The organism is Parafrigoribacterium humi (genome assembly GCF_040227205.1).
Lineage (GTDB): Bacteria > Actinomycetota > Actinomycetes > Actinomycetales > Microbacteriaceae > Parafrigoribacterium_A > Parafrigoribacterium_A humi.
Genome location: NZ_JBELOA010000010.1, coordinates 1 through 97,321, shown reverse-complemented (window position 1 = coordinate 97,321; position 97,321 = coordinate 1). Strand labels below are relative to the sequence as shown.

Annotated in this window: 97 protein-coding genes and 1 tRNA gene; 62 read left to right on the top strand and 36 right to left on the bottom strand. The window is 65.4% G+C overall.

Features of this window, described 5'->3' with window-relative positions:
* Window positions 1-204: 204 nt before the first annotated feature.
* The 3 genes from ABUA28_RS13350 (at window position 205) to ABUA28_RS13340 (ending at window position 2,452) form a co-directional block, all read left to right on the top strand.
* Window positions 205-996: a DUF4145 domain-containing protein gene (locus ABUA28_RS13350; RefSeq protein ID WP_349904736.1), complete on the top strand. Its 792-nt coding sequence runs from the start codon at window positions 205-207 to the stop codon at window positions 994-996.
* A 213-nt stretch (window positions 997-1,209) separates the two neighbouring features.
* Window positions 1,210-1,749: a hypothetical protein gene (locus tag ABUA28_RS13345; protein WP_349904735.1), complete on the top strand. Its 540-nt coding sequence runs from the start codon at window positions 1,210-1,212 to the stop codon at window positions 1,747-1,749.
* 160 nt (window positions 1,750-1,909) lie between these two features.
* Window positions 1,910-2,452 carry a dihydrofolate reductase family protein gene (locus ABUA28_RS13340; protein WP_349904734.1) on the top strand — a complete coding sequence of 181 codons (543 nt, stop codon included), beginning with the start codon at window positions 1,910-1,912 and terminating at the stop codon, window positions 2,450-2,452.
* A 49-nt stretch (window positions 2,453-2,501) separates the two neighbouring features.
* Here the strand turns inward: ABUA28_RS13340 and ABUA28_RS13335 are convergent, their stop codons facing one another.
* Window positions 2,502-3,782: an MFS transporter gene (locus tag ABUA28_RS13335; protein ID WP_349904733.1), complete on the bottom strand. Its 1,281-nt coding sequence runs from the start codon at window positions 3,780-3,782 to the stop codon at window positions 2,502-2,504.
* 136 nt (window positions 3,783-3,918) lie between these two features.
* On the opposite strand from ABUA28_RS13335, the gene ABUA28_RS13330 reads away from it, so the two are divergent.
* The gene (locus ABUA28_RS13330; RefSeq protein WP_349904731.1) at window positions 3,919-4,929 is read left to right on the top strand and encodes an aldo/keto reductase family protein; all 1,011 of its coding nucleotides are present in this window, start codon (window positions 3,919-3,921) and stop codon (window positions 4,927-4,929) included.
* A gap of 211 nt (window positions 4,930-5,140) precedes the next feature.
* Window positions 5,141-5,446, top strand: a complete 306-nt coding sequence (locus tag ABUA28_RS13325) for a DUF2249 domain-containing protein (RefSeq protein ID WP_349904730.1) — start codon at window positions 5,141-5,143, stop codon at window positions 5,444-5,446.
* Here the strand turns inward: ABUA28_RS13325 and ABUA28_RS13320 are convergent.
* From ABUA28_RS13320 to ABUA28_RS13310, 3 genes are read right to left on the bottom strand one after another with little or no spacing between them, the layout of a single operon-like run.
* Complete coding sequence (locus ABUA28_RS13320) at window positions 5,439-6,128, bottom strand: hypothetical protein (RefSeq protein WP_349904729.1); 690 nt, start codon at window positions 6,126-6,128, stop codon at window positions 5,439-5,441. The genes ABUA28_RS13325 and ABUA28_RS13320 overlap by 8 nt on opposite strands.
* Window positions 6,125-6,565 (bottom strand): DUF6114 domain-containing protein, encoded by a 441-nt coding sequence (locus ABUA28_RS13315; protein ID WP_349904728.1) that lies wholly within the window; start codon window positions 6,563-6,565, stop codon window positions 6,125-6,127. The genes ABUA28_RS13320 and ABUA28_RS13315 overlap by 4 nt, the downstream gene beginning before the upstream one ends.
* Window positions 6,566-6,567: 2 nt before the next feature.
* Complete coding sequence (locus ABUA28_RS13310) at window positions 6,568-7,164, bottom strand: DUF6230 family protein (RefSeq protein ID WP_349904727.1); 597 nt, start codon at window positions 7,162-7,164, stop codon at window positions 6,568-6,570.
* 193 nt (window positions 7,165-7,357) lie between these two features.
* Here ABUA28_RS13310 and ABUA28_RS13305 point away from each other — a divergent pair, with 193 nt between their 5' ends.
* Complete coding sequence (locus ABUA28_RS13305; RefSeq protein WP_349904725.1) at window positions 7,358-7,954, top strand: TetR/AcrR family transcriptional regulator; 597 nt, start codon at window positions 7,358-7,360, stop codon at window positions 7,952-7,954.
* Window positions 7,955-8,006: 52 nt separating this feature from the next.
* On the opposite strand, the gene ABUA28_RS13300 is transcribed toward ABUA28_RS13305, so the two are convergent.
* A complete protein-coding gene (locus ABUA28_RS13300; protein ID WP_349904724.1) occupies window positions 8,007-8,627 on the bottom strand; it encodes a TetR/AcrR family transcriptional regulator in 621 nt (206 codons plus the stop codon).
* Window positions 8,628-8,722: 95 nt separating this feature from the next.
* Here ABUA28_RS13300 and bglX point away from each other — a divergent pair, with 95 nt between their 5' ends.
* The 3 genes from bglX to ABUA28_RS13285 are packed head-to-tail and all read left to right on the top strand — an operon-like array spanning window position 8,723 to window position 11,816.
* Window positions 8,723-10,927 (top strand): beta-glucosidase BglX, encoded by a 2,205-nt coding sequence (gene bglX / locus ABUA28_RS13295; RefSeq protein ID WP_349904723.1) that lies wholly within the window; start codon window positions 8,723-8,725, stop codon window positions 10,925-10,927.
* A gap of 60 nt (window positions 10,928-10,987) precedes the next feature.
* On the top strand, window positions 10,988-11,284 hold the full coding sequence (locus ABUA28_RS13290) for a hypothetical protein (protein WP_349904721.1): 297 nt from the start codon (window positions 10,988-10,990) through the stop codon (window positions 11,282-11,284).
* A gap of 49 nt (window positions 11,285-11,333) precedes the next feature.
* Window positions 11,334-11,816 (top strand): nitroreductase/quinone reductase family protein, encoded by a 483-nt coding sequence (locus tag ABUA28_RS13285; RefSeq protein ID WP_349904720.1) that lies wholly within the window; start codon window positions 11,334-11,336, stop codon window positions 11,814-11,816.
* A 4-nt stretch (window positions 11,817-11,820) separates the two neighbouring features.
* On the opposite strand, the gene ABUA28_RS13280 is transcribed toward ABUA28_RS13285, so the two are convergent.
* The 3 genes from ABUA28_RS13280 to ABUA28_RS13270 all read right to left on the bottom strand — a co-directional run bounded on the left by ABUA28_RS13280 (window position 11,821) and on the right by ABUA28_RS13270 (window position 14,811).
* Complete coding sequence (locus tag ABUA28_RS13280) at window positions 11,821-13,401, bottom strand: AMP-binding protein (RefSeq protein WP_349904719.1); 1,581 nt, start codon at window positions 13,399-13,401, stop codon at window positions 11,821-11,823.
* 76 nt (window positions 13,402-13,477) lie between these two features.
* Window positions 13,478-13,942: a hypothetical protein gene (locus ABUA28_RS13275; protein WP_349904718.1), complete on the bottom strand. Its 465-nt coding sequence runs from the start codon at window positions 13,940-13,942 to the stop codon at window positions 13,478-13,480.
* Window positions 13,943-13,992: 50 nt separating this feature from the next.
* Window positions 13,993-14,811, bottom strand: coding sequence for a DUF1295 domain-containing protein (locus ABUA28_RS13270; RefSeq protein WP_349904717.1), 819 nt, complete (start codon window positions 14,809-14,811; stop codon window positions 13,993-13,995).
* A gap of 54 nt (window positions 14,812-14,865) precedes the next feature.
* On the opposite strand from ABUA28_RS13270, the gene ABUA28_RS13265 reads away from it, so the two are divergent.
* The 4 genes from ABUA28_RS13265 to ABUA28_RS13250 all read left to right on the top strand — a co-directional run bounded on the left by ABUA28_RS13265 (window position 14,866) and on the right by ABUA28_RS13250 (window position 17,424).
* Window positions 14,866-15,498: a CDP-alcohol phosphatidyltransferase family protein gene (locus ABUA28_RS13265; RefSeq protein ID WP_349904716.1), complete on the top strand. Its 633-nt coding sequence runs from the start codon at window positions 14,866-14,868 to the stop codon at window positions 15,496-15,498.
* A gap of 12 nt (window positions 15,499-15,510) precedes the next feature.
* Complete coding sequence (locus tag ABUA28_RS13260) at window positions 15,511-15,987, top strand: FHA domain-containing protein (protein WP_349904715.1); 477 nt, start codon at window positions 15,511-15,513, stop codon at window positions 15,985-15,987.
* Window positions 15,987-16,688, top strand: coding sequence for a transcriptional regulator FtsR (gene ftsR / locus ABUA28_RS13255; RefSeq protein ID WP_349904714.1), 702 nt, complete (start codon window positions 15,987-15,989; stop codon window positions 16,686-16,688). Before ABUA28_RS13260 ends, ftsR begins: the two co-directional genes overlap by 1 nt.
* A 187-nt stretch (window positions 16,689-16,875) precedes the next feature.
* Complete coding sequence (locus ABUA28_RS13250) at window positions 16,876-17,424, top strand: MerR family transcriptional regulator (protein ID WP_349904713.1); 549 nt, start codon at window positions 16,876-16,878, stop codon at window positions 17,422-17,424.
* A gap of 43 nt (window positions 17,425-17,467) precedes the next feature.
* Here the strand turns inward: ABUA28_RS13250 and ABUA28_RS13245 are convergent, their stop codons facing one another.
* Window positions 17,468-18,274 carry a ParA family protein gene (locus ABUA28_RS13245; RefSeq protein ID WP_349904710.1) on the bottom strand — a complete coding sequence of 269 codons (807 nt, stop codon included), beginning with the start codon at window positions 18,272-18,274 and terminating at the stop codon, window positions 17,468-17,470.
* A 76-nt stretch (window positions 18,275-18,350) separates the two neighbouring features.
* On the opposite strand from ABUA28_RS13245, the gene ABUA28_RS13240 reads away from it, so the two are divergent.
* The 3 genes from ABUA28_RS13240 (at window position 18,351) to ABUA28_RS13230 (ending at window position 23,691) form a co-directional block, all read left to right on the top strand.
* Window positions 18,351-21,755, top strand: coding sequence for a pyruvate carboxylase (locus tag ABUA28_RS13240; RefSeq protein WP_349904708.1), 3,405 nt, complete (start codon window positions 18,351-18,353; stop codon window positions 21,753-21,755).
* 173 nt (window positions 21,756-21,928) lie between these two features.
* The gene (locus ABUA28_RS13235; protein ID WP_349904705.1) at window positions 21,929-23,182 is read left to right on the top strand and encodes a MinD/ParA family ATP-binding protein; all 1,254 of its coding nucleotides are present in this window, start codon (window positions 21,929-21,931) and stop codon (window positions 23,180-23,182) included.
* Between the two features lie 20 nt (window positions 23,183-23,202).
* Complete coding sequence (locus ABUA28_RS13230; RefSeq protein ID WP_349904703.1) at window positions 23,203-23,691, top strand: peptide deformylase; 489 nt, start codon at window positions 23,203-23,205, stop codon at window positions 23,689-23,691.
* A gap of 45 nt (window positions 23,692-23,736) precedes the next feature.
* Here ABUA28_RS13230 and ABUA28_RS13225 read toward each other — a convergent pair whose 3' ends face one another.
* Entirely contained in the window at window positions 23,737-25,563 is a 1,827-nt protein-coding gene (locus tag ABUA28_RS13225) for an AMP-dependent synthetase/ligase (protein WP_349904702.1), read from the bottom strand.
* Window positions 25,564-25,751: 188 nt separating this feature from the next.
* Between ABUA28_RS13225 and ABUA28_RS13220 the strand changes: the two genes are divergently transcribed.
* From ABUA28_RS13220 to ABUA28_RS13210, 3 genes are all read left to right on the top strand, one after another.
* Window positions 25,752-26,705: an ROK family glucokinase gene (locus ABUA28_RS13220; RefSeq protein ID WP_349904701.1), complete on the top strand. Its 954-nt coding sequence runs from the start codon at window positions 25,752-25,754 to the stop codon at window positions 26,703-26,705.
* 31 nt (window positions 26,706-26,736) lie between these two features.
* Entirely contained in the window at window positions 26,737-27,426 is a 690-nt protein-coding gene (locus ABUA28_RS13215) for a lysophospholipid acyltransferase family protein (protein ID WP_349904698.1), read from the top strand.
* 114 nt (window positions 27,427-27,540) lie between these two features.
* Entirely contained in the window at window positions 27,541-28,920 is a 1,380-nt protein-coding gene (locus ABUA28_RS13210; RefSeq protein WP_407075450.1) for a class II 3-deoxy-7-phosphoheptulonate synthase, read from the top strand.
* A gap of 3 nt (window positions 28,921-28,923) precedes the next feature.
* On the opposite strand, the gene pknB is transcribed toward ABUA28_RS13210, so the two are convergent.
* Together pknB and ABUA28_RS13200 are read right to left on the bottom strand one after the other, a co-directional pair.
* Entirely contained in the window at window positions 28,924-30,888 is a 1,965-nt protein-coding gene (gene pknB / locus ABUA28_RS13205; RefSeq protein ID WP_349904696.1) for a Stk1 family PASTA domain-containing Ser/Thr kinase, read from the bottom strand.
* 73 nt (window positions 30,889-30,961) lie between these two features.
* Window positions 30,962-32,266 (bottom strand): LysM peptidoglycan-binding domain-containing protein, encoded by a 1,305-nt coding sequence (locus ABUA28_RS13200; protein ID WP_349904693.1) that lies wholly within the window; start codon window positions 32,264-32,266, stop codon window positions 30,962-30,964.
* 174 nt (window positions 32,267-32,440) lie between these two features.
* Between ABUA28_RS13200 and ABUA28_RS13195 the strand changes: the two genes are divergently transcribed.
* Complete coding sequence (locus ABUA28_RS13195) at window positions 32,441-32,782, top strand: Rv2175c family DNA-binding protein (protein WP_349904691.1); 342 nt, start codon at window positions 32,441-32,443, stop codon at window positions 32,780-32,782.
* A gap of 21 nt (window positions 32,783-32,803) precedes the next feature.
* On the opposite strand, the gene ABUA28_RS13190 is transcribed toward ABUA28_RS13195, so the two are convergent.
* The gene (locus ABUA28_RS13190; RefSeq protein ID WP_349904688.1) at window positions 32,804-33,904 is read right to left on the bottom strand and encodes a polyprenyl synthetase family protein; all 1,101 of its coding nucleotides are present in this window, start codon (window positions 33,902-33,904) and stop codon (window positions 32,804-32,806) included.
* Between the two features lie 77 nt (window positions 33,905-33,981).
* On the opposite strand from ABUA28_RS13190, the gene ABUA28_RS13185 reads away from it, so the two are divergent.
* The 21 genes from ABUA28_RS13185 (at window position 33,982) to dnaE (ending at window position 57,704) form a co-directional block, all read left to right on the top strand.
* Window positions 33,982-34,380 (top strand): DUF3040 domain-containing protein, encoded by a 399-nt coding sequence (locus ABUA28_RS13185; RefSeq protein ID WP_349904686.1) that lies wholly within the window; start codon window positions 33,982-33,984, stop codon window positions 34,378-34,380.
* A 247-nt stretch (window positions 34,381-34,627) separates the two neighbouring features.
* Window positions 34,628-35,059 carry a division/cell wall cluster transcriptional repressor MraZ gene (gene mraZ, locus ABUA28_RS13180; RefSeq protein ID WP_349904685.1) on the top strand — a complete coding sequence of 144 codons (432 nt, stop codon included), beginning with the start codon at window positions 34,628-34,630 and terminating at the stop codon, window positions 35,057-35,059.
* A 102-nt stretch (window positions 35,060-35,161) separates the two neighbouring features.
* Window positions 35,162-36,115, top strand: a complete 954-nt coding sequence (gene rsmH / locus ABUA28_RS13175; protein ID WP_349904683.1) for a 16S rRNA (cytosine(1402)-N(4))-methyltransferase RsmH — start codon at window positions 35,162-35,164, stop codon at window positions 36,113-36,115.
* Window positions 36,112-36,708, top strand: a complete 597-nt coding sequence (locus ABUA28_RS13170; RefSeq protein ID WP_349904682.1) for a hypothetical protein — start codon at window positions 36,112-36,114, stop codon at window positions 36,706-36,708. The genes rsmH and ABUA28_RS13170 overlap by 4 nt, the downstream gene beginning before the upstream one ends.
* Before the next feature lie 38 nt (window positions 36,709-36,746).
* The gene (locus tag ABUA28_RS13165) at window positions 36,747-38,507 is read left to right on the top strand and encodes a peptidoglycan D,D-transpeptidase FtsI family protein (protein WP_349904680.1); all 1,761 of its coding nucleotides are present in this window, start codon (window positions 36,747-36,749) and stop codon (window positions 38,505-38,507) included.
* Between the two features lie 13 nt (window positions 38,508-38,520).
* The gene (locus ABUA28_RS13160) at window positions 38,521-40,059 is read left to right on the top strand and encodes a Mur ligase family protein (RefSeq protein ID WP_349904679.1); all 1,539 of its coding nucleotides are present in this window, start codon (window positions 38,521-38,523) and stop codon (window positions 40,057-40,059) included.
* Window positions 40,060-41,463: a UDP-N-acetylmuramoyl-tripeptide--D-alanyl-D-alanine ligase gene (locus ABUA28_RS13155; protein ID WP_349904676.1), complete on the top strand. Its 1,404-nt coding sequence runs from the start codon at window positions 40,060-40,062 to the stop codon at window positions 41,461-41,463.
* Entirely contained in the window at window positions 41,460-42,560 is a 1,101-nt protein-coding gene (gene mraY, locus ABUA28_RS13150) for a phospho-N-acetylmuramoyl-pentapeptide-transferase (RefSeq protein WP_349904675.1), read from the top strand. Before ABUA28_RS13155 ends, mraY begins: the two co-directional genes overlap by 4 nt.
* Complete coding sequence (gene murD, locus ABUA28_RS13145) at window positions 42,560-44,068, top strand: UDP-N-acetylmuramoyl-L-alanine--D-glutamate ligase (RefSeq protein WP_349904674.1); 1,509 nt, start codon at window positions 42,560-42,562, stop codon at window positions 44,066-44,068. Before mraY ends, murD begins: the two co-directional genes overlap by 1 nt.
* Complete coding sequence (ftsW, locus tag ABUA28_RS13140) at window positions 44,025-45,254, top strand: putative lipid II flippase FtsW (RefSeq protein WP_349904672.1); 1,230 nt, start codon at window positions 44,025-44,027, stop codon at window positions 45,252-45,254. Before murD ends, ftsW begins: the two co-directional genes overlap by 44 nt.
* On the top strand, window positions 45,251-46,333 hold the full coding sequence (locus tag ABUA28_RS13135; RefSeq protein ID WP_349904670.1) for a UDP-N-acetylglucosamine--N-acetylmuramyl-(pentapeptide) pyrophosphoryl-undecaprenol N-acetylglucosamine transferase: 1,083 nt from the start codon (window positions 45,251-45,253) through the stop codon (window positions 46,331-46,333). Before ftsW ends, ABUA28_RS13135 begins: the two co-directional genes overlap by 4 nt.
* A 5-nt stretch (window positions 46,334-46,338) precedes the next feature.
* Window positions 46,339-47,748, top strand: a complete 1,410-nt coding sequence (gene murC / locus ABUA28_RS13130) for a UDP-N-acetylmuramate--L-alanine ligase (RefSeq protein WP_349904669.1) — start codon at window positions 46,339-46,341, stop codon at window positions 47,746-47,748.
* A 185-nt stretch (window positions 47,749-47,933) separates the two neighbouring features.
* Window positions 47,934-48,770 (top strand): FtsQ-type POTRA domain-containing protein, encoded by an 837-nt coding sequence (locus tag ABUA28_RS13125; protein ID WP_349904667.1) that lies wholly within the window; start codon window positions 47,934-47,936, stop codon window positions 48,768-48,770.
* Window positions 48,771-48,924: 154 nt separating this feature from the next.
* On the top strand, window positions 48,925-50,097 hold the full coding sequence (ftsZ, locus tag ABUA28_RS13120; RefSeq protein ID WP_349904666.1) for a cell division protein FtsZ: 1,173 nt from the start codon (window positions 48,925-48,927) through the stop codon (window positions 50,095-50,097).
* Window positions 50,098-50,115: 18 nt separating this feature from the next.
* Window positions 50,116-50,808: a YggS family pyridoxal phosphate-dependent enzyme gene (locus ABUA28_RS13115; RefSeq protein WP_349904664.1), complete on the top strand. Its 693-nt coding sequence runs from the start codon at window positions 50,116-50,118 to the stop codon at window positions 50,806-50,808.
* Between the two features lie 36 nt (window positions 50,809-50,844).
* Window positions 50,845-51,321 carry a cell division protein SepF gene (locus ABUA28_RS13110; RefSeq protein ID WP_349904662.1) on the top strand — a complete coding sequence of 159 codons (477 nt, stop codon included), beginning with the start codon at window positions 50,845-50,847 and terminating at the stop codon, window positions 51,319-51,321.
* A gap of 40 nt (window positions 51,322-51,361) precedes the next feature.
* Entirely contained in the window at window positions 51,362-51,658 is a 297-nt protein-coding gene (locus ABUA28_RS13105) for a YggT family protein (protein WP_349904661.1), read from the top strand.
* A 130-nt stretch (window positions 51,659-51,788) separates the two neighbouring features.
* Entirely contained in the window at window positions 51,789-52,532 is a 744-nt protein-coding gene (locus ABUA28_RS13100; RefSeq protein WP_349904659.1) for a DivIVA domain-containing protein, read from the top strand.
* Between the two features lie 44 nt (window positions 52,533-52,576).
* Window positions 52,577-53,203 carry a signal peptidase II gene (gene lspA, locus ABUA28_RS13095; RefSeq protein ID WP_349904657.1) on the top strand — a complete coding sequence of 209 codons (627 nt, stop codon included), beginning with the start codon at window positions 52,577-52,579 and terminating at the stop codon, window positions 53,201-53,203.
* A 4-nt stretch (window positions 53,204-53,207) separates the two neighbouring features.
* Window positions 53,208-54,128 carry an RluA family pseudouridine synthase gene (locus ABUA28_RS13090; protein WP_349904655.1) on the top strand — a complete coding sequence of 307 codons (921 nt, stop codon included), beginning with the start codon at window positions 53,208-53,210 and terminating at the stop codon, window positions 54,126-54,128.
* Between the two features lie 111 nt (window positions 54,129-54,239).
* Window positions 54,240-57,704, top strand: a complete 3,465-nt coding sequence (dnaE, locus tag ABUA28_RS13085) for a DNA polymerase III subunit alpha (protein WP_407075451.1) — start codon at window positions 54,240-54,242, stop codon at window positions 57,702-57,704.
* Window positions 57,705-57,726: 22 nt separating this feature from the next.
* Here dnaE and ABUA28_RS13080 read toward each other — a convergent pair whose 3' ends face one another.
* Entirely contained in the window at window positions 57,727-58,257 is a 531-nt protein-coding gene (locus ABUA28_RS13080; protein ID WP_349904651.1) for a flavin reductase family protein, read from the bottom strand.
* A 99-nt stretch (window positions 58,258-58,356) separates the two neighbouring features.
* Between ABUA28_RS13080 and hisD the strand changes: the two genes are divergently transcribed.
* Genes hisD through ABUA28_RS13065 form a run of 3 tightly spaced genes read left to right on the top strand, consistent with a single transcriptional unit; the run spans window position 58,357 to window position 61,269 of the window.
* Complete coding sequence (gene hisD / locus ABUA28_RS13075) at window positions 58,357-59,667, top strand: histidinol dehydrogenase (RefSeq protein ID WP_349904650.1); 1,311 nt, start codon at window positions 58,357-58,359, stop codon at window positions 59,665-59,667.
* Window positions 59,668-59,713: 46 nt separating this feature from the next.
* Window positions 59,714-60,187 (top strand): transcriptional regulator NrdR, encoded by a 474-nt coding sequence (gene nrdR / locus ABUA28_RS13070; protein WP_349904648.1) that lies wholly within the window; start codon window positions 59,714-59,716, stop codon window positions 60,185-60,187.
* A 47-nt stretch (window positions 60,188-60,234) separates the two neighbouring features.
* On the top strand, window positions 60,235-61,269 hold the full coding sequence (locus ABUA28_RS13065; protein ID WP_349904646.1) for a quinone-dependent dihydroorotate dehydrogenase: 1,035 nt from the start codon (window positions 60,235-60,237) through the stop codon (window positions 61,267-61,269).
* Window positions 61,270-61,291: 22 nt separating this feature from the next.
* Here ABUA28_RS13065 and ABUA28_RS13060 read toward each other — a convergent pair whose 3' ends face one another.
* Window positions 61,292-61,876, bottom strand: a complete 585-nt coding sequence (locus ABUA28_RS13060; RefSeq protein ID WP_349904645.1) for a DUF3043 domain-containing protein — start codon at window positions 61,874-61,876, stop codon at window positions 61,292-61,294.
* Window positions 61,877-61,916: 40 nt separating this feature from the next.
* Here ABUA28_RS13060 and ABUA28_RS13055 point away from each other — a divergent pair, with 40 nt between their 5' ends.
* The 6 genes from ABUA28_RS13055 to ABUA28_RS13030 all read left to right on the top strand — a co-directional run bounded on the left by ABUA28_RS13055 (window position 61,917) and on the right by ABUA28_RS13030 (window position 67,436).
* Window positions 61,917-63,341 (top strand): dipeptidase, encoded by a 1,425-nt coding sequence (locus ABUA28_RS13055; RefSeq protein ID WP_349904643.1) that lies wholly within the window; start codon window positions 61,917-61,919, stop codon window positions 63,339-63,341.
* Between the two features lie 109 nt (window positions 63,342-63,450).
* Window positions 63,451-63,813, top strand: coding sequence for an iron-sulfur cluster insertion protein ErpA (erpA, locus tag ABUA28_RS13050; RefSeq protein WP_349904642.1), 363 nt, complete (start codon window positions 63,451-63,453; stop codon window positions 63,811-63,813).
* Window positions 63,814-63,980: 167 nt separating this feature from the next.
* Window positions 63,981-64,859: an aa3-type cytochrome oxidase subunit II gene (gene ctaC / locus ABUA28_RS13045; RefSeq protein ID WP_349904641.1), complete on the top strand. Its 879-nt coding sequence runs from the start codon at window positions 63,981-63,983 to the stop codon at window positions 64,857-64,859.
* Window positions 64,860-64,867: 8 nt separating this feature from the next.
* A complete protein-coding gene (ctaD, locus tag ABUA28_RS13040) occupies window positions 64,868-66,580 on the top strand; it encodes an aa3-type cytochrome oxidase subunit I (protein ID WP_349904639.1) in 1,713 nt (570 codons plus the stop codon).
* A 3-nt stretch (window positions 66,581-66,583) separates the two neighbouring features.
* Window positions 66,584-67,009, top strand: a complete 426-nt coding sequence (gene ctaF / locus ABUA28_RS13035; RefSeq protein WP_349904637.1) for an aa3-type cytochrome oxidase subunit IV — start codon at window positions 66,584-66,586, stop codon at window positions 67,007-67,009.
* A 4-nt stretch (window positions 67,010-67,013) separates the two neighbouring features.
* Window positions 67,014-67,436 carry a GNAT family N-acetyltransferase gene (locus ABUA28_RS13030; protein ID WP_349904636.1) on the top strand — a complete coding sequence of 141 codons (423 nt, stop codon included), beginning with the start codon at window positions 67,014-67,016 and terminating at the stop codon, window positions 67,434-67,436.
* A 240-nt stretch (window positions 67,437-67,676) separates the two neighbouring features.
* Here ABUA28_RS13030 and qcrB read toward each other — a convergent pair whose 3' ends face one another.
* Genes qcrB through ctaE form a run of 4 tightly spaced genes read right to left on the bottom strand, consistent with a single transcriptional unit; the run spans window position 67,677 to window position 71,879 of the window.
* Window positions 67,677-69,278, bottom strand: coding sequence for a cytochrome bc1 complex cytochrome b subunit (gene qcrB, locus ABUA28_RS13025; RefSeq protein WP_349904634.1), 1,602 nt, complete (start codon window positions 69,276-69,278; stop codon window positions 67,677-67,679).
* Window positions 69,275-70,345 (bottom strand): cytochrome bc1 complex Rieske iron-sulfur subunit, encoded by a 1,071-nt coding sequence (gene qcrA, locus ABUA28_RS13020; RefSeq protein WP_349904632.1) that lies wholly within the window; start codon window positions 70,343-70,345, stop codon window positions 69,275-69,277. Before qcrA ends, qcrB begins: the two co-directional genes overlap by 4 nt.
* A gap of 47 nt (window positions 70,346-70,392) precedes the next feature.
* Window positions 70,393-71,205, bottom strand: a complete 813-nt coding sequence (gene qcrC, locus ABUA28_RS13015; protein ID WP_407075449.1) for a cytochrome bc1 complex diheme cytochrome c subunit — start codon at window positions 71,203-71,205, stop codon at window positions 70,393-70,395.
* 35 nt (window positions 71,206-71,240) lie between these two features.
* Complete coding sequence (gene ctaE, locus ABUA28_RS13010) at window positions 71,241-71,879, bottom strand: aa3-type cytochrome oxidase subunit III (protein WP_349904631.1); 639 nt, start codon at window positions 71,877-71,879, stop codon at window positions 71,241-71,243.
* A gap of 97 nt (window positions 71,880-71,976) precedes the next feature.
* On the opposite strand from ctaE, the gene trpD reads away from it, so the two are divergent.
* On the top strand, window positions 71,977-73,029 hold the full coding sequence (gene trpD, locus ABUA28_RS13005) for an anthranilate phosphoribosyltransferase (RefSeq protein WP_349904629.1): 1,053 nt from the start codon (window positions 71,977-71,979) through the stop codon (window positions 73,027-73,029).
* Between the two features lie 59 nt (window positions 73,030-73,088).
* The gene (locus ABUA28_RS13000) at window positions 73,089-73,235 is read left to right on the top strand and encodes a hypothetical protein (protein ID WP_349904628.1); all 147 of its coding nucleotides are present in this window, start codon (window positions 73,089-73,091) and stop codon (window positions 73,233-73,235) included.
* A 40-nt stretch (window positions 73,236-73,275) separates the two neighbouring features.
* On the opposite strand, the gene ABUA28_RS12995 is transcribed toward ABUA28_RS13000, so the two are convergent.
* The gene (locus ABUA28_RS12995) at window positions 73,276-73,653 is read right to left on the bottom strand and encodes a YchJ family protein (protein ID WP_349904740.1); all 378 of its coding nucleotides are present in this window, start codon (window positions 73,651-73,653) and stop codon (window positions 73,276-73,278) included.
* Between the two features lie 111 nt (window positions 73,654-73,764).
* On the opposite strand from ABUA28_RS12995, the gene ABUA28_RS12990 reads away from it, so the two are divergent.
* The 3 genes from ABUA28_RS12990 to ABUA28_RS12980 all read left to right on the top strand — a co-directional run bounded on the left by ABUA28_RS12990 (window position 73,765) and on the right by ABUA28_RS12980 (window position 76,238).
* The gene (locus tag ABUA28_RS12990; RefSeq protein WP_349904627.1) at window positions 73,765-74,364 is read left to right on the top strand and encodes an HD domain-containing protein; all 600 of its coding nucleotides are present in this window, start codon (window positions 73,765-73,767) and stop codon (window positions 74,362-74,364) included.
* 251 nt (window positions 74,365-74,615) lie between these two features.
* Entirely contained in the window at window positions 74,616-75,554 is a 939-nt protein-coding gene (locus ABUA28_RS12985) for a patatin-like phospholipase family protein (protein WP_349904626.1), read from the top strand.
* Window positions 75,555-75,653: 99 nt separating this feature from the next.
* Window positions 75,654-76,238: a dihydrofolate reductase family protein gene (locus ABUA28_RS12980; RefSeq protein ID WP_349904625.1), complete on the top strand. Its 585-nt coding sequence runs from the start codon at window positions 75,654-75,656 to the stop codon at window positions 76,236-76,238.
* A 96-nt stretch (window positions 76,239-76,334) separates the two neighbouring features.
* Here the strand turns inward: ABUA28_RS12980 and ABUA28_RS12975 are convergent, their stop codons facing one another.
* Together ABUA28_RS12975 and ABUA28_RS12970 are read right to left on the bottom strand one after the other, a co-directional pair.
* Window positions 76,335-76,814 carry a heme-degrading domain-containing protein gene (locus ABUA28_RS12975; RefSeq protein WP_349904623.1) on the bottom strand — a complete coding sequence of 160 codons (480 nt, stop codon included), beginning with the start codon at window positions 76,812-76,814 and terminating at the stop codon, window positions 76,335-76,337.
* Window positions 76,815-76,857: 43 nt separating this feature from the next.
* On the bottom strand, window positions 76,858-77,616 hold the full coding sequence (locus ABUA28_RS12970; protein WP_349904621.1) for an SDR family oxidoreductase: 759 nt from the start codon (window positions 77,614-77,616) through the stop codon (window positions 76,858-76,860).
* 122 nt (window positions 77,617-77,738) lie between these two features.
* Between ABUA28_RS12970 and ABUA28_RS12965 the strand changes: the two genes are divergently transcribed.
* The 4 genes from ABUA28_RS12965 to ABUA28_RS12950 all read left to right on the top strand — a co-directional run bounded on the left by ABUA28_RS12965 (window position 77,739) and on the right by ABUA28_RS12950 (window position 80,355).
* On the top strand, window positions 77,739-78,209 hold the full coding sequence (locus ABUA28_RS12965) for an NfeD family protein (RefSeq protein WP_349904620.1): 471 nt from the start codon (window positions 77,739-77,741) through the stop codon (window positions 78,207-78,209).
* Complete coding sequence (locus ABUA28_RS12960; RefSeq protein ID WP_349904619.1) at window positions 78,206-79,123, top strand: SPFH domain-containing protein; 918 nt, start codon at window positions 78,206-78,208, stop codon at window positions 79,121-79,123. The genes ABUA28_RS12965 and ABUA28_RS12960 overlap by 4 nt, the downstream gene beginning before the upstream one ends.
* Window positions 79,101-79,874: a glycerophosphodiester phosphodiesterase gene (locus ABUA28_RS12955; protein ID WP_349904618.1), complete on the top strand. Its 774-nt coding sequence runs from the start codon at window positions 79,101-79,103 to the stop codon at window positions 79,872-79,874. Before ABUA28_RS12960 ends, ABUA28_RS12955 begins: the two co-directional genes overlap by 23 nt.
* 115 nt (window positions 79,875-79,989) lie before the next feature.
* Window positions 79,990-80,355: an RNA polymerase-binding protein RbpA gene (locus ABUA28_RS12950; protein ID WP_349904617.1), complete on the top strand. Its 366-nt coding sequence runs from the start codon at window positions 79,990-79,992 to the stop codon at window positions 80,353-80,355.
* 21 nt (window positions 80,356-80,376) lie between these two features.
* On the opposite strand, the gene ABUA28_RS12945 is transcribed toward ABUA28_RS12950, so the two are convergent.
* From ABUA28_RS12945 to ABUA28_RS12900, 10 genes are all read right to left on the bottom strand, one after another.
* Window positions 80,377-81,093 (bottom strand): polyprenol monophosphomannose synthase, encoded by a 717-nt coding sequence (locus ABUA28_RS12945; RefSeq protein WP_349904615.1) that lies wholly within the window; start codon window positions 81,091-81,093, stop codon window positions 80,377-80,379.
* Window positions 81,086-82,618: an apolipoprotein N-acyltransferase gene (lnt, locus tag ABUA28_RS12940; RefSeq protein WP_349904613.1), complete on the bottom strand. Its 1,533-nt coding sequence runs from the start codon at window positions 82,616-82,618 to the stop codon at window positions 81,086-81,088. Before lnt ends, ABUA28_RS12945 begins: the two co-directional genes overlap by 8 nt.
* A 54-nt stretch (window positions 82,619-82,672) precedes the next feature.
* Entirely contained in the window at window positions 82,673-85,132 is a 2,460-nt protein-coding gene (locus tag ABUA28_RS12935; RefSeq protein ID WP_349904610.1) for a DEAD/DEAH box helicase, read from the bottom strand.
* Window positions 85,129-85,890, bottom strand: a complete 762-nt coding sequence (tatC, locus tag ABUA28_RS12930; protein ID WP_349904608.1) for a twin-arginine translocase subunit TatC — start codon at window positions 85,888-85,890, stop codon at window positions 85,129-85,131. Before tatC ends, ABUA28_RS12935 begins: the two co-directional genes overlap by 4 nt.
* A gap of 47 nt (window positions 85,891-85,937) precedes the next feature.
* Complete coding sequence (gene tatA, locus ABUA28_RS12925) at window positions 85,938-86,177, bottom strand: twin-arginine translocase TatA/TatE family subunit (RefSeq protein WP_349904607.1); 240 nt, start codon at window positions 86,175-86,177, stop codon at window positions 85,938-85,940.
* Between the two features lie 117 nt (window positions 86,178-86,294).
* A complete protein-coding gene (locus ABUA28_RS12920; protein ID WP_349904606.1) occupies window positions 86,295-87,278 on the bottom strand; it encodes a helix-turn-helix transcriptional regulator in 984 nt (327 codons plus the stop codon).
* The gene (locus ABUA28_RS12915; RefSeq protein WP_349904604.1) at window positions 87,271-88,290 is read right to left on the bottom strand and encodes a helix-turn-helix transcriptional regulator; all 1,020 of its coding nucleotides are present in this window, start codon (window positions 88,288-88,290) and stop codon (window positions 87,271-87,273) included. The genes ABUA28_RS12920 and ABUA28_RS12915 overlap by 8 nt, the downstream gene beginning before the upstream one ends.
* A gap of 83 nt (window positions 88,291-88,373) precedes the next feature.
* Window positions 88,374-89,315, bottom strand: a complete 942-nt coding sequence (locus tag ABUA28_RS12910; RefSeq protein ID WP_349904603.1) for an FKBP-type peptidyl-prolyl cis-trans isomerase — start codon at window positions 89,313-89,315, stop codon at window positions 88,374-88,376.
* Window positions 89,316-89,356: 41 nt separating this feature from the next.
* Entirely contained in the window at window positions 89,357-90,364 is a 1,008-nt protein-coding gene (locus ABUA28_RS12905) for a tRNA (adenine-N1)-methyltransferase (RefSeq protein ID WP_349904602.1), read from the bottom strand.
* Window positions 90,361-91,035, bottom strand: coding sequence for an HAD family hydrolase (locus tag ABUA28_RS12900; RefSeq protein WP_349904601.1), 675 nt, complete (start codon window positions 91,033-91,035; stop codon window positions 90,361-90,363). Before ABUA28_RS12900 ends, ABUA28_RS12905 begins: the two co-directional genes overlap by 4 nt.
* An 86-nt stretch (window positions 91,036-91,121) precedes the next feature.
* On the opposite strand from ABUA28_RS12900, the gene ABUA28_RS12895 reads away from it, so the two are divergent.
* Complete coding sequence (locus ABUA28_RS12895) at window positions 91,122-92,069, top strand: proteasome assembly chaperone family protein (protein WP_349904600.1); 948 nt, start codon at window positions 91,122-91,124, stop codon at window positions 92,067-92,069.
* A 48-nt stretch (window positions 92,070-92,117) separates the two neighbouring features.
* Here the strand turns inward: ABUA28_RS12895 and ABUA28_RS12890 are convergent, their stop codons facing one another.
* Window positions 92,118-92,618 carry a DinB family protein gene (locus ABUA28_RS12890; protein WP_349904599.1) on the bottom strand — a complete coding sequence of 167 codons (501 nt, stop codon included), beginning with the start codon at window positions 92,616-92,618 and terminating at the stop codon, window positions 92,118-92,120.
* Between the two features lie 74 nt (window positions 92,619-92,692).
* A complete protein-coding gene (gene mshC, locus ABUA28_RS12885; RefSeq protein WP_349904597.1) occupies window positions 92,693-93,958 on the bottom strand; it encodes a cysteine--1-D-myo-inosityl 2-amino-2-deoxy-alpha-D-glucopyranoside ligase in 1,266 nt (421 codons plus the stop codon).
* Window positions 93,959-94,033: 75 nt separating this feature from the next.
* Here mshC and ABUA28_RS12880 point away from each other — a divergent pair, with 75 nt between their 5' ends.
* Window positions 94,034-94,471 (top strand): VOC family protein, encoded by a 438-nt coding sequence (locus ABUA28_RS12880; RefSeq protein ID WP_349904596.1) that lies wholly within the window; start codon window positions 94,034-94,036, stop codon window positions 94,469-94,471.
* Window positions 94,472-94,495: 24 nt separating this feature from the next.
* On the opposite strand, the gene ABUA28_RS12875 is transcribed toward ABUA28_RS12880, so the two are convergent.
* Both ABUA28_RS12875 and ABUA28_RS12870 read right to left on the bottom strand, forming a co-directional pair.
* The gene (locus tag ABUA28_RS12875; protein ID WP_349904594.1) at window positions 94,496-95,353 is read right to left on the bottom strand and encodes an undecaprenyl-diphosphate phosphatase; all 858 of its coding nucleotides are present in this window, start codon (window positions 95,351-95,353) and stop codon (window positions 94,496-94,498) included.
* 26 nt (window positions 95,354-95,379) lie between these two features.
* Window positions 95,380-96,693, bottom strand: coding sequence for a M20/M25/M40 family metallo-hydrolase (locus ABUA28_RS12870; protein WP_349904738.1), 1,314 nt, complete (start codon window positions 96,691-96,693; stop codon window positions 95,380-95,382).
* Between the two features lie 83 nt (window positions 96,694-96,776).
* On the opposite strand from ABUA28_RS12870, the gene ABUA28_RS12865 reads away from it, so the two are divergent.
* Window positions 96,777-96,861 (top strand) — tRNA-Leu (locus ABUA28_RS12865).
* The last annotated feature ends 460 nt before the right edge of the window (window positions 96,862-97,321 follow it).

The following is a 97,321-nucleotide window of genomic DNA, read 5'->3' as shown; positions in this document are numbered from 1 at the left end:
AGTCACGAAGACCTCCGGTTTCAGATGTGAGCTTGGTAACCCACATCGTGCCGGAGGTCTTCGCTAACTCAAACGTTCACAACGTCCCTGGGAACTACATCTAGCCACAGTTCTCTGGAGAGCGCAGCCCCAGCCGTCTACGGAAACACCGGTCGACTCATCTGGAAATACCTCCTCAGGCCAATGATCCAATAGCCTCTTGACATGCCCCTAGACCGAGGACTGATCGAATTTGCGTCGGCCGTTGAAAACGCCGACAGCTTTCCGCGCCCACTGTGCCCCGTCTGTCAGGCAGGCTATTTGCGGTTTTCGGCGCCGTCCGAGACAGAGAACGCCGAATCTTATCGAGCACGAAACCACGAGGCCTGGGAGCCGGAATGGATTTTCGGCACCTTTGTCGCCACTGCCGAGTGCGAGAACAACAAGTGCGAGCAGAAAGTTCACGCACTTGGCACTTACCGTGTTGACACTGCAAGGACCTCGCGCGAGCGCTACGAGGATTATTCGATGAGTTACGACTCGCAGTACTCGACTTTCTACACGATTACCTCTATGAGCCCGCCTCTCGTACTTATGCGTCTCCCGGAAACCGCGCCGGAGGAGGTACGAGAAGGAGTCGAGCGCGCGTCCGCAGTGCTCTTACTTGATCCCGGCCTCGCTGGTACCGCGCTGCGTGCCGCTGTTGAACGTTTCCTCACAACTCAAGGCATTCCCGCCAAGCGATCGGGCGGCGGGTTCAAAAGTCTCGACGAACGAATCCGTGACTGGAAGCATGCAAGTCCTAACCGAGCAAGTGTCGCCGATTTGCTGCTAGCAGTAAAGTGGATCGGCAATGCGGGTAGTCACGAAGTGTCCGATGTTAGCGTCAAGGAGGTTCTCGACGGGGTCGAAATCCTTGACGAGGCATTTCATCGACTATTTGTTGGCCCAGACATCGACGCCCGTGCAGAAGCTATCAACTTGGTCAAGGGTCCAAAACGCGCTTCCCTGCAATAGGTGTTGCAGGGTAACGGATGATGCGTTGAAGACAGAACCCCGTTGCGCTTGTCAACCGTAACGGGCCGCAACTTTGTCGACGTGGCCTAACTTTGCTCTCAAGAACTGCTGTTCAGGTGGCTTGGTCTCAGCTATTTCAACTTCCATAAAAGGATCATCCGTATAGTTGAGCGCCAGACGGAACCGTCTCGCTGGCTTGGATAGGCTGCGTGTGTGCGTTACACGATCACCGACCTCCTGGCATACGGTTTCGTCGGCTTCATCTCGTTTCCTACTTGGTCTAAGGCTGACGTCGTCGCGCCAGGGCAGCCCGATGTCGAAGGTGTGTACGCCGTGCTTCGTGAGGACGTGGCCGTTCCAGAGTTTGTTGACGATACTCGACCAGTGCCGCATCGACGCGCACGCACCGCCGCTGAAGCGGCCGATCGGTGGGTGACCGGCGTAGGGGTTCTCTATTTTGGGATGGCACCGCTGCGACGAACGTCGAAGCACGGGACTCGATCGGGACTGGCGCAGCGTATATACGAATACCAGCGGCACGGGCTCAACGGTGGATCAAACCATCACGGAGGAAAACTCATCTGGCAAACGAGTGAGCCGTCTACGCTTTTCATTGCGTGGAAGTCATTACCCGAGGGAGAAAGCAGAGGAGTTGAGAGCGGCCTCATTGCCGGCTTCCAGCAGCGGATGGGCAAACCACCGTTCGCTAATACTGGGGCTCCAAAAAAAGGTGTCGCGCCGATATTCCTTTGAGCTCTGAGGGAAAAGAGGAATATCCGGGGGTGTGCGGAGGAAAGCACATTTCAGGCGCGGGAAAGGTGCCTGCGTATCCGGGCTTTTAGAGGTTCTTGGTACAGCCCACCATTGTGATTTTCCCGTAGCGGAGTCGCCGACATGGTGTCACCCTGTGTGAATGCGACCATTACGGTATTCGATCAACGTCTCGCTCGACAGCTGCGTCGACCACATGGCGGGCACCCCCGACGAGGAGACTCACAACCACGCGGCGCAGACCATTGCGCGTGCCGATGCGATCATCCTTGGTCGCACCACTTACGAGTTGATGGAGTTCTGGCGCACCGCGACAGATCTGCCCGAGTGGATGCGCCCATTCAAGGAATCGATCGACTCGGCCAAAAAATACCTTGTCTCGAGCACGCGCGAACCGGACGGCTGGAACACCGAAGCGCTGATCGGTGACCCCATCGAGGCGGTCAGAAAGTTGAAGGAACAGTCAGGAGGCGGGCTGTACGTCGGCGGCGTCACGCTGCCGCGCGCCCTGGCCGACGCCGGACTCATCGACGAGTACGAGTTCGTCGTGTACCCGACACTCGTCGGCCACGGGCCGCGGCTCTTCGAGGGTCTCACTCGGCCACTGAACCTGCAGCTCGTCGGGACCACCGAGTTCGCCTCAGGGGCGCGAGCCGAACGCTACATCCCGGTCGGCGGATCCTAGTCGGTGGTCGATCAGCGCTGAGTCGCGGCGCGAACTGTGTGACGTGCTCTCAGTCGGCCGCGACCTCGTCGACGGAGCCCGCGAGTGGCACGACGGCATCCGGATCGAGGCGAGAACGCTGCCGCCGCGACGCCGTCAGCACCACGAGGAGGAGCGCGACAGCGATGACGAGCAGGATGCTGCCCGCGAGGGCGATCGCTCCGGTCACGCCCATCAGGCCGCCGAGCACGCCGACGACGATGCCGCTTCCGACGCGGAACCCCATGCTCGTCATGGCGTAGGCGCCGATGAAGCTGCCGCGGCGGTCATCGGGCGCAGTGAGCTGCACCACGGTGAGACTCGTGGAGTCGGAGACGAGGCTCGCGAGCCCGGCGACGACGAGCACGGCCAGGCTCAGCGGGTAGTTGCGAGAGAGCGCGAAGGTCACGTACGCGATCGCCATCACGAGAGTGCTGACGATCGCCAGCCGCGTGCTGGCGCGCACTCGACCGATCGCTTCGAGCGAGAGCCCGCCGACCACCGCGCCGAATGACATCGCAACGATCAGGGCGCCGTATCCGAGGCCGGAGTCATCCTGGCCGAGCAGCGCTCCGAACTCGGGGAACAGCGGCATGAGGGCCGTGCCGATGAGCAGCCCGACAGCCCCCTGGAGCACCACCACCACGAGGATCGACGGATGCCTGGGCAGGTCCCGCAGCACCCCGAAAACCGTCGAAAAGCTGATGCGCCGCGACGGCTGATCCTGCTGGCGATGCCCGTCGACCGGCACGATGAACAGATAGATCATGAAGGGCAGGTAGAGCGCGACGTTGATGAACATGCCGAGCGGGGCGCCCACCACGAACAGCATCGCTGCTCCGAAGGCGGGGCCGACAAACTGACCGAGGCTGAGGCCGGTCGACATCAATCGCACGCCGCTCGGCACGACATCCCGGCCCACCAGGTCGAAGATCATGACGCCGTCCGCCTGCCGCCAGACCGCGCTCGCCAGGCCGTGCAGCAGGAGCAGCACGAGGCAATGCCAGGGTTGCAGCGTCTCCGTCAGCAGCAGAACGCCCCAGCCGACCGACGCGAGCATGAACAGCCCGCAGCCGACCTGGATGATGCGGCGACAGTCGTAGCGATCGGCGAGAGCACCGAAGGCGATGCCACCCAGCAGGTGCGGGATCCAGTGGCTGATGACGGCGAACCCGGCAAGCAGAGGGGAGTGGAAGTACTGCCACATCGCCCAGTAGGTGATGGCGTGCTCGGCGTTGTCTCCGGCCATGAGGAACGAGCCGCCGAGCAGGTATCCCTTGTACCACGGGGCGCGAAGCGCCGCGAACCTCATTCGTTTACCCGCATGGTACTGAGATTCTTGCATACCGCGAGATACGGGGATCACGCAGGCTCCGCTCGGATCTAGGCTGGATGGGCGACGTGGGGCGCAGGTGCCCCTGCCGGAGCCAACGAAGGACGGACCACTGATGCAATTTCGCTACCTTGGAGCCTCGGGAATGAAGATCTCCGAGATCACCTACGGCAACTGGCTGACCCACGGATCGCAGGTCGAGAACGATGCGGCGACGGCGTGTGTGCACGCGGCGCTCGACGCGGGCATCACGACGTTCGACACGGCCGACGTGTATGCCAACACCCAGGCAGAGACGGTGCTGGGGGAGGCCCTGAAGGGGCAGCGGCGACAGTCGCTCGAGATCTTCACCAAAGTCTTCGGCGCGACCGGGCCCAAGGGTCACAACGATGTCGGCCTGTCACGCAAGCACATCCTCGAGTCGATCGACGGCTCTCTCGGCCGCCTGCAGACCGATTACGTCGATCTGTACCAGGCGCACCGGTACGACTACTTCACCCCGCTCGAAGAGACGATGCAGGCCTTTGCGGACGTCGTTCGGGCAGGTAAGGCCCTCTACATCGGCGTGAGCGAGTGGACCGTCGATCAGCTTCGCGCGGCCGCTCCACTCGCCCGCGACCTCCACATCCAGCTCATCTCCAACCAGCCGCAGTATTCCGCGCTGTGGCGAGTGATCGAGGCGGAGATCGTGCCCGCCTCGAAGGAGCTGGGCATCTCACAGATCGTCTGGTCACCGGTTGCCCAGGGGGTCCTGACGGGCAAGTACAAGCCCGGCCAGCCGGTTCCAGAGGGGAGCCGCGCGACGGATGACAAGGGCGGGGCTCGCGCCATCAGCCGCTTCATGCGGGATGACGTGCTCGAGCGCGTGCAGGCGCTCACTCCGATCGCGGGTGAACTCTCCCTGTCGCTCGCACAGCTCGCGGTCGCGTGGGTGCTGCAGAACGACAACGTGGCCACGGCGATCATCGGGGCGTCGAGGCCCCAGCAGGTCGCGGAGAACGTGGCTGCCTCTGGAGTGGTGATTCCGCGGGAGCTGATGGCACGAATCGACGAGGTGCTCGGAGATGTCGTCGAGCGGGACCCGCGCCGCACGGAGGAGAGCTCTCCGCGCCAGCGCGAGGCATAAGTACTGTTCGTATGCTGCTGGCGACCCAGCGTGGCACGACGATGACCCGCTCGTCGACACGTCGAAGCGCTGGGGCGGCGCGCTCGATCGCCTTCGTCGCTACGCCACGGCGCAGCAGGGTACGGCGTTCACGTCCACGGGAGAGGAACAGCGGATCGAGGCGTAGCGTGGGGAGCGGGCCGACTACGCAGTGGATGGAGTGGCAACCGCAATGACGGATGAGAAAGTCGGGTCAGACGCAGACCTCGAACGAGTGGGCAGCGCCTTGTACGCGCGCGCGGGCGAACCCGTCGTGGACTCGCGCACCTGCGGCCCAGCTGGGTGCGGAGCCGCCGCGACGACGGTGTTCGACGCGCTCGAGCCCGGCGGAAGCTTTGTGCTCGTCGCCGATCACGACCCGGTTCCGATCCGCTACATGCTGGATGCCACTCGTCCGAGCGCGGCGGAGTGGGAGCCGCTTACCGAGGGGCCGGAGCTCTGGCACACCAGAATCAGGCGCGCTGCGGCGGTCAACTGACCTTCATCGCCTGGTGCGACGCGGCGAAGACGATCGAATCCGCGGTCACGCCGACGAGTCCGAGGTTGACCCTCAGGAGCGTCGGCGGGAGTTCGTCGCCCGGCGGGGGAGTCGCGGCACCGAGCGTGATGCCCGCGCCTCCCGGCAGCGTGGCCGTGAGAGAGTCGACGTAGACCTCGACGTGCCCGCGCAGTTCCATCCGATCTGCGGTGGACACCAGGGCCGGCCCCGTTGCCTTGCGCACGCCGAGCATGAAGCCGTCGATGACGATGTCGTCGGCCGCGAGTTTGAGAACCGGAATTCTCGAGCCGTCGGCGAGGGCCACCGTCACGGCACTGACCGACTGCAGGCCCGAGAACGAGATCGAGGAGCCGCCCAGTTGTGCCGCCGGCTGCGTGAACACCGGCGCGCCCGTGTCGGGCTGCGGAGGTGTGGACGGTTCGGCGGGCGGAGTCGCATCGCCCCCGGTGCCGTCGAGCGGGTCCGGCAGGGGGATGAGCGGGCTCTGCGACGGTGACGGCGACGGACTCGGCGACGAGCAGGGGAGCAGAACCGGGATGCAGAGCGTGGCCGGTGCGGAGTTCGGCACCGGTGTCGCGCCTATCCCGGTCATCGCGACCAGGAGGCAGGCCACGATGGCTCCGCGGCCGGCGAAGCGTGAGGGCGTGCGCGATCCACTCACGCGCGATGCCCCCTGGGCGAGATCGGACGCGCGTCATCGCGGGCGCTCTCGTGCTGCTTCGGCATCCACGACACGGTGAGGATGCCCCCGATCGCGCCCAGCAGCATGCCGATGAAGAAGCCGCCGAGGTTCAGTCCGATCAGCGAGTAGACCGCGACAACGAGGGAGATGATCCCGTAGAAGACACGGTGAACCGGCATCGCGATCGCGAGGATACCGAGCACCACCAGCAGGATCGGAATCACCGTCGCCTGCAGGCCTTCAATCCCGAGTTGGACATGGATCCTGCCGATGTCGAGCTGCCCGGAAAAGAACAACTCGATGCCCGCGAGTATCGTCAGCACGCCGCCGAGGAACGGGCGCTCGCGCCGCCACGTGGAGAACCGCGCCCAGCGCGACATGCTCGCCGTCTCGCTGGCGGTGGTGGGCTCTGACATGGTCAGAAGCACCCCTTCGAGCCATCGGTCAACTGCACGTGCATGTCCTTGAGAGTGAACACGGAGGCCTGTGTGCTCCAGGCCGTCTGCTGCAGCCCGGTGATCTTGATGGTGTCGGCATCCTGAGCGAAATCACCGGCGGTGCCCTTGTGGCTCGTGTTCACGGTCGATGCGTCCACGCCGATCCGGATGTTGCCGAAGCTCGAGTCACCCTTGAGGTCCGTCATGCCGATCTGCAGGTCGGTGGCCGTGGCGGGCTGGCCGCCCCCGCCAGCGGTGATGAGCATCCCGGCCTTGCCGAGCGGCGTCTCCGTCACGACCGACTGGCAGAGATCCGTGAGGCTGGCCGAGCCGATGTTCGCGATGGCGACCTGGTGCTGCTTGCCAGCCGTGTCGGTGGTGACCCCCGCGTACTGCGAGAAGCCCGTTCCGGTGAGCTGGGATGCGCTGATCTGGAACTGGCTGCCGGACACCGAGAACGACACGGGCACCGCGCCCTGGGCGACACCGCCCATGAGCAGGGTCGCGGCCACGGCGACGGGAACGGCGGTCAGCAGGATCCGGCCAGCGTGGGTGGTGGTGAGTGCGCGGAACTTCATCGGTCCTCCTTGGTTTTGGCGGGAGGAACGAGCCCTGCGGACCGTTCCCGAATACACGCCGACCAAACTTCCCTTCCGACGCTAGGAACCTGTTGACCTAATGTCAACAGATTCCCACGGAGTCTCGAAAAGATGTAAGGAAACTGCCAGCTTGAGCCCGGTGTGCGCTCGGAAGCGCGGTTAGGCTCGCAGCATGGGAACGGATCGGCGCTCACGACTTGCTCCGGAGGAGCGCCGTGCCCAGCTGGTTGCGCTCGGGGTCGCCGCACTCGCGGACCAGTCCCTGGAGTCGCTCACGATCGAGCAACTCGCGGAAGGAGCCGGTGTATCCCGAGGTCTCGTCTTCCACTACTTCAACTCGAAACTCGGGCTGCATCGCGAGGTGGTTCGCACCGCACGAGACAGCATGCTTCACGCGACCGAGCCCGCCACCGATCTTCCGCCACTCGAGCGACTGCGCGACACCCTGACGCGGATCGTGCAATTCGTTCGAGACCATCGCGGAACGTTCTACTCGCTCGTGCGTGGTGCCGCGAGCGGAAGCCCGGAGGTGCGCGAGGTCGTCGTCGAGGCGAGGCTCGCCCAGGCGGAGCGGCTCATCGAGGTCTTTCGCGAGCTCGGTGCCCCGGATTCGGAGCTTCTGCGCATCGCCCTGCGCTCCTGGGTGGTGTTCGCGGAGGAGGTGCTCGTGGAGAGCGCGATCGACTCAGACATGTCGTCTCGGGAGATCGTGTCGTTCCTCGAGCGCAGCGCTCAGGCGGTCGCAGCATCCGTCGACCGCGCGAGCTGATTCAAAATCGTACAGTGTCAGGTTTTGACGATATGATGAGAGGCGTCGAGGATCAGTCCTCCGTGGTATCAGGCCCGGGCAGGATGTGTTCCAACAGTGCGAGGGAGCGGTGGACGTCGACCGTGTCTGGAGCAAGCAGCCACTGCACCTGCAGTCCGTCGGAGGCGGCGATCACGAGAGCTGCGGCATCCGTCGGATCGATGTCCGCGGAAACCTGGCCGTCGGCCTGTTCCTCGCGGATGCGGGCGGCCAGCCGCTCGCGCAGCATGCGGAAACGCTCGCGAATGAACTCTGTCGATGCCGCGTGGTCGTTCTGCAGGGCATCCGCACTGAGCGTCGCATACAAGCGCACGAGCCCGGGGACATCGCGATTGCGCTCTGCGCTGTCGGCCATGAGTTCTACCGCCGCGCCCTCGCTGGGTGCCTCCGCAGAGAAGCGTTCCTCGTGAGCGCGGTAGACCGCGACGAGCAACTCGTCGCGCGAGGCGAAGTAGTGGCGCAGGGTCGCGTGCGAGACACCGATCGCCTCGCCCAGGGTGCGCAGGGAGGTGCCGTCCACGCCGCGCGTGGCGAACTCCGCGATCGCGCTCTCGATGATCTGGCTGCGCCTCGCGACGCCCTTCGCATACGGCCTGCGCGTGGGGGAATCGTCGTTCGCCTGGCGCTCGGTCATCTCAACATCGTAGGCCGGGTTGGCTCCGCGGAGAGCCGTGGCACCTCCGGGCCCCTCGCCCACCACCTCGGAATCACCTCTCGAAAGGATCGACAATGACCACTCCATCGCCTCGCATCGCCGAGCTCCTGGGTCGGCTCACGACCGAAGAGAAGGTCGGTCAGCTCATCCAGTACTTCTACTTCTCTGCCCCCGCGGGTTCGCCGGAGCAGCGCGATGCCGTGGATGAGTCACTGGACCGGGGAGTGGTTGGTTCCCTGCTGTTCGTGACGGATCCGGCCACGATCAACCGGCTGCAGAAGCGCGCGATCGAGGGCAACGCCCACGGCATTCCGCTGCTGTTCGGCTTCGACGTCGTCCACGGGCTGCGCACTATCTTCCCCGTGCCGATCGCGATGGCCGCGTCCTGGGACGAGGAGACCATCGAACAGGCGCAGGTGATCGCGGCGAAGGAGGCGAGGGCCGTGGGCATCCACTGGGCCTTTGCTCCCATGGTGGACATCGCGCGTGACCCGCGCTGGGGTCGGATGATCGAGGGTGCGGGCGAAGACCCGCACCTCGGTTCCGTGGTTGCGGCCGCCCAGGTGCGCGGGTTCCAGGGCGAGAGGCTCGGAGCGGCGGACCACATCATGGCGGGCCCGAAGCACTTCGCAGGCTATGGGGCGGCACTCGGCGGTCGAGACTACGACGAGGTGGACCTCTCCGACCAGGAGTTCTGGAACACCTACATCCCCCCGTTCCGCGCGGCCATCGAGGCCGGGGCGGGCAATATCATGTCCGGCTACATGGACCTCAACGGCGTGCCGGCGAGCGGCAACCGCTGGCTGATGACCGAGGTGCTGCGGGATGCCCTGGGCTTCGACGGCTTCGTCGTCACGGACGCGAACGCCGCAAAGAATCTCGAGACCCACCACTTCGCGAGTGACCAGCAGGATGCCGCGGTGCGGGCGCTTCACGCGGGTATCGACATGGAGATGGCCATCGAGCAGCCCGCGTTCGAGAACCTCGTCGACGCGGTCGAGAGCGGCAGCGTGGACGTCGCCCGCCTCGACGACGCCGTACGGCGGGTGCTCGAGGCCAAGGAGGCGCTCGGCCTGTTCGAGCAGCCCTATGTCGACGAAGCCAGGGCAGAGCGCGTGCTCTCTGACCCCGCGCACCGCGAGGCGGCAGAGCGCACCGCGGAGCGCACGGCGGTACTGCTGCGCAACGAGAACGCGATCCTGCCGCTGGCTGCGGACCTCCTCGAATCGGTCGCGGTCATCGGGCCGCTCGCCGATTCCCACCGCGACACGATCGGCCCGTGGGTGTTCGACTACGACAGTGACGAGACGGTGACCGTGCTCGACGGCATCCGTGATCGCCTGGCCGGTGCGGCGTCCGTCGTCTTCGAGCGCGGCGTCGCCGAGCCGAGGCGCACCTTCCCGTCGATGTTCTCGATGTTCGGCGACAACAGCCCGTCGGCCCCGGAGGGCTTCGACGCGGATGCGGCGCTCGCCGACGCGGTGACGGCCGCGGCAGACGCCGACGTCGCGATCCTCGTCCTCGGCGAGCAGCAGGACATGATCGGAGAGAGCGCCTCGCGCTCCGAGCTGTCGCTGCCCGGCGAGCAGCAGAAGCTGCTCGAGGCCGTTGCGGCGACAGGCACTCCCGTGGTGCTCGTGCTCATGAGCGGACGTCCGCTCGACCTCCGCTGGGCATCGCAGAACGTCGACGCGATCCTCGAGGTCTGGTACCCGGGAACCCGCGGAGGCGCCGCGGTCGCGAACCTGCTGTTCGGAGACGCGGCCCCCTCGGGCCGGCTTCCCTTCACCTGGCCACGCACGGTCGGACAGGTTCCGATTCACCACGCCGTCACTCGCTCGCACGAGCCGGAGAAGCAGCACACGCGGTACTGGAACGAAGAGAGCACGCCGCTGTATCCCTTCGGGTTCGGGCTCGGCTACACGCGTTTCGCCTACGCGAATCTTCGCGTCGACGCGCCCGAGATCGACCGGGACGGCACAGTCACGGTCTCGGTGGAGGTGACAAACGCCGGCGATCGCGATGGCGTCGAGGTCGCGCAGCTCTACCTGCACCAGCGGTTCGGCACCTCGTCTCGGCCGATGCGCCAGCTCGCGGCGTTTCGCCGGGTTCAGATCGCGGCGGGGCAGTCCAGCACGGTGACTTTCGAGATCGGTGCGGATGAGCGCCGCTACTGGAGCGCGGCGACACGCGGCTGGGTACTCGACGCGAGCCTGTTCGACGTCTGGGTCGGCGGCAGTGCGGACGCGGAGGCGCACGCGGAGTTCACCGTGCGCTGAGGCCCCGGCGACGTGCTCTTTCACCGCCGATTTCGGGGTTGGAGGCGTACTATGCCGGGCATGAAAACACGGATGGCCCAGGACGAGCATCGGGCAGGTGACACCTTCGTCCACTTCATTGACTGGCTCAATCACCGGCTGGTCGGAACTCTCGGACCAGCGACGGTCGGGCCGTATGGCGACGTCGTCGAGCACGTCGGAACGGCCGTGTGCCCGGTCTGCGAGAGGCCCATGCAGGAGCACACCATCGACCACTCGACCAGCAACGCCGTGCTCAATTGCCCAACGGAACACATGGTCGATGTGTCGCACCACGACAATCTCAACGAACTCGGGATGCCGAAGCACCGCCGCTGACCGGGGCTCGCGTCTGGCGCAATGGCGCGCTCCCGACGAGAATCGACGGATGCCCTCCGTACTCCGCGGGGTCCGTGCGGTTGTCGCCGCCGCGTCCCGCACCCGCACCTTTCGCCGCTTCGGCCCGACGGTCATGCCGCCGCTGGAGAGAGTAACCGCACGACTCAGCCGTGGACGGGTGCAGTTGAGCGGGCTTCTCGTGCCCTCGCTCGTGCTCCACTCGATCGGGGCCAGATCCGGCATCGAACGGGACACGCCTCTGATGTACTGTCCGGAGTCCGGCGGAAGCATGCTCATCACGGGGAGCAACTTCGCGCGCGACACCCACCCGGCATGGACGGCGAACCTGGCGGCGCATCCGGATGCCGCGGTCAGCATCCGCGGACGCCGCATCGCCGTTCGCGCCACGCGTCTCCCCGACGACGAGGTGGAACGAGTGTGGCCCGTCATCGAACGCCAGTGGCCCGGGTACCGCGGCTACGAGCGTGCTTCCGGCCGCACCCTGCGGATCTTCCGGCTGCAGCCGCGCTGAATCCCTAGGCCTCCGCCGCGCGCAGTTCCTTGCGCAGGATCTTGCCCGCGGACGACTTGGGGATGGACTCCACGAAGACCACGCGTCGCACCTTCTCGTATGGTGCGACGTGGGAAGCGACGAAGTCCATCACCTCCTCGCCGCTCAGCTCCGCTCCCTGCTGCAGCACGACGAAGGCCTTGGGGATCTCCTGCCCTTCGTCGTCAGGCACACCGATCACCGCGGCATCCGCGATCTTGGGGTGCGAGAGCAGCAGTGCTTCGAGCACGGCGGGCGCGACCTGGTAGCCCTTGTATTTGATGAGCTCCTTGAGTCGGTCGATGATCGTGACGATGCCACGGGCATTCGCCGTTGCGATGTCGCCGGTGTGCAGGAAGCCGTCCGGCTCGAGCACCTCGGCGGTCGCCTGGTCGTTGCCCAGGTACCCGACCATGATGTTCGGTCCTCGGCAGAGCAGTTCGCCCGGCGCGCTCTCGCCCTCCGCCGGAATCTCGATCTCCTCGCCCGTGAGCGGGTCGATGAGCTTGCTCTCGAGGTTCGGGATGGCGGGCCCGACCGAGTCGAGCGGCACGTCGTCCCAGTCCAGCGGAATCGCGTGGCTCACCGGACTCATCTCGGTCATTCCATAGCCCTGGCGCATGCGAACCTGGATGCGGTCCGCCACGGCCTTGGCCAGCGCGCCATCCAGCGGTGCCGCGCCGGAGAACACCGTGTGCACGCTCGACATGTCGTACTGGTCGACGAGCGGATGCTTCGCGAGAGCCACGGCGATCGGCGGCGCGATGAACAGATACGTGCATTTGTATTCCGCGATGCAGCGCAGGAACTCCGCCAGGTCGAACCGCGGCATCGTCACCAGGGAGGCGCGCTGGGCGAGCGCGAGGTTCAACAGCACGGTCATCCCGTAGATGTGAAAGAACGGCAGCACGGCGAGCACGCGGTCACTCGGCAGCACGCCGACGTTCGGCACGCTCTGCGCAACGTTGGCGACGAGGTTGCGGTGGGTGAGCATCACGCCTTTCGGACGGCCCGTGGTGCCGGAGGAGTACGGCAGCACCGCGAGGTGGGTCGCCGGATCGAACGACACGTCGGGCGCCGCGGCCCCGAGGCAGACCAGGTCGTGCAGTGAGCTGTAGCCCTCCGCGCCGTCGAGCACGATCACGTCCTCGCGCGCGAACCCTGCTGCTTCGGCGGCCTCCGAGGCCGCGGGCAGCAGCGGAGAGACGGTGAACAGCAGCCGTGCGCCGGAGTCTCTCAGCTGGCCTGCGATCTCCTCCGCCGTGTACAGGGCGTTGACGGTGGTGGCCACGGCTCCGGCTCGCAGGATGCCGTGAAACACCGTGGCGAACGCCGGCACGTTGGGCGAGTGCAGGGCCACGACATCGCCCACAGCGATTCCGCGTGCGGCGAGGGAACCGGCCAGGGCGTCGATCTGGTTTCTGAGCTGACGGTAGCTGGTCTCGACTCCGGAGACGCCGTCGACGAGTGCTATTCGGTCGAGATCATGCTCGGTGAGCGAGGCGAAGAGCGAGTCGTAGACGCTCAGTTCGGGTATCACGACGTCGGGCAGAGGGCTGGTGAACACGATCCATCTCCTTTGATGAGGTGCTCACAGGCTACGCCGTGGCCTCCGTGGGGCAGAAGACCTTCGTGAAAGAGGTTCAGGCCATCGACGGTTCGGCGTCTGCCTCGGCGAGCGACGCCTTCCAGGCGACGAGGGCGCGCACGGTGTCGCTCGGATCGCTCGCGAGGCGTTCCATGACATCCGCCGGCACGAAGAAGTTCACGGCAACCCAGCCGCGCACGGTCTCGGAACTGTCGTCGGCGAGAGCACGGAGGACATCGCAGGGCGTCGCCTCGTTGCGGGCGACGCAGGAGCGCACGGACTCCTCCGGGTCGGCGGCGAGGGTCGTGAAGAGATCCTGCGGGGTGTTGTAGCTGCTGGCGACACTCTCGCGGATCTTGGGGTTCGCGTTCGTCGCGAGCAGGCGCAGGCGCCTGATCTTGCTCTCGGTCACCGGGGGAGCGGGGTGAAGGGCCGCTGCCTCCTCCGCGGTGAGCATCGACGGGGCGTGGTCACGCATGGCCTGCCGCTGGGCTGGGGTGTTGAAACGAATGCACGACATGTCTTCCACGGTACCCCCGTGCTTCGTGTCGTGTCGCAGACACCCGGGTCTCAGGCGAGAACCTCGTGTGCGCCCCTGCGCGGCCACCACGGGATGAGCGCCGACGTCGTCTTTCGATACTCGGCGTACTCCGGGTAGCGAGAGAGTGTGATGCTCTCGGTGAACGCGGTCGAGCCGATGAAGAGCGTCGTGAGCAGCACGGCACCGAGCACGGTCCACTGCAGGATCGACCCGGCCGCGACCGCGCCGAGCAGAAAGAGCGTCCACCACTGGGCCTGTTCGAAGAAGAAGTTCGGATGCCGGCTGAAGCGGAACAGACCGCCCTGCAGAAAGCGTGGCGACGGCTCGCGCCCCGCGGCCCGCTCGGCCGCTTTCCAGCTCTGGAATCTCCACTGCTGCTGGTCTGCGACCGTCTCGCCGAGCAGCAGCCCGAGGAACAGTAAACCGAGAAGGACATCCCAGACGCCCAGCGGTGACCTGTTCTCGTACGCGGTCAGGGCGGGCAGAGCGATGAGCAGCAGGATCAGGTTCTGCCAGATCACGATGAACAGCAGGTTGAAGATCTCGAACTGCCACGGCTTCATCCGCGTGCGGAGCACCGCCCAGCGATAGTCCTCCGTGCCCGTGTAGCCGCCCTTGCGCGCGAAGTTGAAGGTGAGCCTGGCCCCCCACAGCGTCACGAGTACGGCCATGACGACGAGCCGCGCATCCTGGAGGCCAGTGAAAGCGGCAAAGACCCACACGTAGGCGACGGGCAGGATCGACCACAATCGGTCTACCCAGGAGTGCTCGTGCGTCACGAGAGAGGCGATCCAGGCGAACGCGGCTGCGCCGGCGGCGATAAAGGCGGCGACGAAAAGTGGGCCCATGTGGGCATCCTAACTCGGCGTTCGCGCGGGTCTCGGTCGATAGGCTTGAACGCTATGGAAACAGGGGCGCAGAAGAACTCGGTGCGAAACGAGGTCAGCTCCAGGATCGTCACGATTCCGAACGTGCTGAGCCTCATTCGCCTTGCCCTTGTGCCCGTCTTTCTGGTGCTTGTCATTCGGGGCGACGACCGTCTCGCGCTCGCCACGCTCGTCGTGTGCTGCATCACCGACTACCTCGATGGCGTGCTCGCGCGCCGGCTCGGCCAGATCACGCGGCTCGGCCAGCTCCTCGATCCCGCGGCCGATCGGCTCTTCATCTTCGCCACGGTCGTCGGCCTCGCCGTTCGAGACATCGTCCCGTGGTGGCTCGTCGCGATCATCGTGGGCAGGGACGTCGCACTGCTCGTGCTCGGGATCGTCATGGCGAATTTCGGCTTCGGCCCGCTGCCCGTGCACCACCTCGGCAAGGTCGCCACGTTCTGCCTGTTCTACGCACTGCCGATCCTGATGCTCGGGCAGGCATTCCCCATGATCGCCTGGGTTGCGACGCCGCTCGGATGGGCCTTCGCGCTATGGGGCGCATTCCTCTACTGGTGGGCAGGCGCCATCTATGTGATCGAATCCGTGAGAGTCATCCGAAAATCGAGGGAAGAAGTGGCGGCCGGATCAGATACGCTGGAGCGCTAAGGGAGGTTCACGATGGTTGATTCCGAAAACCAGGATCCGGCCGCCGAGAACGCGCCTCGAGTGACTGACACGACCGCTCATTTCACGGGCAGGTTCGAGGCTCAGTTGGCGGCCCTTGACGGGGAAGTCTCGCCGGAGGAGCAGGAAGCCATTGCGGCGCTGCCCTCAGGATCGGCGCTTCTTGTCGTTCGCCGGGGGCCGGATGTCGGGGCACGTTTCTTGTTGGATGCCGACGTCACGACGGCAGGCAGGCATCCGGATGCCGACATCTTTCTCGACGATGTCACGGTCTCGCGCAAGCACACGCAGTTCCTGCGCCACGGCACCGTGTTCGAGATCAAGGATCTCGGCTCACTCAACGGAACGTATTTCGATGGCGTGAGAATCGACTCCGCACTTCTTAGCGATGGGGCTGAGGTGCAGGTGGGCAAGTTCCGATTGACCTTCTACGCGTCGCGAGCGGATCTCGCGAACGAGGTGGTCGGATAGTGGCACGTTCCAACGCCCAGACGACGGAGCCTGGGGCATCTGCTCTCCTGAGCATCGGCCAGGTACTTGCGAGGCTCACAGCCGAGTTTCCCGACCTGACCCCATCGAAACTCAGATTTCTCGAGGAACGGCAGCTCATCTGCCCTGCCCGCACGGAGTCCGGCTATCGCAAGTTCTCCGCAGCCGACCTCGAGCGGCTGCGCTTCGTGCTCACCATGCAGCGCGATCACTACCTGCCGCTCAAGGTCATCCGCGGGTATCTCGACGAGATCGACGCAGGACGAGCGCCGGAACTGCCTGGCGGGGGAACCATTCCCGCTCCATCGATGCTCTCGACCGAGCGCAAGCTTCGGCGCGATGAGCTCGTGCGGGAAGCCGGGGCGACGCCCGGGCTTCTCAACGACGCGATCTCCTCGTCGCTCATCGTCGCGGCAGAGTTCTACGGTGAAGAGGTTCTCGCGGTGCTGCACTCGCTCGTCGAACTGCAGCGCTCGGGCATCGAGCCGCGGCATCTTCGCGGGTTCCGTGTTGCGGCAGAGCGCGAGCTCGGTCTCATCGAGAGCGCGCTGATTCCCGTCGCGCGGCGAAAAGATGCGTCGAGCAGGGCAAAGGCGAGCGAGCTCGCGCGGGAAATCGCGGGGCAACTCGAGATCGTGCGCAGCAGTCTGATTCGCACTGCGTTATCGCGACTTGAGGCCTAAGCTGGGGGTGCTGAACAAGATCTTGTCCGACACGCCGAATCGGTTTTGCGAATGTCACTGATCCACCCGAACCGCTCGGTAGCGTGGATCCAGACAGAAGTATGAACCTGACGTTGAACCTTAACGATGAAGTTGGGCAGCGCGGCAGGCGAGGCAGTGCTTCAGGCACGGCATGGGAGGCAGTTAGATGAGTGAACCACGCAGCCGTAGCGAGCTCTCTCGCTACGACCTGGGTCTGCTGTTCACGGATGGGCTGCCGGAACTGGATGACTCGTCCGGCTATCGAGGTGCCGTTGCCGCCAGGGCTGCCGGCATCAGCTACCGCCAGCTCGACTACTGGGCTCGCACGGAGCTCGTCGAGCCCACCGTGCGCGGGGCGGCAGGCTCCGGATCGCAGCGTCTCTACGGTTTCCGCGACATCCTCGTGCTCAAGCTCGTCAAGCGACTTCTCGACACGGGGATCTCGCTGCAGCAGATCCGCACCGCGGTCAACCAGCTTCGGGAGTCGGGCGTGAACGATCTTGCCCAGACGACCCTCATGAGCGACGGCGCGAGCGTCTACCTGTGCACCTCGAACGACGAGGTCATCGACCTCGTCAGCCGCGGCCAGGGCGTCTTCGGCATCGCCGTGGGCAAGGTGCTGCGCGAGGTGGAGACCAGCCTCGTCGAACTCGACGCAGAACGCCCGGAGGTCATGGACGAGTTGGCGATCCGACGGGCCAACCGCGCATCCTGAGCGCTGCGCGTTCCGGATGCTGCGCGTGCGAGCCTGAGCGGGCTCAGCGCGCTTCGGCGTAGTCGCCGATCTTCGCCGTGCGCATGATGCGATCGAGCAGCTGGTCGAAGTTGCGTGCCATCTCCTGTGCGCTCTCGCCCGGCCACACGTGCAGCGGCTTCGCGGCGCCCTGGGCCTGCTGAAGCGAGGTGCGCTCCGGCAGCTGCGGGCTGAGCACGAGCGGTCCGAACATGTCGCGGAGTTCCTTGATACGGAACTGGTGCTCAAGCGACTGCACCCGCAGTCGGTTCACGATGATGCCGAGCGGCTGCAGCCGGGGGGAGAGACCTCGGCGGATCTCCTCGATCGCGCGCAGTGCGCGGTCGGCCGCGGCAACCGAGAACAGCCCAGGCTCGGTGACGACGGTGACCCGGTCGCTCGCGGCCCACGCCGTCCTGGTCAGGGCGTTGAGCGACGGGGCGCAGTCGATGAGCACGAGTTCGTAGTCCGCCTCGACATTGGCGAGTGCCTCTTCGAGCTTCCAGATGTCGCGGATGCTCGGGTGCGGCCCGTCGAAATTGATCGCGGAGGGGCTGCCGATCATCACGTCGATCTTGCCCGGACGCCCTCTGGTCCACCCGCTCGGGGCGATCGCGGCGCGCACGATCTTCTCCTTGGGGGAGGCGAGCACATCCGCGACGTTCAGGTGCCCGGCGACATTGATGTCCATTCCGGTGGAGACATCCGACTGCGGATCGAGGTCGACGACCAGCGTCTTGAGCCCCTTGGCGAAGGCGGCAGAGGCCAATCCGAGGGTTACGGTTGTCTTGCCAACTCCTCCCTTGAGGGAGCTCACGCTGAGTACATGCACAAGCAACGACGATACCTTCACTAGTCTGAAAGCACCTAAACGTCGGCGGTGAGCCGGATCGACAGCAAAGGGTTTCATGTTCACAAAGATTCTGGTAGCCAATCGCGGCGAAATCGCGATCCGTGCATTTCGCGCGGCGTACGAGCTCGGGGCGCAGACAGTCGCCGTATTTCCGTACGAAGATCGCAATTCGATGCATCGTCTCAAGGCGGACGAGGCGTACCAGATAGGCAGTCCGGGTCACCCGGTTCGCGCGTACCTCGACGTCGCGGAGATCATCCGCGTCGCCGTGGAGTGCGGAGCTGACGCAATCTACCCCGGATACGGATTCCTCTCCGAGAACCCGGAGCTTGCCGAGGCGGCCGCAGCCGCGGGCATCACCTTTATCGGCCCGGGCCAGCACGTGCTGGAGATGGCGGGCAACAAGGTCACGGCCAAGGAGCACGCCCGCGCGGCGGGCGTTCCCGTACTGAAGTCCACCCCGGCATCCAGGAACATCGACGAGCTTCTCGCGGGCGCCGAGGAGATCGGCTTCCCGATCTTCGCCAAGGCGGTCGCGGGCGGTGGCGGCCGGGGGATGCGACGGGTCGACAGCATGGACGAGCTGCGCCCCGCGCTCGAAGAGGCCATGCGCGAAGCGGACAGCGCCTTCGGCGATCCGACGATGTTTCTCGAGCAGGCCGTCGTGCGCCCGCGCCACATCGAGGTACAGATCCTCGCGGATGCGACCGGCGAGACCGTGCACCTGTTCGAGCGTGACTGCTCGGTGCAGCGTCGTCACCAGAAGGTGGTCGAGATCGCTCCCGCTCCCAACCTCGATGACTCGATCAGGCAGGCCATGTATCGCGACGCGATCGCCTTCGCGAAGTCGATCGGTTACGTCAACGCGGGCACGGTCGAGTTCCTGCTCGACACGGCGGGGGAGCGCAAGGGCCAGCACGTCTTCATCGAGATGAACCCGCGTATCCAGGTCGAGCACACGGTCACGGAAGAGATCACGGATGTCGACCTCGTGCAGGCGCAGATGCGCATCGCCTTCGGCCAGAGTCTCGATGAGCTCGGGCTGCACCAGGACAACATCGTGCGCCGCGGTGCCGCGCTGCAGTGCCGTATCACGACCGAAGACCCGGCCGCGGGGTTCCGGCCGGACACCGGCAAGATCACCACCTATCGCTCGCCAGGCGGCGGCGGCATCCGCCTCGACGGTGGAACCGTCGCTGCGGGAACCCAGGTCAGCCCGCACTTCGATTCCATGCTCGTGAAGATGACCTGCCGCGGCCGGGATTTTCCCGCCGCGGTCGCGCGGGCCAAGCGCGGACTCGCCGAGTTCCGCATCCGCGGTGTCTCCACGAACATCCCTTTCCTGCAGGCACTGCTCGACGACCCCTCGTTCGTCGCGGGCGATCTGAGCACCTCGTTCATCGAGGAGCGTCCTGACCTCGTGCACAGCAACCCGTCGAAGGACCGCGGAACCAAGATCCTCAACTGGCTCGCTGACGTCACGGTCAACCACCCGAACGGCGAGGGCGTGGGCATCATCAGTCCCGCGCTCAAGCTTCCGAAGCTCGACCTGCACACCCCGGCACCGAATGGTTCGCGCCAGCGGCTGCTCGAGCTCGGCCCGGTCGGCTTCGCTTCAGCGCTGCGCGCGCAGAAGGCACTCGCCGTCACCGAGACGACCTTCCGGGACGCGCACCAGTCGCTCCTGGCCACCCGCGTTCGCACCAAGGACCTGCTCCAGGTCGCGCCGTATGTTGCGAGGCTCACCCCGGAGCTGCTCTCGGTCGAGGCGTGGGGTGGTGCGACCTACGACGTCGCGCTGCGTTTCCTCGGTGAAGACCCGTGGGAGAGGCTGGCCGCGCTGCGTGAGGCGATGCCGAACATCGCGATCCAGATGCTGCTGCGCGGTCGAAACACGGTCGGCTACACGCCGTACCCGACCGAGGTCACGGATGCCTTCGTGCGTGAGGCAGCAGACACCGGCGTCGACATCTTCCGCATCTTCGACGCCCTCAACGACGTGTCTCAGATGCGGCCGGCGATCGACTCCGTGCTCGAGACCGGACGCGCCGTCGCCGAGGTCGCCCTGTGCTACACCGGCGATTTGCTCGATCCCGATGAAAAGCTCTACACCCTCGACTACTACCTGAGACTTGCCGAGCAGATCGTCGATGCCGGGGCGCACGTTCTTGCGATCAAGGACATGGCGGGCGTCCTGCGCGCGGGGGCGGCTGAAAAGCTCGTCTCCGCTCTGCGCGAGCGTTTCGATCTCCCGCTGCACCTGCACACCCACGACACCGCGGGAGGGCAGCTCGCAACACTGCTCGCGGCCAGCGGCGCCGGTGTGGATGCCGTGGATGTCGCGAGTGCTCCGATGGCCGGCACGACGAGCCAGCCCTCCGCATCCGCCCTCGTCGCCGCCCTCGCACACACCGATCGCGACACGGGACTCTCGCTGTCCGCCGTGTCGGACCTCGAGCCGTACTGGGAGGCCGTTCGCCACGCCTACAAGCCGTTCGAGTCGGGACTTCCCGGGCCGACGGGGCGCGTCTACAAGCACGAGATCCCGGGCGGTCAGCTCTCGAACCTCCGCCAGCAGGCCATCGCGCTCGGCCTGGCCGACCAGTTCGAGAAGATCGAGAACCTGTATGCCGCCGCGAGTCGCATTCTGGGGAACCCGCCGAAGGTGACGCCGTCGTCGAAGGTCGTGGGAGATCTCGCACTCTCGCTTGCCGCGGTCGATGCCGATCCTGCCGACTTCGAGGAGCACCCGGAGAAGTACGACATCCCCGACTCCGTGATCGGCTTCATGGCAGGCGAGCTCGGTGACCCTCCGGGGGGATGGCCGGAGCCGTTCCACAGCCGCGTTCTGGCCGGGCGCTCCGTCAAGATCGGCACGACGCCGATCAGCGACGAGGATCGCGACGACCTCGACGGCGACACCGTCTCCCGCCGCTCCGCACTCAACCGGCTGTTGTTCGCCGGTCCGACGAAGATCTACCAGGGCGTTCGCGAGCAGTACGGCGACCTGTCCGTTGTCGACACCGTGGACTACCTCTACGGGCTCAAGCAAGGCTCGGAGCACGTCGTCGAGATCGACACCGGCGTGCGGCTCTACTACGGACTCCAGGCCATCGGCGAGGCCGATGACAAGGGCATGCGCACGGTCATGGCAACCCTGAACGGGCAACTGCGGCCGGTGTATGTGCGTGATCGGGGCATCGCCGTCGAGACGGCGTCGGCCGAACGCGCGGACCCGTCGAAGCCAGGGCACGTCGCCGCGCCGTTCTCCGGCGTTGTCACGCTGCAGGTCGAGCAGGGCGCGCGCGTCGAGGCCGGACAGAGCGTCGCATCCATCGAGGCGATGAAGATGGAAGCGGCCATCACCGCGTCCGTCTCCGGTACCGTGCGCAGACTCGCGATTCTCCGCACGCAGCAGGTGGACGCGGGCGATCTGCTCGTGGAAATCGATCCCAGCTGAGCGCCGGAGGGCGTGATCTGACAGACTCTGATAACGGAGCCGGGCTGACTCTCGGGGTAAACTAGAGGGTTGTTACGTTAGGGAGAGGTGTTCTTTTGGTTGCTACCAAGCGCAAAAAGACGGGTGACCGAGAGGAGCTTCTCGAGGGGCACATGGGGGACGAGATCGACGCAATGGATACCGCTGAAGCGGACGTGGCCGCGAAACTGCCCGAGAGTCTCACCATCGATGTGAGCCTTCCTGCCCCCGTGCGCCATACTCCGGAAGACGAGCTCGCGGTGTCGATCGTCGAGGTGCCGGTCAACCCCGGCGGCGTGATCGGCGGGGGTGCCCCAATCACCACGTCTGTCCCGGTCGTCCCGGAGGCCGTGCTCGAAGGAACGGTCGAGGCCGTGGAGGCCGGGCCGGCAGTTCCACTGCCCGGCGCACAGGATTCGACCCACAGCCGCCGCGATCGACTGCGCGGTGAGGTCTCGTCCTCGCCGGAGTCCGCGGCCATGCTCACGGCCGATCGTCTGATCGACGCGAAGGGCAAGAAGCGTGCGAAGCCGGAGGGTGGGTGGAACTCGTTCGTCTACGCGACGACCCTTCACCTGGTGAACCTCGGTGATTCCCCGGCCGTGCGCGCTCGCAAGGCGGTGGATCAGCGGATCGACAGGCAGTTCGAGGGCGGAACGCGTTTCATCCCCGTGCTCACCCGCAAGGGCGGGGTCGGCAAGACCACAGTGACGGCTCTGCTCGGTATGGCGCTGGCGGATGTCCGCGAGGACCGCGTGATCGCGATAGACGCAAACCCCGACAGGGGAACGCTCGCCGAGCGCGTCAACAAACAGACCAGGTCCACCGTGCGCGACCTCGTCACGATGGCGGCGTCGATCTCGAGCTTCAGCGACTTCACCGCCATGGTCTCCAGGGACGAGACGCGTCTCGATATCCTGGCCTCAGACACCGATCCACTGCTGTCCGAAGCGTTCGACGAGAACGACTACAACGTCGTTGCCGACCTCTGTGGCCGTTTCTATTCACTCGCACTCACGGACTGCGGCACCGGTATCGTCCACTCGGTCATGCGGGCCACCCTGCAGCGTGCGGACTCCGTGGTCATCGTCTCGGGTGGAAGTGTCGACGAGGCGCGCCTCGCATCCGAGACGCTCACCTGGCTCGAGGCGAACGGCTATGGCGCCCTCGTGCGCAATGCCGTCGTCGCCCTGAACACCGCGACCCAGGGCACCAACCTGGTCAAGCTCGAGGAGATCGAGGCGCACTTCAAGTCGCGCGTCCGCGAGATCGTCCGCATCCCGTACGACCCGCAGCTGGCCGCAGGATCGGCGATCAACTACAAGGACCTCAAGCCGCTGACCAAGAGCGCGGCCCGTGAACTCGCAGCGCTCGTGATGGACGGCCTGCCCGTCCGTCGCGGCGCCTGAACAGACAGGCATCGCCCCGAATGACCGAACGACAGATCCGGATCTTCGGCGACCCCGTACTGAAGACAGTGTCTGACCCGATAGCCGAGGGCACCGACGTGAGCGGCCTCATCGAAGATCTTCTCGACACGGTGAAACTGCCGGGGCGGGCGGGCGTCGCCGCACCGCAGATCGGCGTCAACCAGCGAGCGTTCAGCTACAACGTCGATGGCGAGATCGGCTATGTCATCAACCCGGTTCTGGTCGAGGTCTCCGGCGAGCCTGAGCTCATGGACGAGGGCTGTCTCTCCGTGCCCGGCTTCTATTTCGAGCGACTCCGTTACCCCTTCGCCAGGGTGACGGGAACGGATCTCGACGGCAAGCCGGTCGAGCTCAGCGGCACAGGGCTCATGGCGCAGGCGCTTCAGCACGAGACCGACCATCTCGATGGCAGGCTCTACATCGAGGGCCTCGAAAAGGACACCAGGCGCGAGGCCATGCGCCAGATCCGCGACGCACCCTGGTTCTGAATTCCGGGTTCAGCGCGTCACGGGCGTCACGGCCTCGTGGGCGTTCTAGTGCAGTAGTGAGTGTCCCTGGGTGGCCGGTGCGGTGTCGTACATCTCGTCGATCACCTCGGAGAAATCCGACAGGATGACGCTGCGCTTGATGCTGAGCTTGGGCGTGAGGTGCCCACTCGCCTCGGTCAGCTCGATCGGCAGGATCACGAACTTGCGGATCGACTCGGCGCGTGACACCGTTGCGTTCGCCGCATCGACGGCGCGCTGCACCTCGGCGATCACCCGCTGGTTGCTGCGGGCCTCCTCGAGGCTCAGGCCCGGATCCTCGCCGTTGTTGTTGAGCCAGACCGGCAGCATCTCCGGGTCCAGGGTGATGAGGGCCCCGATGAACGGCCTCTGCTCCCCGACAACGATGACCTGCCCGATGACGCTGTTCGCCCTGATCGGATCCTCGAGGGCGGCGGGGGAGACGTTCTTGCCGCCCGCGGTGACGATGATCTCCTTCTTGCGGCCCGTGATCGAGACCTGGCCGTCGTCATCGATCTCGCCGATGTCACCGGTTCTGAACCATCCATCGATGAAGGCTTCGGCCGTCGCGGCCTCGTTCTTCCAGTAGCCCTCGAAGACGCAGATGCCCTTGACCTGGAGTTCTCCGTCCTCTGCCACGCGCACCGAGACGCCGGGCAGCGGCGGCCCGACCTTGCCGATCTTGAAGTTCGACGGGCGGTTCACCGTCACCGGCGCTGTGGTCTCGGTCAGTCCGTAGCCCTCGAGGATCGTGAGCCCGAGGCTGCGATAGAAGTGGCCGAGGAAGAGGCCGAGCGGCGCGGATCCGGAGACCGCGTACTCCACGCGTCCGCCGAGCGCCGTCCTGATCTTGCTGAGCACGAGACGGTCGAAGAGCGCGAACTGCAGCTTGAGTCCGAGCGGCACTGTGCCGGCGTCGAGCGCCTTGGAGTGTGCAATCGCCACGGCGGCGGCCCTGCGGAAGATCTTGCCCTTGCCCCCGCTCTCGGCCTTCTGCTCCGAGGAGTTGTACACCTTCTCGAACACGCGAGGCACCGCGAGCAGGAAGGTCGGCTTGAACGAGGCCATCGAGGGAAGCAGCAGCTTCGTGTCGGGCTGGTGGCCGACCTTGACCCCGCCCTCGACCGCGAGCACGGAGATGAAGCGGGCGAAGATGTGCGCGGTGGTGATGAACAACAGCGTGCTGGAGTTCTCGTTCACGACCTCCGGGATCGCGGCCCGGGCGTTACGCGCCAGTTCGACGAAGTTGGAGTGGGTGAGGACGCATCCCTTCGGCCGGCCCATCGTGCCCGAGGTGTAGATCAGGGTCGCGAGGTCGCTTCCCCTGGCCAGATTCCTGCGGCGCTCGACCTCGGCGTCATCGATGCCGACGCCCGCGGCGACGAGCTTGTCGAGGTCGCCGAGGTCGACCTGCCACGACGAGCGCACGAGCGGCAGGTCCGCGCGCACCTCGTCGAAGCGGGAGAAGTGCTCCGCGGTCTCGGTGATCATGGCAATGGCGCCGGAGTCGCTCAGGTTCCATTGCACCTGGGTCGGCGCGGAGGTCTCGTAGACGGGAACCAGCACGGCTCCGGCGAACCAGGTCGCGAAGTCGATGAGCGTCCACTCGTAGCGGGTCTTGCACATGATGCCGATCTTGTCGCCCGGCTCGATGCCTGAGGCGATGAATCCCTTGGCGAGGGCGACGACCTGGCGGAGGAACTCCTCCGAGGTCACATCCTTCCATCCACCGTCATCCGTGGGCACGGCGAACAGCGCCCGAGTGGGGGTTTTGGCCACGCGGCCAATCAGGAGGTCCGTTGCGTTGGCATTAGGATCTGCGGGAACGAGGGTAGGCGAGTCGTACTGTTTCACGGCAACTCCTTTGGCACCGAGGCGTCTATTTCTCCCACTCTATCCGCACTTGCTGGGCGGGAGCGGGGTGCGGCGCGGGCGGCGAATGGCCACGGCGGCCAGTGGTCTCTAAACTCGTGGGTGCGCATCCGTGACCGAGATTCGACCAGGTCAGGACAATCCCCGAGCAAGAGTGAGGTTCGTCAGCCGTGCATTCCATAGGTATCGACATCGGCGGAACCAAGATCGCCGGCGCGGTGGTGAGCGAGAACGGCGAGATCGTCACGGAGAAGCGCATCGCGACGCCGAGCGACGGCTCCGAGAGCATCGTCGATGCCGTCGTCGAGATGATCGAGTCGCTCGCAGAGGGTCGCGAGGTGCGCGCCGCCGGCGTGGCTGCCCCGGGCTTCATCGATGTCAGCCAGTCGGTCGTCTATTACACGCCGAACATCAGCTGGCGACAGGAGCCGCTCAGGGAGCGCCTCACCTCCCGCCTCGACCTCGAGATCACGATCGACAACGACGCGAACGCCGCCGGATGGGCCGAGTTCCGTTTCGGCGCAGGGCGCGGCGTCGACGACATGACCATGCTCACCATCGGCACCGGAGTCGGAGGCGCGATCGTCACGGGCGGCAGGCTGTTCCGTGGTGGCTTCGGTGCCGGCGCCGAGCTCGGGCACATGCGTGTCGTCCCCGACGGTCTGCCCTGCGGCTGCGGCGCGAAGGGCTGCATCGAGCAGTACGGCTCCGGCCGCGCGCTGCTGCGCATGGCCAACGCGATCGCCGATGTTCGCGGCATCGGCCTCGGTATCGCAACGGTTCGGGAGCAGAAGGGCACGCTCACGGGCGACGACCTCTCCGGGCTCATCAACGCCGGGGATCCCGGAGCGCTCCAGGCCCTGCGCGAACTCGGCAACTGGATCGGCCAGGCCTGCGCATCGCTCAGCGCCGTGCTCGATCCGCAGCTCTTCGTCATCGGTGGCGGAGTCGCGCTCGCGGGGGAGCTCCTGCTCGAACCGATCAGGGAGGCCTACCGGGGCAACCTTCCCGCCCGTGGTTTCCACCCGGAGCCCACATTCTCTATCGCCACGCTCGTCAACAATGCCGGGGTGGTCGGTGCCGCCGATCTTGCCCGCCTCCACCTTGAATCCCCGGCACACTAAGCTGACAAGACGTTTCGTAAGGCGGGTCACGATGTTCTACTGGTTCATGAAGAACCTGATCGCTGGGCCACTTCTGCGCACCGTTTTTCGGCCGTGGATCACCGGGCACGCCAACATCCCGCGCGAGGGCGGGGTCATCATGGCGAGCAATCACCTCTCGTTCATCGACTCCGTGTTCCTGCCGCTCATGATGGACCGGCAGATCAGCTTCCTCGCCAAGAGCGACTATTACACCGCGCGGGGTTTCAGGGGCTGGGCGATCAAGACCTTCCTGAAGGCGGCGGGAATGATCCCCATCGACCGCTCTGGCGGCAAGGCCTCCGAGGCCTCACTGCAGACCGGGCTCGGCGTGCTGGCGCGCGGCGAGGTGCTCGGCATCTACCCCGAGGGAACGCGCAGCCCGGACGGCAAGCTCTATCGCGGCAGAACGGGCGTCGCTCGCATGATCCTCGAGGGCAACGTGCCGGTCGTGCCCGTCGCGATGATCGACACAGAGAAGATCATGCCGGTCGGACGTCGGATCCCCAAGGTGGGCCGGATCGGCATCGTCGTGGGCGAGCCCCTCGACTTCAGCCGCTTCCAGGGCATGGAGGGTGACAGGTTCGTGCTGCGCTCCATCACCGACGAGATCATGTACGAACTGGGCAGGCTCAGCAAGCAGGAATACGTGGATGTCTACGCGAGTTCGGTCAAGGAGAAGGTCAGCTCGCTCAGCCGGTAGTCACCGCCGCCGCGTGAATCGACCGGGGTCAACGGGGGCTCCCGCCGCCCAATAAGGTAGTAATGGCCGCATTCTCGGCCAGCGGGTTTCGACCCGTTTCACCGCTAATGAGGAATGTCCGTGGTAAATCCGTCCGAAGATGCAGTTGTGCTTGCCGATCCCGCAGTGATCGCCGGGCTCGACTATTGGCGGACGCTTCCCATCAAGCAGCAGCCGAACTGGCCAGACGTCGAGGCCGTGCACGCGGCATCCGCTGAGATCGCGAACATGCCTCCGCTGGTCTTCGCCGGTGAGGTGGACCTCCTGCGCGATCGCCTCGCCATGGCCGCGAGCGGACACGCCTTCCTCCTACAGGGTGGCGACTGCGCCGAGACCTTCGCCGGGGCAAAGGCAGACCAGATTCGCAACAGGGTCAAGACCGTGCTGCAGATGGCGGTCGTGCTCACCTACGGCGCGTCCATGCCCGTCATCAAGATGGGGCGGATGGCCGGCCAGTTCGCCAAGCCGCGCTCGAGCGACAACGAGACCCGCGACGGCGTCACGCTGCCGGCGTACCGCGGCGACATCGTCAACGGCTACGACTTCACGCCGGAGTCGCGCCAGGCCGATCCGCGCAGGCTCGTGCAGGGGTACCACACGGCCGCGTCCACGCTGAACCTCGTGCGTGCCTTCACCCAGGGCGGCTTTGCCGACCTGCGCGAGGTGCACAGCTGGAACCAGGGCTTCGCCCGCAACCCGGCGAACGTCAGGTACGAGCAGATGGCCAGGCACATCGACAAGGCCGTCAAGTTCATGGAGGCCGCTGGTGCCGACTTCGACGAGCTCAAGCGCGTCGAGTTCTACACCGGTCACGAGGGCCTGCTCATGGACTACGAGCGACCGATGACGCGCATCGACTCTCGCACCGGTACGCCATACAACACCTCTGCGCACTTCCTCTGGGTGGGGGAGCGCACGCGCGACCTCGATGGTGCTCACATCGATTACTTCTCGCGGGTGCGCAATCCGATCGGCGTCAAGCTCGGTCCGACCACGACGCCCGCGGTCATGCGGGAACTCATCGAGAAGCTCGATCCGAACCGTGAGCCGGGGCGACTTACCTTCATCACCCGCATGGGTGCGGGCAAGATCCGGGATGCCCTGCCGCCACTGCTCGAGGCGATCAAAGAGACCGACGCGACACCGCTGTGGGTCTCCGACCCGATGCACGGCAACGGACTCACCACTCCCACTGGCTACAAGACGCGTCGCTTCGACGACGTGGTCGACGAGGTCAAGGGCTTCTTCGAGGCGCACCGCGCTGCCGGAACGTACCCGGGCGGCATCCACATCGAGCTCACCGGTGACGACGTCACGGAGTGCTTGGGTGGATCGGAGCAGATCGACGAGGCGACGCTGGCGACTCACTACGAGTCGCTGTGCGACCCGCGCCTGAACCACATGCAGTCACTGGAGCTGGCGTTCCTCGTCGCTGAGGAGCTCGGGGCGCGCTAAGGCTCAGTTGCCGAAGAAGATCAAGGTGCATTTTGCCGTCGCCTTGACCTGCGACCCCTTGTCGACTGTCGTTCCCGGGGCCGGGTCGGTTTTGGTGACGGTGCAGAACTTGGGATTCTCGTCGACCTGTTTCGGAACCTTTACGGTGAATCCTGCCCCGGTCAGGATGGGCTTCGCTTCGTCCCAGGTCATGTTGGTGACATCGGGGACTTCGACCTGTTCCTTGCCTCGGGAAATTGTGAGGTTCACGGTGTCACCGGGGTGAATGGCTGCGGGGTTGCCGTTGCTGTCTGTCGGCGCCTCGATCGCGATCACCATGTCCTTCGGAATGGTGTCGCTGTAGCTCTGTTTCCCGGGCTGGGCCTTGAGCTCAACGCCCTTCAGAATGGCCGCGGCGTCGTCGAAGCTCTTGCCCGCGACATCGGGCAGCGGGCCCGCGCTCACGACGAGCGAGATCGGCTGCTTGTCGCCGTACTGTGTTGCGTCTGCGAGACTCTTCCCGTCCGCACCAAGCGCCGCGATCACGATGCCGCGGGCGATCTTGTCGTCGAACTGCTGGGTCGAGCCCTTCTTCGAGTAGGTGAAGCCCTCGTCGCCGATCTTCTGGATCGCATCGTGCTCCGGCAGACCGACGACATTCGCATAGGCGAGGAGTTTGGGACCGGTGGAGACCAGGAGGGTCACCGTGCTGTCCTTCGCGACGGACGAGCCCTCCTTCGGTGTCGTCGCAACGACGTCGCCCACGGGAACGGTGGGTGAATCGATTGACCCGTTCTTCGGGTTGACCGTGAGGCCGAGGTCGCGCAGCGCCGCCGTCGCGACGGTCGGCGACTTTCCGCTGAGCTCAGGGATTGTGACGTGGCCGCCCGGGCCCGCCCCGAAATACCAGCCGGTGCCTCCCGCGAGGGCGGCCAGCAGGACGACGAGGCCGAAGATCCAGAACCCCTTGGCCTTGCGACGCTCCGACTTGGTCGCCAGGGCGGTGGTGCTGTCCGCGACAACAGGCCCGGTGCGGTGCCGCGAGCGTGGCTGCAGCACCTGCGTCTCCGCATCCGTGGTGGATGTGGCGGGCGCCGAGGGAAGCACCATCGTGCGTTGGGTCGTCGTGGCACCCGAGTCATCCGACTGCACGATTGCCCGGGTCTCAAGCACCTGGTCGAGAAAGACGCGCGCGTCGTGGGGGCGCTGGTCCGGGTCCCTGGCTGTGGCCCAGAGCACGAGCTCGTCGAGCTCAACCGGTACGCGAGGGTTCTTGCTGCTCGGGGTGGGCACGGTGTCGTTGGCGTGCTGCTGCGCGATCTGAAAGGCCTGCTCACCCTTGAACGGCTGTTCTCCCGCGAGCATCTCGTAGAGCATGATGCCGACCGCATAGATGTCGCTGCGAGTGTCTGCGACGCCGCGGGTGACGAGTTCGGGGGAGAGGTAGGCGATCGTGCCGAGCAAAGCATTGCCCGTGGCCGTGTTGGCCGTCGCCGCACGTGCCAGGCCGAAGTCTCCGATCTTGATGCGCCCGTCGTCGGCCAGCAGTACGTTCTCCGGTTTGAGGTCGCGGTGCACTATGCCGTTCTTGTGGGCTGCCGCGAGCCCGGCGAGGATCGCCTCCATGATGTCCAGCGCCTGCGTTGTCGTGAGCACGCGGTGCTCCTGCAACAGTTCGCGCAGGGTGATCCCGGGCAGGTATTCCATGACGAGATAGGCCGTGTCGTCATCCTGGCCCTGGTCATAGACGTTGACGACGTTCGGATGCGCGAGCCGTGCGGCAGACCGGGCCTCCTGAATGAACCTGGCCTTGTATTCCTTGTCGTCGGCGAGGTGGCCGTGCATGACCTTGATCGCGACGCGCCGCTCGAGCCTCAGGTCTGTCGCGAGATAGACCGTGGCCATGCCGCCGCGCGCGATGCGTGAGCGCACCTGGTATCGGCCGTCGATCAGGCGTCCGATCAGGGGATCAGTGCTGTTGCTGCTCACCCTGCGAGTCTAAAGTTGGCACACTGTGCAAGCCTGCTAAAACACCGCTAAGCGGCAACGCGATGCGCGGTTGTTATCGGAGCAGGTCCAGCCAGACCCAGGCCGAGGCCTCCCATTTCGCGTACGCGTCCGGATATGCGGAGCGCTGGACGGCCTGCGCGGCCTGCGCGACGGTCATCGACTGCCATCCGGGGATCTCCAGCAGACCCTTGGTATTGCCCTTGTTCGGATTGCTCGGACCACCGAAGAACAGCTTGCTCGAGTACGCCGGATCGGTGATCTGTGCAGGCGAGCCCCAGCCGGCGCTCGGACGCTGCTGGAAGAGTCCCTGTGAATCGCGGTCACCGTAGCCCAGATTGCGCAGCCCGGACTCCTGCATTGCGGCCGCCAGGGCGATCACGAGTCCGTAATCGCTCACTCCGAGAGACCTGCCCACGGAGACGATGGTGCGGGCGTTCCGTGCCATCTCGTCGGTCAGGCCCGTCGGTGACCCTGCTGCCGTGGTGAGCACGGTGGCGCCGGGGATGGTGATGGTGCGCCCGGCGTAGATGATGCTGGACCAGCTCAGGCCATTGCGGTCGAGGATCGACTGGATGCTCACGCCGAATTTCGTGGCGATGACCGAGAGCGTGTCTCCGCGCATGATCGTGTAGGAGCTCGTGACCGGTGTCGTCGTGGCCGCGGGTGGTGCGATCGGCGCGACCGAGGAGACCGGCGCGGGGGTGAAGCTCGCTGGGACGAGGCCGGGGATGGACAGTGTCTGTCCCGGGTAGATGATGCTCGTCTGGCTGAGGCCGTTCGCGCTCAGCACGGACTTCGTCGAGACGCCGAACTTCTTAGCGATTCCGCCGACGGTGTCCCCGGAGACGATCGTGTAGCGCTGGTTTCCGGTGGAGTGGGACGGGGCGGGCGTCGGCGTCGAGCCATCCTTGGTGAGCCTCAGGGTCTGGCCCGGGAAGATCACGGACTTCCAGCCGAGGCCGTTGAGGGCCAGAACGGAGGCCGTGGCCAGGCCGTACTTGCCCGCAATACTGCTGACGGTGTCGCCCGCGACCACGCGGTACAGGCCGGGAGCCACAAGCGCCGCCACCTTCGTCTCCGGTGCACTGACCGACTCGGGTGTCGTCGTGGTCCTGCTCGCGAGCGAGAAGGCGTCACGGATGGTCTTGCCGAGCTCAGACGGGGTCGTCTTCGGCTTGTCCGCGCGCTTGGGGCTGGTCGGCTGGATCGGTCCGGTGAGGTTGAGACTGAGCGCCATCGACCCGACAAGCACGAGGGGAATGGTGTTCATCATGCCCTTGGCCATGCGCCCGGCTCCCTTGGATGCGGAATCTTTGGGCGCGACGTGTCGCGCTCCGTGCTCTGCTGTATTGGTCATGCGTAGCCCCCGTCTTGCTCTCGGCCCCGAGAATGCGACACTGCCGCAATTCCACAACGCTGACACAGATATATATGCGTGTCAATTATCGTGACTGGTGTTACTTAAGTTAATACTCGAAACAGACCAACGTGTCGCCTTTGTGCTGCGGATGTGTTCTGGCAGTCTTTCCGTGTGAGTACTGTTCCTGAAACGCGCTGGCTGACCATCCCCGACCTTGTGGAGATCCTGGGGGTCGGCGTCAGTCGGGTGCGCAGGCTGATCGAGGATCGAAGCCTGTTGGCCGCGAAGGTCGACGGTGTCTGGAAGGTGCCGGAGTTGTTCCTGCGCGACGGCCAGCCGCTTCCCGAACTGCGGGGAACGCTCATCGTGCTCGCCGACAGCGGCTTCAGCGATGAGCAGGCGATGCACTGGCTGCTGAGCCCGGAGGAGAGCCTCGACGCGGCGCCTATCGACGCGCTCCGCGCGGGACGCAAGGCCGAGGTGCGCAGGGTGGCTCAGGCGCTCGGTTTCTGAGTCGGCTCGTTATGGAGGGGCTCAGGCGGCGCGCCGGATCACCCGATCCGCCAGCGCGACGAGTTCGTCGCGGGCCGAGGCGCTCAGGGGAGCATTCGCGATCGCCGCGATGGCGAGCCGCACATTGTGGTCGATGATGCGTTCGACGTGTTCGACCGCACCGCTGTCGCGGATCGAGGCCTGCAGCACGCGGACCTGTTGGCTGCTGAGCTCCGGATCGCCGAGCAGCTCGTCGAGGAGCGCGCGAGCGTTGGCCGGCAGCTTGGTTCGAGCCAGAGCAATGAGCACGGTGCGCTTGCCCTCCCGGAGGTCGTCGCCCGAGGGCTTTCCCGTCTTCTCGGCGTCGCCGAACACGCCAAGCAGATCATCGCGCAATTGGTAGGCGGTGCCGAGGGGAATGCCGTAGTCGCGCAGCGCGTCGAGCTGGGTCTCGCTCGCGCCGCCGAGACTGGCGCCGATCACGAGTGGTGCCTCGACGCTGTATTTGGCGGACTTGTAGACGATGACCTTATGAGCCCGATCGAGGTGTTCTGCCTCGGGGTGGGTGTGCCACGACTGTTCTTCCACGATGTCCAGGTACTGGCCGAGGGTGACCTCGGTGCGCATCGTGTTGAACTCGCGTCTGGCCGCGGCTGCCGAGGCGGCGATGGACAACTGGCGGAGCCCGTTGTCGAAGAGCTCGTCGCTCCAGTCGAGGAGCAGGTCGCCGAGGAGGAGAGCGCCAGAGCGACCGAAGCTCTCGTGCGACCCCGCCCAGCCGCCCGCGGCGTGCAGGCCCTCGAAGCGCTTGTGTGCCGAGGGCATCCCTCGCCTGGTATCGGAGTTGTCCATGATGTCGTCGTGCACGAGCGCCGCGGCGTGGAAGATCTCGAGGGCGCTCGCCGCGCTCACGACCGCGCCGAAGTCGCTTGCGGTGGACTCGGCGCGTCCGCCGTGCACCGCCTGCCATCCCCAGTAGCAGAACAGTGCCCTGAAGCGTTTGCCACCCTGGAGAAGCTCGCGAGAGTAGTCGATGAACGTGGATAGCTCGGGTGCGATCGCCTGAAGTTCCGGGGCCCGTCCGTCGAGAAAGTCGTCGATACCAGCCTGTACCAAGTCAACTAACCGCGCACTCTCAGCCACGCACCTAGCCTAGCCATGCGGGGGAGCATACAATTGGGAGTTACCGTTCTTCGGTCTCAAACCCGGGAGGAGCCATCATGCCGTTGTCTGAACAGGAACAGCGCCTCTTGGAAGAGATGGAGCGGAGCCTGTATCACACCGACGCCGACTTCGTCGCGACCGTCTCGTCGCACGGCGGCAAGCGCAACTACACGACCATCGTTGTCGGCATCCTCGTGGGAATCCTTGGCATCGCCGCCATTGTCACGGGCGTCATGACCAGGCTTCCGATCGTTGGTATCGCCGGCTTCGTCGTGATGTTCGTCGGCGTGCTCGTGGCCATCTCCGCACCGCGATCGAAGCTCGGCCCTGCGGCGAACCAGGGTTCGCCGACTGTCGGTGGCGCTTCCGGCTCCGGTAAGGCACCGAAGCCCGACTTCATGCAGCGGATGAACGACCGCTGGGAGAAACGCCAGGACGGCCACGACCACTCCTAGAACCCCCTCGCACCCATCCCGCCCGGCCTGACGCCGGACCAGATCAAGACCGGCCACGCGGCCGGTCTTTTTTTGTGCGCCCAGATGGTGGCTACAGGGAATTCCCTCCACTCGTAAAACTCCTATGTTTATTGGTCTTCGTGAATGCAATACCCCCAATTCGGGCCAAAATCGTTGAGTTGTGGTGGAGGGTGGAGTAAAGTGGAGGACACCTGAATCCAGGCCGGAGAGTTGGGGGTGATCGGCAGTGTTTCTTGGCACGTACGCCCCCAAGCTCGATGACAAGGGCCGCATCATCCTCCCGGCGAAGTTCTGGGCAGAACTCGAAGCCGGCATCGTCGTCACCCGCGGCCAGGAGCGCTGCCTGTACGTCTACAGCACGCGCGAGTTCGAGCAACTGCACGAGAAGATCCGCCAGGCACCCGTGACGAGCAAAGAGGGTCGCGACTTTCTCCGGCTCTTCCTGTCCGGTGCGAACGCCGAGGTTCCGGATGCCCAGCACCGGGTCACGCTTCCCGTCGGGCTTCGCAACTACGCGGGCCTCGAGCGCGAACTCACCGTGATCGGCGTCGGAAACCGCGCCGAGATCTGGGACACCAAGGCCTGGGAGGCGTACTACGCCGAGCAGGAAGCCGGCTTCGCAGACACCGCGGAGGAGGTGATCCCCGGACTCTTCTAGCGCCTTGCTTCTGACTCCCAGCCGCTCAGTCGCCCTGCCACACTTCCCCGGTGACAGGTCGGAACGGATGGGGATCAGGGGTCAGGGGCTGTACCGGTTGCCATGAACACCAACGACATCCATACCCCTGTGAAGCTTGAGAGGACGATCGAGTTGCTCTCGCCCGCCCTCGAACGCCCGGGAGCCGTGCTCGTGGATGCCACCCTCGGCATGGGCGGGCACGCCGAGGCCTTCCTCTCCCGTTTCCCCGAGCTCGTGCTCGTCGGCCTGGATCGGGACACAGACGCAATCGCCATAGCCCGTGAACGACTCGCGCCCTATGGCGATCGCGTCCACCTCGTGCACACCGTGTACGACCACTTCGAGGAGTCCCTGAACGGCCTGGGGATCACGGAGGTGTCTGGCATCCTGTTTGACCTGGGCGTCTCGTCGCTCCAGCTCGATCGGATCGATCGCGGCTTCTCCTATTCGCACGACGCTCCGCTCGACATGCGGATGGACGCGACATCAGCCCTGACTGCGGGGAGGGTTCTCGCTGAATACAGCGAGTCAGAACTTCGCCGGATCTTCTACGAATACGGCGAAGAGAAGCTCGCGCCGAGGTACGCCAGCCGGATCGTGAACAGTCGCGAATCCACACCACTGACGTCGTCGGCGCAGCTTGTAGAGATCATCGTGGCCGCGACGCCCGCTGCTCTCCAGCGCAGCGGGCATCCGGCCAAGCGAGTGTTTCAGGCTCTCCGCATCGAGGTGAACCAGGAGCTGGCCGTGCTCGAACGTGCCATTCCCGAGGCGGTGGACGCACTCGAAGTAGGGGGACGAATCGTGGTGCTTGCGTACCAATCACTGGAGGATCGCATCGTCAAGCGTGTGCTTGCCGCTGCATCCTCCTCGACGGCACCCGCGGGGTTGCCCGTGGAGTTGCCGGAGCATCGTCCGGAGCTCAGGCTGCTCGTGCGCGGGGCGGAGCTCGCGAGCGATGAGGAGAAAGCACGAAACCCGCGTGCGACGCCGGTCAGGCTGCGTGCGGCAGAACGCGTGCGGAGAGCGGCATGACGAACCTCGCCGTATCCCTCCCGGTCGAATCCCCGCGCGGTCCCAGCGCATCCCATCGTCACATCGAGATCGTCTCCACGAGGTCCCAGCGCAAGGCCAGGCCCCGCGCCATCTATGCGCTCGTGACTGTCGCGGGCCTCTTCGTCATTCTCATGGCGCAGCTACTGCTCAGCATCCTTCTCTCCGACGGCGCCTACCAGATCACGGCGCTGCAGACCAAGCAGACGGAACTCTCACGAGACGCTCAGGGCTACAACGAGCAGCTGGACGTGCTGAAGTCCCCGCAGAACCTCTCCGCGCGAGCTGAGTCTCTCGGGATGGTGATGAGCACGGCACCCGCGGTGTACCTGCGGCTCTCGGATGGCGCGATCATCGGTACCCCGACAGCGATGAAGGCATCGGATGCGGCGGTCGTCGGCACCGGTGGCGCGCTCATCGCCAACTCCCTCCTCCCCGCGCTTCCGCCCATGACCCCGACCTCGACGAACGGCGATGCTGCGAGTAGTGCGGTGCAGGGCGCGCCTGGCACGACAACCACCGGTGGCTCTGTAGCGTCCACCCCGGGGGTACTTCCGTCTCCCGTGACCCACTGAGTCGTCAGTGGGAGAACCGCTCACGAAGGAATGAGACAGTGAAGGCACCAGCAACGAACCGGCGGCGACTCGCCCTCGCAATGCTGCTGACCTTCCTCATCGTCGCTGGCTTCGTGGTGAGGCTGGTCGACATCCAGGTGGTCCAGGCGGACCAGCTCAACAAGGACTCGTTCGACAAACGCGCGATCGCCGTCACGAACTATGCCGCGCGCGGAAGCATCGTCGACGACAAAGGCACCGTGCTCGCGGCGAGCGTGATGCGATACGACATCACCGCATCCCCTCGCAACGTGCGGGCATTCGAGCGCACGGTGAAGGGCAAGAAGGTCGCGGTCTCCGTGTTGGAGGCCGCGGGCGAGCTCGCCAAGGCCACCGGGCAGGACCAGAACACCGTGTATCAGGCCCTGACCAAGGACCCGAAGTCCGACTTCGCATACGTGGCGAAGGGCGTCGACACGGCAACGCTCCGCGCGGTACGCAAGCTCTCCATCCCCGGCATCTGGGACCAGAAGCACCCCGCACGCACCTATCCGGACGGCGCGGTCGCGGGCAACCTCGTCGGCTTCGTCGGAACGGATGGCCCGCAGGTCGGGCTCGAGAAGACCGAGAACAAGTGCCTGGCGAGCACCAACGGATCATCGACCTACGAGCGCGGGGCAGACGGCGTCCCGATTCCGGGCAGCACGGTCACCTCGAAGGCGGCCGTCGACGGCGGCACCCTCAAGCTCACAATCGACAGTGACCTGCAGTGGTTCGTGCAGCAGGCCATTGCGGAGCAGGCAACGGCCATCGGTGCGAAGTCCGCGACCGCGGTGGTGCTGCGGGTCAACGATGCGCACATCATGGCCCTCGCCGACTGGCCGTCCGTGGACCCCAACGACGTCGGTGCCACGCCCGTTGCGAACTATGGATCCCTCGCATTCCGCGCGTACTACGAGCCGGGGTCGACCATGAAGGCGCTCAGCGCGTCCATGCTCATCGACTCCGGGATAGCGACTCCCACATCCCAGGTGACGGTTCCCGCGGTGTGGAAGACGCCGGACGGGAGCACGATCTATGACGCGGGCCTTCACGCGACGGAGCACCTGACCCTGACCGGTGTTCTGCAGCAGTCGTCGAACGTCGGCATCTCGATGCTCGGCATCAACGTCCCGCCCAAGGTGCGCTACAACTACATGGAGAAGTTCGGCCTGGGCCAGGAGACGGCCGTCGGGTTCCAGGGTGAGCAGGCCCGCGGCATTCCCCCGCTCAAGGACTGGAACAACCAGAGAAGGTACGACATGCTCTACGGGCAGGGCGTTGCGGTCACCGCCCTGCAGCTCGCGGGGGCGTACCAGGCGATCGCCAACGGGGGAGTGCGGCTTCCGCTTACCCTCGTCGAAGGGTGCACGGAGCCGGATGGCACGGTGACCGACCTGCCCCCTACGACCGGCGTCAGGGTGATCTCCGATGCCTCGTCCAAGACGGTGGTCAACATGCTCGAGAGCGTCGTCACGGGAGGCGAACTGGGCCCGGTGCTCCGCATCCCCGGTTATCGCGTCGCGGCCAAGAGCGGTACCGCGCAGGTGGCACTTCCCAACGGGGGCGGGTACGGAAGTGACAGGATCGTCTCCCTCGCGGGCATCGCGCCGGCAGAAGATCCGCAGTACGTCGTTCTCGTGACCTATACCAAGCCAGCTATCATGAAGTCATCGGCTGCCGCTGCGCCGACGTTCCATAAGATCATGACGCAGGTGCTCAAGACCTACCGCGTCCCACCGTCGACGACTCCGTCGACGAGCCCGCCGGCCACCTGGTGAGAAAGAGGATGACTTGACCGCTCGGATCCCCCCGGTTCTCAGGCCGGAGCATCCGGTAGCGAGGCCGTTATCCGCATTCGTCGCCGAGTTCGATCTCGAGCACGTCGGGTCTCTCGATGGGGTTGAGCTCACGGGAGTGACGCTGCGCAGCAGCGAGGTGCAGCCGGGCGACCTGTACGTTGGAATCAAAGGTGCGCACACCCACGGGGCAGACTTCGTCACCGAAGCGAAGGAAGCCGGTGCCGTCGCGGTCCTGACGGACCAGGAGGGCGCTGCCATTGCGGTGGACGCCGGCCTGCCGATCGTGATCGTCGATTCGCCGCGAGCGGCACTGGGCGATGTCTCGGCCTGGGTCTACCAGACCAACGACCATCCTCCGCTGCTGCTCGGCGTCACGGGAACCAACGGCAAGACCTCCACCGCATACCTGCTCGAGGCGATCCTCAAGCAGCTCGGTCTCGTAACCGGCCTCAGCTCGACGGCAGAGCGGCACATCGGCGAACTCACCGTCGTGAGCAGGCTCACCACGCCCGAGGCGAGCGAGCTGCACGCCCTGCTGGCCAGGATGCGCGAGAGCGAGGTGCGTGCCGTCGCCGTCGAAGTGAGCGCACAGGCACTGAGCAGCCACCGGGTCGACGGGCTCTCCTTCGATGTCGTGGCGTTCACCAACCTCAGCCACGACCACCTCGACGACTACGCGGGCATGGAGGAGTACTTCCACTCCAAGCTCGTCTTCTTCACCCCGGACCACGGCAAGCGCGGCGTGGTCTCGCTCGACTCTCCCTGGGGCCAGCGCGTGGTCGAGGGCTCTCGCATTCCCGTGACGACGATCTCCGCCACGCCCGGCGTCGAGGCCGAATGGAACGTCGAGATCCTCGATGAGCGGGCCGCATACACGGAATTCAGACTCACCGGCCCGGAGGGGCGTTCGCTCGTCACCCGGGTTCCGCTCATCGGCTGGCACATGGCCTCCAATGCGGGACTTGCCATCGTCATGCTCGTCGAGGCCGGGTTCGAGCTCGAGGCCATCGGGCAGGCGATCTCCGACGGGATCGAGGCCTACCTGCCCGGCAGAACGGAACTTGTCACGGGAGATCGTGGTCCGTCCGTGTACGTCGACTTCGGCCACAGTCCCGATGCCTTCCTCAACACGCTCGCCGCGGTGCGCAAGGTCACTGAGGGCAAGGTGATCATGGTCTTCGGCGCAGACGGTGACCGGGATGCGACCAAGCGCCACGACATGGCGAGGGTCGCGTCCGAGGGCTCGGACATCCTCGTCATCACCGACCACCACCCGCGCTTTGAAGACCCCGCGTCCATCAGGGCAACCCTCGTCGAGGGCGCGGCGCTGGCCGAGAACCAGGCGACCCTGTACGAGATCAGCCCGCCGGAGGCGGCCATCCGTCACGCGGTCTCTCTTGCGAAAGAGGGCGACTCGATCCTCTGGGCGGGGCCCGGCCACCAGGACTACCGCGACATCCAGGGTGTGCGTACGCCGTACTCGGCGCGGGCAGAAGCCCGTGCCGCGCTGCGCGAAGCAGGCTGGGTCTAGGTGATAGCCCTCACTCTCGCGGACGTCGCGGCCGCCGTCGACGGCACGCTCGAAAACTCCGACACCGCCGCTGACACGGTCGTGTCCGGCAGCGTGCAGACGGATTCCCGGCTCGTCGGCGCCGGTTCGATCTTCTTCGCCCTCAGGGGCGAGACCACCGATGGTCATCTCTTTGCCGAGGCAGCGGTGACGGCGGGTGCCGCGCTCATCATTGTCGAACGGTTGCTTCCGCTCGCCGTGCCCCAGATCATCGTGCCGGATGGCGTGGTCGCGCTGGGGGCACTCGCCACCGACGTGGTTGCCAGAGTCCACGCGCGCGGCGCGCTGCGCGTGATCGCCGTCACGGGATCGAACGGCAAGACGACCACGAAGAACCTGCTGCGCGCCGTGCTCGAGAAGCACGGGCCAACGGTCGCACCCCAGGGCTCATACAACAACCAGGTCGGTGCGCCCCTCTCGATGCTCGGCATCGATTTCGACACGCGCTTTCTCGTCGTCGAGGCCGGTGCTGGTGGGCCGGGAGAAGTGGGCCGCATCGCCGCGATGGCGAAGCCTGACATCGCCATCGTGCTCAAGGTGGGCCTCGCGCACGCCGGCGTGTTCCGCACGCTGGAGGCGACTCAGGCCGCCAAGGCAGAACTCGTGACGGGGCTTCCGGATACGGCCATCGCCATCCTCAACGCGGACGATTTCCGAGTTGCCGCCATGCGCTCGCTCACGGCGGCACGGGTGGTCTGGTTCGGGCTGGACGAACCCGCCGATCCGCGGGCCGATGATCTTGCGGCGTCTGCGGCAGGGACATCCTTCACCCTGATCAGCGACGGCGAGCGCCGCACCGTGACGCTGAAGATCCTGGGCGAGCACCACGTGATGAATGCGCTTGCCGCGATCGCCGCAACCAGGGAGCTCGGGATTCCGCTCGACGCGGCGCTCGAGTCCATCGAGTCCGTGACACGCGCTGAGCGGTGGCGCATGGAGGTGCTGCACCCCGGCGGTGGGATAACCGTCGTCAACGACGCGTACAACGCAAGCCCCGACTCGACCGCCGCGGCACTCAAGACTCTCGCCCAGCTCGTCGGCCCATCGCAGCGTTCGGTTGCCGTGCTGGGGGAGATGGCCGAGCTCGGCGACGTGGCTGATGAAGAACACGATCGGATCGGACGCCTGGTCGTGCGGCTCAACATCCAGAAGCTCGTCGTCGTCGGGCACGGCGCGCGGCATATTCACAATGCCGCGGGACTCGAGGGTTCGTGGGACGGGGAGTCGGTGCTCGTTGCGACCGCAGATGAGGCATACGATCTCTTGCGTGGCGAACTGCGCGAGGGGGACGTGGTGCTCGTGAAATCGTCGAAATCGGCGGGGTTGCGCTTTCTCGGCGACCGTGTGGGAGGCGTCGACTCGTGATCGCGTTGCTGGTGGCTGCGGCAACCTCCATGGTTTTCACTCTTTTGTTGACACCACTGTTCGCCAAGGCCTTCCGGCGACTCAATCTCGGCCAGTTCATTCGCGCGGACACACCGACGGCTCATGTCCTCAAGCGTGGAACGCCATCGATGGGTGGGATCGTCTTCATCTCTGCCTCCGTCATCGGCTATTTCCTCGGCAAGCTCGTGGCGCGGGAACAGCCATCGGCATCCGCCCTGCTCGTGATCCTCATGATGGTCGGGCTCGGCTTCGTCGGGTTCATTGACGACTTCCTGAAGGTCAGGCGGAGGAACAGCCTCGGACTCGCCGGCCCGTACAAGATCCTGGGATGCATCATCGTTGCGATCGTGTTCGCGGTACTCGCGCTGACGCATCGCGACGCGCACGGGATGACGGCGGCCTCCTCGTTCATCTCCTTCGTGAGGGATATCGATGGACTCAACATGGTCGCGGTCTTTGGAGCCGGTCTCGGTTTCGTGATCCTGACTGCCTGGATCGTGCTCATCACGACCTCGGTCTCCAACGCGGTCAATCTCGCCGATGGTCTCGACGGTCTGGCTGCGGGCTCGTCGATCCTCGCGATCGGCTCCTACGTCGTGATCTGCTTCTGGCAGAACAAGCAGTCCTGTTTCGGGATCCTGCCGGAGTCGGATGTCGCGAAGTGCTACGACGTATCTCGCCCGCTTGAGCTCGCGGTCATCGCCGCCGCGATCGTCGGTGCGGTCATCGGCTTCCTCTGGTGGAACACCTCTCCGGCCCAGATCATGATGGGTGACACCGGATCGTTCGGCCTCGGTGGTGCTCTCGCCGCACTCGCCATCCTGTCTCGCACCGAGCTGCTGCTCATCCTCATCGGCGGGCTGTTCCTCGTGGTCACCGGCCAGGTCATCATCCAGCGCATCTACTTCAAGGCGACAAAGGGCAAGCGCATCTGGCGCGCCAGCCCGCTGCACCACCACTTTGAGATGAAGGGATGGGCCGAAGTCACGATCGTCGTGCGGTTCTGGATCATCTCCGGCCTGTTCGTCGCGGCAGGCATCGGCATCTTCTACATCGAATGGGTCCTGCGTCACTGATGCGCACAGCAATCGACGTCGATGGCCTGAACAGCTGGCATGACGATTGGCGTGGCCTGCGGGTCGCGATCCTCGGCCTCGGACTCACCGGTTTCGCGGCCGCGGACACCCTCGCCGAGTTGGGCGCTGAGTGCCAGGTGTTTGCGGACTCCGCGGATGACAAAACCGCGAAGGTGCTCGAGGTCATCGGCGTTCCCCTCCTGCTCGATACCGGTCGAGACGCCGTTTCGGACTTTCGTCCGGAGCTCGTCGTGGTCTCGCCCGGATTCCGGCCGACTCATCCCGCCGTCACCTGGGCGGAGAGCGCAGGGACTCCCGTGTGGGGCGACGTTGAGCTGGCGTGGCGCCTGCGCGACAAAGTGGCCACTCCGGCGGACTGGATTGCTATCACTGGTACCAACGGCAAGACCACGACCGTGCAGCTCACGACGGCGATGCTGGCCGCTGCAGGCCACCGTGTGGTCGCCTGCGGCAACGTCGGCGTGCCCGTGCTCGATGCCATCCGCGACCCAGCGGGCTTCGACCTGCTCGTCGTCGAACTGTCGAGTTTCCAGCTCCACTACGCGAAGAGCCTGTCGCCGCACTCGAGCGTGTGCCTGAACATCGCGGATGACCACCTCGACTGGCACGGCTCCGCGCGGGCCTACCGCGACGCGAAGGCGACCGTGTATCGCGCCACTCGTGTGGCCTGCATCTTCAACGAGGAAGACGCGGTGACGCTCGACATGGTCGAGGAGGCCGACGTCATCGACGGATGCCGGGCGGTGGGCTTCACGCGCGGCGTTCCCGGCCTGAGCGATCTCGGCATCGTCGACGGCATCCTGGTCGACCGCGCCTTCCACGACGACCGGCATCACTCGGCGCTCGAGCTCACGACCGTCGCGGAACTCGCTGCCACGGGTCTCGGGTCGCCGCACATGGTCGCGAACGTGCTCGCGGCATCCGCCCTCGCTCGCTCCTGCGGCGTCGAGCCCGAGATCATCCGTGAGGCGCTGGGCGAGTTCCGTCTCGATCACCACCGCACGGAGCTCGTCGGATCGAAGGACGGCGTTCGCTGGTTCAATGACTCGAAGGCCACCAATCCACACGCGGCGACCGCGGCATTGACCTCGTTCGACCCCGTCGTCTGGATCGTCGGAGGGCTCTTCAAGGGGGTTGATGTCGACGGCCTCGTCGCCGCACAACTGGGGCGACTGCGCGCCGCCGTCATCATCGGCGAGGACCGTCAACCACTGCTTGAAGCTTTCGCGCGACACGCGCCCGAACTCCCGGTCTTCGAGGTCGTTACGACCGAGACTGAGGAGGTAATGCCAGCGGCCGTGAGGTTGTCGGCTGCGGTCGCACAGGGTGGGGATGTCGTGCTACTCGCCCCGGCGGCCGCATCAATGGACCAGTTCAGCAATTATGCCGATCGGGGAAACCGGTTCACCGCTGCGGTGCACGAGTTGTTGGGAGATCAGTCGGATGACGACAAGCCCACCGCGCGCCCGCAGGGATTCGGCCGATAACGAGGGTCGGCGCGAAGAACGCGTTCGTCCTGCCGCGGCCGTCGTCGCGGTCAGGAATATCTTCGCCTCGGAGACCGGCAACTATTTCCTCCTTCTCGGAGCGACTCTGTTCCTCGTCATCTTCGGGCTCGTGATGGTGCTGTCCTCTTCGTCCGTGGAGTCCTACAAGGCGAACGACGACTTCTTCACCGGATTCATCCGCCAGGGCATCTTCGCGATGCTCGGGATTCCGCTCATGCTCATTGCGTCGAGAGTGCCGGTGGCCTTCTGGAAGAGGTGGGCCGGGACGGCGATGATCATCGCCATCGCGCTGCAGTTCCTCGTCGTCGCGACCCCGCTCGGCGTCTCGCGCGGTGGAAACAAGAACTGGATCTCGATCGGCTGGTTCAATGCCCAGCCGTCCGAGGTCGCGAAGGTCGCACTCGTCCTGTGGCTGGCGCTGATCCTGTCAAAGAAACAACATGCCCTCGGCGACTGGCGCGAGATCGCGATGCCGCTCCTGCCCGTTGCCGGCACAGCGCTGCTGCTGGTGCTCATCGGCGGTGACCTCGGCACGACCATCATCCTCGGCGCGATCGTGGCGGGCACAGCCTTCTTTGCCGGCGTGCGATTGCGCATCCTTCTCATCCCCATGCTGGTCGCCGCCATGGGCGTGCTGGTCTTCGCATTCGGCACGAACTCTCGCCAGGATCGCATCCACGCCTTCCTCACCGGGTGCGCCTCGAGCGACACCTACTCCACCACCTGCTGGCAGACCGTGCACGGGTGGTGGGCGCTGGCATCCGGTGGGATCTTCGGCGTGGGCCTCGGCAACTCGAAGGCGAAGTGGTCGTGGCTACCCGAAGCGGACAATGACTTCATCTTCGCCATCATCGGCGAGGAACTCGGTCTCCTCGGCGCCATCGTCGTTCTCCTGCTCTTCATCGTCATCGCGATCTCCTTCGTGCGGATCATGCGGGCGAACTCAGACCCCTTCGCCAAGATTGCGATCAGCGCCGTCATGGTGTGGATCATCGGGCAGGCGTTCGTCAACATTGCGGTGGTGCTCGGCATCCTGCCGGTCCTGGGGGTGCCATTACCCCTGATCTCGGCGGGCGGGTCTGCCCTCGTGACAACCCTGTTCGCCATCGGTATCGTGCTCTCCTTCGCGCGGCACCCCGCCGACTCCATCGACAAGCGACGATGACCCGATACCTGCTCGCCGGTGGGGGTACGGCCGGACACGTGAACCCCCTGTTGGCGGTCGCCGATCGGGTCATGGAACGCGAACCCGATGCCGTCGTGAGCGTCCTCGGCACCACCGAGGGGCTCGAGTCCAGGCTCGTCCCGCAGCGCGGCTACGAGCTCGTCGTGGTGCCGAAGCTGCCGTTTCCACGACGCCCGAACGGTGCGGCGGTGCGATTTCCTCGCGAGTTTCTGCGATCCGTCGCGCGCATCCGGGCTATCATCCGCGAGCGTGATATCGATGTCGTCGTGGGCTTCGGCGGGTATGTGTCCGCACCGGCCTACGTCGCTGCCAGGCGGGAACACATTCCGCTGGTCATCCACGAGGCCAACGCCAAGCCCGGGATCGCCAATCGACTCGGCAGCAGGCTCAGCCGTTTTGTCGGCGTCGCCTTCCGAGGCACTCCACTTCGGCACGCCCGCTTCGTGGGGATGCCGCTGCGTCGCGAGATCGAGCGGCTGGACCGCGCGGGTACGAGGCCCGAGGCGGTCGCGTTCTTCGGCCTGGACGAGTCCAGGCCGACGCTGCTGGTCACCGGCGGCTCGCAGGGCGCGAAGCACCTGAACGAAACCGTTCTCGAGGTCGCGGCGGATGTCGTCGCCGCGGGCTGGCAGGTCCTGCACATCGCGGGGGAGCGGTTCGACCTGGAGGTGCCGGAGCTGCCCCAGTACCACGTCCTGGCGTATTGCGACCGCATGGATCTCGCCCTCGCCGCCACCGACCTCGCGCTCTCCCGCGCAGGGTCGGCCACGGTGAGCGAATTGACCGCCCTTGGCATCCCCGCCGTCTATGTTCCGCTCGCCTTCGGCAACGGCGAGCAGAGGCTCAACGCCGCGGAAGCTGTGCGCGTCGGCGCGGCTCGACTGGTGGAGAACGCGCAGTTCGCCCCGCGGTGGGTACGCGCTGAGTTGATGCCGCTGCTGGACGATCGCGATGGGCTGGTCCGGATGTCCGAAAGAGCTCGGTCCATCGGCGTTCTCGATGGCGCGGACCGCACTGTTGCGCTCGTCGGGGATGCCCTCGCCGGACGGGTACATTAGCTCCGATGATCAAGTCCGATTTCTCCCAGCTCATGCCGGACAATCCCGGTGCCGTTCACTTCGTGGGCATTGGTGGCGCGGGAATGAGCGGCATAGCCCACCTCTTCCTGGCCGCCGGGTTCACCGTGACCGGATCGGACATCCGAGACACATCTGCGGTGCAGGCGCTGCGCGCCAGGGGCGCCACGATCGCGATCGGGCATGACGCAGCCAACATCGCCGGCGCGGACACCCTTGTCGTGACCGGCGCGATCGCCGAAGACAACCCGGAGTATGTCGCGGCCGGGAACGCGGGCATCCCTGCCGTGCATCGGGCACGCGCTCTCGCCTGGCTCACCGGCAGGCACAGGCTCGTTGCCGTCGCGGGAGCCCATGGCAAGACGACGTCGACGGCGATGATCGTGACTGCGCTTCGGGCGCTGGGCCTCGATCCGAGTTTCGTCAACGGGGGAGTGATCCGCTCACTCGGCGTCAGCGCTGCCCCCGGGGCCGATGACCTGTTCGTGGTCGAAGCGGATGAGTCGGACGGCTCGTTCCTGCTGTACGACTCTGCCGTCGTGCTGATCACCAATGTCGATCCCGATCACCTGGACCACTACGGCTCAGAGGACGCCTTCGAAGACGCGTTCATCACGTTTGCCGAAAAGGCGAAGGAACGCGTCGTGATCTCCAGCGATGACCCGAGGTCCGTGAACATCACGACGAGGCTGCGCGCGACGAGCGTGACGACCTTTGGACAGGCGGCCACCGCGGATGTGCGACTGCACTCCGTGCGCGGAGCACAGACGGTGTCGTTCTCTCTCGCCTACCGGGGCGAGGACTACAGCGCGACGCTCAGGGTCGCCGGTCTCCACAACGCGCTCAATGCCGCAGGCGCGTTCGGCGTGCTCATGGGCCTCGGGATCGCTCCGCAGGCCGCCATCGATGCCATTGCCCAGTTCGACGGGACGGAGCGACGCTTCGAATTGCGTGGAGACATCGGCGGGGTGAAGGTCTTCGACGATTTCGCGCATCACCCTACCGAGATTCGTGCTGCGCTCTCCGGCGCGCGCGACGTTGTCGGGCAGGGAAGGCTCATCCCGATCTTCCAGCCGCATCTCTACAGCAGGACCAGGATGCTCGCCGCAGACTTCGCAGACACCTTCGAGAGCCTCGCGGATCACACCATCATCGTTCCGATCTATGGCGCGCGGGAGGACCCAGAGCCGGGCGTCACGGGGGAGCTCATCGCGGCCCGCTTCCGGGATCGCGGCAGGGTCGAGTACGTCGAGGACTGGCAGCGCGCGGTTGAACTCGCCGCGGCTGCGGCGCGTCCGGGTGACTTCGTGATCTCGATGGGAGGCGGAGACGTGTATCGGCTCATCCCCGCGCTTCTCGAGGAACTGCAGCGCACTCGCGGCAGCGTCGAGGGATAAGTGGGCGCACGATGAAGAGACCGGAAGGATTCGACCAGCACCCACCGCGCAACCCGGAGAGGTCGGCGACCCCGACCACTGGCCGCCCGAGTGCTCCGCGCCGGGGGCGCGCTGCCGGAGCCACTAAGGCTGCCGCCGAGAGGGTTCGCTCGGCAGAGCCCGCGCCGAAGCCCTCGTCGAAATCCGTGACAAAACCTGCCAGGGCGCCCCGGTGGCGACCCGCAGAGCCCTCCGAACACAGGCCGACTGCACCCGCGCGCTCCGAGGCCAGGAAGGCAGCCAGGCTTCGTCGTCGCTACGAGCGCGGTGAGGTCCGCAGGTTCACGAGGCGCAGCCGTCATCGCAGGGCGGGCTGGCTCACCGCGACCGGTGCGCTGGTCGTTCTCTGCATACTCGTGACCGTCGCGGTCTACTCACCGCTCCTCGCGTTGAAGACGCTTCGGATCGAAGGTGCGTCGAGCGTGAGCGCCGCCGAGATCCGATCCGCCTTGGCGGACCAGATCGGCACGCCTCTCGCGCTCGTCGACTTCGGCAAGATCAAAGCGGAGTTGGCGCAGTTCCCGCTCATCCGAAGCTACGTGACCGAGGCAGTGCCACCGAACACCCTTGTCGTCCACATCGTGGAGCGCACGCCCCTCGGGGTTATCGCCACGGCGGGCGGCTTCACGGTGGTGGACGCCGCGGGGGTGACGCTCTCGCATGCGACCGAGCGCCCACCGAAGCTGCCGCTCATCGACTCCGGTTCGACCAACACCGCGAGCACGGCGTTCAGGGCCGCGGTATCGGTGTTGCTCGCGCTTCCGACCAGCGTGTCGTCGAAGGTCGACACGGTCACCGCGCGCACGAAGGACGACGTGACCCTCGTACTCGACGGCGTCGGGCAGCGTGTCGTGTGGGGCAGCGCCGACCGATCCGCGGTGAAGGCCAGGGTTCTCGCTGACCTGATATCGCACCAGGATGCCAACGCTGTTGTCGAGTACGACGTCTCTGCGCCGAACAGTGCAGTCGTTCGCATCGGCTAGATATTTCTCTGCCAGTGGGCTGACAGTTTGCGACACGCTGGCCCCCTTGCTGTCGCCGTGGAGGCCGCGCGCTTAGCTTCGAGATTGTAAAGCTATACTGAGCATAACTTTAAGCCTCTAGCAGAGGTTTAATGTTCCCCGTCGGAGGCCGGACGTGACATCAAACCAGAACTACCTCGCCGTGATCAAGGTCGTCGGCATTGGCGGGGGCGGCGTCAACGCCGTCAATCGCATGATCGAGCTCGGGCTGCGTGGTGTGGAGTTCATCGCCATCAACACGGATGCCCAGGCCCTGCTCATGAGCGACGCCGACGTCAAGCTCGACGTCGGTCGCGAGATCACCCGCGGACTCGGTGCGGGCGCGGATCCCGAGGTCGGCAGGCGCGCAGCAGAGGACCACGCGGAAGAGATCGAGGAAGCGCTTGCCGGCGCCGACATGGTCTTCGTCACCGCGGGGGAGGGCGGCGGAACCGGCACGGGAGGTGCCCCGGTCGTCGCGCGAATCGCCAAGTCCATCGGCGCGCTGACCATCGGTGTCGTCACTCGGCCATTCGGCTTCGAGGGCAAGCGTCGCGCGGCCCAGGCCGAGACCGGTGTGACCGCGCTCAAGAGCGAAGTCGACACCCTCATCGTGGTGCCCAACGACAGGCTGCTCGAGATCAGTGATCGCGGCATCAGCTTCCTCGAGGCCTTCGCGACCGCAGACCAGGTACTGCTCGCCGGTGTGCAGGGGATCACGGACCTGATCACCACTCCCGGCCTCATCAACCTCGACTTCGCCGACGTGAAGTCCGTCATGCAGGGCGCGGGCTCAGCACTCATGGGCATCGGGTCGTCTCGCGGCGCCGACCGCGCGATCAAGGCTGCTGAGCTCGCGGTCGCGTCACCGTTGCTCGAGGCCAGCATCGACGGCGCGCACGGGGTCCTCCTGTCGATCCAGGGAGGGTCGAACCTCGGCATCTTCGAGATCAACGATGCTGCCAGGCTCGTGCAGGAAGCCGTGCACCCGGAGGCGAACATCATCTTCGGTGCGGTCATCGATGACACCCTCGGTGACGAGGTGCGCGTGACCGTCATCGCCGCAGGCTTCGATGGTGGAGAGCCGGCGATCAAGAAGATCGGTCATCGCTCCACCTTCGTGGAGGCGGGCGATGATGCGGAGTCCGCTCGTGCGATCGACGTGACCGATCGGGATGGCGACGACTCGGCGCCCGGTGCCAGCACGGCGTCGCTCTGGCAGGGCGAGCCGGAGCTGCCCGCGCCGCACAACGACCCCGTCTTCGACGATGACGATGACGACCTGGACGTCCCGGACTTCCTGAAGTAGCCCCGTCCGGTCGAGAAGATGGCGAACGAAGACGATGCCGCGACCCTTCTGGGCTCGCGACTCGACGCGGTTCGCGCTTCAGTTGCCGATGCCTGCCGCGTGGCGGGCCGCGACCCATCCGAGGTCACGACGATCGTCGTGACCAAGTTTCACCCGGTCGAACTGGTGCGGCAGCTGCACGCGCTCGGCGTGCGGGACTTCGGTGAGAATCGCCATCAGGAGGCACGGGAGAAGGCGCAAGCCACCGCGGGTCTCGATCTGCGCTGGCACTTTGTCGGACAGCTGCAGAGCAAGAAGGCTCGCCAGGCGCGAGCGTATGCCAGCGTCATCCACTCGATCGATCGTCCGTCGCTCGTCGAGGCACTCGCCTCGAACGACGGCACGCTCGAGTGCTTCGTCCAGCTCAACCTGACCGACGATCCGCACCGCGGCGGCGTCGCAGAACCCGACCTGGAACGGATGGTGGAGCTCGTGCTTGGTACACCAGGGCTCGAGCTCCAGGGCGTGATGGCCGTCGCTCCGATCGATGAGGAACCGCGGAGGGCGTTCGCACGAGTACGGGCGGCGTCAGATCGAATTCGCGCACTTGCTCCTGCCGCACAGTTCATCTCCGCGGGCATGTCGGCGGATTTCCCGGAGGCGGTCCTGGAAGGCGCGACACACCTCAGGATTGGCACGGCAATCACGGGAAACCGCCCACCTGCCGGTTAATCTCGAACCAAGAGCATCATCACAGGAGGCAAAGACATGGCTAACCCGCTGCGCAAGACAATGGTCTATCTGGGCCTCGCGGACGAGGAGCTCGACTACGAGGATGCCGCACCCTCCGTGCAGGCGGCTCCGGTCGCTCACCAGGCCACACCCCAGCCCTCGGCAACTCGCGCGCCCGTCACGCCGCTGCGCCGCCCCACCACGACGAGAAATGCCGCCCCGGTCGAGATGAACGAGATCCTCACGGTGCACCCGCGCCAGTACAAGGACGCCCAGGTCATCGCTGAGAGCTTCCGCGAGGGCATCCCGGTGATCATCAACCTCTCCCAGATGAGTGAGCCGGATGCGCGGCGCCTGATCGACTTCGCCAGCGGGCTGTCCCAGGGGTTGTACGGGAAGATCGAGCGCGTCACGAGCAAGGTGTTCCTGCTCTCACCCGCGCACGTCGCGGTGAGCGGAGACCAGGCAGAGGTCGAACCGGACGTCGACGCGTCGTTCTTCGCGCAGGCCTGAGGCCCGTGCGAAGAACATCCCGTCCTGAGACAGCGTTCCTGTGAGCGCAGTGTCGCTTGTCGCGACGATCCTCTATTTCCTGCTGCTCCTGTACTTCCTCGCGATGTGGGCGAGGTTCATCCTGGACCTCGTGCGCGGCTTCGCCCGCTACTGGCGTCCGAGCGGATTCGGGCTGGTGCTCGCCGAGTTCGTCTTCGCGATCACCGACCCGCCGATCAAGCTCGTGCGGCGTGTGCTGCCACCCCTGAGGCTCGGTGGTATCGCTCTCGACTTCGCGTGGAGCGCCGTGATGCTCGTGGTGATCGTGCTCCTGTACCTGGCAATGGCATTTCGCTAACAGGGAGTCTGTGTACTCTTGTACGGTGGCGCGGCTGGCGACAACATTCGCATGCCGGGTGTCGTGTTATTTGCTAGCGTTGGATGAACGTCATTCGCGACGTTCCTAGATGTTTTTTGAGGTGATTCCCATGGCCTTGACGCCTGAAGATGTGGTCAACAAGCGGTTCCAACCGACGAAGTTCCGCGAGGGCTACGACCAGGACGAGGTCGATGACTTCCTCGACGAGGTCGTCGTCGAACTGCGGCGCCTCAACCAGGAGAACGAGGAGCTTCGCCAGCGACTCATCGCCGGAGAGTCTCGCATCAACGAGCTACAGCGCAGCGCGACGCAGGCGCCAGCGCAGACTCCCGCTCAGACTCCCGTGTTCGGGGACCAGCCGCAGGCCGCGGCTCCGGTATCCGCTCCGGCCCCCGTGGTTCCCGCACCCAGCTACGCGGCTCCTGCCACCGATCCGAGCCTCGACCCCAACAACACGAACAACCTTCTGCAGCTCGCACGTCGCCTGCACGAGGAGCACGTTCGCGAGGGCATCGAGAAGCGCGACGCACTCATCGCGGAAGGCCACGCAACGGCGGCGCGGATCGTCGGAGAAGCCGAAGCCACCCAGCGCACGCAGATCGCAGCACTCGACCAGGAGCGCGCCCAGCTCGAGCAGGAGCGCACGCAGCTCGAGAGCAACATTGAGCAGCTGCGCGACTTCGAGCGTGAGTACCGCCAGAAGCTCAAGAGCTACATCGAGGGCCAGCTGCGCGAGCTCGACTCCTCGAACCCCGTTGGTGGTGCCCAGCAGCCTGAGGGTCAGGAACCCGCGGGCTTCGACGCAGCCACCGCGACTCCTCCCACGAGCTACCAGGGCTTTGGCGGCAACTGACTTTGGCGGCAACCGAGCCGGAGCGTAAGCCCGGCGCCAGAACGGTGAGTGCCCCAAGCGCAGATATCCAGACCTCGGATGTGCGGGCGAGCGACGCCCGCAAGCCCACCAGGAAGGTGAGCGTGAGGGCGCTCGTCGTCCTCGTCATCGTCGCCCTGGTGGTGTACGGCTTCGACCAGCTCGCCAAGTTCCTGGTCGTCAAGAACATGGTCGAGGGCAGCCAGGTCGAGGTGCTCGGCCAGCTCCTCCAGTTCCACTTCGTCAAGAACTCCGGCGCCGCGTTCTCGCTCGCGAGCGGCTCGACCTGGATCTTCTCGATCGCGGCAGCGGCGGTCACGGTGTTCATCCTGGTGTTCGCCCGGCGAATCCGCGCCCTCTCCTGGGCTGTGCTGTTCGGGATGCTGCTCGGGGGCACGGTTGGCAACCTCACCGATCGTCTGTTCCGGGAGCCCAGTTTCGGGCTCGGGCACGTCGTGGATTTCATCCAGGTCTACGGGTTCCCCGCGATCTTCAACGTTGCTGACTCGTTCATTGTTGCGAGTATGGGGCTGTTCATCATCCTCACGCTTCGCGGGACCAACCTCGACGGGCGCAGGGTCATGCACATGGTTCCCGTCGCACGCGGAGACGAAGTAGAGCCGTCGGAAGACGGGACGCAGGGGCGCGGGTAGCCGCGTGGATTCCCGAAGCCTTCCCGTTCCAGAAGGGCTCGGTGGCGAGCGTGTCGATGCGGCCCTGGCCAAGCTCCTCGGTTTTTCGCGCACCTTCGCGGCCGAGGTAGCCGCCAGCGGCGGTGTGACCGCCGATGGGGTCGTGCTGGGCAAGTCCGATCGGCTTCGCGCAGACAGCTGGCTCGAGGTGACCTGGGAGCCAAAACAGCCACCGACCATCATTCCCATGCTCGTACCGGACTTCACCGTCGTGCACGACGATGGCGACATCATCGTGATCGACAAGCCTGTCGGAATGGCGGCGCACCCGTCGATCGGCTGGACCGGGCCGACAGTGCTCGGTGCGCTGGCCGGCGCGGGCTTTCGGGTGTCGACATCCGGCGCGGCCGAGCGTGCGGGCATCGTGCACAGGCTCGACGCTGGAACCAGTGGGCTCATGGTCGTCGCCAAGAGCGAGCGCGCGTACACCGAGCTCAAGCGGCAATTTCACGACCACGAGGTCGAGAAGATCTATCATGCCGTCGTCCAGGGACACCCGGACCCGCTCGCAGGGACGATCGATGCGCCGATCGGTCGGCACCCGGGGTCGAGCTGGAAGTTCGGGGTCGTGGCAGGGGGCAAGCCCTCCGTCACCCACTACGAGACGCTCGAGGCGTTTCGCAGCGCCTCGCTCCTGCAGGTTCAGCTCGAGACGGGGCGGACCCATCAGATCCGCGTTCACATGGCCGCACAGCGGCACCCTTGTGTCGGTGACGCGATGTACGGCGCCGACCCGACCATCTCGGCCAGGCTTGGTCTCGAGCGGCAGTGGCTGCACGCGGTCCAGCTCGGATTCCGGCACCCCGGGAGCGGCGAGACCGTGGTCTTCACGACCGAATATCCGCGCGATCTCCAGAACGCCATCGACATCCTGCGTGCCGAGTGAGCCTCCTCGAAGGCGCTGGCATAAGCTTTTCATCAAAGCCCCTCAGTCGGAGATGTTGTGCCAGCCAGCGATGATTCGTTCGTGCATCTGCACGTTCACAGTGAGTATTCGATGCTGGACGGCGCGGCACGAGTGACCCCACTGACGGCCGCCGCCGCTGAGCAGAAGATGCCTGCACTCGCGGTCACCGACCACGGCAACATGTTCGGGGCGTACGACTTCTGGAAGCAGGCCACGGCCGCCGGCATCAAGCCGATCATCGGCACCGAGGCCTACATCACGCCGGGCACCGCGAGGCAGGACAAGACCCGCGTGCGCTGGGGTGGGGGTTCACAGAACCAGGACGACGTCGGTGGTTCGGGCGCGTACACCCACATGACGATGCTGTCCGAGAACAACGAGGGGATGCACAACCTCTTCCGGCTCTCGTCCCTCGCCTCGATCGAAGGTTTCTATTTCAAGCCGCGCATGGACCGGGAGCTGCTCAGTCGGTACGCGAAGGGCATCATCGCGACCACAGGGTGCGTCGGGGGCGAGGTACAGACGAGACTTCGTCTCGGCCAGTACAAAGAGGCCAGGCAGGCCGCAGCAGACTTCCGTGACATCTTCGGCGAGGGCAATTTCTACGCCGAGATCATGGACCACGGCATCGAGATCGAGCGCCGAACCACCACGGAACTCCTGGCCCTGGCCAAGGACCTCGGGCTGCCGCTCGTGGCCACCAACGATCTCCACTACACGCACGCGCGCGACGCAACGGCGCACGCCGCCCTGCTCTGCGTGCAGTCAGCGTCGACCCTCGATGACCCCAACCGCTTCAAGTTCGACTCGAACGAGTTCTATCTCAAGTCGGCCTCGGAGATGCGCAGGCTGTTCCCCGACCACCAGGAGGCCTGCGACAACACCCTTCTGATCGCGGAGCGGTGCGACGTCAACTTCGAGCACCGCGATCTCATGCCCCGGTTCCCGGTTCCGGAGGGCGAGACAGAGGCGACGTGGTTCGAGAAGGCCGTTGCCGAAGGAATGCTGCGCCGCTTCGACAACGCTCCGTCCGAGGCCCACCTCGCACAGGCGCAGTACGAGGTCGACGTCATCAAGCAGATGGGCTTCCCCGGCTACTTCCTCGTCGTCGCGGACTTCATCACCTGGGCGAAGAGCCAGGGGATCAGGGTCGGGCCCGGGCGTGGATCTGCCGCGGGCTCCATGGTGGCCTACGCGATGGGGATCACCGAGCTCGATCCGCTTGCGCACGGGCTGATCTTCGAGCGCTTCCTCAACCCGGAGCGCGTGTCGATGCCGGATATCGACGTGGACTTCGACGACCATCGTCGCCCAGAGGTCATCCGGTATGTCACGGACAAGTACGGCGACGACCGGGTCGCCCAGATCGTCACCTACGGAACGATCAAGGCAAAGCAGGCGCTGAAAGACTCCGCGCGCGTGCTTGGCATGCCGTATTCGGTGGGGGAGAAGCTCACCAAGGCGATGCCGCCGGCCATCATGGGCAAGGACATCTCGCTCGGCGACATCCTCAACAAGGAGGCTCCGCGCTACAAGGAGGCGAGCGACTTCCGTGCCGTGCTGGAGACCGATCAGGAGGCCGCCAAGGTCTTCGACACCGCGCTCGGCATCGAGAACCTCAAGCGCCAGTGGGGCGTGCACGCCGCGGGTGTGATCATGTCCGCAGAGCCTCTCATCGACGTGCTTCCCATCATGAAGCGCGAGGACGACGGCGCGATCATCACGCAGTTCGACCAGCCACCGCTGGAGTCGCTCGGACTCATCAAGATGGACTTTCTGGGGCTGCGCAACCTCACCATCATTGAAGACGCACTCCGGATGATCGAGAAGAACACCGGCACCCCGCTCGTGATCGAGGACCTCGACCTCGATGCGGACCAGAAGACCTACGACCTGCTCGCTCGTGGAGACACCCTCGGGGTGTTCCAGCTGGATGGCGGCGCCATGCGGGCGCTGCTCCGGCAACTCAAACCCACCAACTTCGAAGACATCTCGGCCGTCATCGCCCTCTACCGGCCCGGTCCGATGGGCATGAACTCGCACACCAACTATGCGCTCCGCAAGAACGGCCTGCAGAAGATCGAGGCCATCCATCCGGAGCTCGAAGAGCCCCTGCGCGAGAGCCTGGGAATCACCTACGGCCTGATCGTGTACCAGGAGCAGGTCATGTCCGTCGCGCAGAAGGTTGCCGGGTTCACCCTCGGACAGGCCGATGTGCTGCGCCGCGCGATGGGCAAGAAGAAGAAGTCCGAGCTCGACAAGCAGTACGCAGACTTCGACGCGGGGATGACGAAGAACGGCTACAGTGCCGAGGCGGTCAAGGTGCTGTGGGACACCCTCATGCCGTTCGCGGGCTACGCGTTCAACAAGGCGCACAGCGCGGGCTACGGCGTGCTCAGCTACTGGACCGCCTATCTCAAGGCCAACTATCCGGCGGAGTACATGGCCGCCCTGCTGACGAGCGTCGGCGACTCGAAAGACAAGCTCGCGATGTACCTGAGCGAGTGCAGGAGGATGGGCATCCACGTGCTGCCACCGGATGTCAACGAGTCCAGCGGCGACTTCACCGCCGTCGCGGGCGACATCCGCTTCGGCCTCGGCGCCATCCGCAACGTCGGAGCCAACGTGGTCGAGGCGATCCGGGTGAGCCGGGAAGACAAGGGCCGATTCTCGTCGTTCCACGACTTCCTGCGCAAGGTTCCCATCCAGGTCTCCAACAAGCGCACGATCGAATCGCTCATCAAGGCTGGCGCATTCGACCAGATGGAGGGCACCAGGCGTGCCCTGCTCGAGATCCACGAGGATGCCGTCGAGTCTGCCGTGAGCATCAAGCGCAACGAGGCCAATGGCCAGGTCGACCTGTTCGGCGGGATCTTCGAATTCGAGCAGGAGAGCGAGAAGATTCCCGATCGGCCGGAGTGGGCCAAGCGCGACAAGCTCGCCTTCGAACGCGAGATGCTCGGGCTCTATGTCTCCGACCACCCGCTGGCCGGGCTCGAGATGCAGCTTGCCAAGCACGCGAGTACCTCGATCTCGGATCTGCTCGACGGCGATGTCGCCGGCGACGGGGAAACCGTCACCATCGCCGGGTTGATCACGAGCGTGCAGCATCGAATCGCGCGCACCTCGGGCAATCCCTACGGCATGATCACGGTCGAAGACTTCGGCGCAGAGGTCACGGTCATGTTCATGGGCAAGACCTACCAGGAGTTCTCACCCGCGCTCAGTAACGATTCCGTGGTCGTCGTGCGCGGTCGTGTCAGCGTGCGCGATGACGGCATGAATCTCCACGCCGTGAGCATGTTCACTCCCGACATAGGCCAGAGCCTCGGCTCAGGACCGCTCATGATCTCGATGCCGGAACTGCGCGCGACCACCGATGTCGTGAGCTCGCTCAATGACGTGCTGATCCGGCACTCCGGTGACACCGAGGTGCGGCTCAAGCTGATCAAGGGCGAGTCGGCGCGGATGTTCGAGATTCCGTACCCCGTGACGGTGAGCGCCGACCTCTACGGGGAGCTCAAGTCTCTTCTCGGACCGGCCTGCCTGGGCTGAAAGCCCGGTCGGCCTGACGCGCTCAGAGTACGTCGCCCGGCGTGCGGTAGGTGCGCTCGTGGTAGAGAAGTGCCTCGTCCGGGTCTCCGACTCCGCCGGCCTCGATCTGCACGACGATGACCGCGTTGGCGGCGACGTGATGGCGCTCGATGATTCGTCCGAGCATCCACGCCGTGACGTCATTCAGCATCGGGAGTCCGTGTGGTCCCGGCGCCCAGTGGTCTCCGACGAATCGTTCATCGTGATCGCCCGAGAGCTTGTCCGCGAGGCCGCGGTTGCGCGCACCGAGCGTCTGGATCAGCACGTAATCGGTGTTCTCGATCGCGGGCCAGGCGCTCGCGACGCGCGCCATGTTGAACGTGGCGAGTGGGGGCACGGCCGCAAGCGATGCGAGAGAGGTTGCCGTGAAGCCGACGGGCCTGCCATCCGGGGTGCGAGCCGTGATCGCAACGACGCCGGCCGCGTGTCGGCGGAACACCTGCTTGAAGGCGGCCAATCCGTCCGGCTCAAGCTCTGGTTCGTTCTGGGGCGACTCGGGTGATGCTGTTTCCATGCCTGCGTTCAGCTTTCTTGGTGTCTCCGATGGTTTCCATGTGCGGACGGGTGCCGCGTTCGATGCGGGCCGTGTTCCAACAACTAAGGTTGAAACGCCATGATCCAGACCATTGACCTTCGAGGGCTCAAGCCTACTCGCGCCGAACTTCTCGCCCTTGTGCCTCGGGCGCAGACTGATGTCGCCGCCGCTACCGAAATCGCCTCCGGCCTGATTGCGGATGTCCGCAGCCGGGGAGAGGCGGCGCTTGTCGAGCAGGCGGTTCGCCTGGACGGCGTGCGCCCCCCTCACATCCGCATCGCTGCATCCGAGATCGCGGCGGCGGTGGATGGTCTCGTGCCCGAGGTGCGTTCCGCGCTCGAGGAGGCAATCGACCGGGTCCGCCAGGCCACGAGCGCCCAGCTTCCCACGGCGTCGGTGACGACGCTCGGTACGGGTGCGGAGGTCATCCAGCGCTGGAGCCCCGTGCGCCGCGTCGGCTTCTACGTTCCTGGCGGCAAGGCCGTCTACCCGTCAAGTGTCGTGATGAACGTCGTGCCCGCGCAGGTTGCCGGGGTCGCATCCGTCGCGCTGGCCTCGCCCGCCCAGAAGGACTTCGGTGGGTCGATCCACCCGGCCATTCTCGGCGCGGCCGGGCTCCTCGGCATCGACGAGGTGTATGCGATGGGTGGCGCGGGCGCGATCGGTGCGTTCGCATACGGTGTTCCCTCGATCGGGCTCGATCCCGTGCAGGTCATCACCGGGCCGGGCAACGTCTTCGTTGCAGCGGCGAAGCGACTCGTCCGCGGGCAGGTGGGGATCGATGCGGAGGCAGGACCCACCGAGATCCTGGTGATCGCGGACCGGGCGGCCGACCCGTTTCTCGTCGCGAGCGACCTCATCAGCCAGGCGGAGCACGATGAGCTGGCCTCCGCGGTCCTCGTCACCGATTCTGCCGAGCTCGCGGCCAGGGTTCGCACAGAACTCGACAGGCTCGCACCGGAGGCGAAGCACGGCGCACGGGTGGAGGAGGCGCTGTCCGGCCAGCAGTCCGCGATCGTCCTCGTCGACGACCTGGATGCCGCGATCGCCTTCAGCAACGCCTACGGGGCAGAGCACCTCGAGATCCAGACGGTCGACCCGGATGCCGCGCTCGTCCGCATCGAGAACGCCGGCGCGATCTTCCTCGGAAACAGCTCCCCGGTGAGCCTTGGCGACTATCTCGCCGGATCCAACCACGTGCTGCCGACCGGCGGACAGGCGCGCTTCTCGGCCGGTCTCGGTGCCTATACCTTCCTGCGTTCCCAACAGGTGATTCGGTACGACCGAGAGGCCCTGGCCGAGGTCGAGGCCAGGATCGTTGCGTTGGCCACCGCGGAGGATCTCCCCGCGCACGCCGCGGCGATCACCGCGCGATTCACCCCTCGGTAGCGGCCTGCGGCGAATCACGGTGCGCGTGTCGTATCGTTGATCCACTATGTTCTGCCCATTCTGTCGGCACCCCGACTCCCGCGTCATCGACTCGCGCACGAGCGACGACGGATTGTCGATTCGTCGACGCCGCCAGTGCCCGGAGTGTGGGCGCCGCTTCAGCACTACCGAGACCGCCAGCCTGAACGTCGAGAAGCGCAACGGAGTGATCGAGCCGTTCAGCCGCGAGAAGATCGTCTCCGGCGTGCGCAAGGCCTGCCAGGGAAGGCCGGTGACGGACGCGGATCTCGCGGTGCTCGCCCAGCGGGTCGAGGAGGCGATCAGGGCAACCGGCGCGTCCCAGGTCGATGCCAACGACATCGGTCTCGCCATCCTCGCTCCTCTCCGTGAGCTCGACGAGGTGGCCTACCTGCGGTTCGCCAGCGTCTACCAGGGCTTCAGTTCGCTCGAAGATTTCGAAGCAGCGATAACGCAGCTGCGGGTGGAACACGGCTCCACGACACAGCGCGACGAGGACTGAGTTCGGCGGAACGATCGGGGCGCCGGTGCCAGTACTCTGGCTACGGCATGTATCGCATCCTCTTCTCCCTGTTCCTGTCCAAACTCGACCCCGAAAACGCGCATCACCTCGCGTTCTTGGTGATCCGCTGGCTGCCGCGACTCGGCATCGGGGCCCTGGTACGGCTTCTGACGCGCCCGCACGCCTCGCTCGGAGTCGACACGCTCGGCCTGCACTTCGAGTCACCGTTCGGCGTTGCCGCGGGCTTTGACAAGAACGCGGACGCCGTCATGGGGCTCTGGCAACTGGGCTTCGGCCACATCGAAGCCGGCACGATCACGGCTCGGGCCCAGCCGGGCAACGACCGCCCCAGGCTGTTCCGGCTCGTCAAGGACCGCGCTGTCATCAACCGCATGGGGTTCAACAACCGAGGTGCCGTGGATGCTGCTCCGCGCCTGCGGTCGCTCGCCATCAGGACACGGCGCCCGATCATCGGCGTCAACATCGGCAAGAGCCGGGTCGTGGATGTCGCTGACGCCGTCGAGGACTACCTCGTGAGCACGCGGCTGCTCGCACCATCCGCCGACTATCTCGCCGTCAACGTGAGCTCCCCGAACACCCCGGGGCTGCGTGGCCTGCAGTCCACCGAGAGGCTCGAACCGCTGTTGACCGCGGTGAGGGATGCTGCGGAGGAGACCCCCGTGCTCGTGAAGATCTCACCGGATCTCGCGGACGCCGACGTCGTCGAGATCGCGCAGCTCGCCGTGACGCTCGGGCTTGACGGCATCATCGCCACCAATACGACGATCACGCGCGCCGGGCTCACGGCCCCGGCCAGCGTCGTCGAGGGTATCGGTGCGGGCGGCCTGTCCGGTGCGCCACTGGCGGAGAGATCCCTCGCCGTCCTTAAGCTCATTCGAACCGTCGTACCGAAAGAGATGTGTGTGATCTCCGTCGGGGGAATCGCCACGGCCGCGGATGTCGCGGAACGCCTGGCACACGGTGCAACCCTCGTGCAGGGCTATACGGCGTTCCTCTATCTCGGTCCGTTCTGGGCCCGGCAGATCAACCGCGGCCTGCGAAGGGCGGCGCGCAGAGCCTGACCGGCCACGGAGCGCGCGGGAATCACGCGGGGAAGTGCCCGCGCTTCACCTGGGGCTTCGGCAGGCGCATGAGGCGCATCTGCATCGCGCGCATCGCCGCATACCAGCGGTTGCCCCGCTGAACGCGGTCCGCTCCGTACTTCGCGGCGAGCTTGCGATTGACGATGAAACCGAGCACGACGGAGTCGACCACGGCGATGATGAAGAACGCCCAGAGTGCGAACACGGAGATGATCTGGAACAGCGGGTTGTCGATGAAGCTCAGGACGATGATGACGAACAGGATCGGGATCATCACCTCGCCGATGCTGAAGCGCGCGTCAACGTAGTCACGGATGAACCGGCGCTGGGGCCCTTTGTCGCGCGGAGTGAGGTACTTCTCCTCGCCATTGGCCATGCCGACCCTGGCGCGCTCACGAGACTCTGCCATGCGCGCCCGCGCGGCCTTGTTGCCCGCGCGACGGTCGCCGGGAACCAGCGGTCGCTGGTTGGCGGCCTCGCGCTCCTTGCGAGTGGGGGTCGGCCGACCCTTGCCCGCGGTGACGCTGTCGGCGTTCAACTCGTAGTCGACAGACTCGTCCGGCTTCTTCGACGATGACTTGGCCACGGTGATCCCTTGCAGTAGTTGACTGCTTAAGATTACCTGCATGACCTCTACGCAAAACACCGACCCGGTTCTTCTTCAGGCACTGCGCGACGCGGTGCAGGCCGGATTCCCCGCGGCGGTAGCGGATCTGTCGCGCCTCGTGCGCATCCCGTCGGTCTCGTGGGAGGCCTTCGATCCGAGCCACGTCGCGCGGAGTGCGGATGCCGTGGCCGGCCTCGTGCGCGACCTCGGAGTCTTCGACGACGTGACCGTCGCGCGCGCTCCCATCGGTGCGCAGGACTCGTCGTCTGCGCCCGCCGTACTCGGTCAGCCCGCGGTGCTCGCCACTCGCGCGGCAAAGAACGGCAGGCCGACGATCCTGCTCTACGCCCACCACGACGTCCAGCCTCCGGGGGCCGACGCGGACTGGGAGTCCCTGCCGTTCGAGCCGACCGCGCGCGGTGACCGGCTCTACGGACGAGGCGCCGCAGACGACAAGGCGGGCGTCGTCGCGCACCTCGCGGCCATTCGCGCGTTCGTCCAGACGGTCGGCCCGGACTTCGATCTCGGACTAGCCCTGTTCATCGAGGGGGAAGAGGAGTTCGGCTCCCGCTCCTTCACGAACTTCCTCAGGGAACATCGCGACCAACTCGCGGCCGACGTGATCGTCGTCGCAGATTCGGACAACTGGGACATCGACACCCCGGCACTCACGGTCGGGCTGCGCGGCAATGTGACCTTCAAGCTCACCGTACGCACCCTCGACCACGCCTCACACTCCGGGATGTTCGGGGGGGCGATCCCGGATGCCATGCTCGCGATGGTCGCGCTGCTCGCCACCCTGCACGACGAGAACGGCTCCGTCGCCGTGGACGGACTGGTCGCCCACGAGAGCGAGACCCCGGAGTATTCGGAGGAGCGGCTGCGTGAGGAGAGCGGCATGCTCGACGGTGTCACGCCGATCGGCACAGGCAGCATTCTCGGCCGCACCTGGTCCCAGCCGGCGATCACCGTGACGGGGATCGACGCTCCGAGCGTCGCGAACGCCTCGAACACGCTCGCTCCGGTCATCTCGGTGCGGATCAGCGCGCGGATCGCGCCGGGTCAGAGCTCTGCCGACGCGTTCACCGCGATCGAGCGGCACCTCCGCGAGCACGCTCCGTTCGGAGCGCATATCGAGATCAGCGATGTCGACCAGGGCAACGGCTTCCTGGTCGACACGAGCGGCTGGGCCGTCGCCGAGGTCGAGACGGCGATGGAGGAAGGCTGGGGGCGTACCCCGATCGAGATGGGCATCGGCGGGTCGATTCCATTCATCGCCGACCTCGTCGAGCTCTTCCCCAGCGCCCAGATCCTGGTCACGGGCGTCGAAGACCCGGACTCACGGGCACACAGCCCGAACGAATCGCTTCACCTCGGCGTGTTCCACCGGGCCATCCTGACCGAGGCGGTGCTTCTCGCTCGCCTGACCGAGCGCGCGGAGTGAACTCGTCGCCCGTGCAGTGTTTTTCTCCGCAACCATGCTTAGACTGAGCAGAGAATTGTACGTGGCGCGTTGATGACGGGCACCGTCGATAACACCTGGAGGAGTGGCCATGACAGACACGACGACACTGGAGACCGCCAAGGCCGCGCACGGCGTCGGTCTCAGCGAGGCGGCAGCGGACAAGGTGCGCACCCTGTATGCGCAGGAGGGGCGCGACGACCTCAGGCTCCGGGTCGCGGTGCAGCCGGGCGGATGCTCGGGCCTCGTGTACCAGCTGTATTTCGACGAGCGTCTGCTCGAGGGTGACGCCACCGTGGACTTCGGGGGAGTAGAGGTCGTTGTCGACAAGATGAGCATCCCGTATCTCGACGGCGCAACGATCGACTTCGAGGACACCATCCAGAAGCAGGGATTCACGATCGACAATCCGAATGCGACCGGCAGCTGCGCCTGCGGTGACTCTTTTCACTGAGGGTCAGCGCGCGAACGCTGCGCCAAGATCGGGGAATCGCAATTGCGGTTCCCCTTTTTTGCGTCTTCTGGCCCATTTTCGGTCTGAGCACGCGCGTCCTGAGACTAGGCTGGGGTCAACAAATAGACTGTGTTTCGTAACAGTCCGTGTCATCCGAGAGGTCACAGGTGCGTTCTTACCGTCGTCTTCGATGGGCTACCATCCCGCTTGCCGCATTGCTCGTTGCGACAATGGCTGGCTGCACACAGGAGCAACTCAGAGGTTTTATGCCGGGCACTCCCGGCATCACCAATCACACCGACGGGATCACCGGCCTGTGGGTCACCGCCTGGATCGTTCTGCTGATCATCGGCGTCCTGGTATGGGGTCTCATCATCTGGGCGATCGTCGTCTACCGCCGGCGCAAGGGGCAGACCGGTCTCCCGGTGCAGCTCCGCTATAACATGCCGATCGAGATCTTCTACACGGTCGTGCCTCTCATCTTCATCCTCGGGTTCTTTGCCTTCACGGCGAAGGAGCAGGCGTCGATCGAGCAGCCGACCGCGAATCCGGATGTCCAGATCGAGGTCTACGCCAAGCGCTGGGCGTGGGACTTCAACTACCTCAACGTCGGACCGTCCAAGGAGGGCGTGTACTCCGCCGGTATCCAGGCGCAGGAGCTCGACAAGGAGAAGTCGATCGACTTCTCGAAGCTCAACACCCTGTACCTGCCCGTGAACAAGACAGTCGAGATCAAGCTGGAGAGCCGCGATGTCGCGCACTCCTTCTGGGTCGTCGACTTCCTGTACAAGAAAGACAACATCCCGGGCAAAGACAACTACATGTACTTCACCCCGACCAAGGTGGGAACCTACGCCGGTAAGTGCGCCGAGCTCTGTGGTGACTACCACTCGCTCATGCTCTTCGAGGTGAAGGTCGTTCCGCAGGCGGAGTATGACGCATACATTCAGAGCCAGGCCGACAAGGGCTTCACGGGTGCTCTGGATCACAAGTACGACACGAATTCGAACCAGCCTGACAACAAAGCTCCCAAGAGCAACGAGTAGGTCGCGACATGAGTACAGCAACAACTACCCGCCCGACAGTGGGTGGAACCGGTTCAGGTCAGAACTTCGGTGCGTCGAAGGTCGGACGCAAGGGGAACATCCTGGTCAGCTGGATCACCTCCACCGACCACAAGACCATCGGGTACATGTACCTGATCACCTCGTTCATCTACTTCCTCCTCGGCGGAGTCATGGCCCTCGTGATGCGGGCACAGCTCTTCGAGCCCGGCCTGCACCTGCTGCAGACCAAGGAGCAGTACAACCAGCTGTTCACGATGCACGGCACGATCATGCTGCTCATGTTCGCGACGCCGCTGTTCGCCGGCTTCGTCAACGTCATCATGCCGTTGCAGATCGGCGCGCCTGACGTCGCATTCCCGCGGCTGAACGCATTCGCGTACTGGCTATACAGCTTCGGCAGCCTCATCGCCGTCGGTGGCTTCCTCACCCCGCAGGGTGCAGCCGCATTCGGCTGGTTTGCCTACGTGCCGTTGTCAACAACGACATTCTCGCCATCCCTGGGTGGAAACCTCTGGGTATTCGGTTTGGGTATGAGTGGTTTCGGCACGATTCTCGGTGCCGTGAACTTCATCACGACCATCATCACGATGCGCGCGCCCGGCATGACCATGTTCCGGATGTCGATCTTCACCTGGAACGCGCTCATCACCTCGATCCTCGTGCTCATGGCATTCCCGGTGCTCGCGGCCGCGATGCTCGCCCTTGGTTCCGACCGAGTGTTCGGATCGCAGCTCTACAACGTTCAAGCCGGTGGTGCAATCCTCTGGCAACACCTCTTCTGGTTCTTCGGGCATCCGGAGGTCTATATCATCGCACTGCCGTTCTTCGGCATCGTCTCAGAGGTGTTCCCTGTCTTCAGCCGAAAGCCCGTCTTCGGCTACAAGACCCTGGTCTACGCGACAATCTCGATCGCTGCGCTGTCTGTGACGGTGTGGGCTCACCACATGTACGTCACGGGCGCCGTGCTCCTGCCGTTCTTCTCGCTTATGACGATGTTGATCGCCGTGCCTACAGGCGTGAAGATCTTCAACTGGCTTGGGACGATGTGGCGGGGGTCTGTCACCTTCGAAGCCGCAATGCTCTGGGCCATAGGCTTCCTGGTCACGTTCACCTTCGGTGGACTCACCGGTGTCATCCTGGCGTCGCCGCCGCTCGACTTCCACGTGTCAGACACGTACTTCGTCGTGGCTCACTTCCACTACGTCGTCTTCGGCACCGTCGTGTTCGCCATGTTCAGCGGTTTCTACTTCTGGTGGCCGAAGTGGACAGGCAAGATGCTCAACGAGAGCCTCGGGAAGATTCACTTCTGGCTGCTGTTCATCGGCTTCCACACCACCTTCCTCGTGCAGCACTGGCTCGGCGTAATCGGTATGCCGCGTCGTTACGCCACCTACCAGCCGGAGGACGGCTTCACCTGGCTCAACCAGGTGTCGACCATCGGCGCAATGATCCTGGCGATCTCGATGATCCCGTTCGTCTACAACGTGTACATCACGGCCCGCAAGGCACCGAAGGTGACCGTGAACGACCCGTGGGGCTATGGACGCTCGCTCGAGTGGGCAACGTCCTGCCCGCCGCCCCGTCACAACTTCACCTCGATTCCGCGCATCCGCTCGGAGTCCCCGGCGTTCGACCTGAACCACCCCGAGGTCGCCCTGCCTGTTGTCGCGGGGGCAATCAATGATGGAAAGGTCAAGTAGCTCATGACTGTCAGCGTCAGGGTCTTCTGGGTGCTGTGCGCCTTCTTCGCGGCCGCAACCATCGAGTACACGGTCTGGGGCCTGCTCGACCCGTTCCACCACAGCGTGGAGTGGGCCGGCACGTTGGGACTCGGACTGTGCTCCGTGCTCTTCGCGCTCATTGCCTTCTATCTCGCGCGCGTGCGCTCGAGCCTCGGGTCACACATCCTTCCCGAAGACAGGATCGATGGGGACATCGATGACGGAGACCCCGAGCAGGGCTTCTTCAGCCCGTGGAGCTGGTGGCCCGTTGGACTCGCTTTCGGCGTCGGCATCTTCTTCCTGGGCATCGCCGTCGGCTTCTGGATCAGCTTCATCGGAGCGGCTCTGGTCGTTGTCGGCCTCGTGGGGTGGGTCTATGAGTACTACCGCGGGAACTTCGCACACTGATCGCGTGAGCATCCGCCACGCGACTGCGGGCGATGCTGATGCGATCTTCGGCCTGCTTGAACAGTTGGCCGCAAGCTTCAATCCCCAACGCTCGTCCTTCGACGAGGCGTTCACGGATGTCGTGCGCGAGCAGGACGACAGGATCTTCTACGTCGCCGAGCGCGATGGTGTCGTCGTGGGCTATGCCCTGACGATCCTGGTCCGTCCGCTGTACACCGAGGGACTCTCCGCCGAGCTGCAGGAACTCGTCGTGGACGAGCAAGCCCGCAACAGTGGCATCGGCAGTCTGCTGGTCACTGCCGTTGAGGCCGAGTGCCGTCAGCGTGGCGCCAGGCAACTGACTGTCGCCAGCACTCGTGGTGCGGCATTCTACGAGCGGCTCGACTACCGATCCACGGCTGACTTCCTGAAGAAGGTCTTCGACTAGACCTTCTGCCATGCGTCGTGGGAAGTCCCGTTCCTGTCGAGCTCTGTGCCCGTGTGCCAGGGCCGTGTCTGGGGCCTCGCGGGGTGGGTGCGTGCCCTCCGGTGGTATGTGCTATACGGTCGCGTCAGGGGGGGAGAGGCGATCGCGCTGCGTGAGCGCTGGGGCCCACGCTCGGGCACCCGCACCAAACGAGTGGGCCCCGGTCTTTCGACCGGGGCCCACTGTTACGCGGTTGTCAGATCAGTGATGATCCTTGGATTGCTCGAGCTCGCGCGGGGTGATCGGCGAGATCCGATCCTCGAAGAACCAGCGGGAGAAGCCTGCACGGATGCGCTGACCGAAGGTGATCTGGCCCTTGGCGTTCGGGCGGATCATGAGCGGCTTGTAGTCCTGGAAGCTCACGAGCTTCCAGCGCTCGTATTCGCTCAGGTGCTCGTGCACTTCGACGTACTCACCGCCGGGGAGGCGAACGATACGCCCGGACTCGAAGCCGTGGAGCGCCATCTCGCGGTCCTTCTTCTGAAGGCCGATCGCGATCCGCTTGGTGAGCTGATAGGCGACGATCGGTCCGACGAACACCAGGGCCTGCAGAGTGTGGGTGACACCCTCGATGGTGAGGTGGAAGTGGGTTGCGATCAAGTCAGACCCGGCGGCCGCCCAGAGCACGCAATAGAACGTGACGCCGGCTGCACCGATTGCGGTACGCACCGGGGCGTTGCGCGGACGCTCGGCGATGTGGTGCTCACGCTTGTCGCCGGTGATCCAGGCTTCGATGAAGGGGTAGATCATCACGGTGACGATGAACAGCCCCAGGACCAACACCGGGATGATGATGTTGAACGACCAGGTGTGACCGAGCCACACGAACTCAAGCCCAGGCGGCATGAGCCTCAACGCGCCATCGGCGAATCCGATGTACCAATCCGGCTGCGTACCCGCCGAAACGGGGGAGGGGTCGTACGGCCCATAGTTCCAGATCGGGTTGATCGTGAAGAGCGAGGCGATCAAGACGATCACACCGAAGATCACGAAGAAGAAGCCACCGGCCTTCGCGGCGAACACCGGAAGGATCGGGACGCCGACGACATTGTCGTTCGTGCGGCCCGGACCGGCGAACTGTGTGTGCTTGTTGACGACCATCAGCACCAGGTGAATGCCGAGGGCGGCAACGAGAACGGCCGGAAGCAGCAGGATGTGCAGGCTGAACAGTCGTCCGACGATGTCTGTGCCGGGGAACTCGCCACCGAAGAGCAGGTAGGAGATCCAGGTTCCGACGACGGGAAGGCCCTTGACCATTCCGTCGATGATGCGCAGGCCGTTGCCGGAGAGCAGGTCATCGGGGAGCGAGTAGCCGGTGAAACCCTCGGCGAGAGCAAGGATGAACAGCACGAAGCCGATCACCCAGTTGATCTCTCGCGGCTTGCGGAACGCACCGGTGAAGTACACGCGCACCATGTGCAGTCCGATGGCCGCGATGAACAACAGCGCGGCCCAGTGGTGGATCTGACGGAACAGCAGGCCACCGCGGATATCGAACGACAGGTTGAGCGTCGACGCGTACGCGGCGGACATGTCCAGGCCCTTGAGTGGCACGTAGGAGCCGTGGTAGGCGACCTCCGTCATTGCGGGCTGGAAGAAGAACGTCAGGAAGGTTCCGGAGAGCAGGATGACGATGAAGCTGTAGAGCGCCACCTCACCGAGCATGAACGACCAGTGATCCGGAAAGATCTTGCGGCCGAGCTCCTTGACGAAGCCCGAGATGCTGGTGCGCTCGTCGATGTAGTTCGCGGCGGCTGTCGTGAAGCGAGAGCCCTGTGTTCGCTCAGTGGTGATGGTGCTCATGAACGCTCCCAGAAGCTTGGTCCGACTGGCTCGTGGAAGCCACTCTGTGCGATGAGGTAGCCCTCGGAATCGACGGCAATGGGCAACTGCGGTAGCGGACGCTTGGCCGGGCCGAAGATGACCTCACAGTGGTTCGTCACGTCGAAGGTCGACTGGTGGCACGGGCAGAGCAGGTGGTGTGTCTGCTGCTCGTATAGCGCGACCGGGCAACCGACGTGGGTGCAGATCTTCGAGTATGCGACGATTCCGTTGTACGACCATCCCTTGCGCGACGGCATCTCGTGAAGATCTTCCGGCTTGAGGCGCATCAGCAGAACTGCGGCCTTGGCCTTCTCCTCGAGCTTGTCGTCGACGTCATTGAGACCCTCGGGGATGACGTGGAACACGGATCCCAGGGTGACCTCGGAGGCCTTGATCGGCGTCCCGGACGGATCCTGGGTGAGGCGAGTGCCCGACTTCCACATGGTCTTCTCGAGCAGCGGCACCGGATCGGCCGCGGGGCCGAGGTCGCGGAAGAGCACGACGGCCGGCAACGGGGTCGCAACCAGTGCACCGATCAGGGTGTTGCGGATGAGCGTGCGTCGGCCGAAACCGGACTCCTCGTTCGCCTGCCGGAAGATCTCGACGGCGCGCTCGCGCGTCGGCTCGGATCCGCGGGTGGGATGACGGCCTTCGGTGAGGTCGTGCCCGCTCATCAGGTTCTTGGCCCAGTAGATGGCACCGATTCCGATGCCGAGCATGCCCAGGGTGATTCCCAGGCCCAGGAAGAGGGTGTTGAGACGCACGGACTCGGTGTTGCCCGGAGTGATCGGGAACATGATGTACGCGACGATCGCAAAGATGCTTCCCACGATCGACACCGAGAACAGCGTGTAGACACGCCGTTCTGCCTGCTTTTCTTTCGTGGGGTCGAGGTCGGTGACGCGCGGACGTTCTGGCGGCAGACCGGGGTTTTCAAAGGCATCCGCTGTGATGATGGCGGTGCCGGGCGAGGCCTGGGGCGGCTCGCTCTTCTCGATGGCCGAACCAACAGCGGCGTTTGTGCCACCGTCGTCGTCGTGTGCCATTCTCTTCCCTTCGTTTGGTGCAGGTATGTGCTGTTCTATGCCCGGCGCTAGCTGGCCTTGGCGGCGATCCAGATTGTCACGCCGACGACGGCACCGAGGCCGAAGATCCAGATGAAGAGGCCTTCCGAGACCGGGCCGAGGCTGCCAAGGTCGAATCCGCCTGGGGACGGGTTCTGCTCGAGGTACTTCAGGTACGTGATGATGTCAGCCTTCTGCTGAGGCGTGATGTTCGCATCGTTGAACACGGGCATGTTCTGCGGGCCCGTGACCATTGCCTCGTAGATGTGCTCTGCACTGACGCCCGCGAGCGCCGGAGCAAACTTGCCGTCGGTGAGGGCACCGCCCGCACCCGCGACGTTGTGGCACATGGCGCAGTTGATGCGGAAGAGCTGCGCTCCCTCTGCCGCATTGCCATTGCCCTGCAGGTACTTGGAGTCGGGGATGCCGGGTCCCGGAGCCAGCGAGGCGACGTAGGCCGCGAGATCCGAGACCTGCGCGTCGGTGAACTGCGGTGGCTTCTGCTCGGCCTGCGGACCCTGCTGGGCGAGCGGCATGCGACCGGTGCCGACCTGGAAGCTGACGGATGCGGCGCCGACGCCGTAGAGGCTGGGGCCGTCCTTGGTGCCCTGGGCATTCATCCCGTGGCAGGTCGCGCAGTTCGCAGCGAAGAGTTTCTGCCCCTCCTGCACGTTGGACTGCGATGTCGCCGTAGGTGTCTCAGCGACCGCGGTGGTGCTGAACATCGCGTATGCACCGCCGGTTGCAACGAGTCCGATCGCGATGAGGGCAACGGTCGCAAGGGGGTGTCGCCGGTTTGCCGGCCGTCCCCAACGAGCCATGAGTGGTGAGTTCTTCGCCATGCGCGTAGTTTTCCTGATTCCCATCGGTGGTGTAGCTATTTGAGGACGTAGATGACGAGGAAGAGCCCGATCCAGACGACATCGACGAAGTGCCAGTAGTAGGAGACGACGATTGCGCTTGTCGCCTCCTTGTGGCCGAAGTTCTTCACGCTGTACGCGCGCCCGATGATCAGCAGGAACGCGATGAGACCGCAGGTGACGTGGATGGCGTGGAAGCCGGTGGTGAGGTAGAACGCCGAACCGTATGAATTGGAGGCGAGCGTGACGTGCTCGTTCACCAGGTTGGCGTACTCAAAGATCTGCCCGGTGACGAAGACCGCGCCCAAGGCGTAGGAGAGGAAGAACCAGCGCGTCAGCCCCCACTGGCTGAACTTCCAGCCGGTCGACTTCGGCTGCAGTCTCTCCGCCGCAAAGACGCCGAACTGGCAGGTGACGGACGACAGGACCAGGATGAGCGTGTTCACGAGCGCATACGGCACGTCCAGGTTCGACGTCTCGGCGGCCCAGAGCTGGGGCGACGTGGAGCGCAGAGTGAAGTAGATGGCGAACAGGCCCGCGAAGAACATCACCTCACTCCCGAGCCAGACGATGGTCCCGACGGCGACGACGTTAGGTCTGTTAACGGCGGGAGCCCCGATTGATGGAGTAATTGAGGTGCTGGTCACGTCTCCCATTATGGCCGATTTCGAGGTCGACTTTTCTCATTCTCGCGGCCAGTCTGGGGGTTGGAGCGGCCTATTTTGCCGTTTTCGAGTCGCTAGGATCGCATCTATGCCCTCGGAAAACACTTGGCCCGCTCTGCTCAGCTCCCTACTTCGCGGGGAGGGCCTCAGCATCAGCGAGGCCACCTGGGCCATGAGGCGCGTCATGTCCGGTGAGGTCACGCAGGCTCAACTCGCCGGGTTTTTGGTGGCATTGAACGCCAAGGGGGAGACCGTCGATGAGATTGTCGGGTTCCGTGACGCGATTCTCGAGCACGCGCTGCCGTTGAACGTCGACCCGATGGCGCTCGACATCGTCGGCACGGGCGGGGATCGCTTCGGCACCGTGAACGTGTCGACCATGGCCTCTGTTGTTGCCGCGGCATCCGGTGTTCCCGTGGTCAAGCACGGGAACAGGGCCGCGAGCTCGAAATCCGGCTCCTCCGACGTGCTTGCAGCGCTGGGCCTGAGCCTCGATCTTCCACCGGAGCGTGTCGCCGAGGTCTTTGGCGAAGCCGGCATCACCTTTGCCTACGCCACCCTGTTCCACCCCGGGTTCCGTCACGCCGGGCCGGTGCGGGGTGAGCTCGGCATTCCCACGGTGTTCAACTTCCTCGGCCCGCTGTGCAATCCGGCGCGGCCGGAGGCGAGTGCCGTTGGGGTGAGCGGTCTCGACAAGGTTCCTCTTATTGTCGGTGTATTCCGTACCAGGGGAGCCACGGCTCTCGTCTTCCGCGGGGACGACGGCCTGGACGAGCTCACGACCACCGGCCACAGCCACATCTGGGAGGTGTCGCGCGGTGCGGTGACCGAGCACGATCTCGACCCGCTCGACCTGGGGATCAAGCGGGTGGAGATCTCCGAACTCCTCGGGGGCGACCCCGAACACAACGCTGCGATCGTGAGGTCGACGTTGGCGGGGGAGTCCGGCGCGGTTCGGGACATCGTGCTGCTCAACGCCGCAGCGGGCCTCGTCGCCTACGACCTCGCGGTGAATCCCGCGCACGCCCAGCAGTCGATCGTCGACCGGTTCGCCTCGGCGATGGCGACCGCGGCCGAGGCCATAGACTCCGGCGCCGCCACGGCCAAGCTGGATGCCTGGATCGCCGCCACCACGAAGTGATGGCGTTCGCACGCTAGAGGGCAGTATCGCTGGGCATCGCTCACTTGTACTCTGAGCGCATGAGTGCTTTCGTGTTGTTGTCCATCCTCATCTACGTCGTCACCGCGGTGATCATCCTGTGGATCGTCTGGGCGATCATCCGGTCGGCAGTGCGCAGGGCGCTTCGAGACCATCAGGAGTGGCTCGAAGAGCGCGGCCTGCGCTGAATCGCGGCTGAATTGCGGCTGGATTGCGGAGTAGCGGGGCTCACGCCGGATCGACGTAGAACCAGCGGCCGCGCTCTTTCACGAATCGGCTGAGTTCGTGCTGCTCGCCGTTGCCCGCGGGGGAGCGGTAGTAGGCGCGGAATTCGACGGTTCCCGAGCTCGCCAGGATGCCACCATCCGACACGGCGAGGATGTCGAGCCGATACCACCGCAGCAACGGATCGAGTTCAAGCTCCGGCGGCCTGGTGCGCGGATGCCAGGTCTCGAGCAGGTAGGCGACGTCTCCGATGGCAAACGCCGAGAACCTGGACCGCATGAGGCGCTCCGCGGTCGGCGCATGAGCCTCTCCGCGGTGAAGGGGACCGCAGCATTCGTCGTAGGGAAGGCCGCTCAGGCAGGGGCAGCGCGAGGGGTTAATCGGAACTCCTCACGTGATGGCTCTCCACATCCTCGGTATACCGACTGCACGTTGTCGAGAGCCTAGCCTCAACACGCGGCCGCAGGCTTCCGAATCCGCCATGATGTGATGATGAAGCTCACCGAGTTCGCCGTTCCCGACAGTCAGGCCGCGCGGGCCGCGCTCGAAATCGCGGCCGCGTACCACACGCCATCCCTCCTGAATCATGTGCAGCGCTCCTGGCTGTGGGCGGAGGCGTTTTCCCGTGTGCGCGGACTCGAGGCGGATCACGAACTTCTCTACGTCGCCGCAATGCTCCACGATGTCGGCGTTGCACCGGAGTTCGACAACGTCACGCTCGCCTACGAAGATGCGGGCGGCCATGTGGCGATCGCACTCACCGCGGGCGCTGGGTGGTCGGCGCCGCGTCGCGTGCGGGTGCACCAGGTGATCGTGCGACACAACTGGCCGGAGGTCGACCCGGCTCTGGATGTCGAGGGACACCTGCTTGAGATCGCGACGGGACTCGACATCTCGGGTGCCCGCCCGGACGAGCTGCCGCGGGCCTTCCTGAGCGAGGTTCTGGAACGCTACCCGAGGATCGACCTGGCGTCCGAGTTCACCGCGTGCGTGACGGACCAGGCCTCCCGCAAGCCGGACACCGCGGCGCGGCGCCTGGTCAACGGGGGAGTGGCCCGCAAAATCCGAGAGAATCCGCTCGAACGCCTCTGAAAGTCACACCGGCCACCTTCGCGAGGCTGCTCTGGGCCGGTAGTCCAGTATCGGTACCTGGCTCTTCCTTCGCTCGGCCGTCATCCGGTAACGTTCTCTCCGAACGTGACACGATGCCGAGGAGGTGAGCCCGATGCACACACTGTCCACTCCGGATTCTTCAGGAACGGGCGCTCCTTCGAGTTCACGATTGCGCGACTGACGTAGCCGTCGCGAGGAGCGCTTTTCACGCACTCCCAGAAAGCTACGACATGAACGATTCAGCTCAGAACGACTCTGGCATCCTCCCTTCGGGCGAGTCCGGCCGCCTGCGCGGCAGGGCGCTGGTACTTGCCGGCGCGGGCGCGGCAGGCAACGCATGGCAGCTTGGTCTCATCGCGGGACTCGCGAGCGCCGGGATCGACCTCACGACGGCCGACCTCGTGATCGGAACGTCGGCGGGGTCGACGGTGGCAGCTCAGATCACCAGCGGCGCGCACCCGGCCGAACTGTACGCGGCGATACTCGCCGAAGTACCCCAAGACCGTGCTACCACCTCGGCATCGCCGCGAGAACGCACGGCCCAGCTGTCTGGCCCGAAGTATATGGAATGGTCAGACGGGATCATCCGTGCTTCCGCGGGCGCGGCCGACATGCGGCGCAGGATCGCGACGGCGGCGCTTGACCTGGACGTATCCGATGGCTCCGCGTCGGCGCGGTGGCACGACATCGTCGCTTCCCGACTGCCGAACGCCCAGTGGCCACGGCAGCGAGTGCTCATCACCGCGATCGACGCGCGCACGGGCGAGTCCGTCGTGTTCGATCGCGAGAGCGGCATCGACCTGGTGGATGCCGTCGCTGCGAGCACATCCGCGCTGACGCCCTATCGCCTCGGCGAGCAGCGATATCTGAACGGCGGCTATCGTCGCAGCTCGAACACCGACCTTGCAGCGGGCTGCCAGCGCGTGCTGGTGCTGGAGCCATTCGGCGGCAGGTCACGGCATCCACTCGCGTGGGGCATGGACCTCGCGACCCAGGTCGAGGAACTGCGTGCCGCGGGCTGCGGAGTGGAGACCATCTTCCCGGATGCCGGCGCGGGCGATGTCTTCAACGCGAACGCGCTAGATCCGACGACGCGGCTGCCCGCGGCGCGCGGAGGCTACGCGCAGTGCAGAGCCATCTCCAGGCAACTTGCCGAGTTCTGGAACTGATGTCCGGCGGTTCCTTCCTCGCCAGGTTGTCTCTTGACGGGCACGACACTCTCGCCAAAAATGGGTGCACATCGCACTCACTCTCGGAAAGAAGCAGTGATGGGCAACCTTGTGTACTGGATGAACGTGTCCGTCGACCTGCGGATCGAACGGACTCCCGGCGACAACGGCTCGGGGGAGTGGCTGCGCATCGGCGAGTCGCTGCACCGCGAGTTCAATGCGCGGGCACGGGAGCTCGCGGTGATGGTCCAGGGCCGGGTCATCTACGAGACGATGGAGGAGTTCTGGCCCCGCGCGCGCACGGATGACTCGCTGCCGGAGTTCCTGCGCGAATACGGTGAGATCTGGACGGATGCGCCGAAGGTGCTGGTCTCTCGCACTCGCACGAGCGCCGAACATAACACCCGGATCTTTGGGCGAGACGATGCGATCGACCAGCTCGCGCAGCTTCGGGCCGAGACAGACGGCAGGATCGGGGTCGGCGGTGCGAATATCGCAACCCAACTGCTTCGGGCGGGCCTGCTCGACGAACTGATGTTGTTCACGCACCCGGCGATCCTCGGCACAGGCAGGCCGCTGTTTGACGACGACCTGCCGATCGACCTCGACCTGCTCGAACACGAGACCTTCGACGAGGGCGTCATGCTGCATCGCTACGCGATTCGCCACGAGGGCAGGGCGTAGGAAACGCATCTTGACATAATGCTGATTATCAGCGATTGAAACGCGGTGCGGAGAGGGGCACTCAGTTGCCCGGAACCGCGCTCCAGCCTGCGCAGATCAGCGCTGTTGCGCGAGGAACAGTTCGATCGCCTCGACGACGAGTGCGTGGTCGTCTTCCTGCGCGAGCCCTGAAACCGTCACGGTGCCGATGACGCCGGAATCCGCGATGGTGATCGGAAAACATCCGCCGTGAGCCGCATACAGCGCGTTGTTCGCCCACGGGCGTGTCTCGAACGGCGTCCCGGACGACCTGTGGCGCAGGCCGACCAGAAACGAGCTCACGCCGTACCTGCGCACGGTTCGCGCCTTCCGGGCCACCCAGTCGTCGTTGTTCGGCGCTGTGCCCGCGAGGGCCGCGTGAAAGAGCTGCTGTTCGCCTCTCGTTATGTCAATAGTGATGGGCAGGCTCCGTTCGTGGCCCAAGCTCACCAGGATGCTGCCGAGCTCCCAGGCGTCGTCGTGACGAAAACGGGTGAACACGAGGCGCTTCTCCTGCGCCTCGATCTCGGCCATGAGTGCGTCGGTGTCCTCGGTCACGTTTCTCCCATTCCCTCTACTACTCCCCCGCGAACTCGTTGTCTCAGACGAAGTCGCTGACGTCCCCGACGTAGCGCGTGTGCTCCGCTGGAATGGGCTCTACCGCTGCAAGCGCGATCTCGGCGGCGAACTCGCCGACGTTGTACAGCCTGCCCGCAGCCTCCTTACGGGCGTCGATCGCGCCGGGATTCGCGCGCTCCAGCAGCGTTGCGGTGATCGTTCCTTCGATCATGTCCCCCGAGACCACGACGAACTCGATTCCCGCATCGTCCAGCCGCGGGATCTGCGCACGAAGCGCATCCTCCCCTGCTCGCTTGCTGAGAGCGACCGGCAGATACTCCGGCATCGTGTCGACGGTCTTGATGAAGTGCGCCTGGTGACTGGTCACGAACACGACCCGGGAGCCCGGAGCCAACAGTGGAATGGCACTCGTCAGCAGGTTCACCTGGGCGTCGCGGTTGAGCTGCATCGCATAGTTCTCCGCCATGCCCGCTTCCATGCCGCCAGAGGCATTGAGCACGAGGACGTCGAGGCCGCCCCATGCCCGAGTCACGGTGTCGAACATCGCGGCGACCGACGCGGCATCCGTCAGGTCTGCACCGACGGCGATCGCGGTGCCGCCGGCTGTCTCGATCTTCTCGACGAGCTGGAGTGCGCGCTTCTCCTTGTTGCGGTAGTTGATGACGACCTTCGCACCCGCCTCGGCCAGATAGCCCGCGGTATCAGCGCCGATGCCCCGTGACGAACCTGTGACCAGGGCGCGTTTTCCTGCGAGGGAACCTGGGGCAAGAGGATTGGTCACGTAGTTCAGCTCCTGTGATCGATGATGTGGGCGTGCGCGCCCGCGGTGTCGAGAATAGCAACAACGGCACTGCCGACGGGCCTGTGATGATAGTTTCGGTAGTGACACAAGGGATACCGACGATGCCAGTGGAATTTATTGTGAGTTATGCCTGGCTCTTGTGGCTCGGGCTTGTCCTGGTTTTCGTGATCGTCGAGGTCATGACCGTGGACTTCACCTTCCTCATGCTGGCGATCGGCAGCCTCGGCGGCCTCATCTGCGACCTGCTCAGTCTGCCGCTGTGGTCGCAGGTTGTCATCGCTGCCGTATTGGCCGTGCTCCTGCTGTTTCTCGTGCGTCCGTGGCTCAAACGCGTTCTGGAGCGCGGAAGCGACAGGACCCCGAGCAATGTCGATGCGCTGCTCGGTCTCACGGGCGTCGTCACGACAGAGTTCGCCGACGGCCAGGGGCACGTCAAGCTCGCCAACGGTGAGACCTGGACGGCAAGGCTTCCGCAGGGTATGGACACGATCGAGGTCGGCGAAAACGTCGTCGTCACCGCAATAGATGGGGCGACGGCCATGGTCGTGCCCTCCGAAAGGATCGCACAATGAACGACGGCCAGATTTTCGGACAGGTCATTTTGATCGTCGTGCTTGTCATCGTCGCGATCTTCGTGCTGGTGGTGTTGTTCCGGGCCGTCCGCATCGTGCCGCAGGCCACCGCGGGCATCGTCGAGCGCCTGGGCAAGTACCACAAGACCCTCTCCCCCGGACTCAACATCCTCATCCCGTTCATCGATCGGCTCCGCCCGCTCATCGACATGCGCGAGCAGGTCGTCTCGTTCCCTCCGCAGCCGGTGATCACCGAGGACAACCTCGTCGTCTCCATCGACACGGTCGTCTACTTCCAGGTGACGGATGCGCGGGCCGCGACCTACGAGATCGCCAACTACCTCGGGGCGGTCGAGCAGCTGACCACGACGACGCTGCGTAACGTCGTCGGTGGCCTCAACCTCGAGCAGGCCCTGACGAGCCGGGACAACATCAATGGCCAGCTCCGGATCGTGCTCGACGAGGCGACCGGCAAGTGGGGCATCCGCGTCGGACGTGTCGAGCTCAAGGCGATCGATCCGCCCCTGTCGATCCAGGACTCGATGGAGAAGCAGATGCGCGCCGAGCGTGACAAGCGCGCCGCCATCCTCACCGCCGAGGGAACCAAGCAGGCTGCAATCCTGCAGGCCGAGGGCGCACGGCAGGCCGCGATCCTCGAGGCGGAGGGTGACGCCAAGGCCACCGTGCTGCGAGCGGAGGGCGAGGGGCAGGCCATCACGACGGTCTTCAAGGCGATCCACGATGGCGATGCCGACCCGAAGCTGCTCGCGTACCAATACCTCCTGACCTTGCCGAAACTCGCCGAGGGCGAGTCGAACAAGCTGTGGATCATCCCGTCGGAGTTCACCGATGCGATGCAGAGTATCGGTGCGGGATTCCTGGGCAATAAGGGTGCTACTCCGCCCTCCGCGTAGCAGCGGCTTCTTCTCGCCCGCTCCCCCGCGCATCCTTGCGCATCGGGGGCTGGCGGTTGACGTCCCTGAGAACACGCTCCTGGCCTTTGCGAAAGCCGTCGCCCTTGGCATCAGGTACATCGAGACGGATGTGCACGCGAGCAGCGACGGCGTCGCCGTGATCAGCCACGATCCGGATCTGACGCGCCTCGGCGGCCGAGACGAGCTGGTGAGCGACATTCCCCTCGCGGAACTGCAGCGAGTCGACCTGGGCGGAGGCCAGTGCTTTGCCAGTCTTGCCGAGGCCCTCGATGGGTTTCCGGAGATGCGATTCAATATCGACGTGAAGTCGGCCGACGCCGTCGAACCCACCGTCAGGGCCATCCGTTCCGCCGGCGCTCTCTCGCGGGTGCTCGTCACCTCCTTCAACGAGCGGCGGCGCGCGGCGACGGTGCGGCAGCTGCCCGGCGTCGCGACCTCTGCCTCCGCTCCCCTGTTCGCCGGCGCACTCGTGGCTGGCAAGATCGGCTTCTCCCCCGCCGTGCGCCTGGCACTGCGGTCCGTGGATGCCGTGCAGATTCCCGAGCGCGCCGCGAGTCTGGACACCATCACGCCTCGGCAGCTGCGATCATTGCATGCCGCAGGTGTCGAAGTGCACGTGTGGACTATCAACGACGCAGACGAGATGACCCGCCTTCTCGACCTCGGTGTCGACGGGATCGTGACCGACCGCGCGGATGTCGCGGTTCAGGTGATTCGCTCGCGCGAATGAGCTGCGGAGTACCGCTGTACACCCTGTGAAGCCGCTGGGAATGGCGCGATGCGGAAAGGTTCTACACAGCTTCGGGGTTTATAAATTTGAATGCATCGCGAGAAGGGACCACACAATGGCGGATCGCAGTTTGCGCGGAATGAGGCTCGGATCCCAGAGCCTGCAGAGTGAAGAGGGCGTGACCTTTTCCCCGCGAAAGAAGAGTGTTTACCAGTTGGCCGATGGCTCGACCTTCGAGGTCATGTTTTCGGCCGATGCAGAGGTTCCCACGATCTGGGAATCGCCCAAGAGCGGCCAGGAGGGGCGGCTCCTCGACGACGCCGGGCGTCAGGTCGAGATGGAAGCCGCGGACGTGAAGGTCCCGCGCAGCCACTGGGACATGCTCCTCGAGCGTCGCACTCGTCCCGAGCTTGAAGAGCTGCTGCAGGAACGTCTCGACTTCCTGCGCGCGCGTCGGGGCCAGCACAAGATCGGCGCATGAGCGCCCCCTCCAGCCGTTCGGCTAGGGCCGCAACCGGCTGGAGATTCCCCAGAGTGTGACTCTGAACAGCGCCTCGGCGACTATGCCGAGGTGCATCTTGGAGCGCCCGGCGACGCGCTCGACGAAGATGATGGGGTGCTCGACGACGGGCAGGCCCGCGCGCTCCATGCGCCAGGCCAGTTCCACCTGGAAGCAGTAGCCCTGCGACGCCACGGTCGAGAGGTCCAGTGTGCGCAGCGCCTCCGCGCTGAAGACGCGGAAGCCCGAGGTGAGGTCGCGCACGCGTGAGCGCAGCATCCGTCTCGCGTAGCCGTTTCCGGCGCGGGAGATCGCCTGTCGCACCCAGGGCCAGTTGAGCACCCGCCCGCCGGGAATCCACCGCGACCCGACAACGAGGTCTGCGCCCGCGCGGGCGAGTCCCAGCATCCGCGGGAGCTCGGCGGGATCGTGCGAGCCGTCCGCATCGATCTCCACGACGTAGCGGTAGCCCTGCTCAAGCACGCGGGCGAAGCCTGCGCTGTAGGCGACTCCCAGCCCCTGCCTCTCTGCGCGATGCAGCACGGAGATGGCTGGGTCTCCCGCCGCCATCGAGTCTGCGCGCCTGCCCGTGCCATCCGGACTGTTGTCGTCGACAATGAGCACGTCTGCCTGTGGCACGGACTGGCGCACCCTGGCAACGATGACCTCGAGATTCTCGATCTCGTTGTAGCTGGGCACGATGATGACAGTGTCAGCCACGGCGTCGTCTCCCCGCCCACTGCATCGCGAATCCGAGGACGAGGCCGGCGAGGCCGATGCCACCAACGAGCCATTCGACGGGCCTCCCGATCGCCATGGCGGGGGTGATCGTCGAGCTCAGGGGAACGGTGTCGAGCATCGCGCCGGCCGTGTAGTCGGGAAGCGAGGCAATCGTCCGTCCGTCGGGGGCGAAGATCGCGCTCATGCCGACCGTGGAGATGTTGACGACGCTGCGGCCCGTCTCGATTGCCCGCAGTTTCGCGATCGCGATCTGCTGTCGTGACTCGTCGCTGTGACCGAAGTCGGCGTTGTTCGTCGGCGCGAGAATGAGCTGCGCTCCCCCGTCGATCATCGTGTGGATGAGCGAATCGTCGACGATGTCGAAGCAGATCGCGACCCCGGCCTTGATGCCGTTGATGTCGAAAACGTTCGGGCGCTTCCCGACGGAGTAGTCGCGCGGCACCATATCGAACAGCTGTGGCGCGAGCGGGTACCAGAAGGAGCGATCCGGGAGGTATTCCGCGAACGGGACCGGGTGGATCTTGTCGTACTGCTGGACCGAGCCCTTCCCTGACTCCCAGAGCAGCAGGCTGTTGAAGTACCGCCCCGTCGCATCCCTGGTGATGGTTCCGGTCACGAGCGGTGCGTGCATCTGGGCCGTGACGAAGTCCAGCACCTGGGCGGACTGCGGATATCGCAGAGGATCGATGTCTGCCGCGTTCTCGGGCCAGACCACGACATCCGCCTTCTTGCCGAACAGCGGCACCGTGGCCTGGAGGTGGTCGTCAAGGGTCGTCCCGGGCGGATGCTGGGCAAAGAGTCCGGCATCCGCGTTGCCCTGCACGGCCGCGACCCGCATCGTCGAGGTTGAGACGACGGGCCAGGCCGGAATCACGAGGAGTAGGGCGAGCGCACCCGTGGCGAGGATGCCGCGTGCGCTCCAGCTGAGGTTCACCTCGAGCGCGACGACCACGGCCAGCGCACTCACCCAGGCGAGGAGAAAGCTGAGGCCGGAGACTCCCACCCAGGTCACGAGCGAGCCGAACGGGCTGTCCGATTGGGAGAACGCGAGTCTGCCCCAGGAGAAGCCACCGTAGGGCCAGACCGCGGCGATGGCCTCGCGCAGCGTCCACAGGCCGGCAAGCACGAGGGGTATGCCGGCGATGCGGCCGGTGCGCCTCGCCCACACGAGCGGGAGCAGGCGCCAGGCCAGCGACATCAGTATCGCTCCGACGGCGAAGAAGATGGCCTCGAGACCGGCCAGGGCGAGCCACGGTATTGCCCCGAGATACACGGTGAGCCAGAAGATGTGGCTGCCGAAGAATGCGAATCCGGCGATCAGGCCGATGAAGGACGACCCGCCGACACTTCTGCCCCGAAACGACCACAGCATGAGCCCGGTGCCCACGAAGACGAGCGGCCACCAGCCGAGCGCGGGAAAGGCGCAGGCATTGAGTGCGCCGCCGATGGCTGCCGCCCCTGCCGCCCACCACAGGGACAACGGAGTTCTCGGTGACGGGTGCACTAGAACAGCCTAGGTTGTGCGGGCTGGAGAGATGCTTTCACGGGACGGTGTGCCTCAGGCGACGCTCGAGTACGCGACGATCCCTCGCCTGATCGAGTCGAGTGCCGTGCGTGCCGTGCGCCCGACCTTCGCGTTCGCAACCATGGACACCTGGTCGAGCAGGTCGATGGTCTGCTTGGTCAAGCGCACGAAGTCTCCCGCGGCGAGATCCGCATCGCCCAGGACCGCGTCGAGCCTGGCCCCCTGGGCCCACCGGCTCATCGCGAGCGACAACCCGGTGGACAGCGGTGCGGTGCCGGGCAGTCTGTGCTGCTGCTCGAGATCGTCGAGCCTGCTCCACAGCTGGGTCGTCTTCTCCAGTGCTGGGCGGAACGCACCCTTGGGCAGATAACGATCGGAGGGCTGTCCCTCGTCCCGGCGGGGCTCGTAGACGAGCGTTGCGGCCATGGCGGCGAGACCGGCAGGGTCGAGCTCGGACCAGACGTTCCTGCGCAGGCACTCCGCGACGAGCAGGTCGCGCTCGCCGTAGATGCGGCGCAGGATGGCCCCGTGCTGGCCGACAGAGACCGTGCCGTTCTCTCCCTGCACGAGATAGCCGAGTTCGAGCAGCACGTCGCTGACCCTGTCGAACACCTTGGCGACCGCGCCCGTGCGGGAGCGGATCTGCCGGGTCAGGTCGTCCGTCTGCTTCTTGAGCTTCCACCAGCGCTCGGCCCAGCGAGCGTGGGTCTCGCGATCGCGACAGGCGTGACACGGATGCTGCGTCATCCGCCTGCGAAGCTCCGCGAGTTTGCGCTGCCGCTTGTCGCGCTGCGCCCTGGACTGCTGGTCGCCCCTGAGCGCGCCCTTGCGCTCGAGATCGGTCAGCTCCCGGCGGATTCCGGAATACTCAGCGAAGTCCCCCAGGTGACACCGCATCGACTTCGCATACCCCGCGAGGGACTCCTCCTGGCTTCGCACCTTGCGCGCAAGGTCGACGACGGCGCGATCCGCCTGGAACTGGGCGAAGGATGATTCGAGAACCTCGCGTGTGCGGTCACGACCGAACTGCTCGATGAGGTTGATGGCCATGTTGTAGGTCGGGCTGAAGCTCGAGTTGAGCGGATAGGTGCGCCGAGACGCGAGGGACGCGACGGCCTGCGGGTCGAGCCCCTCCTGCCACTGGATCACCGAGTGGCCCTCGACGTCGATGCCGCGCCTGCCGGCCCTCCCGGTGAGCTGGGTGTACTCCCCCGGAGTGATCGGCACTCGTGCCTCGCCGTTGAACTTCTCGAGCTTCTCGAGCACGACCGTGCGCGCGGGCATGTTCATGCCGAGCGAGAGCGTCTCCGTCGCGAACACGGCCTTGACCAGTTTGCGTTGGAAGAGTTCCTCCACCACTTCCTTGAACGCGGGCAGCATTCCCGCGTGGTGGGCGGCGACCCCGCGTTCGAGCCCACTGAGCCACTCCCAGTAGTCGAGCACGGCGAGATCCTCGTCCCTGAGGGCACGGCAGCGCTCCTCGACGATCTCGCGGATCTCGTCGCGCTCCGCGGCGCCCGTGAGCCGCACACCTGCCCGCAGGACCTGGTGAACTGCGGCATCGCAGCCGACCCGGCTGAAGATGAAGAACACCGCGGGAAGCAGGTTCTGGGAGCCGAGAAGTTCGACGATCTGAGCACGATCCATTCGGCCGTTCTCGCGCGTCTGCCGAGCATGACGCCTCCCCAGCTCGCTCTGGCGCCGTCCCGACATCGCGCGGACGCCCGAGCCCGCGAGCCGCACCAGCTCGGGGTTGACCCGCGGGGTGTTCGAGCGCGCGCCGCTCCCCCACTCTGTGGTGCCCCGGGCATCGAACAGGTCGAGCAGTTTGCTGCGCACGAGCACGTGCTGCTCGAGCGGAACCGGCCTCTCCTCCGAGACGACCACCGCGGTGTCACCGCGCACCGCCTGCAGCCAGTCGCCGAACTCCTCGGCATTGGAGACCGTGGCGCTGAGAGAGACGAGTCTCACCTGCAGCGGAAGGTGGATGATGACCTCTTCCCAGACCGCGCCGCGGAACCGGTCGGCGAGGTAGTGCACCTCGTCCATGACCACATAGGAGAGGTCCGTCAGCAGCTCGGAGTCCGCGTACAGCATGTTGCGCAGGACTTCGGTGGTCATCACGACGATGCGGGCCTGGGAGTTGATGTTGGTGTCTCCGGTGAGCAGGCCCACCTCGTCCGGACCATACTCCGCGAGAAACTCCTGGTACTTCTGGTTGCTGAGCGCCTTCATCGGCGCGGTGTAGAACACCTTTGCCTTCGGATCCTGCATGGCGAGAAAGACCGCGAATTCAGCGACGATTGTCTTTCCCGCTCCGGTGGGAGCCGCAACGAGCACACTCGAACCGGACTCGAGCGAACCGCAGGCGCTCAGCTGGAATGGATCGAGGTCGAACGACAGCGAGCTACGAAAGTCTTCGAGTCGTGGCCGCGATTGCCTGCTCCTGGACGCGGCATAACGTTCGGCGGGCGTCGGCCCATTGTGCGTCATAGGGATGCGGTGTCGAGCTCGTTCTCCAGTGCTTGGGCACGCTTGAGTGCGGCACGGTCATGCACGAACGCGATACCGACGGCGATGAAGTACAGCCCGATGATCGGCGCGGCGAGGAGGAACATCGAGATGACGTCGGCCGAAGGAGTGGCGATGGCGCAGAAGACGATGATCACGAGGATGGCCCAGCGCCACGCCTTGAGGATCGCCTTGCCCGTCAGGATGCCCATGAAGTTCAAGAGGACGAGGAACACCGGAAGGATGAAGGCGATGCCCACGGCAAGGATGAGCTTGACCGCAAAGGTGAAGTAGTCCTTGGCATCGAGGAAGTTCGCATCCTGGCTGGAGACGAAGGAGTTGAGCAGCAGGAACATGTGCGGCAGCACGAGCCAGCCAGCCGTGCAACCGGCGAGGAACAGCGGAACCGTCGAGAAGAAGAATCCAAAGGTGTATTTCTTCTCGCGCTTCGTGAGCCCGGGGACGAGGAACGCAAAGAGCTGGTACAGCCAGATCGGGCTCGCGACGATGATGCCGACGAAGAACGCGATCTGGAGGTGGAGGTCAAATGCCGCGGTCGCACCGGAGTAGTTCAGCAGCGTCTTCACGCCGTGTGCTTTGCTCGCCTCGATGATCGGCTGGCGAAGCCCGTCGAGCACGAAGTTGCCGACGAAGAAACCACCGACGGAAAACAGGAGGATTGCAGCCGCAGAGCGAAAGAGTCTCTTGCGAAGCTCCACCAGATGCTGGCGGAGCGACATGCGGCCTTCGCTTTGTGCGCCTCGCTTGGTGCGCGCAGCCACGGAGACTATGACTTGGGCTTGGACTCGCTGGAGTCCGCCTGCTTGACGGTCTCAGCGGCCGAGTCGCTCGCAGACGAGTCCGTCGTGGCTTTGGGGTTGCCGTTCTCGTCGGTCTTCATCTCGTGCTTGAAGACCTTCATGGACTGCCCGACGCCCTTGGCCAGCGCAGGAAGACGCGTCGCGCCGAAGAGCAACAGAATGATGAGCGCGATGATGAGAAAGTGCCATCCGGTCAAACCAGCCACGGTGCTACGTCCTTTGGATCGAGAAGAACAATTCCCGCTAGTTTACCGTGCTTTTGACGGGCTCGGTGTCACGAACGAGGAACGTTTGCGGGCAGCGGCTCAGGGGCAGAGCTTCTGCTAGGACGGGTTCGCGTATCGGGCTGCGCCGGCGGCCGCCCACTGCGCGACGAGTTCTCGGGCTTCCGCCGGCTCGACGACCGTGACCAGCCCCGGCATGCTCGCCACGAGGCGCTTGAGCCCGTGGTAGTGGGAGACGCGGATGGTCGTGCGCAGGAGCCCGTCGTGCTCGCTCGAGTGGGCCCCGTCCGGGATGTAATCGCGTAGCAGCGGGATCGCGGAACTCTCCACGTCGACGGTGACGATGTGGTCATCCGCCGAGCCCTCGAACAGGGTGTCTGACAGCCGAACATCATCGGCGTGTGAGCTGATGGGTTCCGTCGTGGTCTGCGGATCGCTGATGCGGTCGAGACGGAAGGTGCGCACGGCCTCGCGCAGGTGGCACCAGGCACGCAGGTACCAGTCGGCGTCCAGGGATTCGATGCGCAACGGATCGACCCTGCGGTGCTCGTGGTCACCGCGGGAGTCGAGGTAGTCGAACTCCAGCTGCACTCCGGCGGCGACCGCTTCCCTGATCACCGCGAGGGTGGCATCCGTCTCGGAGCCCTCGACGGCGACCTGGCTGGGCGGTGCGGAGGCACCGCGCGACAGCTTGGCCATGAGCGACGCGATGGCCGCGCGATCGGCATGCTCTGGCAGGGCGGAGAGGTACTGCAGTCCCGCGATGAGCGCGGCGGCCTCGCGGCCGGAGAAGCGCGGAGAATCGTCGATCGCGACCAGGTGGGTGAGCACGATCTGGTCGTTGTCTTCGAAGTCGTCCCAGGCGAGGTCGAAGAGATCCCCATGCTGGTACTGGCCCGTCTCCCCCGGGATGCCGGAGACGGCGATGAGGCGCACGGCGTCGCGCACCTCCTTGGCGGGCACGGAGAACTGCGCGGCCACCTCGTCGACGCTGATCCGTTCGTGGTCCATGAGGAAGGGCACGAGGGAGAGCAGGAACGCGAGCTTGTCCTGGGCCAGCAGCGGTCCCGTCCGTTCAGCCATGGTGCGCCTCCCCTCCCCCGGTCGTGGTGTGTGCGTCTGCGACGAGCCTCAGCCGCGCGCTCACGGCGCTTCGCAGCTCGGGCGGTGAGAGCACGAGGACCTCCGGGCCGTACCCCGCGAGCTCGTCCGCGACGATGTTGGCGTCGGAGTAGTGCAGAAGCAGAGAACCGGATGCCGTCACACGCGTTCCGCGACGCTTGTGCAGCCTGGTCGCCGCATCCGAATCCGGAACGACCTCGATCTCGACAGTGTGGGCATTCCACACCTGCTCGAGCTCGGCGAGGGCCAGGTGGGCCTGGTCTGCGTCCTCGGGGACGAAGGTCTTGCCCGTGGTCGCCACTGTGCTGACAATGCGTCGGAGCAGGAATGTCTTGGTCGCGCCGGTGTCTGGCTCCACAGCGTGGAGGTGCCATCTGCCCTGATGCTGAACGAGGGCGAGTGGCGCCACTGTTCGCACTCTCGCGGCCGCCTCACCGGGCTTCAGGTACGAGAAGCGCACGATCTGGTTCTTCTCCGTCGCGCTCCGCAGCGGCTCGAAGGCGGCATCCCGCACCCGCAGCTTCGGGACGTACCCGAGCACCGGCTCCTGGGTGCCGCCGAGCGAACGCAGCTTCACGATCGCCCTGCGCGACTCCGCAGACAGCGAGCCCTCACGCCAGACCATCGCGGCGAGGCCGAGGAGTGCGGTCTCTTCCGCCGAAAACGAGATGTCGCTCGGCAGCTCGTAGGCTCCGCGCGGGATGCGGTAGCGCAGGTTCTGGTTGTTGCCCGCCTGGCCCGGGGAATCCAGCGTCTCGAGCGGAACCCCGAGTTCGCGGATGTCGTCTTTGTCGCGCTCGAACTGGCGCTCGAGATTGGCGTTGTCTCCCGAGCGGGAGTAGCGCTGGCGGTAGCCCTGCACCGTCGAGAGGATCTCGCTCTTGGTCAGGCCGGTCTCGGTCGCAAGCAGAGCCAGCACGAGGCTGAACAACCGCTCTTCGACCGGAATCCTGGGCGAACTGGACTGTGGCACGAGAAAATCCTAGCTGTCATGGACGCTGTGACACCCGGCCGTGTCGGTGGAGGGAAAAGCTGGCGGACAACGCCGAATGGGGCCTAGTTCGCGATTCCCAGGATATCGACGACGAAGATGATCGTGGCGTTCGGTGGCACGGCGCCGTTGCCCTGCGCGCCATAGCCATCCTTCGGTGGGATGACCAGAAGCACCTGTGAGCCGACCTTCTGGCCGACAAGACCCTTCTCGAAGCCGGGGACGACCTTGCCCTTCTCGATCTGGATCAGCACGGCCTGGTTCTTGGTCCAGGTGGAGTCGAACACGCTCGAGGCCTGGTCCCAGAGCACGCCCGTGTACTTCATCACGACGTTGTCGCCCGCGACGATCTTCTTTCCGGAGCCCGCCTGCAGCACGTTCACCGTGAGCTTCTTGGGCGCATCCGACTGCGGAACCGTGATGCCGGGGCGACCGTTCGGTGCGGTCACGACAACGGGCATGCCAGACTGCGGTGACTGGGATGCTCCGTTCGCCTTGGCCAGGAACGCCTTTGTGATGTCGGCGACGAACACGACCGAGCCCGCTTTGCCATCCGCGGCGGTTCCGCCGGTCTTGCCGCCGTCCTTGGCCGAGGTGGCGATGACGACGCGAGAGCCTACCCTGGAACACTCAAGACCCGTGCTGAGCGCGGCCAGGTCGGGTTGCCCCAGGGTGATCAGGTTGTGGGAGTCCTTGGTGTAGCCGGTCTTGTCGAGGACCTTTCCGTCGGCACCGTTGAGAAGTGTCGCTTCGAACAACACCGGTTGCCCCGCCGTGAGCGGAGTGCCCTTGCCTTTGATGAGGGTGGTCTTCTGCGTGGTCTTCGATGTGATCGGCGTCGGGAAATCGATGGTCGGCTCGGTGTCGAAGGGGCCCGCCGCCGTGACAACGGAGGAGGCGCTGCCCGAGACCATCGGGTTCTCGCACCCCTGGGGGCCGTTGCCAGAACATGCGGTGAGTGTGGCCAGAATGCCCAGGGTGGCAGCCAGTGCGAGTGTCTTGCGCACGCATCCCTCTTTCCGTGACGAAACCGTGAAGTTTTTCAATTCTAGGTGGAAGGAAGTTCCGGTCCGGACTCCGCGCCCGTGGCGAGCGCTGCTGCCGCCTGGGCGGCTCGGGCCGTCTTGCGCGCCTTCTTGGCGGAGGTTGTGCGCTCGCCGAGGGCGCCCGGCGTCCAGATCTCGACATCCTCATCGCTGAAATCACTCTTGGACGCACGGCGCTTGAGCTGCGGCAGAACCACGCCTGACGCAAGCCTGCGGGCCGTGAGCAGGAAGCCGGTGTGGGCGACCATTCTGTGGTCCGGGCGCACGGCGAGACCCTCGACGTGCCAGCCGCGCACTATGGTCTCCGAGGAATCCGGCTCGGTGAAGAGCCCGCTGAAACGGATGGCCTCGGCGACGCGGGAGAGCTGGGTGACGGTGGCGATGTAGCAGACCAGCACTCCGCCGGGGGTGAGCGCTTCGGCGCAGGCGTCGATGCACTCCCAGGGGGCGAGCATGTCGAGCAGGATGCGGTCGACAGAGCCCGCGGCGACGGATGTCGGCAGCGATTCGACGAGGTCCCCCACGACCACAGACCAGTTGTTCGGCTCTCCCCCGAGGAAGCTCGCGACGTTGCCGCGAGCGACCGTGGCGAACTCCTCGCGCCGTTCGAACGACGTGAGCGTTCCGCTCTCCCCGATCGCGCGCAGCAGCCAGAGCGAGAGGGCGCCGGAACCGACTCCCGCCTCGACCACGCTCGCTCCGGGGAAGATGTCGCCGAGAGCGAGGATCTGCGCTGCGTCCTTCGGGTAGATGATCGCGGCACCGCGCGGCATCGACATCACGAAGTCGTTCAGCAGCGGGCGAAGGGCGAGGTATTCGTCATCCGTGGTGCTGCGCACGACGGATCCGTCGGGCAGGCCGATGAGCAGGTCGTGCTCGATCATGCCGCGGTGGGTATGAAAGACCTCGCCTGCTTCGAGGGTGATCGTGTTCAGACGGCCCTTCGGACCGGTGAGCTGCACCTTGTCGCCCGCGCGGAACGGCCCGCTCTGTCTGCGCTGGGCGCTCACGCGGTCACTCCGAGCGAGTCGCGGTAGACGTCGAGGAGGTCGTCCAGGGTCTTGTCGGCGAGGGTGGGCCACACGGTGTGATGGGGGCCGGGTTCGATCGAGACGTGGAGCGGGACACCGATGGTCGTGGCCCCGGAGGCGAGGGCCGACGCGAGGCCGGGAGGAGAATCCTCGAAGGCGACGCAGTCTGTCGGGGCGACATCCAGTAGCTGAGCGGCGCGGAGGTATGGCTCGGGATGCGGCTTGCTGTTCGTCACGTCGTCTCCGGCCACGATGACGTCGAAGGCGTCGAAGCCGAAAGACCCCGCGACGTACGCCGCCATCCGGTGCACGGACATGGTGACGAGAGCGGTGGGGATGCCCGCCTCGCGCACGGCGAGCAGCAGTTCGCGTGCGCCTGGGCGCCAGGGCACCTCTGTGCGCACCTGTGCGAGCACGGTGTCGGTGAGGCGGGACACGATCTCGTCGGCCGTCAGTTGGACGCCACGGGAACGGAAGATCTCCGCGGACTCCCACAGTCCGTTGCCGACCAGGGTGAGTCCGTCTTCGTGGGTCCACACCCCGCCGTGGGAGTGCACCAACTGCGTTTCGGCGCTCAGCCAGTACGGCTCGGTGTCGATGAGTGTGCCGTCCATATCCCACAGGACGGCGGCAGGAAGCTGTTGGGTCACCGCCTGATTCTAGTTGGAGCCGATGCACGATCTATCCTTGACAGGAACGTCGAGCCGACCAGGCTCGTCCGATGCGAGGGTGGCGAGTGAGCGAGCGCGCAGGAATCTTGAGCGGCCGACTGCTGGTCGTCGCGTTCGAGGGCTGGAACGATGCGGGTGAGGCCGCCAGCGGAACGGTGCGGAGCCTCAAGGACCAGCTCGCCCTGTATCCGATCGCCGAGGTGGACGCAGAGGAGTACTTCGACTTCCAGTTCAACCGCCCGATTGCGAGCGTCGGCGATGACGGCAGTCGCATTCTCGTGTGGCCGAGCGTGACGGTGTACGGCCCGGTGTCGCAGCGTAAGAAGAAGGTCAGGCGCCTCGCCGAGGATGCCCAGCTCGCGATGAGCGGTGACAACGACTCCAACATCTACCTGCTGCTCGGCACGGAGCCCTCGCGCGGGTGGCGGAGTTTCACCGCAGAGATCATGGCAACTGTTCGCGATGCGCATATCGGGGGAATCGTCTTCCTCGGTGCGATGCTCGCGGACGTTCCGCACACGAGGCCGATCTCCGTGTTCGTGACGAGCGAGAACGCGGCCGTGCGGGGGCAGCTCGGGGTCGAGCGCAGCAGTTACGAGGGCCCTGTGGGCATCCTCTCGGTCCTGGGCGAGGCTGCGGAGGCGGCAGGGATCCCCACCCTCTCGATCTGGGCGTCCGTTCCCCACTACGTGCACAACGCGCCGTCCCCCAAGGCGATGCTCGCGATCATCGACAAGCTCGAGGAGATCATCGACGTGGTGATCCCGCGCGGTGGGCTCGTGGACGAGGCCGCAGCTTGGGAGAATGGGATCGACGCGCTCGCCGGAGAAGACGAGGACATGGCCGCCTACATCAAGCAGCTCGAGGCGGCGCGGGACACCGTCGATTCCCCCGAGGCCAGCGGAGAGGCGATCGCGCGGGAGTTCGAGCGCTACCTGAGACGGCGCGACGGTGGCAAGCCGGATGGCCGCGGCGATGGCAAGCCCGACGAACCCTGGCGGCCCAAGGAGTAAAAGGGATAGTGGGCTGGCTCACCACGCGCTATTTTCGCACCGTCGGGTTCAGCGCGGGCCGAGACCGGTCATGCCGTCGAGCAGCTCCCGCGCCGCATCGAGGTGCCCGGCGTGCCTGGCCGTCTCCTCGATCAGGTGCAGGACGATCCAGCGGAGGTCGCTGATGTCCTCACCCTCCCACTCCTGGTCGTGCTTGCCCTTCGGGGCAGCATCGAGGGGCGTTCTCGCGATGACCTCATCCGAGAGCTCGCACTGACTGCGGTAGTAGTCGAACACGGCGCCCGTGGAATGGCGTGTCGCGAACGGCGCGTCCGGATCGTACGGATCGTCGATGTCGTCTGGCCAGACGTACTCCGGCGCACTGCCGAGCGCGACATCCTGGAACCAGTGCCGCTCGGCGTCGCCGAGGTGCTCGATCATGCCGAGCGGGGTCCATCCGGACGGGAGAACGGGCGACCGCAGCCGGGTGTCATCGAGCCCTGCGACGATGGCCAGGACGCTGGTGCGCTGTGCATCGAGAAAGTGCTGGAGCGTCTGCTTCTCTGGCATGCCGACACAGTACTCCCCGGTATCGGGCGGCGGTGTCGTGTCGTGCGCCGCGATTCGGGCGCCGCTCGGCCGTGCTAGTGCCGACCCCGAGTGGTGAGATCGATGCCGAGCAGGGCGTCGATCGCCGCGACGGCGGTGTCGGATGCCGCACCGCTCGAGGCGATGAAACGGTCGACCAGCTGGATGGCGCCGGGGGTGTCGAGGTCGGCGGCGAGGGTTTCGCGCAGGGCATCGAGCAGGGGGGCAGCGTCGTCGTCGGCGGATGCCGCCCAGCGGACCCACTCCGCAAGGCGGCGTTCCGCAGCGGCGAGGGTGTCATCCGTCCACTCCCAGTCGGAGCGGTAGTGGTTGGCGAGGATCGCCAGGCGGATGGCGCGGGGATCGACGCCGCGGCCGGTGAGCTGCGACACGAGCACGAGGTTGCCGAGCGACTTGCTCATCTTCTCGCCCTGGTAGGCGACCATGCCCGTGTGCACATAGCTGTCGGCGAGCGGATGCCCGCTCAGGGCCGCCGCGTGGGCGGCGCTGAACTCGTGGTGCGGGAATAGCAGGTCGGAGCCACCTCCGTTGACGGTCAGCGGCGTCGGGAGAAACTCGAGGGCGATGACGGCACACTCGATGTGCCAGCCGGGGCGACCGCGACCGACGGGTGAATCCCAGGCCGGCTCCCCCATCCGCTCGGCACGCCACAGCAGCGGGTCGAGCGCGTCGCGCTTGCCCGGCCGCTCGGGGTCTCCCCCGCGCTGGGCGGAGAGCTCCAGCATGGTCGCCCGGTCGAGGTTGCTCTCGTCTCCGAGGCGCCAGGACGAGGCGGCCTCGCCCGCGGCGTTGTCGAAGTAGATGTCTGCCGCGGCATCCGTGCTGTCGACCGGGTAGCCGATGCCGCTCTGTTGAAGGCGGCTCACCGCGCTCGCGACCTGCGGAATGACCTCGGTGACCCCGACGTAGTGGTCGGGAGGGATGATCGACAACTGCTGCATGTCCGAGCGGAACAACTGGATCTGGCTCGCGGCGAGATCGCGCCAGTCGACGCCGGTCGCGGTGGCCCGCTCGAGAAGCGGGTCGTCGACATCCGTCACGTTCTGTGCGTAGCGCACCTCGTATCCGGCATCGAGCCAGAGTCGGACGAGGGTGTCGAAAGCCAGGTAGGTGGCCGCGTGGCCGATGTGGGTGGCGTCGTAGGGGGTGATGCCGCACACGTAGAGCGAGGCGACGGGGGCATCTCCGTGTGTCGTGGACGGTTCGGCCGATCGGAGAGTGCGGGTCGCGCTGTCAAAGACCCGTGGCACCGGCCCGGATCCCGGGAGTGCGGGGATGGCGGGCTCGCTCCAGGACTTCACGTTTCGAGCCTAATTGACCGGCCGACGCAGCGTTGACGCCGCAGTCCTCGAGCGCGTGGCCCGGTAGCATGCAGCATGCCCATCACACTCGAGAATGTCGGAATTGCTGTTCGAGACCTTGAAGCGACGATCTCGTTCTTCACCGATCTTGGTCTCACGCTGATCGGCCGCGACACGGTCAGTGGAGAATGGACCGACATTGCAGTCGGACTTGACGGCAACCACGCGAGGATCGCGATGCTCCAGACGCCGGATGGCCATGGTCGCCTCGAACTCTTTGAGTACATCCACCCCGAGGCGATCGAGACTGCGCCGACGCTGCCCAATGAGATTGGGATGCACCGGGTCGCGTTCTCCGTGGACGACATCGACGAAGCTCTCGCGATCGCGGCGAAGCACGGGTGCTTCCCGCTTCGAGGCGTGGCGACCTACCAGGACGTCTACAGGCTCTCCTATGTCCGCGGACCGAGCGGCATCATCGTCATGCTCGCCGAGGAGTTGAAGAAGAACTGAACGTCGCGTTCCCGCTGGAGGGCCTCAGTTCGCGTGCAGCACGCCGGTGAGCAGCAGGACGGCGAGAACGACGCCCAGCAGCAGCCGGTAGATCACGAAGGGCAGGAACGAGCGCTTCGAGATGTAGCTCATGAAGAAGGCGATCACGACGAGGCCGACAACGAAGGCGACGGCCGTGGCCACCGCGGTCTCTGCCCCGGTGAACACCTCGGGGGTGCAGTTCGCCGCGGCAGAGACGCAGGGCTCTTTGACGGTCTTGTAGAGCTGGTAGAAACCGCTACCGAACACGGCGGGGATCGCGAGCAGGAAGGAGTAGCGTGCGGCCGCGCGACGCTCGTAGCCCATGAACAGCCCCGCGGTGATGGTGCCGCCGGAACGCGAGACACCCGGGATGAGGGCGAGTGCCTGGGCGAACCCGTAGCCGGTCGCGTGAGGGATGGTGAGCTCCTTGAGCCTGCGCTTCTTCGCTCCGACAGAGTCGGCGACCCAGAGCAGGATGCCGAAGATGATCATGGTGGCTGCGATCACCCAGAGGGAGCGCAGCACGGTCTCGATCTGGGTCTGGAACAGCAGGCCGAGCACGACGATCGGGATGCTGCCGAAGATGATGTACCAGCCGAGCTTCGCGTTCGGGTCATTGCGGGGCACGCGACCGAAGAGCGACTTGAACCAGGTGGAGACGATGCGCACGATGTCGTGCCAGAAGTAGACGACCACGGCCGCCTCTGTGCCGATCTGGATGATCGCGGTGAAGGCCGCTCCGGGGTCGGCTCCCGTGCCGAGCAGCTCACCGACGATGCGGATGTGCGCGCTCGAGGAGATGGGGATGAACTCGGTGAGCCCTTGGACGAGCCCGAGGATGATCGCGTTGATGAAGTCCACGGACGTCCGTTCCTGCGGTGAGTGAGCTAGTAGTTCAGCAGCAGCTCGGTGAGCACCTGCCTGCCAAAGACTAATGCGTCCAATGGCACGCGCTCGTCAACGCCATGAAACATCGCAGGAAAGTCCAGTTCGGGCGGCAGCTTGAGCGGTGCGAAGCCGTAACCCCTGATGCCGAGTTTGCTGAGCGCCTTGTTGTCCGTTCCCCCGCTCAGGAGGTACGGCAGCACGGGTGCGCCGGGGTCATGGGAGTTCAGGGTGGCGGTGATCGCGTCGACGAGTGGTCCGTCGAAGGAGGTCTCGAGCCCGATGTCGCGGTGCATGGTGACGATCTCGATGTCGGGGCCGACCAGGTCTGCGAGTTCGGCGAGCACGGCATCCTCTTCGCCCGCCAGCGTGCGGATGTCGATGAGGGCTTCCGCCGTGTCGGGGATGACGTTGTGCTTGTAGCCGGCGGTGAGCATCGTGGGGTTGGTGGTGGTGCGGAGTGTCGCCTGGATGAAGCCGGCGGCCGTTCCCGTGGCGATGGCCAGCTCATCCGGCCCGACCTTCCGGGGGTCGACGCCGAGGATGCGGGCGATCTCGCCGAGGAGTTCGGTCGTGGTGTCGGTGAGCCGGATGGGCCACTGCCTGCGCCCTACTGCGGCGACGGCCTCGGCGAGCCTGGTGACGGCGTTGTCGTGGATGAGGCGGGAGCCGTGGGCTGCCTGGCCGCGCGCGATGAGCTTGGCCCAGACGAGCGACTTCTCGCCCGTCTGCAGGAGGTAGGCGCGGGTGCCGTTCAGGGAGATCGAGTAGCCCCCGACCTCGCTGATCGCCTCTGTCGCTCCCGCGAAGAGCTCGGGCCGGGTGTCGACGAGGTAGTGGGAGCCAAGCACTCCCCCGGCCTCTTCGTCGGCGAAGAAGGCGATGACGAGGTCTCGCGCGGGCTGGCGCCCGGAGCCGAGGATGTCCTGCAGCGCGGTGATCATCATGGCGTCCATGTTCTTCATGTCGACCGCGCCACGGCCCCAGAGCATGCCGTCTTTGATGGTGCCCTCGAAGGGGTCGACGGACCAGTTGTCGGGCTGAGCGGGCACGACGTCGCTGTGGCCGTGCACGACGAGCGCGGGCTTGCTGGGGTCTGCGCCTTCCACGCGTGCGACGACGCTCGTGCGGCCGGGTTCCGAGTCGAAGAGCTGGGGGTTCAGGCCCATTTTCGTAAGGTGCGCAGCCAGATATTCTGCGGCATCCGTCTCGCCGTTGGACTTGCCTTCGCCGTAGTTCGTGGTGTCGAAGCGGATGAGATCGCGCGCGATCTGCGCGGTGGCGTCGAGTTCGTCTAGCTGGGCGCTGGAGGTCATTGCTCCACGGTACCCGTCGGTGCGCCCGGGCGCCTCGCTCATGCTATTCTCGTACGCGGTCGTCCTCTCCGGATGACCACTGCGCGCGGATGGCGGAAATGGCAGACGCGCTAGCTTGAGGTGCTAGTGCCCGTATAGGGCGTGGGGGTTCAAGTCCCCCTTCGCGCACGTGGAGTAGTTCGGCTTATTGAGCTGGACTTATCGGGAAATTGGTCGGCAGAACCGTTGAGACGGTCTGTCGGCCATTTTTCGTGCTTCGGGGATGTACCAGAGCCGCACATGGCGTCGCTGAGCTTGCCGGTTAACGCAGGAACGGCGCGTCTGAGTGATTTCAGGCGCGCCGAATCGTTCGGTGTTGCGGGTGTTGGGTCTGGCGCATGAATATGTCACATTTGAGTTGACTTGCCTGGGAGCACGCGCGAGCGGCGACCCAGAAGTCACCATTGAGTTCGAGTTCGCCTTCAACGAGCTGCCCATCTGTCTGGATTAGGGCAGTAGTAAGGATCGCGGCCTAAACCAAAACTGTCACCAATCGGGACTGCTGCAGGTTTAGGTGACTCCTGATCTGGGGCGAGTAGCTCGTCTCTGGAAGGATGTTTGCCATGCCGAGAGCGTTTCCGAGGGAGTT

Excerpts from the sequence above, each read along its gene's own strand:
- ABUA28_RS13305 (WP_349904725.1), top strand. The coding sequence starts at position 7,358 with ATGGGAACGGATCGGCGCTCACGACTTGCTCCGGAGGAGCGCCGTGCC.
- ABUA28_RS13215 (WP_349904698.1), top strand. The coding sequence starts at position 26,737 with ATGTTCTACTGGTTCATGAAGAACCTGATCGCTGGGCCACTTCTGCGC.
- qcrA (WP_349904632.1), bottom strand. The coding sequence starts at position 70,345 with ATGGCACACGACGACGACGGTGGCACAAACGCCGCTGTTGGTTCGGCC.
- ABUA28_RS12935 (WP_349904610.1), bottom strand. The coding sequence starts at position 85,132 with ATGACGCACAATGGGCCGACGCCCGCCGAACGTTATGCCGCGTCCAGG.
- ABUA28_RS12960 (WP_349904619.1), top strand. The coding sequence starts at position 78,206 with ATGAACGACGGCCAGATTTTCGGACAGGTCATTTTGATCGTCGTGCTT.
- ABUA28_RS13080 (WP_349904651.1), bottom strand. The coding sequence starts at position 58,257 with ATGGAAACAGCATCACCCGAGTCGCCCCAGAACGAACCAGAGCTTGAG.
- ABUA28_RS13275 (WP_349904718.1), bottom strand. The coding sequence starts at position 13,942 with ATGTCGTGCATTCGTTTCAACACCCCAGCCCAGCGGCAGGCCATGCGT.
- ftsW (WP_349904672.1), top strand. The coding sequence starts at position 44,025 with ATGACGACAAGCCCACCGCGCGCCCGCAGGGATTCGGCCGATAACGAG.
- ABUA28_RS13260 (WP_349904715.1), top strand. The coding sequence starts at position 15,511 with ATGGTTGATTCCGAAAACCAGGATCCGGCCGCCGAGAACGCGCCTCGA.
- ABUA28_RS12965 (WP_349904620.1), top strand. The coding sequence starts at position 77,739 with ATGCCAGTGGAATTTATTGTGAGTTATGCCTGGCTCTTGTGGCTCGGG.
- ctaF (WP_349904637.1), top strand. The coding sequence starts at position 66,584 with ATGACTGTCAGCGTCAGGGTCTTCTGGGTGCTGTGCGCCTTCTTCGCG.
- ABUA28_RS13285 (WP_349904720.1), top strand. The coding sequence starts at position 11,334 with ATGCCCTCCGTACTCCGCGGGGTCCGTGCGGTTGTCGCCGCCGCGTCC.
- murC (WP_349904669.1), top strand. The coding sequence starts at position 46,339 with ATGATCAAGTCCGATTTCTCCCAGCTCATGCCGGACAATCCCGGTGCC.
- ABUA28_RS13350 (WP_349904736.1), top strand. The coding sequence starts at position 205 with ATGCCCCTAGACCGAGGACTGATCGAATTTGCGTCGGCCGTTGAAAAC.
- erpA (WP_349904642.1), top strand. The coding sequence starts at position 63,451 with ATGACAGACACGACGACACTGGAGACCGCCAAGGCCGCGCACGGCGTC.
- ABUA28_RS12980 (WP_349904625.1), top strand. The coding sequence starts at position 75,654 with ATGGGCAACCTTGTGTACTGGATGAACGTGTCCGTCGACCTGCGGATC.
- ABUA28_RS13290 (WP_349904721.1), top strand. The coding sequence starts at position 10,988 with ATGAAAACACGGATGGCCCAGGACGAGCATCGGGCAGGTGACACCTTC.
- ABUA28_RS13200 (WP_349904693.1), bottom strand. The coding sequence starts at position 32,266 with ATGACCAATACAGCAGAGCACGGAGCGCGACACGTCGCGCCCAAAGAT.
- ABUA28_RS13265 (WP_349904716.1), top strand. The coding sequence starts at position 14,866 with ATGGAAACAGGGGCGCAGAAGAACTCGGTGCGAAACGAGGTCAGCTCC.
- ABUA28_RS13135 (WP_349904670.1), top strand. The coding sequence starts at position 45,251 with ATGACCCGATACCTGCTCGCCGGTGGGGGTACGGCCGGACACGTGAAC.
- ABUA28_RS12870 (WP_349904738.1), bottom strand. The coding sequence starts at position 96,693 with ATGACCTCCAGCGCCCAGCTAGACGAACTCGACGCCACCGCGCAGATC.
- nrdR (WP_349904648.1), top strand. The coding sequence starts at position 59,714 with ATGTTCTGCCCATTCTGTCGGCACCCCGACTCCCGCGTCATCGACTCG.
- ABUA28_RS13110 (WP_349904662.1), top strand. The coding sequence starts at position 50,845 with ATGGCTAACCCGCTGCGCAAGACAATGGTCTATCTGGGCCTCGCGGAC.
- ABUA28_RS12990 (WP_349904627.1), top strand. The coding sequence starts at position 73,765 with ATGAAGCTCACCGAGTTCGCCGTTCCCGACAGTCAGGCCGCGCGGGCC.
- ABUA28_RS13210 (WP_407075450.1), top strand. The coding sequence starts at position 27,541 with ATGTCCGTGGTAAATCCGTCCGAAGATGCAGTTGTGCTTGCCGATCCC.
- ABUA28_RS13240 (WP_349904708.1), top strand. The coding sequence starts at position 18,351 with ATGTTCACAAAGATTCTGGTAGCCAATCGCGGCGAAATCGCGATCCGT.
- ABUA28_RS13000 (WP_349904628.1), top strand. The coding sequence starts at position 73,089 with ATGAGTGCTTTCGTGTTGTTGTCCATCCTCATCTACGTCGTCACCGCG.
- ABUA28_RS13115 (WP_349904664.1), top strand. The coding sequence starts at position 50,116 with ATGGCGAACGAAGACGATGCCGCGACCCTTCTGGGCTCGCGACTCGAC.
- ABUA28_RS13325 (WP_349904730.1), top strand. The coding sequence starts at position 5,141 with ATGACGGATGAGAAAGTCGGGTCAGACGCAGACCTCGAACGAGTGGGC.
- ABUA28_RS13315 (WP_349904728.1), bottom strand. The coding sequence starts at position 6,565 with ATGTCAGAGCCCACCACCGCCAGCGAGACGGCGAGCATGTCGCGCTGG.
- tatC (WP_349904608.1), bottom strand. The coding sequence starts at position 85,890 with ATGTCGCTCCGCCAGCATCTGGTGGAGCTTCGCAAGAGACTCTTTCGC.
- ABUA28_RS13300 (WP_349904724.1), bottom strand. The coding sequence starts at position 8,627 with ATGACCGAGCGCCAGGCGAACGACGATTCCCCCACGCGCAGGCCGTAT.
- ABUA28_RS13235 (WP_349904705.1), top strand. The coding sequence starts at position 21,929 with ATGGATACCGCTGAAGCGGACGTGGCCGCGAAACTGCCCGAGAGTCTC.
- ABUA28_RS13170 (WP_349904682.1), top strand. The coding sequence starts at position 36,112 with ATGACGAACCTCGCCGTATCCCTCCCGGTCGAATCCCCGCGCGGTCCC.
- ABUA28_RS13230 (WP_349904703.1), top strand. The coding sequence starts at position 23,203 with ATGACCGAACGACAGATCCGGATCTTCGGCGACCCCGTACTGAAGACA.
- ABUA28_RS12890 (WP_349904599.1), bottom strand. The coding sequence starts at position 92,618 with ATGCCAGAGAAGCAGACGCTCCAGCACTTTCTCGATGCACAGCGCACC.
- ctaE (WP_349904631.1), bottom strand. The coding sequence starts at position 71,879 with ATGGGAGACGTGACCAGCACCTCAATTACTCCATCAATCGGGGCTCCC.
- murD (WP_349904674.1), top strand. The coding sequence starts at position 42,560 with ATGCGCACAGCAATCGACGTCGATGGCCTGAACAGCTGGCATGACGAT.
- dnaE (WP_407075451.1), top strand. The coding sequence starts at position 54,240 with ATGCTGGACGGCGCGGCACGAGTGACCCCACTGACGGCCGCCGCCGCT.
- ABUA28_RS13055 (WP_349904643.1), top strand. The coding sequence starts at position 61,917 with ATGACCTCTACGCAAAACACCGACCCGGTTCTTCTTCAGGCACTGCGC.
- ABUA28_RS13185 (WP_349904686.1), top strand. The coding sequence starts at position 33,982 with ATGCCGTTGTCTGAACAGGAACAGCGCCTCTTGGAAGAGATGGAGCGG.
- qcrC (WP_407075449.1), bottom strand. The coding sequence starts at position 71,205 with ATGGCGAAGAACTCACCACTCATGGCTCGTTGGGGACGGCCGGCAAAC.
- ABUA28_RS13310 (WP_349904727.1), bottom strand. The coding sequence starts at position 7,164 with ATGAAGTTCCGCGCACTCACCACCACCCACGCTGGCCGGATCCTGCTG.
- bglX (WP_349904723.1), top strand. The coding sequence starts at position 8,723 with ATGACCACTCCATCGCCTCGCATCGCCGAGCTCCTGGGTCGGCTCACG.
- ABUA28_RS12985 (WP_349904626.1), top strand. The coding sequence starts at position 74,616 with ATGAACGATTCAGCTCAGAACGACTCTGGCATCCTCCCTTCGGGCGAG.
- qcrB (WP_349904634.1), bottom strand. The coding sequence starts at position 69,278 with ATGAGCACCATCACCACTGAGCGAACACAGGGCTCTCGCTTCACGACA.
- ABUA28_RS13250 (WP_349904713.1), top strand. The coding sequence starts at position 16,876 with ATGAGTGAACCACGCAGCCGTAGCGAGCTCTCTCGCTACGACCTGGGT.
- ABUA28_RS13065 (WP_349904646.1), top strand. The coding sequence starts at position 60,235 with ATGTATCGCATCCTCTTCTCCCTGTTCCTGTCCAAACTCGACCCCGAA.
- trpD (WP_349904629.1), top strand. The coding sequence starts at position 71,977 with ATGCCCTCGGAAAACACTTGGCCCGCTCTGCTCAGCTCCCTACTTCGC.
- ABUA28_RS12880 (WP_349904596.1), top strand. The coding sequence starts at position 94,034 with ATGCCCATCACACTCGAGAATGTCGGAATTGCTGTTCGAGACCTTGAA.
- ABUA28_RS13330 (WP_349904731.1), top strand. The coding sequence starts at position 3,919 with ATGCAATTTCGCTACCTTGGAGCCTCGGGAATGAAGATCTCCGAGATC.
- ABUA28_RS12920 (WP_349904606.1), bottom strand. The coding sequence starts at position 87,278 with ATGGCTGAACGGACGGGACCGCTGCTGGCCCAGGACAAGCTCGCGTTC.
- hisD (WP_349904650.1), top strand. The coding sequence starts at position 58,357 with ATGATCCAGACCATTGACCTTCGAGGGCTCAAGCCTACTCGCGCCGAA.
- ABUA28_RS13100 (WP_349904659.1), top strand. The coding sequence starts at position 51,789 with ATGGCCTTGACGCCTGAAGATGTGGTCAACAAGCGGTTCCAACCGACG.
- ABUA28_RS13270 (WP_349904717.1), bottom strand. The coding sequence starts at position 14,811 with ATGGGCCCACTTTTCGTCGCCGCCTTTATCGCCGCCGGCGCAGCCGCG.
- rsmH (WP_349904683.1), top strand. The coding sequence starts at position 35,162 with ATGAACACCAACGACATCCATACCCCTGTGAAGCTTGAGAGGACGATC.
- ABUA28_RS13340 (WP_349904734.1), top strand. The coding sequence starts at position 1,910 with ATGCGACCATTACGGTATTCGATCAACGTCTCGCTCGACAGCTGCGTC.
- ABUA28_RS12950 (WP_349904617.1), top strand. The coding sequence starts at position 79,990 with ATGGCGGATCGCAGTTTGCGCGGAATGAGGCTCGGATCCCAGAGCCTG.
- ctaD (WP_349904639.1), top strand. The coding sequence starts at position 64,868 with ATGAGTACAGCAACAACTACCCGCCCGACAGTGGGTGGAACCGGTTCA.
- ABUA28_RS13335 (WP_349904733.1), bottom strand. The coding sequence starts at position 3,782 with ATGAGGTTCGCGGCGCTTCGCGCCCCGTGGTACAAGGGATACCTGCTC.